78 protein-coding genes and 5 pseudogenes (1 of these 83 only partly in view) are annotated in these 115,343 nt (G+C 72.5%); 47 read left to right on the top strand and 36 right to left on the bottom strand.

The genetic code is table 11. The features are described from left to right. On the top strand, positions 1–337 hold the 3' end of the coding sequence (locus tag AB0L74_RS19720) for a homoserine O-acetyltransferase (RefSeq protein WP_365653496.1). The gene continues 809 nt to the left of window position 1, outside the view; the window shows 337 of its 1,146 coding nt (coding positions 810–1,146); its start codon lies beyond the left edge, outside the window; its stop codon occupies positions 335–337. A gap of 105 nt (positions 338–442) precedes the next feature. Here the strand turns inward: AB0L74_RS19720 and AB0L74_RS19715 are convergent, their stop codons facing one another. Beyond that, a complete protein-coding gene (locus AB0L74_RS19715; protein WP_365653493.1) occupies positions 443–790 on the bottom strand; it encodes a hypothetical protein in 348 nt (115 codons plus the stop codon). A gap of 244 nt (positions 791–1,034) precedes the next feature. Here AB0L74_RS19715 and AB0L74_RS19710 point away from each other — a divergent pair, with 244 nt between their 5' ends. After that, a complete protein-coding gene (locus tag AB0L74_RS19710; protein ID WP_365653490.1) occupies positions 1,035–1,697 on the top strand; it encodes an isoprenylcysteine carboxylmethyltransferase family protein in 663 nt (220 codons plus the stop codon). Between the two features lie 229 nt (positions 1,698–1,926). Here the strand turns inward: AB0L74_RS19710 and AB0L74_RS19705 are convergent, their stop codons facing one another. From AB0L74_RS19705 to AB0L74_RS19690, 4 genes are all read right to left on the bottom strand, one after another. Continuing rightward, the gene (locus AB0L74_RS19705) at positions 1,927–3,204 is read right to left on the bottom strand and encodes a cytochrome P450 (protein WP_365653487.1); all 1,278 of its coding nucleotides are present in this window, start codon (positions 3,202–3,204) and stop codon (positions 1,927–1,929) included. A 419-nt stretch (positions 3,205–3,623) separates the two neighbouring features. Next, entirely contained in the window at positions 3,624–4,901 is a 1,278-nt protein-coding gene (locus tag AB0L74_RS19700; protein ID WP_365653484.1) for an AMP-binding protein, read from the bottom strand. A 66-nt stretch (positions 4,902–4,967) separates the two neighbouring features. Then, on the bottom strand, positions 4,968–5,966 hold the full coding sequence (locus AB0L74_RS19695; protein WP_365653481.1) for an NAD-dependent epimerase/dehydratase family protein: 999 nt from the start codon (positions 5,964–5,966) through the stop codon (positions 4,968–4,970). After that, on the bottom strand, positions 5,963–6,640 hold the full coding sequence (locus AB0L74_RS19690) for a GNAT family N-acetyltransferase (protein WP_365653478.1): 678 nt from the start codon (positions 6,638–6,640) through the stop codon (positions 5,963–5,965). The genes AB0L74_RS19695 and AB0L74_RS19690 overlap by 4 nt, the downstream gene beginning before the upstream one ends. A 159-nt stretch (positions 6,641–6,799) precedes the next feature. Between AB0L74_RS19690 and asnB the strand changes: the two genes are divergently transcribed. Next, positions 6,800–8,659 carry an asparagine synthase (glutamine-hydrolyzing) gene (gene asnB / locus AB0L74_RS19685; protein ID WP_365653475.1) on the top strand — a complete coding sequence of 620 codons (1,860 nt, stop codon included), beginning with the start codon at positions 6,800–6,802 and terminating at the stop codon, positions 8,657–8,659. Positions 8,660–8,788: 129 nt separating this feature from the next. Here the strand turns inward: asnB and AB0L74_RS19680 are convergent, their stop codons facing one another. Beyond that, positions 8,789–9,202: a MerR family transcriptional regulator gene (locus AB0L74_RS19680; protein WP_365653471.1), complete on the bottom strand. Its 414-nt coding sequence runs from the start codon at positions 9,200–9,202 to the stop codon at positions 8,789–8,791. 403 nt (positions 9,203–9,605) lie between these two features. Between AB0L74_RS19680 and AB0L74_RS19675 the strand changes: the two genes are divergently transcribed. After that, on the top strand, positions 9,606–11,111 hold the full coding sequence (locus AB0L74_RS19675) for a SulP family inorganic anion transporter (RefSeq protein WP_365653468.1): 1,506 nt from the start codon (positions 9,606–9,608) through the stop codon (positions 11,109–11,111). A gap of 118 nt (positions 11,112–11,229) precedes the next feature. Here the strand turns inward: AB0L74_RS19675 and AB0L74_RS19670 are convergent, their stop codons facing one another. Together AB0L74_RS19670 and AB0L74_RS19665 are read right to left on the bottom strand one after the other, a co-directional pair. Then, positions 11,230–13,545: a beta-L-arabinofuranosidase domain-containing protein gene (locus tag AB0L74_RS19670; protein WP_365653465.1), complete on the bottom strand. Its 2,316-nt coding sequence runs from the start codon at positions 13,543–13,545 to the stop codon at positions 11,230–11,232. 863 nt (positions 13,546–14,408) lie between these two features. Continuing rightward, on the bottom strand, positions 14,409–15,623 hold the full coding sequence (locus tag AB0L74_RS19665) for an acyltransferase (RefSeq protein ID WP_365653461.1): 1,215 nt from the start codon (positions 15,621–15,623) through the stop codon (positions 14,409–14,411). Between the two features lie 885 nt (positions 15,624–16,508). On the opposite strand from AB0L74_RS19665, the gene AB0L74_RS19660 reads away from it, so the two are divergent. Together AB0L74_RS19660 and AB0L74_RS19655 are read left to right on the top strand one after the other, a co-directional pair. After that, positions 16,509–33,413 carry a type I polyketide synthase gene (locus tag AB0L74_RS19660; RefSeq protein WP_365653458.1) on the top strand — a complete coding sequence of 5,635 codons (16,905 nt, stop codon included), beginning with the start codon at positions 16,509–16,511 and terminating at the stop codon, positions 33,411–33,413. Between the two features lie 54 nt (positions 33,414–33,467). After that, positions 33,468–39,791 (top strand): type I polyketide synthase, encoded by a 6,324-nt coding sequence (locus AB0L74_RS19655; protein WP_365653453.1) that lies wholly within the window; start codon positions 33,468–33,470, stop codon positions 39,789–39,791. Between the two features lie 279 nt (positions 39,792–40,070). Here the strand turns inward: AB0L74_RS19655 and AB0L74_RS19650 are convergent, their stop codons facing one another. Both AB0L74_RS19650 and AB0L74_RS19645 read right to left on the bottom strand, forming a co-directional pair. After that, positions 40,071–40,904 (bottom strand): methyltransferase domain-containing protein, encoded by an 834-nt coding sequence (locus AB0L74_RS19650; protein ID WP_365653448.1) that lies wholly within the window; start codon positions 40,902–40,904, stop codon positions 40,071–40,073. Between the two features lie 167 nt (positions 40,905–41,071). Next, positions 41,072–42,493 (bottom strand): cytochrome P450, encoded by a 1,422-nt coding sequence (locus AB0L74_RS19645; protein WP_365653445.1) that lies wholly within the window; start codon positions 42,491–42,493, stop codon positions 41,072–41,074. A 620-nt stretch (positions 42,494–43,113) separates the two neighbouring features. Here AB0L74_RS19645 and AB0L74_RS19640 point away from each other — a divergent pair. From AB0L74_RS19640 to AB0L74_RS19625, 4 genes are all read left to right on the top strand, one after another. Beyond that, positions 43,114–44,811: an AAA domain-containing protein gene (locus AB0L74_RS19640; RefSeq protein WP_365653442.1), complete on the top strand. Its 1,698-nt coding sequence runs from the start codon at positions 43,114–43,116 to the stop codon at positions 44,809–44,811. Then, positions 44,802–45,506 (top strand): hypothetical protein, encoded by a 705-nt coding sequence (locus AB0L74_RS19635; RefSeq protein ID WP_365653439.1) that lies wholly within the window; start codon positions 44,802–44,804, stop codon positions 45,504–45,506. The genes AB0L74_RS19640 and AB0L74_RS19635 overlap by 10 nt, the downstream gene beginning before the upstream one ends. Beyond that, complete coding sequence (locus AB0L74_RS19630; RefSeq protein ID WP_365653436.1) at positions 45,503–46,345, top strand: hypothetical protein; 843 nt, start codon at positions 45,503–45,505, stop codon at positions 46,343–46,345. Before AB0L74_RS19635 ends, AB0L74_RS19630 begins: the two co-directional genes overlap by 4 nt. A gap of 82 nt (positions 46,346–46,427) precedes the next feature. Continuing rightward, positions 46,428–47,771, top strand: a complete 1,344-nt coding sequence (locus AB0L74_RS19625) for a hypothetical protein (protein WP_365653433.1) — start codon at positions 46,428–46,430, stop codon at positions 47,769–47,771. A gap of 15 nt (positions 47,772–47,786) precedes the next feature. On the opposite strand, the pseudogene AB0L74_RS19620 reads toward AB0L74_RS19625, so the two are convergent. Next, positions 47,787–48,402, bottom strand: a pseudogene (locus AB0L74_RS19620) (IS5 family transposase); the annotation flags it as partial. 828 nt (positions 48,403–49,230) lie between these two features. Here AB0L74_RS19620 and AB0L74_RS19615 point away from each other — a divergent pair. The 3 genes from AB0L74_RS19615 to AB0L74_RS19605 all read left to right on the top strand — a co-directional run bounded on the left by AB0L74_RS19615 (position 49,231) and on the right by AB0L74_RS19605 (position 52,260). Continuing rightward, positions 49,231–49,671, top strand: a complete 441-nt coding sequence (locus tag AB0L74_RS19615) for a MarR family transcriptional regulator (protein WP_365653429.1) — start codon at positions 49,231–49,233, stop codon at positions 49,669–49,671. A 715-nt stretch (positions 49,672–50,386) separates the two neighbouring features. Then, a complete protein-coding gene (locus AB0L74_RS19610; protein ID WP_365653425.1) occupies positions 50,387–51,148 on the top strand; it encodes a class I SAM-dependent methyltransferase in 762 nt (253 codons plus the stop codon). 470 nt (positions 51,149–51,618) lie between these two features. Continuing rightward, positions 51,619–52,260 carry a hypothetical protein gene (locus AB0L74_RS19605; RefSeq protein WP_365653422.1) on the top strand — a complete coding sequence of 214 codons (642 nt, stop codon included), beginning with the start codon at positions 51,619–51,621 and terminating at the stop codon, positions 52,258–52,260. A 190-nt stretch (positions 52,261–52,450) separates the two neighbouring features. Here the strand turns inward: AB0L74_RS19605 and AB0L74_RS19600 are convergent, their stop codons facing one another. Both AB0L74_RS19600 and AB0L74_RS19595 read right to left on the bottom strand, forming a co-directional pair. Then, positions 52,451–53,668 (bottom strand): glycosyltransferase, encoded by a 1,218-nt coding sequence (locus AB0L74_RS19600; RefSeq protein WP_365653419.1) that lies wholly within the window; start codon positions 53,666–53,668, stop codon positions 52,451–52,453. A gap of 955 nt (positions 53,669–54,623) precedes the next feature. Beyond that, positions 54,624–55,550, bottom strand: coding sequence for an aminoglycoside phosphotransferase family protein (locus tag AB0L74_RS19595; protein ID WP_365653416.1), 927 nt, complete (start codon positions 55,548–55,550; stop codon positions 54,624–54,626). Between the two features lie 520 nt (positions 55,551–56,070). Between AB0L74_RS19595 and AB0L74_RS19590 the strand changes: the two genes are divergently transcribed. Beyond that, positions 56,071–56,646 (top strand): hypothetical protein, encoded by a 576-nt coding sequence (locus AB0L74_RS19590; protein ID WP_365653412.1) that lies wholly within the window; start codon positions 56,071–56,073, stop codon positions 56,644–56,646. 279 nt (positions 56,647–56,925) lie between these two features. Here the strand turns inward: AB0L74_RS19590 and AB0L74_RS19585 are convergent, their stop codons facing one another. Beyond that, on the bottom strand, positions 56,926–57,582 hold the full coding sequence (locus tag AB0L74_RS19585; RefSeq protein WP_365653409.1) for a maleylpyruvate isomerase family mycothiol-dependent enzyme: 657 nt from the start codon (positions 57,580–57,582) through the stop codon (positions 56,926–56,928). A 388-nt stretch (positions 57,583–57,970) separates the two neighbouring features. Between AB0L74_RS19585 and AB0L74_RS19580 the strand changes: the two genes are divergently transcribed. Continuing rightward, positions 57,971–58,408 (top strand): hypothetical protein, encoded by a 438-nt coding sequence (locus tag AB0L74_RS19580; RefSeq protein WP_365653407.1) that lies wholly within the window; start codon positions 57,971–57,973, stop codon positions 58,406–58,408. Positions 58,409–58,612: 204 nt separating this feature from the next. Further along, a pseudogene (locus AB0L74_RS19575) lies at positions 58,613–59,345 on the top strand (dienelactone hydrolase family protein). Between the two features lie 222 nt (positions 59,346–59,567). On the opposite strand, the gene AB0L74_RS19570 reads toward AB0L74_RS19575, so the two are convergent. The 5 genes from AB0L74_RS19570 to AB0L74_RS19550 form a co-directional block, all read right to left on the bottom strand. Further along, positions 59,568–59,810 carry a ferredoxin gene (locus AB0L74_RS19570; RefSeq protein WP_365653404.1) on the bottom strand — a complete coding sequence of 81 codons (243 nt, stop codon included), beginning with the start codon at positions 59,808–59,810 and terminating at the stop codon, positions 59,568–59,570. Beyond that, positions 59,807–61,012 carry a cytochrome P450 gene (locus AB0L74_RS19565; protein WP_365653401.1) on the bottom strand — a complete coding sequence of 402 codons (1,206 nt, stop codon included), beginning with the start codon at positions 61,010–61,012 and terminating at the stop codon, positions 59,807–59,809. Before AB0L74_RS19565 ends, AB0L74_RS19570 begins: the two co-directional genes overlap by 4 nt. 139 nt (positions 61,013–61,151) lie before the next feature. Next, positions 61,152–61,562 carry a hypothetical protein gene (locus AB0L74_RS19560; RefSeq protein WP_365653397.1) on the bottom strand — a complete coding sequence of 137 codons (411 nt, stop codon included), beginning with the start codon at positions 61,560–61,562 and terminating at the stop codon, positions 61,152–61,154. A 336-nt stretch (positions 61,563–61,898) separates the two neighbouring features. Continuing rightward, complete coding sequence (locus AB0L74_RS19555; RefSeq protein ID WP_365653394.1) at positions 61,899–62,579, bottom strand: hypothetical protein; 681 nt, start codon at positions 62,577–62,579, stop codon at positions 61,899–61,901. A gap of 1,249 nt (positions 62,580–63,828) precedes the next feature. Beyond that, a complete protein-coding gene (locus AB0L74_RS19550) occupies positions 63,829–64,221 on the bottom strand; it encodes a transposase (protein ID WP_365653530.1) in 393 nt (130 codons plus the stop codon). Positions 64,222–64,764: 543 nt separating this feature from the next. Here AB0L74_RS19550 and AB0L74_RS19545 point away from each other — a divergent pair. After that, a complete protein-coding gene (locus AB0L74_RS19545; RefSeq protein ID WP_365653391.1) occupies positions 64,765–66,075 on the top strand; it encodes a hypothetical protein in 1,311 nt (436 codons plus the stop codon). A 478-nt stretch (positions 66,076–66,553) separates the two neighbouring features. After that, on the top strand, positions 66,554–67,198 hold the full coding sequence (locus tag AB0L74_RS19540; protein ID WP_365653388.1) for a phosphotransferase: 645 nt from the start codon (positions 66,554–66,556) through the stop codon (positions 67,196–67,198). 519 nt (positions 67,199–67,717) lie between these two features. On the opposite strand, the gene AB0L74_RS19535 is transcribed toward AB0L74_RS19540, so the two are convergent. After that, the gene (locus AB0L74_RS19535; RefSeq protein ID WP_365653385.1) at positions 67,718–68,449 is read right to left on the bottom strand and encodes an SGNH/GDSL hydrolase family protein; all 732 of its coding nucleotides are present in this window, start codon (positions 68,447–68,449) and stop codon (positions 67,718–67,720) included. Positions 68,450–68,882: 433 nt separating this feature from the next. Beyond that, entirely contained in the window at positions 68,883–71,711 is a 2,829-nt protein-coding gene (locus AB0L74_RS19530; RefSeq protein ID WP_365653382.1) for a tetratricopeptide repeat protein, read from the bottom strand. Positions 71,712–72,406: 695 nt separating this feature from the next. Between AB0L74_RS19530 and AB0L74_RS19525 the strand changes: the two genes are divergently transcribed. Both AB0L74_RS19525 and AB0L74_RS19520 read left to right on the top strand, forming a co-directional pair. Further along, positions 72,407–73,519, top strand: a complete 1,113-nt coding sequence (locus AB0L74_RS19525) for an ABC transporter substrate-binding protein (RefSeq protein ID WP_365653379.1) — start codon at positions 72,407–72,409, stop codon at positions 73,517–73,519. A gap of 528 nt (positions 73,520–74,047) precedes the next feature. Then, the gene (locus tag AB0L74_RS19520) at positions 74,048–74,287 is read left to right on the top strand and encodes a hypothetical protein (protein ID WP_365653376.1); all 240 of its coding nucleotides are present in this window, start codon (positions 74,048–74,050) and stop codon (positions 74,285–74,287) included. 240 nt (positions 74,288–74,527) lie between these two features. Here AB0L74_RS19520 and AB0L74_RS19515 read toward each other — a convergent pair whose 3' ends face one another. From AB0L74_RS19515 to AB0L74_RS19505, 3 genes and pseudogenes are all read right to left on the bottom strand, one after another. After that, the gene (locus AB0L74_RS19515) at positions 74,528–75,037 is read right to left on the bottom strand and encodes a phospholipase (RefSeq protein WP_365653526.1); all 510 of its coding nucleotides are present in this window, start codon (positions 75,035–75,037) and stop codon (positions 74,528–74,530) included. Positions 75,038–75,329: 292 nt separating this feature from the next. Then, positions 75,330–75,503 (bottom strand): annotated as a pseudogene (locus AB0L74_RS19510) (thioredoxin-disulfide reductase); the annotation flags it as partial. Continuing rightward, positions 75,500–75,913, bottom strand: a complete 414-nt coding sequence (locus tag AB0L74_RS19505; protein ID WP_365653523.1) for an arsenate reductase ArsC — start codon at positions 75,911–75,913, stop codon at positions 75,500–75,502. The pseudogene AB0L74_RS19510 and the gene AB0L74_RS19505, both read right to left, overlap by 4 nt. A 101-nt stretch (positions 75,914–76,014) precedes the next feature. Between AB0L74_RS19505 and AB0L74_RS19500 the strand changes: the two genes are divergently transcribed. From AB0L74_RS19500 to AB0L74_RS19490, 3 genes are all read left to right on the top strand, one after another. Beyond that, positions 76,015–76,323, top strand: a complete 309-nt coding sequence (locus tag AB0L74_RS19500; protein WP_365653373.1) for a metalloregulator ArsR/SmtB family transcription factor — start codon at positions 76,015–76,017, stop codon at positions 76,321–76,323. Next, complete coding sequence (gene arsB / locus AB0L74_RS19495; protein WP_365653370.1) at positions 76,320–77,432, top strand: ACR3 family arsenite efflux transporter; 1,113 nt, start codon at positions 76,320–76,322, stop codon at positions 77,430–77,432. Before AB0L74_RS19500 ends, arsB begins: the two co-directional genes overlap by 4 nt. Positions 77,433–77,613: 181 nt before the next feature. Next, the gene (locus tag AB0L74_RS19490; RefSeq protein WP_365653367.1) at positions 77,614–79,014 is read left to right on the top strand and encodes an NAD(P)-binding domain-containing protein; all 1,401 of its coding nucleotides are present in this window, start codon (positions 77,614–77,616) and stop codon (positions 79,012–79,014) included. A 950-nt stretch (positions 79,015–79,964) separates the two neighbouring features. Here AB0L74_RS19490 and fabG read toward each other — a convergent pair. From fabG to AB0L74_RS19475, 3 genes are all read right to left on the bottom strand, one after another. Then, positions 79,965–80,759 carry a 3-oxoacyl-ACP reductase FabG gene (gene fabG / locus AB0L74_RS19485; protein WP_365653364.1) on the bottom strand — a complete coding sequence of 265 codons (795 nt, stop codon included), beginning with the start codon at positions 80,757–80,759 and terminating at the stop codon, positions 79,965–79,967. Positions 80,760–80,773: 14 nt separating this feature from the next. Continuing rightward, entirely contained in the window at positions 80,774–81,313 is a 540-nt protein-coding gene (locus tag AB0L74_RS19480) for a hypothetical protein (RefSeq protein ID WP_365653520.1), read from the bottom strand. A gap of 152 nt (positions 81,314–81,465) precedes the next feature. Continuing rightward, entirely contained in the window at positions 81,466–81,942 is a 477-nt protein-coding gene (locus AB0L74_RS19475; protein WP_365653360.1) for a heme-binding protein, read from the bottom strand. Between the two features lie 145 nt (positions 81,943–82,087). Here AB0L74_RS19475 and AB0L74_RS19470 point away from each other — a divergent pair, with 145 nt between their 5' ends. Together AB0L74_RS19470 and AB0L74_RS19465 are read left to right on the top strand one after the other, a co-directional pair. Next, positions 82,088–82,966: a helix-turn-helix transcriptional regulator gene (locus tag AB0L74_RS19470; protein ID WP_365653357.1), complete on the top strand. Its 879-nt coding sequence runs from the start codon at positions 82,088–82,090 to the stop codon at positions 82,964–82,966. A 283-nt stretch (positions 82,967–83,249) separates the two neighbouring features. Further along, entirely contained in the window at positions 83,250–84,872 is a 1,623-nt protein-coding gene (locus AB0L74_RS19465) for an MFS transporter (protein ID WP_365653354.1), read from the top strand. 115 nt (positions 84,873–84,987) lie between these two features. Here AB0L74_RS19465 and AB0L74_RS19460 read toward each other — a convergent pair whose 3' ends face one another. Both AB0L74_RS19460 and AB0L74_RS19455 read right to left on the bottom strand, forming a co-directional pair. Next, entirely contained in the window at positions 84,988–86,013 is a 1,026-nt protein-coding gene (locus tag AB0L74_RS19460; RefSeq protein WP_365653351.1) for an LD-carboxypeptidase, read from the bottom strand. 512 nt (positions 86,014–86,525) lie between these two features. Then, positions 86,526–86,939 (bottom strand): hypothetical protein, encoded by a 414-nt coding sequence (locus AB0L74_RS19455; RefSeq protein WP_365653348.1) that lies wholly within the window; start codon positions 86,937–86,939, stop codon positions 86,526–86,528. 464 nt (positions 86,940–87,403) lie between these two features. Here AB0L74_RS19455 and AB0L74_RS19450 point away from each other — a divergent pair, with 464 nt between their 5' ends. From AB0L74_RS19450 to AB0L74_RS19435, 4 genes are all read left to right on the top strand, one after another. After that, positions 87,404–88,453: a glycoside hydrolase family 11 protein gene (locus AB0L74_RS19450; RefSeq protein WP_365653345.1), complete on the top strand. Its 1,050-nt coding sequence runs from the start codon at positions 87,404–87,406 to the stop codon at positions 88,451–88,453. Positions 88,454–89,224: 771 nt separating this feature from the next. Further along, positions 89,225–89,668, top strand: a complete 444-nt coding sequence (locus tag AB0L74_RS19445; RefSeq protein WP_365653342.1) for a hypothetical protein — start codon at positions 89,225–89,227, stop codon at positions 89,666–89,668. Positions 89,669–89,700: 32 nt separating this feature from the next. Next, complete coding sequence (locus AB0L74_RS19440; protein ID WP_365653339.1) at positions 89,701–90,207, top strand: hypothetical protein; 507 nt, start codon at positions 89,701–89,703, stop codon at positions 90,205–90,207. Continuing rightward, complete coding sequence (locus AB0L74_RS19435) at positions 90,204–90,647, top strand: hypothetical protein (protein WP_365653337.1); 444 nt, start codon at positions 90,204–90,206, stop codon at positions 90,645–90,647. Before AB0L74_RS19440 ends, AB0L74_RS19435 begins: the two co-directional genes overlap by 4 nt. Positions 90,648–91,027: 380 nt before the next feature. Here the strand turns inward: AB0L74_RS19435 and AB0L74_RS19430 are convergent, their stop codons facing one another. Beyond that, positions 91,028–91,483 carry an NUDIX domain-containing protein gene (locus AB0L74_RS19430; RefSeq protein ID WP_365653334.1) on the bottom strand — a complete coding sequence of 152 codons (456 nt, stop codon included), beginning with the start codon at positions 91,481–91,483 and terminating at the stop codon, positions 91,028–91,030. 9 nt (positions 91,484–91,492) lie between these two features. Next, positions 91,493–92,083, bottom strand: a complete 591-nt coding sequence (locus tag AB0L74_RS19425) for a hypothetical protein (protein ID WP_365653331.1) — start codon at positions 92,081–92,083, stop codon at positions 91,493–91,495. 335 nt (positions 92,084–92,418) lie between these two features. Between AB0L74_RS19425 and AB0L74_RS19420 the strand changes: the two genes are divergently transcribed. From AB0L74_RS19420 to AB0L74_RS19405, 4 genes are all read left to right on the top strand, one after another. Beyond that, positions 92,419–92,697 carry a polyprenyl synthetase gene (locus AB0L74_RS19420; RefSeq protein ID WP_365653328.1) on the top strand — a complete coding sequence of 93 codons (279 nt, stop codon included), beginning with the start codon at positions 92,419–92,421 and terminating at the stop codon, positions 92,695–92,697. Next, positions 92,690–93,742, top strand: a complete 1,053-nt coding sequence (locus AB0L74_RS19415; protein ID WP_365653325.1) for a polyprenyl synthetase family protein — start codon at positions 92,690–92,692, stop codon at positions 93,740–93,742. Before AB0L74_RS19420 ends, AB0L74_RS19415 begins: the two co-directional genes overlap by 8 nt. An 86-nt stretch (positions 93,743–93,828) precedes the next feature. Further along, positions 93,829–94,989: an oxygenase MpaB family protein gene (locus AB0L74_RS19410; RefSeq protein ID WP_365653322.1), complete on the top strand. Its 1,161-nt coding sequence runs from the start codon at positions 93,829–93,831 to the stop codon at positions 94,987–94,989. 256 nt (positions 94,990–95,245) lie between these two features. Then, positions 95,246–97,210 (top strand): pentapeptide repeat-containing protein, encoded by a 1,965-nt coding sequence (locus AB0L74_RS19405; protein WP_365653319.1) that lies wholly within the window; start codon positions 95,246–95,248, stop codon positions 97,208–97,210. A 288-nt stretch (positions 97,211–97,498) separates the two neighbouring features. Here the strand turns inward: AB0L74_RS19405 and AB0L74_RS19400 are convergent, their stop codons facing one another. Further along, positions 97,499–98,950, bottom strand: coding sequence for an amidase (locus tag AB0L74_RS19400; RefSeq protein WP_365653316.1), 1,452 nt, complete (start codon positions 98,948–98,950; stop codon positions 97,499–97,501). Between the two features lie 127 nt (positions 98,951–99,077). On the opposite strand from AB0L74_RS19400, the gene AB0L74_RS19395 reads away from it, so the two are divergent. Both AB0L74_RS19395 and AB0L74_RS19390 read left to right on the top strand, forming a co-directional pair. Next, positions 99,078–99,716 (top strand): TetR/AcrR family transcriptional regulator, encoded by a 639-nt coding sequence (locus tag AB0L74_RS19395; protein WP_365653313.1) that lies wholly within the window; start codon positions 99,078–99,080, stop codon positions 99,714–99,716. Positions 99,717–99,889: 173 nt separating this feature from the next. Next, a pseudogene (locus AB0L74_RS19390) lies at positions 99,890–100,294 on the top strand (aldo/keto reductase); the annotation flags it as partial. A 454-nt stretch (positions 100,295–100,748) separates the two neighbouring features. Here the strand turns inward: AB0L74_RS19390 and AB0L74_RS19385 are convergent. Continuing rightward, positions 100,749–101,537: an ATP-grasp domain-containing protein gene (locus AB0L74_RS19385; protein WP_365653309.1), complete on the bottom strand. Its 789-nt coding sequence runs from the start codon at positions 101,535–101,537 to the stop codon at positions 100,749–100,751. Positions 101,538–101,721: 184 nt separating this feature from the next. Next, positions 101,722–102,177: a hypothetical protein gene (locus AB0L74_RS19380; protein WP_365653306.1), complete on the bottom strand. Its 456-nt coding sequence runs from the start codon at positions 102,175–102,177 to the stop codon at positions 101,722–101,724. A gap of 201 nt (positions 102,178–102,378) precedes the next feature. Here AB0L74_RS19380 and AB0L74_RS19375 point away from each other — a divergent pair, with 201 nt between their 5' ends. From AB0L74_RS19375 to AB0L74_RS19355, 5 genes are all read left to right on the top strand, one after another. Continuing rightward, positions 102,379–102,573: a hypothetical protein gene (locus tag AB0L74_RS19375; RefSeq protein WP_365653303.1), complete on the top strand. Its 195-nt coding sequence runs from the start codon at positions 102,379–102,381 to the stop codon at positions 102,571–102,573. Between the two features lie 83 nt (positions 102,574–102,656). Then, positions 102,657–102,800 carry a lasso RiPP family leader peptide-containing protein gene (locus AB0L74_RS19370; RefSeq protein WP_365653300.1) on the top strand — a complete coding sequence of 48 codons (144 nt, stop codon included), beginning with the start codon at positions 102,657–102,659 and terminating at the stop codon, positions 102,798–102,800. A 91-nt stretch (positions 102,801–102,891) separates the two neighbouring features. Further along, on the top strand, positions 102,892–104,739 hold the full coding sequence (locus AB0L74_RS19365) for an asparagine synthase-related protein (RefSeq protein ID WP_365653296.1): 1,848 nt from the start codon (positions 102,892–102,894) through the stop codon (positions 104,737–104,739). 28 nt (positions 104,740–104,767) lie between these two features. Further along, positions 104,768–104,977 (top strand): lasso peptide biosynthesis PqqD family chaperone, encoded by a 210-nt coding sequence (locus AB0L74_RS19360; protein WP_365653517.1) that lies wholly within the window; start codon positions 104,768–104,770, stop codon positions 104,975–104,977. Beyond that, complete coding sequence (locus AB0L74_RS19355; RefSeq protein WP_365653293.1) at positions 104,974–105,393, top strand: lasso peptide biosynthesis B2 protein; 420 nt, start codon at positions 104,974–104,976, stop codon at positions 105,391–105,393. The genes AB0L74_RS19360 and AB0L74_RS19355 overlap by 4 nt, the downstream gene beginning before the upstream one ends. A gap of 155 nt (positions 105,394–105,548) precedes the next feature. Here the strand turns inward: AB0L74_RS19355 and AB0L74_RS19350 are convergent. After that, a pseudogene (locus tag AB0L74_RS19350) lies at positions 105,549–105,798 on the bottom strand (PaaI family thioesterase); the annotation flags it as partial. A gap of 333 nt (positions 105,799–106,131) precedes the next feature. Here AB0L74_RS19350 and AB0L74_RS19345 point away from each other — a divergent pair. The 4 genes from AB0L74_RS19345 (at position 106,132) to AB0L74_RS19330 (ending at position 111,108) form a co-directional block, all read left to right on the top strand. Next, positions 106,132–106,695 (top strand): TetR/AcrR family transcriptional regulator, encoded by a 564-nt coding sequence (locus AB0L74_RS19345; protein ID WP_365653290.1) that lies wholly within the window; start codon positions 106,132–106,134, stop codon positions 106,693–106,695. Positions 106,696–106,819: 124 nt separating this feature from the next. Further along, positions 106,820–108,172 (top strand): carotenoid oxygenase family protein, encoded by a 1,353-nt coding sequence (locus tag AB0L74_RS19340; protein ID WP_365653287.1) that lies wholly within the window; start codon positions 106,820–106,822, stop codon positions 108,170–108,172. 49 nt (positions 108,173–108,221) lie between these two features. Further along, on the top strand, positions 108,222–109,277 hold the full coding sequence (locus tag AB0L74_RS19335; RefSeq protein ID WP_365653284.1) for a medium chain dehydrogenase/reductase family protein: 1,056 nt from the start codon (positions 108,222–108,224) through the stop codon (positions 109,275–109,277). A 475-nt stretch (positions 109,278–109,752) separates the two neighbouring features. After that, on the top strand, positions 109,753–111,108 hold the full coding sequence (locus AB0L74_RS19330; protein ID WP_365653281.1) for a M14 family metallopeptidase: 1,356 nt from the start codon (positions 109,753–109,755) through the stop codon (positions 111,106–111,108). A gap of 92 nt (positions 111,109–111,200) precedes the next feature. Here the strand turns inward: AB0L74_RS19330 and AB0L74_RS19325 are convergent, their stop codons facing one another. Further along, a complete protein-coding gene (locus AB0L74_RS19325; RefSeq protein ID WP_365653278.1) occupies positions 111,201–113,030 on the bottom strand; it encodes a glycoside hydrolase family 18 protein in 1,830 nt (609 codons plus the stop codon). Between the two features lie 431 nt (positions 113,031–113,461). Between AB0L74_RS19325 and AB0L74_RS19320 the strand changes: the two genes are divergently transcribed. The 3 genes from AB0L74_RS19320 to AB0L74_RS19310 all read left to right on the top strand — a co-directional run. Further along, complete coding sequence (locus tag AB0L74_RS19320) at positions 113,462–113,767, top strand: metalloregulator ArsR/SmtB family transcription factor (protein ID WP_365653514.1); 306 nt, start codon at positions 113,462–113,464, stop codon at positions 113,765–113,767. Continuing rightward, positions 113,764–114,156, top strand: coding sequence for a VOC family protein (locus AB0L74_RS19315; protein WP_365653275.1), 393 nt, complete (start codon positions 113,764–113,766; stop codon positions 114,154–114,156). Before AB0L74_RS19320 ends, AB0L74_RS19315 begins: the two co-directional genes overlap by 4 nt. Positions 114,157–114,599: 443 nt before the next feature. Then, a partial coding sequence (locus tag AB0L74_RS19310; protein ID WP_365653272.1) for a glycosyl hydrolase family 18 protein occupies positions 114,600–115,343 on the top strand: 744 nt, incomplete at its 3' end.

Genomic DNA, 115,343 nt, shown 5'->3' with positions numbered 1-115,343 from the left:
CCGCTACCAGGTGCAGTCCTATCTCGACCATCACGCGGCCAAGCTGGTGCGGCGTTTCGACGCGGCGAGTTACGTCGTCCTGACCGAGGCGATGAACGCCCACGACGTGGGCCGGGACCGCGGCGGTGTGCGGGCCGCCCTGCGGCGGGTGACCGCGCCCACGCTGGTCGCCGGGGTGGACTCCGACCGCCTCTACCCGCCGGCCCAGCAGGCGGAACTGGCCGCGCTGATCCCGGGCGCCGACGGGCTCAGGACGGTGGAGTCGCCGTACGGGCACGACGGGTTCCTCATCGAGGCCGAACAGGTGGCAGCGCTCGTCCACGAGCTGCTGGACTGAGACCGGCACGCCCGCGCGGCGAGCCGGCGCACCCGCTGCCCCGGCGGGCGTCCTCGCCGTTCCGGCCGGCTCCACGCAGCGGCCGGCGGGCGTGCCGCGGCCCGCTCAGTCCGGTGTGCCGCCGGGGATGCCGAGTTCGCGGCCTCGATAGAAATCTTCCAGCTCCGCTACGACGTACGGGGCCATGGCGGCACGCCGCCGGAGCTCGGGCTCGGACGCCCGCCAGGAGTCGCACGCCTCCTTGGAGTCCCAGAACGACACCCCGGTGATCTCGTCTCCGTCTTCCGACCAGTACGCGAAGGCGCGGCGCATCCCCTGCGGCCGGGTCGCGGGCCGCCACGCCCGCTCGACGTCCTCCAGGGTGCCCGGCTGGATGCGGCGGGTCGTCACCCAGACGAAGTGCTCCTCCATCGCGTTCTCCTCCGCTACGGCCGTGCGGCTCGCCGGTGCCACTGCGACCACGGTAGGCCCCCGGCCCGGAACGCGCCCGCGCGGCGCGGCGACCGCCCGCTGAACGCCCGTCCCGCCCCGCCGGAGGCCGACGCGTACTGTTCCCACACGGCCGCGGGGTGCGAAGACCGAAAGACCCGCACCTGCCGCGGATGGCCGTCACCGTCCCGCGCTGAAACGGCGCCGCTTGACACCATCGGGGGAAGCCTCGCCAGGCCCGGAAAGGACGGAAGGGAACACCATCCCCATGCCTTGTACCTCGCTCATCTCCCACCCCACCCGCCGGGAATCCACGCCGGGGCCGGCGTCTGGCGGGTCCAAAGCCACCCTTGCCTGGACCCTGGCGGGCGCTACGGCGGCGCTGGAGTACGGACTCGAAGCCAAGTGGGCTCTGCGCCAGCGGCGCCGGGACCGCCGCCGCCCGCCACAGCCGCTCGCCGCGGACCGACGCAGCACCTGCGTCCTGCTCACCGCCGTCACCCTCGGCGAAGCCGGCGCGGCGGCCCTGCTGCGCTGGGCTCCCTCCGCACGCATGACCGGGGACCGCGCGACCAACACGCTGATCGCCCTGCCCGGCATCTGGGCCGGAATGGCGCTGCGCCACTGGGCGGTGGCCACCCTGGGCGAGCACTTCCGCAGCACCGTCGATGTCCGCCCCGGCCAGCCGGTGGTCCGCACCGGTCCCTACCGCCACCTGCGGCATCCCTCCTACGCCGGAGCCCTGCTCATGGCCGCCTGCGCCGGGTTCTGCCTGGACCACCCCCCTGCCCACCTCGTCCTCGTGTGCTGCACCCTGGCCGGAATGCTCCACCGCATCCATGCCGAAGACACCGTGCTTACCTCCGCCCTGGGCTCCGACTACGCCGACTACGCCTCCGGCACCGCGCGTCTCATCCCCGGTGTCTGGTAGCCACCGGGCCGGGCCCCGGCCGGAGGCCGGACGGGGTGTCGGGCCGGGCGGCGAACACGCCGGCCAGGCCCGGGTGGACGCGGGACTCAGGCGGCATGGCTCGAATCCGCCCGCGCACTGCATCGGGCGGTGCGCACGCTGCCGCCGCATGAGGGCCGGCCGCGTGGCCCGGGCGACCGGGGTCCGTGGCGGGGGTGGGTGCCCCACTTCCCGCGCCGGGGTCCCGGCGTCACCCGGGCGGTGCGGGGTGTGGGTCCAGGCGGAGCCCGGCCGGTTCCAGATGGGCGCTGAAGTGCGGGGTGACGCGTCCGCCGGGGGTGGGCCGCAGGTGGTGGCGGCGCAGCAGCGCGGCGGTGGTCAGGGCGGCGATGGCGGTGACCCAGGACGCGCCGCGGCAGTATCGGTCGCCGATGCCGAACGGCAGGTAGGCGCCGCGGTGCAGGCCGGGCCGCGGGGTCGCCCAGCGGCCGGGAACGAAGGCGTCGGGGCGGGGGTGGTGGGCGGGATCACGGTGGATGAGGTAAGTGGCGACGCGGATCTCGGTGCCCGGGGCGAGATCGTGGTCCGCGAGGCGGACGGGACGGCGGAGGGTGCGGCCCAGCAGCCACGACGGCGGGTAGAGGCGCAGCGCTTCGCGCAGGGCGTGCTGGGTGGCGGTCAGCTGTGCCGGGTCGACGGCCGGCGGGGTCCCGGACGGACCGAGGACGCGGCGGGCCTCGGCGCGCAGGCGCCGCTGTTCGGCGGGGTGGGTGGCCAGCAGGTGCAGCAGCCAGGCGGTGAGCAGGCCGGGGGCGGTCTGGGCGCTGAACAGGCGGCTGAACAGCACGGTCAGCACCGCCTCGTCGTCGGCGGCGGGCTCGGCCAGGAGCACGGAGAGCAGGTCGTGGCCCGCGGCGGCCGGGGCGGCGGCGCGGCGGCGGCGCAGCGCGGCACGCAGGCGGTCGTCGACGGCGGCCGCCGCCCGCTCGAACCGGTCGTGGGCGCCGTCCTGGCAGGGCTGTCCGGCGCCGCGGACGACCGCGGGGGTGGCGGCGCGCAGGGGCGCGTCCAGGCCGTGGACGAGCGCGGCGTCGCCGCCCAGGCACAGGACGGCCGCCAGGTGCGCGGTCGTCTCCAGGACGGTGGGCAGCACGTCCCAGTCGCTGGCCGGGGGAGGGGTGCGGTCCAGGCAGGCGTCGGCGGCCGACAGCAGGGCGGGGGCCTGGGCGCGGACCGCGGCGGCGGTGAAGGCCGGCTGCGTCCAGGACAGGCGCGCGGTGCGGCCGGGCAGGGCGGTCTGCCGGCCGCCGTCCCAGCCGGGCGGGCGGCGGAAGGCCTCGGAGCGGGCACCGGTGTCGTCGTCGGCGCACAGGGCGCGCACGGCCGCGTCCGCGTCCGCGACGACGAGGGTGCGGGGGTCGTACCACCAGCAGGCGGGCAGTGGCCGGGTGGCCGGGGCGCGCAGCAGCGCGGCTGGGCCGGGCTCCTGGCCCGGTCCGGCCGCGCGGACCGGTGGCGTGTGGCTCACCGGCGTGCACCTGCCGCGGACGCCCGCGGTGCCGCCGGGCGGCGCGGCGGGAGGTTCTCAGCCGCGTACTCCCACGTGGGCAGGGATTCCCCGGCTGCCGCCGGCTGGGTCCGCGGGGGTGGCGCGGGGCGGCGCGGGGGGAGGTTCTCCGCGGCGTACTCCCACGTCGGCAGTGTCTCGCGCGGCTGCGCGGTGCGATGGTCGGGTGCCTTCATGGCTTCCTCCCGGCATTCGGGTGGGTGTGGAACACCTCCACGGTGTCCAACGGGATGGCCTCCCGCACCCGCTGTGACCGCCGCGCCCTGCTCCGGGCGGACGTGCGGCGGGGCGGCACCGCGGGTCGTCGGTGCCGCTGCCGCGGACCGGGCCGGTGGCGGATTGGGCCGAACGGGTGAACCACCCCGAGACCCGCCGCGCCGTCAGCCCGCCGCTCCGGCGACCACGACGACGGGGCGCACCTTGCCGTAGCTCAGCAGGGCCAGCGGCGCGGCCTCGGCGAAGAACGCGTCGGGGTGCCGCGCGGCGACGGCCCGCAGCCGGGGATGGCGGGCCAGCACCCGGGCGGCGGCCCTGGCCTCGGCGCCGCCCGGGCCCGCGGCCCCGCCAGGCCGGGGCTGCACCCGCAGGCCCAGACGCGACAGCGGGCCGTGGGGACGGGCGGGGTCGGCCGGGACGGCCAGGAGCTGGGCACCGGTCACCTCCGCGGAGTCGGCGGCGGCCAGCCTCAGGCCGTCCACCGGCAGTTCCGCCCCGCGCAGCCGGACGGTGTGCCCGGCGCGCCCCAGCACCCGCACCGCCGGCCAGACGCGCGAGCAGGTGCAGCGGGCTGCCGCCAGCCGGTCGTCCAGGGCCGTGCGCAGCAGCGGGCGGGCGGCCCCGGGGGCGGCGGCGCGGGTCAGCAGGCAGCCGCGGGCGGACAGCTCCAGCACCTGGCCGGGCCACAGGTGCAGCACGCCGGGCGGGCAGCCGGGAAAGGCGGCGGCCACGGCGCCGGTCTCGGAGGCGGAATAGGTGCCCCACAGCTCCACGCGCGGGTTCAGCTCCCGCAGCGCCGCCCGGCAGCCCGGGGACAGGTGCTCCCCGGTCCACAGGACCGTGCGCAGGGGGAGCGGGTTGCCGTGGGCGAGGAGGTCCTCGGCGAGGACGGCGAGCGTGTGCGGCAGGCCGGCTACGGCGTTCACCCCGATCTCGCGCAGCTCCCCGGCGATGCGGGCCAGCGCCGTGAGGTCGGTGGGCGCGGTGACGGTGTGGACGCCGCACAGGTCGGCCAGACGCTCGGTGTGCAGGTACGCACCGCCCGCGGGCAGGCAGTTCAGCAGGACGTCGCCCGGCCGCAGCGGCCGCCAGTCGCCCAGGGAGCCGGGGGTGAAAGCGTCCCGGCCGGTCAGCGCCCGCACCGCGCGCACCCCGGTGGTGCCGCTGCTGACGAGGTAGTGGCCGGGGCGGCCGCGCAGCCGGTGACGGGCCGCCTCCATGGCCTGCTCCCGGGTCATCTGCGGCAGCGCGGCCAGGTCGCCGGGACGGACCCGGCGGGCGCCCTCCCGCACGCCGTCCCCGGCGCTGCGCAGCCACCGCTCGCACACCGGCGCGAGTTCCCGGCTGCCGGCCGCCCAGCACACGGTCGCGCGCAGCTGCGCCATCGTCAGGTCCCCCAGGACGGTGCCGGCCGGCGGGCACGCGGAGGAGGTGTCGGACATGAGCTCACTGTCGCCGGACCCGGTCCCGCTCGCACCCCGGAGCCCGCCGTCGCCCCCGGACGGCGGTCAGGACCACGGGCGCGGCGCGGCCCGTTCACGGTGCGCCCGCAGACACGCGGCCTCCCTGTCCGGGGCCAGCCCCACCGCCGCGCCCTCCGGCAGCCGTTCGCCGCGCGCCCGCAGCCACTGCCAGGTGTCCGCGACGGTGTCGGCCACGGGGCGGCAGCGCAGCCCGGCGGCGACCGCCGCGGAGACGTCGCCGCGGTGCAGGTAGTCGTGTGCCTCACCGGGCGGCAGCCATATCGGCAGCTCGGTCCACGGCTCGATGCCCGCGGCCAGCACCGCCCGCGGCGGCAGCCAGCACAACTCGCCCCGGGAACCGGTGACGTGGAGGCACGCCTCCAGCAGACCGCCCATGGTGGCGTGCCCGGCCGGGCACATCACGTCGTACGCGCCGCCGAGCCCGCGCTCCGCCGCGCCGAGCATCCACTGCGCCAGGTCGCGGGCGTCGACGTACCGCAGCGGCAGCCCCGGCGGGCCGGGCGCGAGCACGGAGCCGCCCCGGGCGGTCCTGAGCAGCCACCACGGCAGCCGACCGACATCCTCACCGGGCCCGAGGATCAGCCCCGCGCGCACCAGCACGGCCCGCTCGCCGAAGGCGTCGGCCGCGGCCAGTTCACCCCCGCGTTTGGCCCGCGGATAGTCCGTCTCGCCGTCGTCCGGACAACCGCCGATCGGCTCCGGACCCCGCGCGGTCACCGGCCAGGCGTAGACGAAGCGGCTGGAGACGTAGAGATAGGTCCCCGCCCGGTCCGCCAGCAGCCGGGCCGTGTCCCGCACCGCCCGCGGCGGGCCCGCCCAGGTGTCGACGACGGCGTCCCACTCGCCTCGCTCCAGGCCCGCGAGCCCGCCGCCGGCCAGCCGGTCGCCGCGCAGCCGGGCGGCTCCCCGCGGCGGCGTGCCGCGGCCGCGGTGGAACACCGTCACCCGCCAGCCGCGGGCCAGCGCCTCCTCGGCCGCCGCCCGCCCCACGAACCGGGTGCCCCCGAGCACCAGCAGCCTCACGACGGCCGCCGGGGCGGCCCGCCGCGGCGGGCACCGTCGCCGGGCTCGCCGCCGCCGGGCGCCGGCCCGGCGGCCGCACGGGCCGCACGGGCCGTCAGGCGCGCCTTGACCTCGGGCCACTCCTCCCGCAGGACGGAGTAGTAGTCGCTGTCGCGGAAGGTGCCGTCCGGCAGGCGGATGTCCCGGCGGTGGGTGCCCTCGCAGTGGGCTCCGACGCTGTCGAAAAAGCCCCTGGCCCGGTGGTTGCGGTGATCGGTGTGCCAGAAGACCCTGCGCATCCCCAGATCCTCGAAGGCGTGCGCCAGCTGGAGGGCGAGGGTCCCGCAGGCGGCCGCGGTGCGCCAGTACGGGCGGGCGATCACCAGCCAGCTGAGTTTGATCCGCTCGTGGCGGACGTCGAAGGCGCGGTAGCCGGCGATGCCGATGGCCCGGTCGGTGCCGCGGTCCCGCACCGCGAACTGGACCCGCTCGCCGTCGCGCATCTGCGCCAGCAGCGGTTCGACCAACGCCGCCAGTTCCCCTGGGGTGCGCGGGGTGGGCGCGATCAGCCAGCGCCATACCTCCTCGTCGCCGCCGCAGGTGGCGAACAGGCCCTCCAGGTGGTCCCGGCTGAGGGGCTCGAGCCGGACGTGGGGGCCGGTCAGGACGACGGGCCGCGGTGCGCGTGCGGGCACGGACGTCACCTCCTCCTGCGACACAACACCCCCAGAATTTACCCTTTAATCAGGATTCATTACATTCGTCATATCTCGCGTTCCCCGCTGGCAGAACGCCCCGGCGCCGGACCGGCTGCCCCGGGGACCGTGGCCCGGGCCCACACGAGAGGTGCGCGCATGTGCGGAATCGCCGGATGGATCGCCTACGACGCGGACCTGACCGGCCACCGCGAACGGAAGACCGCCGCGGCGATGACCGCCACCCTGCGCTGCCGCGGGCCGGACGGCGCCGGCCTGTGGGTCGGCCCTCACGCCGCCCTCGGCCACCGCCGCCTGGCCGTCGTCGGCATCGAGGGGGGCGGACAGCCCATGACCGTCTCCCACGGCGGCCGGCCGCCGGCGGTCGTCGCCCACAGCGGCGAGATCCACAACCACCGCGAGCTGCGCGCCGAACTGGAACACCGCGGGCACCGGTTCCGGACCACCAGCGACACCGAGGTCGTCCTGCGCGCCTACCTCACCTGGGGAGAGGACTTCACCACCCGCCTCAACGGCATGTACGCCATCGCCCTGTGGGACACGCGCACCGAGCAGTTGCTGCTGGTCCGTGACCGCATGGGCGTCAAGCCCCTCTACTACCGGCCCACCGGCGGCGGCGTGGTCTTCGGCTCCGAGCCGAAGGCGGTACTCGCCCACCCGCGGATGCGCCCCGTCGTCGACACCGACGGGCTGCGCGAACTGCTGGCCGCCACCCTCACCCCGGGGCACGGCATCTACGCGGGCCTGCGCCAGGTCCGCCCCGGCCACACCGTGCGGGTGCGCCGCCAAGGCGTCACCGAACACCGCTACTGGGCCCTGCGAGCACGGGAGCACACCGACGACCTGCCCGCCACCGTCGCCACCGTCCGCACCCTCCTGGAGGACATCGTGGCCCGGCAGCTCGACGCGGACGTCCCGGTGTGCACCCTGCTCTCCGGCGGCCTGGACTCCAGCGCCGTCACCGCCCTGGCCACCCGGGTCCTGCGCGACCGGGGCCGCGGCCCCCTGCGCTCGTTCGCCGTCGACTTCCCCGGCCACAGCGGCGACCACCGCCCCGACCAACTGCGCCCGACCCCGGACGGCCCCTACGTCCACGCCCTCGCCGCGCATACCGGCTGCCGTCACACCGATGTCGTGCTGCACCCGGCCACCCTGACGGACCCCGGCCACCGGCACGCCGTCCTGCGCGCCCGTGACCTGCCCACATCGAAGGGCGACACCAACACCTCCCTGCTCCTGCTGTGCCGGGAGGTCAGAGCGCACTGCCCCGTCGCCCTCACCGGCGACTGCGCCGACGAACTGTTCGGCGGCTACCGCAGCTTCCACGACCCCCGCACCGTCGCCGCCCCCGCCTTCCCCTGGACCACCGCCCGCGGCCCCGACGGCCGCAACGGCGCCCTGCTCGACCCCGCCCTGCTCGACCCGGGTCTGCGTACCGCCCTCGACCTGCGTGGTTACCAGCACGACCGCTACCGCGAAGCCCTCGCCGCCGTCTCCCACCCCGACCGCCCCACCACCCCCGGGGAACGGCGCATGCGCGAGATCACCCACCTGGAGCTGACCCGCCGCGCCCAGGCGATGCTCGACCGCGCCGACCGGCTCGGCATGGCCGCGGGCTTGGAGATCCGCGTGCCCTTCTGCGACCACCGGCTCGTCGAGTACGTCTACGGCACCCCCTGGGCCATGAAGACCTCCGACGGCCGGGAGAAGAGCCTGCTGCGTGCCGCCGTGCGCGACCTGCTCCCCGCCGCCGTCGCCGACCGCGCCAAGTGCCCCTACCCCGCTGTCCAGGACCCGGGCTACACCCGGGCGCTGCTGGCGGACCTCACCCGCACCCTGGACGACCCGGCCGCGCCCGTCCGCCCCCTGCTGGACCTGGCGGCGGCGCGCCGGCTGGCCGACCCCGCCACACCGGCCCCACGGGCCCGCCCCAACGCCGAGACGATCCTCGCCCTCGACGCCTGGCTGCGCACGTACCACGTCGAGCTTGGCATCTGAACCGGCACCCCGGACGGCCGCCGGCCCGCCGCCCAACCGCGCGGTCGCGAGCCGGTCAGGCCCTGCCGTGCCCGGCCCACGTGGCCCGGGCAGGACGAGGCGGCACCGGCCGGAGGTGACGCCGTGGTCCTAGACGCGGGCGGCCGGGGCGTCCTGCTCCAGGCGGGCGCCCAGGGTGGCGGCGAAGTCCTCGGCGCGCTCCAGTTGGACCCGCAGCTTCTCCACCTGCTCGGCGGCGGCCTGCCGGTAGGTCCGTACGCGCTCCAGCAGGGCCTCGCGCTCGCCGTCGTCGAGCGCGTCGCCGCTGTCCAGGCGGTCGGTGGCGTCCAGCAGGTCGCGCATCTGCTCCAGGGTGAAGCCCAGTGGCTTCATCCGGCGGATCACCATGAGCCGGGCGACGTCGGTCTCGGTGTAGAGACGGAACCCGCCCTGGGACCGGGCGGAGGGGATGACCAGGCCGGTTTCCTCGTAGTGCCGGATGGTGCGCAGGGACAGCTCCGTCCGCGCGGCGACCTCGCCGATCCGCATGTGCTTGCCGTCCACGCCGTTCTCCTGGCCCTTCCGTGCAGCGGGCCGCGTCCCGTGCGGCCCCACCGGCCTCTACCCTAACGTTAGGGTAGAGTTTTCGAAGGTGGGGCGGCCCGGCTGCCCCGCCACCGCCGTTCCGGGGCCGATGGAGCCCCCGGCGAAGATGCGATTCTTGCGGGAGAGAGCGTGCGCGAGCCCATGACGCCGATCGCCGCCGCCTGCCCGCCGTGACCCTTCGCCCCCGGAGGTGAGCCGCCCGGCCGCGCGCCCGCGCCAGGCCCGCCTCGCGTCCCCCCTTTCGACTTCCGGCCCGCTCCGCGGGCCGTTCGCGGGGTGCCGGCCCGGCCCCCGCGCGTCCTTCCCGCACGCCCCGGCCTGCCCGTGGGGTTGTGCCCGAGCTCGACAGGTACGCATCTCCTTGTCTTCTGCTGCTGTGACTCCCGCCGCGCGGCCGCGTGGCCTCAAGCCCGACTGGCTGAGCGACCCGAAGGTCTGGCGCACCGAGGTCCTCGCCGGCCTGGTCGTCGCCCTCGCGCTGATCCCGGAGGCGATCTCGTTCTCGATCATCGCCGGGGTCGAGCCGGCGGTCGGCCTGTTCACCTCGTTCACGATGGCCGTGGTCCTCTCCCTCGTCGGCGGCCGCCGGGCGATGATCTCCGCCGCCACCGGCGCCGTCGCCCTCGTGATCGCCCCCCTGAACCGTGAGTACGGCCTGGACTACCTGATCGCCGCCGTCATCCTCGCCGGCGTCGTCCAGGTGATCCTGGGCGCGCTGGGGGTGGCGAAGCTGATGCGGTTCGTGCCGCGCTCGGTGATGGTCGGCTTCGTCAACGCGCTCGCCATCCTGATCTTCATGGCCCAGGTGCCCGAGATGCACGACGTGCCCTGGGCGGTGTACCCGCTGGTCATCGGCGGCCTGGTGCTGATGGTCTTCTTCCCGAGGGTCACCAGGGCGGTCCCGGCCCCGCTCGTCTCGATCGTCATCCTCACCCTCATCACGGTCGCGGCCGGCGTCGCGGTGCCGACCGTGGGCGACAAGGGCGCCCTGCCGTCCTCCCTGCCCGTTCCCGGCCTGCCGGACGTGCCGTTCACCCTCGACACACTGACGACGATCGCCCCGTACGCCTTCGCGATGGCACTGGTCGGCCTGATGGAGTCCCTGATGACCGCCAAGCTGGTCGACGACATCACCGACACCCACTCCTCCAAGACCCGCGAGTCCATCGGCCAGGGCCTGGCCAACATCGTCACCGGCTTCTTCGGCGGTATGGGCGGCTGCGCCATGATCGGCCAGACGATGATCAACGTGAAGGTCTCCGGCGCCCGCACTCGCTTGTCGACCTTCCTCGCCGGCTGCTTCCTGATGGCGCTGTGCGTCGTCTGCGGGCCGGTCGTCTCCGACATCCCCATGGCCGCCCTGGTCGCCGTCATGGTCATGGTGTCCTTCGCGACCTTCGACTGGCACTCCGTCGCGCCCAGGACCCTTCGGCGGATGCCCGCCGGTGAGATCGCCGTCATGGCCATCACCGTGACCGCGGTGGTCGCCACCCACAACCTCGCCATCGGAGTCGTCGTCGGCTCCCTCACCGCCATGGTCATCTTCGCCAAGCGCGTCGCCCGCCTCGCCCACGTCACCGCCGTCACCGGCCCCGACGGCGGCACGGTCGTCTACCGGGTCACCGGCGAGCTGTTCTTCGCCTCCTCCAACGACCTCGTCGGCCAGTTCGACTACGCGGGCGACCCGGAGAGGGTCGTCATCGACCTGTCCGCCGCCCATATCTGGGACGCATCCTCCGTGGCCGCCCTCGACGCGATCGAGACGAAGTACGAGCAGCGCGGCAAGACCGTAGAGATCACCGGCCTGAACGACCCGAGTGCCGACCTCCACGCCAAGCTCACCGGCGAACTCGCCGGCAGCCACTGACCTCCGCGCCGCGCGATCACAGCGCCAGGACCCCGGCGGTGGGGCCCGGGTCCTGGCGTCGGGTGAGCCGCGCGGAGCGGTCGATCGCGGTCCGTCCTTCCAGCCTCGGACGGCCCCGTCAGGCGCGCACGACCCGCCAGCGGTTGTCGGCCGTGCCGTTGTCCGAGTCCTGGACGGCGAAGGCGCCGACGGCGGCGGAGCCGTTCTCCACGCCGAGCAGCTTGCCGCTGTGCGCATTGCGGATCTTGTACGTGCCGTCGCCCTGGTCGAGCAGGAGCCACCGGTGGTCGGCGGTGCCGTTGTCGGACCACTGGAGGACGGGGGCGCCGTCGGCCGCGGACATGTCCAGCACGCCGAGCACCTTGCCGCTGTGGACGTTGCGGAACCGGAAGGCGTCCCCGTCGGGGAGCATCTCCCAGTTGTGGTCGGCGGTGCCGTTGTCGTCCCATTGGAGGGCCCGGGCGCCGTCGGCGGTCGACATCCTGTCGATGCCCAGCACGAGACCGCTGGCCGCGTTGACGAGGTGGACCGTGCTGACACCGCTGGTGTTCCAGTAGACGGTGTAGTTGTGGCCCTGCGCGTCGTGGAAGGGGCCGAGGCGCACAGGGGCGCCGTTGGCGGTGGCGGTGAAGGCGAGTGCCGTGGCGCTGGTCCGCTTGATCGAGGACACGTCCAGGGCCGGGAGGGCGGTCAGGGCGGTGTCGCCGTAGTCGCCGGACAGCACGACCGGGCCGTAGGTGACCGCGCCGACGCCGGGGTTGTCGTTGGCGGGCCGCACCGCGGTCCGCATGGGCAACCGGACCGTGACGGTGTCACCGGAGGTCCAGGCGCGGTCCAGCGTCGCGTAGCTGCCGGGGTTCGCGGCGATCTGCTGCACGGTGCCGTTGACGCTGACGACGGCCCCCGTCGTCCATCCGGGGATACGGATGCGCATCGCCCAGTTCCCGCCGGCCTCGCCGGTGACCCGCAGGGTGGTGGTGTCGCCGGCCGGGTACGTGGTGGTCTGGGTGACGGTGATGCCGCGCTGCGTCCAGGTGAGCACCGAGGGCACGAACATGTTGACCGTCAGCGTGGTGCCGGAGTGGAAGTACACGGAGTCCATCAGCCGGGTGTGTATCTCCACCCCCGTGCCCTGGCAGCACCAGAAGGTGGTGTAGTCGGTGCTCCAGGTACCGCCGCCCCACGCCGGGCCCACACCACGCCGGGCGCCGGGCCTGAGCGGGGTGAAGTAGGTGACGTGCCCGTGCGGATCGGCCGGGTTCTGGTTGCCGATGATGTGGTTGAGCCAGGCTTGTTCGTAGTAGTCGAAGAGCGCGGCCCGGTCCGGCGTCAGCGTGAACAGCTCCCGGGTGAGCGTGAGCATGTTGACGGTGTTGCAGCTCTCGCAGGTGTCGTTGGTCAGGTGGGCGGCGATGGCGTTGGGAGCGCGGAAGTGCTCGGCCTGGCTGTTGCCGCCGATGGCGTAGGTGTGCGCGGTGACGCACATGTTCCAGGCGTTGGTGGCGATGTCCCGGTAACGCGTCTCGCCGGTGGCCTTGTACGTGCGGATCGCGCCGATCCACTTCGGTACCTGGGTGTTGGCGTGCAGTCCGGCCAGCGCGTCCCGGTTCGCCGCCAGGGGGTCGAACACCGCGGCGTGGTCGAAGCGCCGGGCGGCGGTGAGCCACCGCGTGTCACCGGTCTGCTGGTACAGGTCGCTCAGGACGGCGTTCATGCCCCCGAACTCGGTGCCCAGCATGGCCTGCATCTGCGCGGTGCTCAGCCGGCCGGTGCGGGTGTCGACCCAGCCCGCCAGGGCGAGCAGCACGTCGCGGGCCTGGGTGCTGCCGAGGTGCCGCCACACGTCCAGCAGACCGGTCATCGTCTTGTGGATGGTGTAGTACGGGACGTTGCCGTTCTTCAGCGTACGGGCCTCCAGCGCCGAGAAGTCGGACTCGGGGTAGCCGCAGAGGTATCCGGCGCCGAAGCCCGCGGCGCCGTTGTTGGCCTGGCACTTGGCCAGCTCCGCGACCGTGTACAGGGCCTTGTCACGGACTGCCGTGTCGCCCGTCACGGCGTACAGCTGCGCCCAGGCGGTGAGGAAGTGGCCTTGGACATGGCTGCGGAAGGGGAAGTCGGGGGCCTCCCAGCCGCCGGTGGGGGCCGCGCCCTTGGTGGACAGGCGGTGATTGGCGCGGAAGTTGTACAGCAGCCGGTCGGCGTCGACGTACCGGAGGTAGGCCGCGGTGCGGTTCTGGTTGTCCAGCCACCGGCTCGCGGTCAGCCGGACCTGTCCGAGGTCGAAGGGCAGCGCTTTGGTCCCGATGTCGCCGCGGACCGGGGGGAGGGAGGCCGCCCGGGCGGCGGGGCTGCCGGAGAGGGGCCCGGCGGCGGAGGCGGCGGCGGCGACTCCGGCGATCTGGAGCAACCGTCGCCTGCTGACGTTGGAGGACATGGTGCGCCTTTCGGGTCGGCGGTGCGGACGGGGAGGGGGGACCGGTCGGCGGCGTACGGCTCGCCGGCCCGGCGGGCGCCGGGCCGCGGCTGGTGGCAGACGTGCGGGAGCGCGCCGCCGTTAGGGGTGAAGGCGGTCATCGTGCGGCGCGGCGGGTGGCCGCGGGACGGGAGGGCGGCGCGGCGGCGGGCCCGCCGCCGCGCCGGCTCGGGGGGCCGGACGCCGACGTGACCCGGGCCCGCTGCCGCCGGAAGGCGGCGGTACCGCGCCCGCGCCGCTCCGGCGCGGCGTCGTCGGCCGCTCATCCGTGGGGGCGGGAGGCACCGGGGCGGCGGCCGGCGCGGCGGGCCCGCTGCGCCGAGGGCGTGAACGGTGTACGGATACGCATGAACATCTCCTCGTGCCGGGGAGGGGCCGAGCGCACGGGCGGTGTACCTGACGCCGCCCCGCCGAGCCGTTCGCCGATGGCGGTCTGGAACGGACCCTTCGTTGGTTCGTGATTTCGAACGACGTTCGCAGGAAACGCCGAGACCATAATGGGACGGGTAACGGCCGTCAATGCCGCCGTCGTTCACCCTGGGCGCGAGGCGTGTTCCGGCCGCCGGTGAGCGGCTGCTTCCGCGCCCCGGCCGGACGACGCGGAACGCGGAACGCCCTCCCTGGCGGTCAGTCAGTACGCGGCCTGGTCAGGGGTGGGGTAGAGCCGTTCGTTTCGCGGCGGGTGTGGAATTTCCCGTAGGTGTCGAGCGACCGGAGAGTGCTTCTTTCCGTGCGGCCAACAAGATCCCGGACACGTCCCATGCTTGCGGGTCAGAAGCACTCTCCGGTTATTTGATCAGGACGTGGAGCGTCAGCACGCCCTTTCAGCCGGGGGAGCGTCGAGCGGACGGTGTGCGCCGGTGTCCTGCGCGGCCGCCGGCGAGGCGGCGTACCACGGGCTGTTCCAGGCCCACGTGGAGGAGCGCGGCGACCGCGACGGCCAGGCCGAACAGCAGCAGGACGAGGCCCAAGACCCGGTAGGCGGGCCACTGCGGGGTCCCCAGCAGCCAGTGGGCGCTGAAGATCAGTGGCCAGTGCACGAGGTAGAAGGCGTAGGAGGCCTCGCCGAGGAAGACGAGCCGGGGGGCGCGGAGTACGCAGCGCCGTGCGGTGATGTCGGCGCGTGCGGTGGCCATCACCAGGGCGGCCGCGGGGACCATGGGCACGGCGGCCCCGAGGAACGGTGCCGGCAGGACGGCCGCCCCGAGGACGAGGGAGACGGGCAGAGCGGCCCCCCAGACGGCCGGGCCGAGGGGCACCCCGTTCCCCTGCCGTACCAGCCGGGCGAGGATCATGCCCAGCACGAACTCGGGGAGCCGGGCCGGGGGGAGAAAGTAGAAGAGCCACATCTGTTCCAGGGGCGGGGCCTCGCCTTCCTGAACGATGGGGGCTCCCTGGAGCAGGAGGGAGCCGGCGGGAATGAGCCACGCGGAGGCGACGCAGGCTCCGGCGGCGGCCCACAGCCGGGTGGGGCGGATCCGCGCCACCCGCGGCAGCAGCCACGGGAACAGCAGGTAGAAGAAGACCTCGGTGGCCAGTGACCAGGTGACGGTGTTGACGCCGACGAGGTAGGTGCCGTGAGGCACCCATGTGTGCAGCAGGAACAGGTTCGCCACGGCGGGCGCCCAGTGGACGCCCGGTCCTTGTGGGCTGGCAGGCACGCTGACGGCGGCGGCCGCGATCCAGGCGGTCATGGCGCACCACACCGCGATGTGGGCGGGGTAGATCCGCGCGGCTCGCCGCAGCCAGAAGCGCGAGGCGGTGTCCTGCGGGCGGGCGGACCACGTCAGTACGAAGCCGCTGATGATGAAGAAGCAGCACACGCCCATGGGGCCGAGCAGCGCCAGGCCCGCGGTGGCCAGCTCGGCCCGCCGGTCTTGGTACAGGTCGCCCAGGTAGGCGAGGTGGGACAGGAACACGGCGAGGGCGCAGGGGAAGCGGAGCCCGGTGAGGGCGGGGAGGGCGCGGGGCGCGGTGGTCGGCGCATCCGGCGGTGCCGTCCCCTCGCCGGGGCCGGGCTTCCGTCGCGAGCCGGTCACGGGACGGCGGGGGTGCGGAGCCGGTAGCGGGTGCGGCGGGGGCCGGCCACGGAGCGGCTGCGGGCCTCCGCGTCAGCCGGCTTCACGTCCGTCTCGCAGCGGCCGGCCGAACCGGGCGTGCCCGGCGTCCCGGTGGACGGCGCCGTCCCCGCTGCTCCGGCTCCTCCGCCGGGCTGAGCGCCCGGTGCTCACTCACGTCTCGTACGACTGCCAGCGCCGTCAACCCGAGCCTCCCCGCCTTCGGCCCGGCTGCGGACCAGCCGGACAACGTGAGAACGCTTGAGGAATTTTGGAGTTGCGTCACAGAGGCGTAGAACATCCGTAGGAGGAAGGACCCTTTGCCGCGCACGCTGGGTGCGGGCTGGGACCGGCTCGGCCGGGGTCTCTAGGGGGCGGAGAGCGACGAGGACGAGGGCCGGGAGTGCGCCGCGCGACACCACGTCACACCGTATTCCACCTCAAGGGTGGTTTGCCTGCCCAATTCTCCCCCGCGCGACTTGGGAAAGGCCGGGCGGGGGGAGATTTGGACGGGCCCGTCGTGGCCGGTCCGCTGGGACGGGCCGCGCCGGAATGAAAACCGACCCGCTGGTGCACAAGGCCGGATCCCGGAGTTCGCTTGTTCAGTCGTACACCAGAGCAAGCGATTTTTCTCCACCGGTACGGGCGGCGAGAACAGTAGGGTCGAAGAGTAGGGCGTGGAGGGGGAATGGGGGCGCCGCACGGCGTGCTGAGCAGGATGAGTCCGCAGCCTTTCGCAGCTGTTGCTCAAGGCTGGCTGAACCGGTGTGGGGGATGGGGCTGTTTGATGGCGATTACCGGCAGCTGCCGCACATATTCACGCATGCTTGCGATCGCATGTTCCGCTGTGCGTAGTGAGGTGAAGGAATGCACGCACGCAAGGACGCTTCGGAAAGCGGCTCGGTGAATTCGCCGGTTCTCCCGCTCGATTCCGACGAGGTGCCCTGGGTGCTGTCCGCCCCGGACCAGGCCGCGCTGCGCGCGCGTGCTCGGACGGTGCGGGGGCTGGTCGGTGGTGACAGTGGCGCGCGTACGGGGCGCCTCACTCGGGCGCTGGCGTCCTCCGCGGCCGGCCCCGGTTGCCGCGCGGTGTTGTGGGGCGCCGCTCCTGAGGAGTTGCGCAGCGGTCTCCAGGCGCTCGCCGAGGGGCGGCTGGGCTCCCGCGGCGTCCAGGGGACGGCGCGGACGGGTGGCGGTGCGGCGTTCATCTTCCCTGGCCAGGGGCCGCAGTGGCCCGGTATGGCGGTGGAACTGTGGGACACCGTGCCGGTGTTCGCCGCAACCATGCGGCGCTGCTCCGAGGCGTTGGCGCCGCACGTGCCCTGGAGTCTTGAGGAGGTGCTGCGCGGGGCGGCGCAGGCCCCGCCCCTGGAGGGTGTGGATGTCGTGCAGCCCGCTCTGTTCGCGGTCATGGTGTCGCTGGCGGAGCTGTGGCGGTCCTGTGGTGTGGAACCCGCGGCGGTGGCGGGGTACTGCTTCGGTGAGGTCGCCGCCGCCCATGTGGCGGGGGCGCTGTCACTGCCCGACGCGGCCCGGGTGGTCACCGTCATGGCCCGTGCCCAGGCCAGGGTCGCCGGCAAGGGGGCCATGGCCTCGGTGCTGCTGCCCGAGGACGAGGTGGCCGCACGCCTGGCGGGGGGAAGGGCGCTCCATCTGGCGGCGGTGACCGGTCCGCGGTCGGCCGTGGTGTCCGGCACGCCGGCGGCGGTCGAGGAGTTCCTGGCGCGCTGCGCGGAGGAGGGGGTGCGGGCGCGTCGCGTCCCGGTCGATGTGGCCGGGCATTCCGAGCAGTTCGAGGAGCTGCGCGCCCCTCTGCTGGAGGAGCTGCGGGATCTGAGGCCGCGTTCGTCGCGCGTCCCCTTCCACTCCGCGCAGACCGGCCGCCCCGTGGACACCGCCACGCTCGACGCCGCCTACTGGTGGCGCAACCTGCGTCGGACGGCGCGGCTGGACGAGGTGGCCCGCCGGCTGCTGGCCGCCGAGTACCGAGTGGTGGTGGAGGCCAGCCCGCACCCGGTGCTCGCCGCGGGCGTGCAGGACGTGATCGACGACATGGGCGCCGACGCCACGGTCGTCGCGACGTTGCACCGCGGAGCCGGCGGTACCCGGCGGTTCACGGTCGCCCTCGCCGAGGCGTATGTGGCGGGCGCCGAGGTCGACTGGGCGGCGGTGTGCGGCCGCGCGGAGGAGGGTCCGGCGGACGGTGACGAGCCGCCACCGCCCTGGGAGGGGGGAGCGGAGGCGGAGGACACGCCCCGCGGCGGGGAGGGCCCTCCCGCCTCCGGGCACCAGGATGACGACCTCGCCCCCGGCGCGGTCCTGCGCCGGCGTCTGACCCGTCTGTCGCCGGCCGCCGCCAAACGGCTCCTGCTCGGCCTGGTGTGCGGGCATGTCACCACGCTGCTGGGCCGCCACGACACCGAGCCGGTCCCCGCCCGGGCCCTCTTCCGCGATCTGGGCATCGACTCGGCGAGCGCGTACGAACTGCGCAACAGACTCGTCCGGGACACCGGGCTGCGGCTGCCGCCCACCGTGGTCTTCGAGCACTCTTCCCCCGCGGCGATGGCATCGTGGCTGTTCTCACAACTCGTCGGAGCGCAAGCGCCGAAGGCGGCGCCGATGTCCACGGCCGCCCGCCCCCGGGGCGAGAGGGAGCCGGTCGCGATCGTGGCGATGGGGTGCCGCCTGCCCGGCGGCGTGGGCTCTCCCGAGGACCTGTGGCGGCTGCTGGCCGAGGAACGCGACGCGGTGGGCCCCTTCCCGGAGGACCGCGGCTGGGACCACCCGCTGCGCTACGAGCCGGACGTGGACCGGGCGGCCGGGCGGCCGGGCGCCTACTACCAGGCGGCCGCCGGATTCCTGTCGTCCGCCGCCGAGTTCGACGCCGCCTTCTTCGGTATTCCGCCCCGCGAGGCCCTCGCGATGGACCCGCAGCAGCGGCTGCTGCTGGAGACGGCCTGGGAGACCCTGGAGCGCGCCGGCATCGACCCCGGCACGCTGCGCGGCACCGATGCCGGGGTCTTCCTGGGGGCCATGTCCGCCGGCTACGGACCGCGATGGCAGGACGCGGGCGGCGAGGTCGCCGGACACCTGGTCACCGGCAACCTGACCGCTGTCGCCTCCGGCCGCATCGCCTACACCCTGGGCCTGCACGGCCCGGCGCTGACCGTGGACACCGCCTGCTCGGCCTCGCTGGTGGCCGTCCACCTCGCCTGCCGTTCGCTGCGCCAGGGCGAGTGCTCCCTGGCCCTGGCGGGCGGCGCCACGGTGATCACCGGGCCGGGACCGTTCGCCGAGTTCAGCCGGCAGCGGGCGCTCGCCCCGGACGGGCGGTGCAAAGCGTTCTCCGCCGCCGCCGACGGGTTCGGACTGGCCGAGGGAGCCGGGCTGCTGCTGCTGGAACGGCTGTCGGACGCCCACCGCCACGGCCACCCGGTCCTGGCGGTGGTCCGCGGCAGCGCGGTCAACCAGGACGGCGCCAGCAACGGGCTCACCGCGCCCAGCGGCCGGGCCCAGCAGGAGGTGATCCGGCTGGCCCTGGCCGACGCCGGACTCGGCCCCGACGACGTGGACATGGTCGAGGCCCACGGAACCGGGACCCGGCTGGGCGACCCGATCGAGGCTCGCGCGCTGCTCGCGGCATACGGTCGCGGCCGCACCGCGGGGCGGCCCCTGTGGCTGGGATCGCTGAAGTCGAACATCGGCCACGCGCAGGCCGCCGCAGGGGTCGCCGGCGTCATCAAGGCGGTACTGGCGCTCCGTAACGGTCGGTTGCCCCGCACCCTGCACGCCGACGAGCCGACCCCGGAAGTGAACTGGTCCGAGGGCACCGTCCGGCTGCTGACCCGGGCCCGCCGGTGGCCGCGGGGGGACCGGCCGCGCCGCGCCGGGGTGTCGTCCTTCGGCATCAGCGGCACCAACGCCCACCTGGTTCTGGAGGAGCCCTCCGCGGTGCCGTCGCGAGAACCGGAGCCGGACGCGGCGCCGGGGCCCGCGGCCGGGGAGGGGCGCGGCCCCGACCTGCTGTGGCCGCTGTCGGCGCGCGGGACGCGAGCGCTGCGCGCCCAGGCCCGGCGGCTACTGGAGTGGACGCAGGCCACGGCCGGGACCGACGAGGCGGAGATCGGCCACGCCCTGGCCACCGGCAGGGCCGCCTTCGAGGACCGCGCGGTGGTGCTCGCCCGGGACCGGGCGGCTCTCACCGCGGGCCTCACCGCGGTCGCCACGGGCACTGAGGCGCCCGGCGTGATCCGCGGCACCGCGCGGGCGGACGGCCCCGTGGTGTTCGTCTTTCCCGGTCAGGGGTCCCAGTGGCCGGGCATGGCCGTGGAACTGCTCGACGACAACGCCGTCTTCCGCGACCGGATGGCCGCCTGCGCGCAGGCGTTGGCCCCGCACACCGACTGGGCGCTGGAGGAGGTGTTGCGCGGGCGCCCCGGAGCGCCGGCGCTGGACCGGGTGGACGTGGTGCAGCCGGCCCTGTTCGCCGTCATGGTCTCGCTCGCCGAGGTGTGGCGCTCCTACGGCGTGGTGCCGGACGCGGTGGTGGGCACCTCTCAGGGCGAGATCGCCGCGGCCTGCGTGGCCGGGGCCCTGACACTGCCCGATGCCGCTCGCGTGGTCGCCGTCCGCAGCCGGCTGATCGGTCGCCACCTCGCCGGGCGGGGCGGCATGCTGTCCGTCGCCCTGCCGGTGGAGGAGGTCCGGCGCCGGCTCGCGGCGCGGGCCGGACGGGTCGAGGTGGCGGTGGTGAACGGGCCGGAGTCCACCGTGGTGGCCGGGGAGGGCGACGCCCTGGACGCCTTGGCCGCGGAGCTGGACGGCGCGGGGGTACGGGTGCGCCGCCTGCCGGTGGACTACGCCTCGCACTGCGCGGGCGTGGAGGCGATCCACGAGCCGCTGCTGGACGCCCTCGCCGGCATCGGCCCGCGCGACACCCTCGTGCCCCTGTACTCGACGGTGACCGGTGCCCCCCTGGACGGGACCGCGCTGGACGGCGCGTACTGGATGCGCAACCTGCGCGAGCCGGTGGACTTCCACGCCGCGACCCGGCGGCTCCTGGCCGACCAGCACCACGTCTTCGTGGAGGTGAGCCCCCACCCCGTGCTCACGGCCGCCGTCCAGGAGACCGGCGAGGCAGCCGGCGGGCCGGACGCGGTGGCGATCGGCTCCCTGCGCCGCGACGAAGGCGGCGGCCGCCGCATGCTCACCTCCCTGGCCGAGGCGTACGTCCAAGGGGTGCGCGTCGACTGGTCCGCCCTCTACGGCGACCCGCCTCCGCACCACCTCGACCTGCCCACCTACCCGTTCCAGCGGCAGCGGTTCTGGCTGCCGGCGGAGTCCGGCGGCACGGCCGGCCCGTCGGCGCGCGACCCCGAGGAGACCCGCTTCTGGACCGCGGTGGACCAGGGCGACACCGCCGCGCTGGCGCGCACCCTCGACACCGGCGACGAGGCGGCGCTGCGGCCCGCGCTGCCCGTCCTGGCCGCGTGGCACAAGGACCGGCGCAGGCGAGCCGCGGCCCGGGACTGGCGCTACCGCGTGGACTGGGAGCCGTGGGACGCGAGCCGGGACGAGCCGTCCGCGGGGGCGCCGGGCACCTGGATCGTGGTCACCTCCGCGCGAGCGGCCGCGTCCGGCGCGGCCCGGGCGTGCCTGCGGGCACTGACCGCGCTCGGCTGCCGGGTGGTCACCGTGGACCTGGCCGGCCCCGGTGTGGCGCGGGGCGCGCTGGCCGGCCGGCTGCGCGCCGCGGCCCGCGGGGCGGAGCCGTCCGGGGTGCTGTCCCTGCTCGCCCTGGAAGGGGCCCCGCACCCCGGGCACCCGGAGGTCCCGGCCGGTGTCGCGGACACCCTGTCCCTCGCCCAGGCCCTCGGTGACGCGGGGATCGACGCCCCGCTGTGGCTGGTGACCAGCGGCGCCGTGGCGACCGGCGGCGCCGACGCGGCCGGCTGCGATCCGGCGCAGGCCATGGTGTGGGGCCTGGGCCGCGTCGTCGCCCTGGAGTATCCGGGCCGGTGGGGCGGGCTCCTGGACCTGCCAGGGGAAGCCGCCGCACCGGACGCCGTCGCCGTCGCCCGGGCGCTGACCCGGCTGGGGGATGAGGACCAGATCGCGGTGCGCGAGGCGGCGCTGTACGTGCGCCGCCTGGTGCGGGCTCCGCTGCCTCCCCGGCCCTCGGGGGCGCGGCCGTGGCGGCCGCACGGAACGGCCCTGGTCACCGGAGGCACCGGCGGGCTCGGCGCGCACGTCGCCCGCTGGCTGGCCCGCGCGGGCGCCGGCCACCTGGTGCTCGTCAGCAGGCGCGGACCGGAGGCCCCGGGCGCCGCCGAACTGGCCACCGAGATCAAGCGGCTCGGCGTCCGCGTCACGGTAGCGGCGTGCGACACGGCCGATCGTGCCGCGCTCGCCGCGCTCGTCACCGGACTGCGGGCCGAGGGCGCCGACATCCGCACCGTCGTGCACGCCGCGGGCATCGCGCCGCTCGCGCCGCTGAGCGACACCACCGTCGCCCAGCTGGCGGACACGGTCCGCGCCAAGTCCACCGGCGCGGAGCACCTCGACGAGCTCTTCGACGGCGATCAGGCCCCCGAGGCGTTCGTCCTGTTCTCCTCGATTTCCGGGGTCTGGGGCAGCGCCGACCACGCCGCCTACTGCGCGGCCAACGCCCACCTCGACGCGCTCGCCGTCCGGCGGCGCGCCCGCGGCCTGCCGGCCACATCGCTCGCGTGGGGCATCTGGAACCCGGACGACGGCGGCGGCATGGCCACGGCACTGACGCGGGACCGGTTGCGGGCGCACGGGGTGGGCTTCATGCCGCCCGACGCGGCGATCGGCGCGCTGCACCAGGCGCTGGACCACGACGAGACCTGTGTGGCGGTCGCGGACATCGACTGGGAGCGGTTCGTCCCCGCCTTCACCTCTGCCCGCCGGCGCCCGCTGCTGACGGGAGTCCCCCAGGCCCGGCGCGTCGCGGAGGCCGAAGACGTCCCTCCCGCCGAGGTCTGCGGCCCGGCCGGCTCCGGCGGAGCGCTGCGCGGGCGCATCGAAGCCCTCCCCGCCGGGCAGCGCGCGCACGCCCTGCTGGACCTGGTCCGCACGCACACCGCCGCGGCGCTCGGCCACGCCGACGCCGGGAGCGTGGACACCGGCCGGCCCTTCCGGTCGCTCGGTTTCGACTCACTGACGGCGGTCGACCTGCGCAACCGGCTGTCCGCCGCGACCGGGCTGCGGCTGCCGGTCACCGTCGTCTTCGACCATCCGACCGGGCGCGAGCTGGCCCGGCACCTGCTCGCCCGGCTGCTGGGCGGCGCCGAAGCGTCCGGCGCGAGCGGACCGGTACCGGCTGCCGCTCCGGCGCCCGCGGCCGGCGCCGCGCCCGGGGCGGACGACGATCCGGTGGTGATCGTGGGCATGGGCTGCCGCCTTCCCGGAGGCGTCCGTTCCCCCGAGGACCTGTGGCGGCTTCTGGTCGAGGAGCGGGACGCGGTGACCGCGTTCCCCGCGGACCGCGGCTGGGACCTGACCGAGCTCCTGGGGGACGGCGACGGCCGCCCCGGGCTGTCGTACGTCCGCGAGGGCGGCTTCATGCCCGACGCGGACCGCTTTGACGCGGCGTTCTTCGGGGTCAGTCCGCGCGAGGCGGCCGCCATGGACCCGCAGCAGCGGCTGCTGCTGACGACCGTGTGGGAGACCGCCGAGCGGGCCGGGATCGATCCGTCCTCGCTGCGCGGCTCCGGCACCGGGGTGTTCGTCGGCGCCGGCTACCAGGGGTACGGCGGGTGGGGCAGCACGCCCCTGCCGGACGACGCGGCGGGACATCTCGTCAGCGGCACGGCGATGAGCGTCCTGTCCGGCAGGGTGGCCTACACCCTGGGGCTGACCGGCCCCGCGGTCACCGTCGACACGGCGTGCTCGTCCTCGCTGGTCGCCCTGCACCTGGCCGTCCGGGCGATCCGGCAGGGAGACTGCGCGCGCGCCTTCGCGGCGGGTGCCACCGTCATGGGAACCCCCTTGGTCTTCACCGAGTTCAGCCGGTTGCGGGCGCTGGCCGCGGACGGCCGGTGCAAGGCCTTCGCGGACTCGGCCGACGGAATGGGTCTCGCCGAGGGCGTGGCGGTGCTGCTGCTGGAGCGGCTGTCCGCGGCGCGGCGTGCCGGGCACCGGGTGCTGGCGGTGGTCCGCGGCTCGGGCACCAACCAGGACGGGGCGAGCAACGGGCTCACCGCGCCCAGCGGACCGGCACAGCAGGCGATGATCGAACAGGTGCTGGCCGGCACGGGACTCAGCCCGGCCGACGTCGACGCCGTCGAAGCCCACGGCACGGGTACCACGCTCGGCGACCCCATCGAGGCCCGGGCCCTGATCGCGGCCTACGGCCGGGAACGCCCCGCCGGCCGGCCGCTGCTGGTGGGCTCGGTCAAGTCCAACATCGGGCACACCCAGGCCACGTCGGGCCTGGCCGGTGTCGTCAAGACGGTGCTCGCGCTGCGGCACGGGCTCCTGCCCCGGACGCTGCACGTGGACCGGCCGACGCGGCATGTGGACTGGTCGGCGGGCACGGTGCGGCTGCTGACCGAGGCGTGCCCGTGGCCGGAGACGGGCCGCCCGAGGCGGGCCGGGGTGTCGTCCTTCGGCCTCAGCGGCACCAACGCCCACGTCATCCTGGAGCAGGCGCCGGACGACGGGGCCGGGACCGGCCACCGCAGCGAGCCCCGGCTCCCGGCCGCGGAGGACGGCCGGGCGGGCGGCGGGCACGGCATCCGGGCGGACGGCACGGCAGCGGCGGCCGGCTCACGGCCCACCGCGGCGCTCCCCGTGCCGTGGGTGGTCTCCGGTCATGACGCGGCGGCGCTGCGGGCCCAGGCGGAGCGGCTGCGCGCGTACCTGTCGGAGCGTCCGGAGCTGGACCCGGTCGACGTCGCGCACACGCTGCTGACCGCACGTGCCGCCCACGCGCACCGCGCGGTGGTCGTCGGCAGGGACCGTACCGCGCTGCTGGACGGGCTGGCACGGGGCCATGCCGCGGCCGGGGTCGCCACAGGGGTCGCGGCACCCGACCGGAGGGTGGTGTTCGTCTTCCCCGGGCAGGGCGGGCAGTGGCCCGGGATGGCGGTGGACCTCCTGGCGCACTCCGAGGTCTTCGCGAACCGGATGGCCGAGTGCGAACAGGCCCTGGCCCCGTGGGTGGACTGGTCGCTGCTCGACGTCGTGCGCGGCGCCGCGGGAGCCCCGCCCCTGGAGCGGGTCGACGTGGTGCAGCCGGTCCTGTTCGCCGTCATGGTCTCGCTGGCCGCGCTGTGGCGGGCGCACGGGGTGGAGCCGGCCGCGGTGGTGGGGCACTCCCAGGGCGAGATCGCCGCGGCCTGCGTGGCCGGGGCACTGTCGACGGCCGACGCCGCCCGGATCGTCGCCGTACGCAGCCGAGTGATCGGAGAACGCCTCGCCGGGCATGGCGAAATGGCCTCCGTGGCACTGGCCGCCGACGAGGTGCGCCGACGGCTGGCCCCCTATGCCGGGCGGCTGTCGGTCGCGGCGGTCAACGGGCCGCGGTCGGTGGTGGTCTCCGGGGAGCCGGCGGCCATGGCCGGACTGCTGGCGGGATGCGCGGCCGAGCAGGTGCGCACCCGGCGGATCCCGGTCGACTACGCCTCCCACTCGGCGCAGGTCGAGGCCGTCGACGCCGAGTTGCGGGCCGCCTTCGCCGAGGTCCGGCCCCAGCCCGGCACGGTGCCCATGTATTCCACCGTCACCGGCGAACCCGTCGGCACCGGAACACTGGACGCCGGATACTGGGTGCGCAACCTGCGGCAGCCGGTGGAGTTCGAAGCCGCCACGCGCCGGCTGATGACGGCCGGGCACGACCTCTTCCTGGAGGTCAGCCCGCACCCGGTACTGCTGATGGCCGTGCAGGAGATCGCCGACGCCACCGGCGCGAGCGCCCACGCGATCGGCACGCTGCGGCGCGGCGAGAGCGGACCGGCCCGCTTCGTCACCGCGCTCGGCGAGGCGTACGCCCACGGGGCCCCCGTCGCCTGGGAGCCGCTGTTCGCCGGGCGCCGCCCCCGCCGGGTCGACCTGCCCACCTACGCCTTCCAGGAGGAGCCCTTCTGGCTCGGCGGCCCGGCGGCCCCTTCGGCGGCGCACGCCCGTGACACCGCCGGGGCGGTGCTGTGGGAGGCCGTCGAACGGGAAGACGCCGACGCCATCGCGGCGGCGGCCCTCGACGGCGAGGTCGACGGCGACGCCGCCCGGACGGCGGAAGCGGCGAGCGCGCTGCGCCGCGCGCTGCCGCTGCTGGCCCGCTGGCGGCGGCGCCACGCGGAACGCTCCCGCGCGGACGCCTGGCGCTACACGGTCGCCTGGCGCTCGCCGCGCCGCGCGGTCGCGGCTCCGCCCCGCCCGCTCGGCCACTGGCTGCTCGTCACCGGCGAGGACGGCGCGGCGCGCGAACCGTCCGCCGCCGTCGTTCGGGCTCTCGCCGGACGCGGAGCCCGGCTCACACCGCTGCCGTTGCCGGGCGGCGGCCTCGGGCGAGCCGCCCTGACCGACCGGTTGCGGACGGCGCGGGCACAGGCTGACGGCGGCTTCGACGGCGTGCTCTCGCTGCTGGCCCTGGACACCGAGGACCCGGTCGGGGCGCCCGACGTCCCGGCGGGGCTGCTGCGCACCGTCGCGCTGCTCCAGGCACTGGGCGACGCCGGGATCGAGGCACCCCTGTGGTGCGCGACCCGGTGCGCGGTCCGGGCGCACGAGGCCGACCGCGTGACCGAACCGAGCCAGGCCATGGTGTGGGGCCTGGGCCGGGTGGCCGCCGCGGAGTACCCGCGGCGGTGGGGTGGCCTGATCGACCTTCCCGAGGAGCTGGACGACCGCGCCGGCGCGCTGCTGGCCGACGCGCTCACCGGGGCCGGCGGCGAGGACGAGCTCGCCCTGCGCGCCACCGGTCTCCTGGCCGCCCGGCTGGTCCGGGACGCGCGCGGCGGGGCACGGCCCACGACGCACTGGACTACCGGCGGCACCGTGCTCGTCACCGGCGGCACGGGCGCCCTGGGCGGGCACGTCGCCCGCGCGCTGGCCGGCGCGGGCGTCCGCGAGCTGCTGCTCGTCAGCCGGCACGGCGAGCGCGCGGAGGGAGCCGGAGAGCTGGTCGCCGAGCTGACCGGCCGGGGCGCCCGGGTCACCGTGGCGGCGTGCGACGTCGCCGACCGGGCCGCGCTCGCCGCCGTACTGGCCGCCGTGCCGCCCGAGCACCCACTGACCGCCGTGGTGCACACGGCGGGAGTCCTGGACGACGGACTCATCGACACCCTCACCCCGCAGCGGCTGGCGGCCGCGCTGCCGGCCAAGTGGCGCGCCGCGTGGCACCTGCACGAGCTGACGCGCGATCGGGACCTGTCCGCCTTCGTGCTGTTCTCCTCGCTCGCCGGCCTCCTGGGGCGGCCGGGACAGGGCGGCTACGCGGCAGGGAACGCCTTCCTCGACGCGCTCGCCCACCACCGGCGCTCCCTGGGGCTGAAGGCCACGTCCGTGGCCTGGGGCTCCTGGGGCACCGGCGGCCTCGTCGACGCCGGGCACGCCGACCGCCTCGCGAGCCAGGGAATCACGGCGATGCCGCCCGCGGCGGCGACGGCCGCCCTGCTGCGCGCCCTGGAGCTGGACGACACCTGCGTGGCCGTCGCCGACATCGCCTGGGACCGCTACGCGGCCCACACCGAGGCGGCGCGCCCCCGCGTCCTCCTGGCCGAGTTGACGGGGGCCGCGCCCGCGCCCGGCGAGGCCGCGCCAAGCGAAGACGCGCCCGGCACCTCCGCGCTCGCCCGCCGCCTGGCCGGACTGCCGCGCGCCGACGGCGACCGGCTGCTGCTCGATCTCGTACGCGGCGAGCTGGCCGTCACGCTCGGCCACGCCGACGCCCAGCGCATCGCGGCCGACCGGGCCCTGCGCGAACTGGGGATGGACTCCGTGACCGCCCTGGACCTGCGCAACCGGCTCGCCGCGGCCACCGGCCTCCGGCTGCCCGCCACACTCGCCTTCGACCACCCTACGGCCGTCGCGCTCGCCGCCCGGCTCCGCACCGAACTGGGCGGAGCCGCGGAAGCCGCTGCCCCGTCGGCCCGGACTCCGCGGGCGCGGGCGGCGCCGGCGCCCGCGGAGCCCATCGCGATCGTCGCCATGGGCTGCCGGCTGCCCGGCGGTGTCAGGAGCCCCGAGGACCTGTGGGACCTGCTGCGCGCCGGCCGCGACGCCATCGGCGGCCTGCCCACCGACCGCGGCTGGGACCTCGACGCGCTCTACCACCCGGACCCGGACCACGTCGGCGGCTTCTACACCCGCGGCGGCGGCTTCCTCTACGACGCCGCCGACTTCGACCCGGAGTTCTTCGGGATCTCCCCCCGCGAGGCGGCCGCCATCGACCCGCAGCAGCGGCTGCTGCTGGAGACCACGTGGGAGACGTTCGAACGCGCCGCGATCGACCCGCACTCCGTGCGCGGCAGCCGCACCGGCGTGTTCATCGGCGCCAACTACACCGACCACGGCACGAGGTTCCGCAAGGCGCCGGAGGGGTTCGAGGGACACCTGGCGACCGGCGGCGCGGCCAGTGTCGCCTCCGGCCGCATCGCGTACACCTTCGGCCTGGAGGGGCCCGCCATCACCGTCGACACGGCCTGCTCGTCGTCGCTCGTCGCACTGCACCTGGCCGTGCAGGCGCTGCGCCGGGGCGAGTGCGCGCTCGCCCTGGCCGGCGGCGTCACGATCATGTGGACCCCGTACACCCTGGTCGAGTTCAGCCGCCAGGGCGTACTGGCGCCCGACGGCCGGTGCAAGGCGTTTTCCGCCCGCGCCGACGGGACCGGGTGGTCCGAGGGCGTCGGTGTCGTCCTGGTGGAGCGGCTCAGCGATGCCCGGCGCAACGGCCATCCGGTCATGGCCGTCGTGCGGGGCTCGGCCACCGGCCAGGACGGCGCGAGCAACGGGCTCACGGCCCCGAGCGGACCCGCCCAGCAGCGGGTCATCCGCGACGCGCTGGCGGACGCGGGCCTGACGCCCGACCAGGTCGACGCGGTGGAAACCCATGGCACCGGAACCACCCTGGGCGACCCCATCGAGGCGGAGGCGGTCCTCGCCGCCTACGGCAGGGGCCGTCCCGCCGGGCGGCCGGTGCTGCTGGGCGCCCTGAAGTCCAACATCGGGCACACCCAGGCCGCCTCCGGGGTGGCCGGGGTGATGAAGACCGTCCTGGCGCTGCACCACGGCGTACTGCCCAAAACCCTGCACGCCGACGAACCGACCCCCCATGTGGACTGGTCGTCGGGCGCGCTGCGGCTCCTTACCGAGGAGACACCCTGGCCGCGCACCGGCCGGCCGCGCCGCGCGGGCGTGTCCTCCTTCGGCATCAGCGGCACCAACGCCCATGTGATCCTGGAACAGGCGCCGGTGGAGCCGTGCCCGCAGGCGCCGGCGAAAGCCCCCGCGAGCGCGGCCGGTACCCCGGCCGCACCGGCCGGTGCCGTCCGTCCCGTCGTGCCGCCCTGGCCGGTGTCCGCGCACACCCCCGGGGCGCTGCGGAGCCAGGCCGCGGCACTGCTCGCCCGCCTGGAGGCCGACCCCGGTGCCTCGCCCCTGGACGTCGGCTTCTCGCTTGCCACCACCCGGGCCGTGCTGGAGCACCGCGCCGCCGTCGTGGCCGGCGACCGGGACGGGTATCTGGCGGGCCTCGCCGCGCTGGCCCAGGGCCGCCCCAGCCCCCGTGTGGTGCACGCCGCCGCCGCGCCGGGCGGGCGCACCGCGTTCCTCTTCGCCGGGCAGGGCAGCCAGCGCCCGGGCATGGGACGGGGGCTGTACGAGGCGTATCCGGCGTTCGCCGACGCGCTGGACGCCGTGTGCGCGCACGCGGACCGCCATCTCGACCGGCCGCTGCGCTCGGTGCTGTTCGCCGCGCCCGGCAGCGCGGACGCCGTCCTGCTCGACGACACGGGCTACACGCAGATCGGCCTGTTCGCCCTCCAGGTGGCCCTGCTGCGGCTGTGGGAGTCCTGGGGAGTGGCCCCCGACGTCCTGCTCGGCCATTCGGTCGGCGAGCTGGCCGCCGCGCACGCGGCCGGGGTCTTCTCCCTGGCGGACGCGTGCACGCTGGCCACCGCGCGCGGGCGCCTGATGCGGGAGCTGCCGGGCGGCGGCGCGATGCTCGCCGTGCGTGCCACGCGGCAGGAGGTCACGGACGCGCTCGCGCCCCTGGCCGGACGGGTCGCGGTGGCGGCCGTCAACGGCCCCCGGGACGTCGTCGTCTCCGGCGACGAGGAGTCCGTGGCGGCCCTTGAGGCCCGATGGCGGGCCGCTGGGCACCGGACCAAGCGGCTGCGGGTGCGTCACGCGTTCCACTCCCCGTACGTGGAGCCGGTACTGGAGCGGTTCCGCGAAGTGGCCAGGACGGTCGCGTACGGCGAGCCCCGGCTGCCGGTGGTCTCCACGGTCACCGGCGCCCCCGCCGCGCCGGAGCTGTTGCGCAGCCCGGAGTACTGGGTGCGCAACATCCGCGGCACCGTGCGGTTCCTCGACGCCGTCCGGGTGCTCGGCGGGCAGGGCGTGGCCGCCTGCGTCGAGATCGGCCCGGACGGGACACTGACCGCCGCCGCCCGCGACTGCCTCGCCGCCCCCGCCGGGACATCGGACGGTGGCGCGCCGCTGCTGGTGCCGACGCTGCGCCGCGACCGGACCGAGACGCACGCCGTGGCGACGGCCCAGGCGCGGCTGCACGCGCACGGCGTCGCCGTGGACTGGCACGCGGTCTTCTCCGGCACCGGGGCGCGCCGCGTCGAGCTGCCCACCTACGCCTTCCAGCGCCGCCGCCACTGGCTCCAGCCCCCGGCCGCCGACGACGTGGCGGCGGCCGGGCTGCGGCCCGCGGGCCATCCACTGCTCGGCGCCGCCCTCGACGTGCCCGGCGGCGAGGAGATCCACTTCACCGGCCGGCTGTCGGCACGCACCCATCCGTGGCTCGCCGAGCACCGCCTCGGCGGGCGGGCACTGGTACCCGGGACCGCCTGCGTGGAGCTCGCCCTGCACGCGGGCGGCCGGGCCGGCTGCCCGCACCTGGCCGAACTGGCCCTGGAGGTCCCGCTGTTCCTTCCCGAGCGCGGCTCGGTGCAACTGCGCGTCGTCCTGGGGGCGCCCGGTGAGGGCGGCGAGCGGCCCTTCACCCTCTACGCGCGCGAGGAGGCCGCCTCGCCCGGGACCTGGAGACGGCACGCCACCGGCACACTGGCGCGACCGGGCCCCGGCACCGGTACGGCCTTCGCCGTCTGGCCGCCCCCCGGGGCCGAGCCGCTGCCGGCGGGAGGGCTGTACCAGCGGATCGCCGCCGGCGGCGGGCTCGTCTACGGCCCGGCGTTCCAGGGCCTGCGCGCCGCCTGGCGCCACGGTGAGGAGGTCTTCGCCGAGGTGTCGCTGCCGGACGCGCGACGCGCCGAGGCAGCGGCGTACGCGCTGCACCCGGCCCTGTTCGACGCCGCCCTGCACACCGTGGCGTTCACCCGCGAGGACCCGTGCGTGCCCTTCGCGTGGACGGGGGTCGCCGTGCACACCCGGGGTGCCACGGCGCTACGCGTCCGCCTGACCCGCACCGGCCCCGACACGGTGGCGCTCACCGCCGCCGACCCCGCCGGGCGAACGGTGGTGACCGTGAGCGGTCTGGCACTGCGGCACCCCGGCGGCCCGCACGCGCGCGGGGCCGGGGAAGGCGGCGCGCTGTACGGCCTGGACTGGCGGCCGCTGGCCGGAACCGCGTCGGACGCGCGGCGCCTGCCTGGCCGGTGTGCGGTGCTCGGGTCCGCCCCGGTGCCCGGCGCGCCGGACGGCGTACGGCGGTACCCGGACCTGGCCGCGCTGCTCTCGGCGGCGAACGGCGCCGGCCCGGTGCCGGAGACGGTGCTGGTGCCGCCGCCCGGGACCGCGGACGCCGATCCCGTCACGGCCCTGCACAGCGCCACGCGCCGCACGCTGGAGCTGGTCGCGGACTGGCTGGCGCAGGAGCGGTGCGCCGGCTCCCGGCTGGTGTTCGTCACCCGGGGCGCGACGGCCGTGGGGCCCGAGGAGGAGGCCCGGACCGATCCGGCGCAGGCCGCCGTGTGGGGCCTGGTCCGGTCGGCACAAAGCGAACACCCGGGCCGGTTCGTGCTGGTGGACACGGACCGGGACCCCTCGCCCGCCGCGCTGGTCGCGGCGCTCGCCACCGGTGAGCCGCAGGTCGCCGTGCGTGGCGGCACGGCCCGCGCCGCACGTCTGACCCGCCTCGCCCCGCGGTCCGGGCCGCGGCCGGACGACGGCGCGGCGCCCGGCGCGTTCGGCGGGGCCGACGGAACCGTACTGATCACCGGGGGCACCGGCACCCTCGGCTCGCTCCTCGCCCGCCACCTGGCGCGCGAACACGGCGTCCGCCGGCTCCTGCTGGTCAGCCGCCGGGGCCCGGACGCCCCGGGCGCGGACCGGTTGCGCGCGGATCTCGCAGCCCTCGGGGCCGAGGCCGTCCTGGCCGCCTGCGACGCCGGCGACCGGGCGGCGCTCGCGGAGCTCCTCGCCACCGTTCCCGCCGCGCACCCGCTCACGGCCGTCGTCCACGCCGCGGGCGTCCTGGACGACGGCGTGGTCACCGCGCTGACCTCCGCCCGCCTCGACCGGGTGCTCAGCGCCAAGTCCGACGCGGCCTGCCATCTGGACGAGCTCACCCGGCACCTGGAGCTGAGGGCGTTCGTGCTGTTCTCGTCCGCCGCCGGGGTCCTGGGCGGGTCGGGCCAGGCGGCATACGCGGCCGCCAACGCCCACCTGGACGCGCTCGCCCGGCGCCGCCGGGCGAGCGGGCTGCCCGCGGTCTCCCTCGCCTGGGGCCTGTGGGAGGAGCTGAGCGGCATGACGGGCGGCCTGAAGCGGACGGACCTTCGGCGCATCGCGCGGCGGGGGCTGGTCCCCATGGCCTCGGGGGAGGCGCTGCGCCTGTTCGACGAGGCCCTGGCGGCCGGCGAGCCGCACGTGATGCCGGCGCGCCTGGACCCGTCCGCGATCGCGTCCGGTGACGGGAGCGTTCCGGCGCTGCTGCGCGACCTGGCCCCGGCAGACCGTGCCGCCCAGGGAGCCCCCGCCGAAGGGCCCGCCGCTCCGGCCGCCGCCGGGCCGCCCCGCTCCGGGGCCGCCCATGCGAACGGCGGGGCCGCCCACGCGAACGGCGGGGCCGCCCACGACCCCGCGCGGGAGCTGCGGCAGCGGCTGGCCGCGCTGGACGATCAGGGGCGCGAGCAGGTCCTGACCGAGCTGGTGTGCGCGCACGCCGCCGTGGGGCTCGGGCTCGACGACCCGGACCTCGTGGATCCGGCCCGCGGCTTCCTCGATCTGGGCTTCGACTCGCTGAGCGCCGTCGAACTGCGCAACAGCCTGGACGCCGCCACCGGGCTGCGGCTGTCCGCGACGCTGCTGTTCGACCACCCCACGCCGCTGGCTCTCGCCCGGCACCTGCGGCGGGAGCTGGCAGGGAGCCAGGACCACGGCGGCGCCGCGACCGGTCACGGCCTCGACGGCGCGGTGGACGGGACCGAGACGCTGGACCGTCTGGAGGCACTGCTGCCGCTGATCGCCGCCGATCCGGGCGCCGGCGCGCGGCTGGGGCGGCGGCTGCGGTCCTTGCTGGACCGCCTGGAAGGGACGGACGGAGCGGACACGCTGCGGCCCGCCACCGACGAGGAGATGTTCGCCCTCATCGACGAGGAGCTGAACACCGACTGAAGACCGCCGGCACGGCACCCCGGCGCGGCACCCCTACGGAGGCGACACCCGGCCATGAGCGATGACAAGCTGCGTGACTACCTCAAGCGTGTGACGACCGAGCTGCGGGCCACCCGGCAGCGGCTGCGCGATGCCGAGACCGCGGCGCGCGAGCCGATCGCCGTCCTCGCGATGAGCTGCCGCTACCCGGGGGGCGTCCGGACCCCCGAAGACCTGTGGACCCTGGTCGCCACCGGAACCGACGCCATCGGCCCGTTCCCCGACGACCGAGGCTGGGATCTGGAAGCGCTCTACGACCCCGAGCCCGGCCGCCCGGGCAGAAGCTACGTCCGGGAAGGCGGGTTCCTCTCCGACGCCGCCTGCTTCGACCCGGGCTTCTTCGACATCAGCCCCCGCGAGGCGCTCGCCATGGACCCGGTGCAGCGGCTGCTGCTGGAGACGTCCTGGGAGGCGGTCGAACGGGCCGGGATCGACCCTCGGACACTGCGCGGCAGCCGCACCGGCGTGTTCACCGGTGTCTCCTACCAGGACTACGGCGCGCGGCTGCGCCAGGTGCCCGACGACGCCGACGGCTACCTCAGCACCGGAAACGCCGGCAGCATCGCCTCCGGCCGCGTCGCCTTCACCCTCGGCCTGGAGGGCCCCGCCCTCACCGTGGACACGGCGTGTTCCTCCTCCCTGGTCGCCCTGCATCTGGCCGCTCAGGCACTGCGCCGCGGCGAATGCCGGCTGGCGCTCGCCGGCGGCGCCGTCGTGATGTCCAGGCCCTCGCCGTTCACCGACTTCAGCCGCCAGCGCGGGCTGGCCGCCGACGGGCGTTGCAAGCCGTTCTCGGCGGACGCCGACGGCACCAACTGGAGCGAGGGCGCGGGCATACTGCTGCTGGCCCGGCTGTCGGACGCCCGCCGCGCGGGTCATCCGGTCCTGGCCGTGGTCCGCGGCTCGGCGGTGAACCAGGACGGTGCCAGCAGCCGGCTCACCGCGCCGAACGGGCCCGCGCAGCAGCGGGTCATCCGCGAGGCGCTGGCCGACGCCGGACTGGCGGCGCACCAGGTGCAGGTGGTGGAGGCCCACGGCACCGGCACCGCGCTGGGCGATCCGATCGAGGCACAGGCACTGCTGGCGGCCTACGGGCGCGACCGGCCCGGCGGGCAGCCGCTGTTGGTCGGCTCCCTGAAGTCCAACATCGGCCACGCGCAGGCCGCGGCCGGAGTCGGCGGCGTCATCAAGGCCGTACTGATGATGGCGCACGGCCGGCTGCCGCCGACACTGCACGTCGGTGCGCTCTCACCCCATGTGGACTGGTCCCCCGGCACCGTGCGGGTGGTCACCGAGGCCACGCCGTGGCCCCCGACCGCCGAGCCGCGCCGGGCCGGCGTCTCCTCGTTCGGCTACAGCGGCACCAACGCGCACGTCATCCTGGAGCACCCGGGAGCGGAGCCCCCCGACGCCGCTGCCGCCACCGCCTCCCGGGCCGCCGCCGGTCGCCGGGGGGCCGGACCCCTGCCCTGGCTTCTGTCCGCGAGGAGCGGGGACGCGCTGCGGGAGCAGGCCGCACGCCTGCGCGACCACCTGAGCGGTCGTCCGCTGGCAGCCGCCGATGTCGGTCTCACCCTCGCCACCGGCCGGACGCTGTTCCCGCACCGCGCGGTGGTCGTCGCAGAGCGCCGCGCGGACCTGCTGGCGGGCCTGGACGCGCTCGCCGCCGGGCGGCCCGCCCCCGGTCTGGTCGCCGGCACAGCTCCGCACCGGCGTCCGAAAGTGGCGTTGATCTTCCCCGGGCAGGGGGCGCAGTGGGCCGGGATGGCCGGCGGCCTGCTGGCGTCCTCACCGGTCTTCCGGGACCGCATCGAGGAATGCGAGGAGGCCCTCGGCCCGTATACGAACTGGTCGCTGTCCGCGGTGCTGTGCGGGGAGCCGGGCGCGCCGCGGGCGGAGCGAGAGGACGTGCTCCAGCCGGTTCTGTTCGCCGTGATGCTCGCCCTGGCCGAGGTGTGGCGGTCCCACGGTGTGGTGCCGGACGCGGTGGTGGGCCACTCGCAGGGCGAGATCGCGGCCGCCTGCGCGGCCGGAGCGCTCAGCCTTCCGGACGCCGCCCGGGTGGTGGCGGTCCGCAGCCGCCTGGCGGCCACGCACCTGGCCGGACGCGGCGGCATGGTCACCCTGGCGATGGGTCGCGAGGAGGCCGCGCGGCGCTGCGCCGCCTGGCCCGGCCGGCTGTCGGTCGCCGCGGTCAACAGCCCCCGCTCCGTCGTCGTCTCGGGCGATCCGCAAGCCTGTGACGCCCTGCTGGAACAGTGCGCCGCGGAGGGCATCCGGGCCCGCCGTGTCCCCGTCGACTACGCCTCCCACAGCACGCACGTCGAATCCCTGCGGGAGCCGCTGCTGGCCGCCCTGGGGTCCGTGCGGTGCCGGCCCGCCGCGCACGCGTTCCACTCCACGGTCACCGGCGGCGCGCTGGACACCTCCGACCCCGCGGCGCTGGACGCCTCCTACTGGATGCGCAACCTGCGGGAGCCGGTCCGCTTCGACGAGGCCGTACGCGGTCTGGCGGCGACCGGCCGGCATGTGTTCATCGAGATCAGTCCGCACCCGGTGCTCGCTCTGCCGATGCGCGAGACGCTGGAGGAGGCGGGGCGGCAGGACTGCGCCGTGCTGGGCAGTCTGCGCCGCGAGGAGGGCGGGTTCGACCGGATGCTCCTGTCACTGGCCGAGGCACACATCGCAGGCGTGCCCGTGAGCTGGGACCGGTTGTTCTCCGGTGCCGGGGCCCGGCGGGTGGCCCTGCCCACCTATCCCTTCCAGCGGCGCCGGTTCTGGCTGGAGGACACCGCGGGCGCGGATGTCGCCGGCGCGGGGCTCGCCCCGGCCGGGCATCCGCTGCTGGGCGCCGCCGTGACCCTCGCCGAGGACGGCGGCACGGTGTTCACCGGCCGCCTGTCTGCGCGCACCCACGGCTGGCTGGCCGACCACTCGGTGAGGGGCGAGGCGGTGCTGCCCGGCACCGCCTTCGTCGACCTCGCCCTCCACGCGTGCCCGCGCACCGGCTGCCGGGCGGTGGAGGAACTGGTGCTGCACACGCCGTTGCCGCTGCCCCGCTCCGGCGGTGTGCTGATCCAGCTGGCGGTCGGCGCACCGGACGCAAGCGGCCGACGCGCCTTCACCCTGTTCTCCCGGCCGGACGAGGCGGACGGCCCGGACGGAGCCGACGCGCACGCGCCGTGGCGGCGGCACGCCACCGGGTTCCTGACCGCTGCCCCGGTGACGGCGAACGCCGCACTCGGGGCGGGGTCCGGCGGGGACGGCGCCCCGGGCCTGCTGGCAGCGGCATGGCCCCCGCCGGGGGCGGAACCGATCGACATCGACAACGTGTACGACGCTCTGGGGGGTGGTGGGCTCGTCTACGGACCGGCCTTCCGGGGGCTGGCGGCCGCGTGGCGGCGGGACCACGAGGTGTTCGCCGAGGTGGCGCTGCCGGACACCGGTACCGGGAGCGCGGGCGGGGAAAGTTCCTTCGGTGTCCACCCCGCGCTCCTGGACGCGGCCCTGCACGCGGTGGCCCTGGGAGTGCTGCCGGGCGGGACGGACGGACGCGTGCCGTACTCCTTCGCGGACGTCACGCTGCACGCCACCGGCGCGCGGATGCTGCGCGTCCGCCTCACCCCGCTCGGGGAGGAGACCGTCGCGGTGGCCGCCGTGGACGCCGAGGGGCGCCCGGTCGTCACCATCGGTTCGCTGGTGGTCCGCCCCCCGGCGGCCGCGTCCCGGGAGGATGCCGGGGCAGCACACCGCGACCGGCTGTTCAGCCTGGAGTGGGACCGCCTCGCGCCGGGCGCCGCGCCGCCGGCCGTGCGCTGGGGCACGCTCGGACGGCCGCTGCCGTGCCGGGCCGCCGGTGCCGGCACCGCCACCTTCGCCGATCCAGCCGACCTGGGCGCGGCACTCGACGCCGGTGCGGCCCTGCCGGAGGTGCTCGTGGCCCCGGTGGCCTCCCCCTCCGAGGCCGGTCTGGCGGCCGGGGCGCGGGCGGCGGTCGGCGAGGCGCTCGCTCTGCTCCAGGGGTGGCTGGCAGACGAGCGGTTCGCCGCCGCCCGGCTGGCGTTCGTGACCCGCGGGGCGGTCGCCGCCGCCCCCGGCGAAGCGGCGCCCGATCCAGCGCAGGCCGCCGTGTGGGGGCTGGTGCGCTCGGCGCAGAGCGAACACCCTGACCGCTTCGCGCTGGTCGATGTCGACGACGACGTCACCCCCGAAGCGGTGGTGCGGGCGGCCATGGACCCCGCGGAACCCCAGACGGCGCTGCGCGGCGGTTCGGCGTACGCGCCACGACTGGCCCGGCCGGCCGTAGCCGCCGCGGAGCCGGCGGCCCCGGCTTTTTTGCCGGACTCCGGTCCGGTACTGATCACCGGTGGCACCGGGCTGCTCGGCGCGGCCGTCGCCCGGCACCTCGTCGCCGTCCACGGCGTGCGCGACCTGCTGCTCACCTCCCGCCGCGGCAAGCGTGCCGGCGCCGCCGCCGCTCTGTGCGCGGAACTGGCCGAGCGTGGCGCCCGCGTCACCGTGGCGGCGTGCGACGCCGCCGACCGGGACCGGCTGGCCGCGCTGCTGGCCTCCCTGGACCGGCCACTGACTGCCGTGATCCACACGGCCGGGGTCCTGGACGACGCGCTCGCCCAGAATCTGACGCCCGAGCAGGTGGACCGCGTCATGCGGCCGAAGGTCGACGCGGCCGCGCATCTGCACGACCTCACCGCCGGCCACCCGCTGACCGCGTTCGTGCTGTTCTCCTCCGCGGCGGGCACCTTCGGCACGGCCGGCCAGGCCCACTACGCCGCGGCGAACGCCTTCCTGGACGCCCTGGCGCACCGACGCCGCGCCCAGGGACTGCCCGCCGCGTCCATGGCATGGGGCCTGTGGCGGGAGCGCAGCGCGATGACCGGACGCCTCACCGACACCGACCGGAACCGGCTGGCCCGGGGCGGCGGCAGCGGCCTGACCACCGAAGAGGGACTGGCGCTGTTCGACGCGGTGCTCGCCGCGGGGACGACCGTGGCCCTGCCCATGCGGCTGGACACCGGTCGCCTGCGGGCCGGGGACGGCCCGGTGCCACCGCTGCTGCGCAGGCTGGTGCCGGCCGGCCTGCGCCGCGCCGCCAACGCCGATCACGGCGCGGCACCAGAGACCACGGGGAAACTCCACCGCCGCCTGGCGGGGCGTTCGAAGGCGGAACGCACCGCCGCCCTCCTGGAACTGGTGCGCCGGCACACCGCCACCGTCGTGGGGCATCCCTCCCCCGAGGCGGTCGAGCCGGAGCAGAGCTTCCCCGAGCAAGGTTTCGACTCCCTCATGGCTCTGGAGCTGCGGAACGCGCTGGCCGCCGCCACCGGGCTGCGCCTGTCACCGGCCACCGTCTTCGACCACGCCACCCCGAACGACCTGGCCGCCCACCTCGCCGACCGGCTGGCCGACCCTCCGGCCGGCCCACCGCCCGCTCCGGAGCCCGTATCCGCCCGGACGCCGGCCGACGCCGACCCCCTGCGCGCCCTGTTCCTCCAGGCACGGGAGAGCGGTCAGCTCCGCACCGGCCTGGAGCTGGCCCGGGTCGCGGCCCGGCTGCGCCCCACCTTCACCGATCCCGCCGAGCTGGACCCACCGCTCGTCCCCCGCCGGCTGGCGAGCGGCGACGCACCTCCGAGCATGGTGTGGTTCACCTCCTACGCGGCCATCGGCGGAGTCCACCAGTACCTCCGGCTGGCCGCACCGTTCCGCGGCCGGCACGAGGTGGTCGCTGTACCGGTGCCCGGCTTCGCGGAGGGCGAACAACTGCCCGCCACCGGCCAGGCCCTGGTCGAGGCCCAGGCCAGGGCGGTGCGCGACCACGTGGGCGACGCCCCCTACGTCCTGCTGGGCGCCTCGTCGGGTGGGATCCTCGCCTACGACGTGGCCGCGCTGCTGGAGCGGGAGGCGGTACCACCCGCTGGCGTCGTGCTCCTGGACACCCTGGTCGACTCCGACCTGGCGGGCACCGCGGGCCTGACGGAGACCCTGTTCGCCGGCATGGTGGTACGGGAGAGCGTGGCGGCCCCGATGGACACCGCCCGGCTGACCGCGATGGGCTGGTATTCCATTCTGTTCGACGACTGGCGGCCCCGCCCCATCGGCGTTCCCGTCCTCTACGTCCGCGCCAAGGAACCGCTGGTCCCGACCCCGACGGGAGAACCCCTGGGCGGCTCCCGGAGCACCTGGCCCGGGCCCATGACCATCGTCGAGGTGCCGGGGAACCACTTCACCATGAACCACGACCACGCCGGGACGACGGCCGAAGCCGTCATGACCTGGCTGGCCCAGCAGGTCTCACCCGGATGCGACGACCTCGCGTAGGCCCGGCCCGTGCCCGCTCCAGAGCGCACCGAGCGGGCCCGCCGGCCCTCTTCAGAAGGCCCCCGTCCTCGCGGACCGGGAAGGCCGCCGGCTTCGACAGCGCCAAAGCGGCCTGGCCACCCGGCTTCGGCCGCGGCGCGGGCGAGTGACCCAGCGCATGGTGAACGGACGCCGCCACCGCCGAGACACAAGCGGAATCGCCGCCCGCGCGGGCAGACCACGACCGCTTCGGACCGTCACGGTCCGAAGCGGTCATGGTCTGCCGGAAACCGGCACGTGTCACGGTTTGTCAGCGATGAGCAAGATGTACCCCACATGAGGGAGCGCGGCGATCCCCTCGAAGGCCCTCACATAGGCGGTGAAGGCGGACTCACCCAGTTGCGCCACCGTCTCGGCGGGCGTGCGGCGCAGCTCCTCGAGGATCTTGGTGATGGTGGGGCGGGCCCGCACGCTCACATCGGTGATGTCGGTCAGCCGCAATCCGGCCTGGGTCACCAGCGCGGGGTACGCGTCCAGCCGCTCCAGACTCGCGGCGTGGATGGCAGCGCAGAATCGATCCACGGCGATCCGCGATGCCTCGTCGGCCGGCTCTTCCCGCACCACCGCGTCGGCGATCACCAAGCGGCCACCAGGCCGCAGGACACGGGCCATCTCCTGCACGACCCTGGCTCGGTCGGGCATGTGAAGCATGGACTCCAGTGCCCACACCCGGTCGAAGGAAGCGGTGTCGTAGGCCAGGTCCATCGCATCCGCGTGGTGGAAACGGACCCGATCCTGGAGCCCCTCCGCCCGCGCGCCCGCGTTCGCGAGGTCGATCTGGTGCCGGCTGATGGAGATGCCGGTGACGTCGGCACCGGTCTCCCGGGCGACCCGCAGGGCGGGTCTGCCCACTCCGCACCCCACATCCAGCACACGATGTCCTGGGCGCGCGTCAAGTCGCGCGATGAGCTGGTCCGTCATCCGCTCGGTGGCATCGGCCAGTGAACCGTCGGCCGGGTCGGACCAGTACCCGTAATGAAGATTCTGGTCGTAGTTGCTGCACAGCAGGTCGGTGGAGCGGTCGTAGAAATCCCCGACCTGGCCGCTGAACGAGTGAACCATCGAGTCTTCCATAGGGGAGAGTCCTCCTTAGGGGAGAGGGCGAGCCGGGGAAGCCGGGCAGCGCCCGCGCGGGGCGGCGAACGACTCACGGGTCGTCCACCTTGGTGATCACGAGCAGGGGGCCGGGCCGGTTCGGGCGCGGGGCCGCGCCGTTCGGCTGCGAGAACCGCAGGCCGGGCTCAGCCGGCTGCGGGCGCCGACGGCCCTTCCCCGTCCGGCGGCGGGACGGCGCGGAGAGTCGCGTACACGGGGGTGGAGGGCTTGAGGAACATCCCCGGCCGCGGTGCGGGCCGGCCTCCGCTGATGTCCAGATGGAAGCGCTGTGCCAACGTCGCGAGGACCAAGGCGACCTCAACCAGCGCGAACCGTGCCCCGAGGCAGGCACGCGGCCCGGCGCCGAAGGGGAACCAGGCGTCGTCGGCCGCCGTACCGGCGGCACCGGCCGCGAAGCGCTCAGGACGGAAGGCCTCCGGCTCGGGATACCACCGGGGGTCGCGGTGAACGGACCACTGACTGGTCCACACCAGCGTCCCGGCCTTGACCGGAACGGTTCCCACGACGGTATCCCGCGACGCGGTCATAGCCAGCGCCCACAGGGGCGGGTAGAGCCGCAGCGTCTCCTTGACGACTTGCTGGGTGTAGGGCAGCCGGTCGTAGTCGTCGTAGCCAGGGGACCTCCCGTCGAGCACCTGGCGCAGCTCCGCGTGCAGTCGGAGACGGGCGTGCGGCTGGCCGGCCAGCGCCAGCCACGCCCAGGTCAGTGTGGTCGTCGTGGACTCGTGCCCACCGACCCAGAGGGCGAGAACCTGGTTGCGGACGTCCCTGTCGCTCAGGGGCCGGCCCTGAGGGTCACGCTGGGCCAGCAGGGTGTCGAGCACATCGCGCTCACGCACCTCGGCGGCTCGAGCACGGCGCTCCCGGATCAGCCGGTAGATCGCTTCGTCGATGACACCGCACGCGGTGCGGACCCGCCGCCTGTAGGGCAGGGGGACCCAACCGGGCAGGAAGGCCCCGAGGCCACTGAACTCGTCGCCGATCTCACGCTGCACGGTGGCCATGGCGTCACGCAGACCGCTGCTGCGCACCACCGACGTGGCTCCGAAGAGGATCCGCAGCACGATGTCCTGGGTGACCCTGGTCATCTCCTCCTGTACATCCACGCGGTCTCCATCGCGCCACCGATCGGCGTGGGCGGCGGCGCAGGCTGCCATGACCGCAGCGTATCGGCGCACCATGCGAGGGCGCAGCGCCGGATGGAGCATGGCACGGGTGTGGCGCCACTCCTCACCCTTGGTGAAGATCACGCTGTCGTGACCGACGACCTGCCGGGCGGCCCACCCCGCGTCCAGCAGTTCCAGGCCCGCCTCCGCCTGCTGCAACGTCTCATTGACGAGTCGGGGATGGGACAGCGTCAGACAGCGCCTGCGGCCGAGCGACCAGAGAACCTGGTCGCCGAAGTCCTCGCGCAGCCGCACCATGAAACGCAGAGGGTCCCGGGCGAAGGCGAAGAGGTTGCCCAGCAGCGGCTGGCCCCGCGGGCCGGAGCGGGGGCCGCTGGGCGCTGCGGGGGGGATGGTCATGTCACTGCGGGGCGGAGTCATGGGCGCCTTCTCTCGTGCCGGGCCCCGGTCCCTCACTGCGGCTACCGGCCTGGTCCGGGTATGGCTTCAGGCTGGTTCCTACCCTTCTGCCCGTCATGCCATCGGCCCGATGCCGGGCGCACGGGCGCACGGGCGGACCCTGACCGAACCACCACGCGCTGGCGAAGCCGGACCAGGAACGCGGTGCCGGCGATCTCGGTTCCTGACGACGCGGGCGGCTCCATGGCCCGACGGGCAGGGCGGACGTCCGGTTTGCGTAATAACCGGCCATCGTTCGTTGTGAGCCGCCCCCTCCGTTCGCAGGCAAGGGAACGTCACAGACGAGTAGGTGCCGGCATCTCCCGAGCAGCCCCTCCTCAACGCTTCCCACCTGTGCAAAGGAACCTGGCGGAGCGCTGCGGACCGTACTGCCGCCCAACCGTTCGGCACCTCGGCAACCAGCCCTTCGATATGCGCACGGCGCCGCAACGTGGAACAGATCCGGTCATGTTGCCCGGAGCTCGTTGTTGCACCCCTGGTCGACCCTCATCCTGGAACGTTCGTCAGCGGCCGAGAGGAGAACGGTGAACGACCCGCGACGCCACGCGAGTGACCCCGACGTCATCGGGCAAACAGCGGGGTTGGTCAACTTTCTGCGCGACATGGTCCACAGCAGCCACCAGCGACAGCGTGACGACCGCAGCCGTGAGCACCTCTGGCTGGCCAAGCTGCCGGAACCCGTCCGCAGGCCGGCACCGCGCCCTGACGGCGTGCTGCTGACGCTCGACCACGTGCCACAGAGTGCGCCGCCCGACCTGCCCGACTCGCTCGACGGCTGGGTGGATCCGGCCCGCTGCCTGGATCCCGACGGAGGTGACCCGCCTCTCGCGGAGCGGGGGCCGGGGCCGGGGACCGAGCTGGTTCGCGTCGCAGACGCGAAGGAGCCGCCGGCTGAGGAAGGCACCGTGCGCCGTGACGAGGCCGGTGACGTCCTGCGGGCCTACGGACCCTGGCTGGATCGCTGGCGCCGGTGGGCGGCGCGGGAGCGCAGCGAACGACCGCTTCGTGAGCTCTACGACCGGATGGACGCGTGGCACCAGAAGCTGGCCCGGGAGGACGACCAGACGGAGCTCGTCCTCGGCATCGGTCTTTTGACCTGGCTCGGTCCGGACGGGGACGCGGTGCACCGCCATCTGCTCACCCAACGGGTGGAGATGTCGGTCGACCGACGCACGGCGCGACTGACGGTCAGACTGTCGTCGGAGAGCGCCCTGCGTCTCGAAGACCAGGACTTCCTGGACAGCGACGACGGATGGGTGCGCGAGCGCGGGGCCGCTCTCTCGGAAGAGATCACGGCTCGCGGACTGGAACCGCTCGGGCCCGAGGCGCTGGAGCAGCTGGCGCAGTGGCAGGAGCGGGCGATCACTCGCCCCATGGGTTTCAGCGCGGCGTGGGAGCCACCCCGCGCGCCTGAACCGGGGACCCGTCTCACCTACGCACCCGCCCTGGTCATGCGCCCGCGCAATCTCAACTCTCTGCTGAGGTTCTACGACCAGATCGCGGAGACGGTGGCCTCGGAGGGCCGGGCACCGCTCGGCCTGGCCCAGATGGCCATGACGATCGAGACCGCCGACCGTTCCGCCTGGGACGGGGCCCGCAGGGCGCCGCTCTTCGGTGACGATCCACTCTTCCCGGGCAAGACCAACGCTCAGCAGCGCAGTGTGCTGGGGCGCCTGGAGCACGACACCGGTGTCGTGGTCCAGGGGCCGCCGGGAACGGGCAAGACCCACACGATCGCCAACCTCGTCTCCGCGCTTCTCGCACAGGGCCAGCGGGTACTGGTCACCAGCGCCCGCGACCAGCCACTCACCGTGTTGCGGGACAAGCTTCCGTCGCCTGTGCGGGACTTGTGCGTCCTGCTGCTCAGCTCCACTCGCCACGACGGCGAGGACGAGCTCGAACGCACCATCAACGCGCTCACCGACCAGGTGGCCGCCAGTGATCCCGACGAACTACGCGCCGAGATCCGCCGCCTCACCGGCGAACGGGACGAGGTGCGGGGGCGGACCGAGGGGCTCACGGAGCAGGTGACCTCGCTCCGGGAGGCCGAGTACCGGCATCGGAGCGTGGCACCGGGATACGCAGGAACGCTCGCCGAGATCGTGGAGCGGGTCCATGCCGGTGCCGAGGAGTTCGGATGGATCGGCCATCTCCCCGACACCGCCGGGGACGTCCCTCCGCTGGCCTGCGAGCAGGCCCACGAACTGCTCGTCGCGTCGGCAACGCGGCCTCGTTCCAGGGCGACGAACGCCACATCATTCTGCTGTCCATGGTCGTGACGAACCCGCCGCGCGCAGCGGGCGGGAACAAGAGCGAACAGCAGGCGTACAACGTCGCCGCCAGCCGGGCTCAGGATCAGATGTGGCTCTTCTACTCTGCTGCGCCGGACCGTCTCAAGCCGCACGACCGACGGCTCAACCTCCTGACGTACATGGAGAACCCACCGGCCGCGTTGGAGGCCGCCGACGACCTCGGACCGGTGCTGCCGGACGTCCGCAGAGCACCCTTCGAGTCGCTTTTCGAGCAGCAGGTGTACCTGGAGATCAAAAGGCGCGGCTATCACGTGGTCCCGCAGTTCCCGGCCGGCAGGAAGCGCATCGACCTGGTGGTCGTCGGGGCTCGCGGCCGTCTCGCCGTCGAGTGCGACGGTGACGCCTTCCACCACGCCAGGCGGGAGCAGATCGAGAACGACCAGCGGCGGGACCGCGAACCAAGGCGCGTGGGCTGGGAGTTCTGGCGGGTACGGGAGAGCGAATTCCGCTTCGATCCCGGCGCAGCGCTCGATGGTCTGTGGGAGGAACTCGGCCGCCGGGGAATCCGGCCCGCCGATTACACGCAGTCCGCTACCGCAGCCCGGCCGGCCGGCGCCCACGCCCAGTGGGAGCCGCTCGACCTCTCCTCGGACAACGGGCTCACCGATGACGAGGACACCGGGGATGAACAGACCGACGACACCACGGAGAACGCCGCATGACGCGGGAGACCGTCCTGGGCCCTCTCGACGGCAACACCTTGAAGGAACTGGCTCGCGTCATCTGCGGCGACGACCACCTCTACTACCGCAGGGGTTTCGAGATCGCCCAGTTCCTGGAGAACGCCGGATGGCGCAACGTGCCCGAGTACGACGGCGAGTACCGGGGAGACTGGACGCTCCGGCTACTCATGGAACGCCGTGAGAACCCCACTGAGCTGGAGAAGGTGCTCCTCAGACTCGCGGACGCTCGCGAGTACCTCGGGAAACCCGAGGCCCTGCCGACCGTCGTCAGTGCGGTCAACGCCTTCCTCGTCCACGAAGGCTTCCGTCTGGAAAACCCTGGAGGCCGGCCCAGGGTCGTCGTCTGCGACCCAGCCATGGCGCACCCGGGCCATCAGGCCCCGGTCGAGCTCAAGGCCACCATGGCCGAGATCATCCGCGAACCGCGGATGGCCGCGCTGCTTCGGCGCCGCCTGGACGAGGCCCGCACCTGCTTTTCCAACGGAGCACACGTCGCGGCCATCATCATGTTGGGCAGCCTCCTCGAAGGGGTCCTGCTTACAGTGATCGAGGAGCGCGACGTCTCCCTGCTGAACGACAAAGACCCGAATTTCATCGGCCTCAAGGCCCTCATCGACATCTGCCACAAGGCGGGCTGGATCGACGTCGACATGGAACGCTTCAGCCAGGCCGTTTGCAAGTACCGCAATTTCGTCCACCCACGGCGTGAGTTCCGCGAGGCGCACACTCCGGACCGCGACACCCTCACCGTGTCCTGGTACGTCGTGAACGGTGCCCTCAACGACCTCGCGGCCAGCCAGCCCGAAGCCGGCGCGTAGGGCCAGCGCGTACGAAAGCCGCGGCGTGGCTGTCGGGTCACGGAGCCCAGACCAGGAACGTCTGATCACCAGGGGGAGCAGATTGAAGATCACGGCTGAAGTCCTGAGAGACCTTGTGGAGCCGTCGAATGTCTCAGTGCACTCGAACCGGGAGCTGGCCGGGGATGTGAGCGCCGCAGCGGCGGACGACGACAAGCAAAGAGAGGAGAAGGAGCTTGATCGGCTTCGCCGGAAGCCTGGACTGCGCCCCGTACCGGCAAAGGACCTCGGCCGAGTCGCGCACCTCACGCCCTGGGATGTGCTGCACTCGTTCGGACGGGCAATCACCCTGGCCCGGCGCGGAGCGGGACGCGGCCTCGCCGAGCACTGGGGCTGCCTGAAGTACAACCAGGCTCTGACCGGGGACTCGGTCTCCTTCATGGCGCTGTCCGCCGAGGGCAAGGAGACCGCGGACTACTACAAGGCCATTCAGTCGGGAGAACTCGGCACCGGATTCGCGCTGGCTCTCGCCACGCGACTCCTGAGCAGGCGCTATCCGGACCGCTTCGTCTCGATCGTGCCAGCTGACACAGCTCTGCGCGCGGGATGGGCCCTGACCAGCAGGGACTCCGGCCCGAAGTCGGGCTACCGATACCGACCGCAGTTCTTCGCCGAGGTATGGAGGCCCGGCCGGCCCTCTCGCGTCTTCCCGATCGCGTGCAAGGGCAACCACAGCGGGCTTTCCGTCTCACACACCCAGCTCGCCTCGGCCTCCGCCCATGTCGAGGCGGTGCATATCGGAGCGTGGGATGAGACACCGTGTCTGGTGTTCAGCACAGAACTCCCACTCGACGGCCCCCTCACGGTGCACACCCTGGAGGCGGTCGGAGAAGGCGGTTGGCTGGACGCTCCGGGCCGCATCCTTGATCACGCATTGGGGGACGAGAACGTCTATCCCGGCATCCAGCCACCCGCGCAAGGCGACAAGCGTGCTGAGCTCGAACCCGGCTTCCACGTGAGTCCCGACCTCTTTGGGTGGTTCCAACACGTGCTCGCCCGCACAGCCGCAGCCGGTCTTACCGCCTTCGCCGGAGACGCACGGGCGACCGCCCCGTACCTGACGAAACGACAAGGAAAACGAAACTTCGCAGGCATTACGCACGCGGCAACGGACAGCGTCCAGGACGCGCGGCACCGTTTCTTCGGCACCGACTTCGTCGGCACAGACCACGTTTTCCGGCTTAACAGGAGGCGAGTCGAGGCGTTCTCCGGAGTGGCGGAGGACCTCTTCCGCCATCTTGCGGCGGGCAGGGTGGAGCGATATCGTCGCGAAACCTACGCGCGCCGGTTCAGCTGGCCACACGACACCTGGGCCCCACGCTGGAACGGCCCAGTCTCCATACATCCTGACGGTTCCGTGCTGGCTATGCGCCTACTGCGCGATTAGGTTCTGTCCGGCCGATCATGTCCGAAGCCAGATGATGGTTGCTGCGACGGTGACGGTACCCGGGTAGACGTATGCGCGCTTGCCGTACGTCGTGGACACGGCCCGGCCCGAGGCGGGGCGCCCGAATGCGCTCATGACCGGCTCGAACTGCGTGCAGTCCGCCCGCTGGCCTGCCGTCAGCAACAGTGAAGGCACGCGGCAACGACCGTCGGCGCTCAGGTGGATCTTGGTGGTGAAGCCTCCTCGGGAGCGACCGAGCGCCTCACCTCCTGCACCACCGCCACCAGGCGGGCGCACAGTCTCACCCACGGTCTTCCGCTCCGGTGTGCCGTAACCGCCGCCCCTTTGACGCGACGGGTGGCGGCGCCTTCCGTGCGCCGGCCGCCTGTCGGTGGGCACGGATCGAGGTGGAGTCAACCGAGACATCCCAGTCAATCCCACCGGCGGCATGGGCCTGGGCCTGCACCTGCTGGAGCAACCGTTCCCAGGTTCCGTCGGCCGACCAACGCCGGTGACGCTCATAGACGGTCTTCCACGGCCCGTAGCGTTCCGGCAGATCACGCCACTGCACCCCGGTCCGTACCCGGTGCAGGATGCCGTTGACCACCTGGCGGTGATCGCGCCACCGCCCGCAGCGGTTGGTGCCTGTCGGACGGAGCGGCTCGAGACGTCGCCACTCCGCCTCCGTCGGAACCCCCCGAGCGTCTTGCAGTTTGTCCCGGGCCCAGCCCTCACCGCAGCAGGGACAGGTGAACTCAGCCTCCCACCGCCTCCAACGGCGTTTGGCGCCGTGGACTCGCACGGACCACACGCTCAGCGCCACTGCCACGATGCCCGGAGACAATCGCTCCCGTTCGAGCACACGGACGGCGGCATTCGCCGCTCCCGATAGCCCGGGGACATCGCGATACCGCGCCCAGGGTCTTCCCCGGCCACGTTCCCGCGACCGAAGTGAAGCTGGCGCTCTACGCGGCACGGCCCCTTCGAGCGCAAGTCATGGACGGCATCCTCCCACAACCCGTGATCAGCAGTGAATCCGCGACGAATGCGGCCGGCGGCGGGCCCGGCACGGCGGACCCGTAGCCGATGGCGAGGGAGGCATCGTTCGTTCCGCCGAGCACCGGCACGGCACCGGACTTCAGCCGCAGCGCCCGGTGGTGACTGCGGCAGCGGGCCAGGACCACGGCTCGTTCGGAGGGCGGCGGGCCAGGACCACGGCGGGGAGTCCCGTTCGGCGGCGTCGAAGGACGGACCTGCTGCGACGCGGCGGGTTCGAGCCGGTGATCGAGAAGTCGGACCATTTCGACGCCCGCGACGGCCCCGCGCGGTGGCGTCCGCGGGGTGGTCGCCTCTTTTTCTTGCTTGAGCAAGCAGGTAATGTGCCCGCGTGATGGCTGCGACACGGAGATCCCAAGAGACGCGGCGTCCCGTAGACGACGCACAGGACGAGCGCTGGTGCATGGCCGTGCGGCTGCTGGGCCGCGTGGAGAAGCAGTTGGACGAGGCCCTCCAGCACGAGCATGGCCTGCCGCTGTCGGAGTACCGCGCCCTGTGCGCGCTGAGCCGCCCCGACAGCGGCTCCGCCCTGCGCATGGGCGAGTTGGCCGACCGGATCGGACTGAAGGACAGCACGGTGACGCGTCTGGTCGGCCGACTGGAGGCCCGGGGACTGGCGGAGCGGGCTTCCGCGGCCGGTGACGGCCGGGCGGTTGCCGCGAGCATCACGCCGGCCGGTCGGCAGCGTTACGCGGAGGCGACACCCACCTATCGGGCGGCCCTCGGGGACGCCTTGGAGACCGCCCTGACCAACGTGTACCTCGCTGATCTCGCCGCCTGGGTGCGTACGGGCGAGCAGGCGGTACACGGCACTGCCGCCCCCGGCCCGCCCGCCGAGGCATAGGCGCCCGCCTCCGCTCACCCCTGGAAGGAAGAACCCTGTGCCCGAATTAATCGGTTTCGTCGCCGTGTCCTTGCTCGGCATGGTGGTGCCCGGCCGTCCTGATCCGGCCCCGCTGCCGGCCGGCGCGGCCCGCTCGGGACGGCGTGCGGGCACCGCCACCGGCGGCGACCACGTGGGGGAACGCCGTGCCGGCGGCCGTCGCGGTGGCCGCTCTGTCCCCCCTGCTGGCCGCCTCGGAACTCGGCTACGCGGCCCTGCGTACCGCGGGTGCCGGGTGTCTCGCCTGCCTCGGCGTCCAGGCCCCGGCCGGCTTCGTCCGCCCGCGCCGAAGCGGCGCCGCGGACACCCTCACCACCGGTCACGGCACGCGGCGCACGCGTCCCGTTCCCGCAGGGCCTGATCGGTAACCTCCTGAACCCCGAAGGCAGCGGCCTCCTGCCTGTCGCTCTTCCCCCCCCCATTCACCCTGCCGGGCCCGACCCCACGGCGGAGCACATCGTGCTCGCCGCTCTCTTCTGACTCCTGGCCCTGCGCCGGTACGCCCGGGTGCTTTCGCTCCTCACCCGCGTCGGAGGGCCCGCTGCACGGGACCGGCTTCCGGCAGGGCCTCGCCGGAGCGTCAGGCGCGGGACCGATCGGCCTGGGCGCCGCGCCGGCCCTGCGGGACTGACTCCGCGGCACGTCCGTGCCGACCGACTTCGCGAAAGGAACGTGCATGACCGCCACCGACCACTACGACCGCCTGCTCGCAGAGCACTACACCTGGATGCTCGGCGGGGACATCGAGACGGCGGCAGCGGCACAGGCCGAACTCCTCCGCGGGCTGGGACTGGTTCCCCGTCCGGAAGAGGAAGCGGCCGCCGTCGACCTCGGCTGCGGCCCCGGCCCGCAGACCCTGGCTCTCGCCCACCTCGGCTTCACCTCGGTGGCTGCGGTCGACACCAGCGCCGTACTGCTCGACGAACTCATGGAGCACGCCGGGCGCTCCGGGACCGCGCAGGCCGTCCGTCCCGTCCACGGGGACATCCGCGGCGTCCTGCCCCGCCTCGCCGCGCCGGGTTCGGTCGATGCCGTCGTGTGCATGGGCGACACCCTGCTGCACCTGCCCGGCCGGGCGGACGTGCAGGAACTGGTCGCGGACGTCGCCAAGGCACTGCGCCCGGGCGGAAGCTTCGTCGCCACCTACCGCGACCTGACACGCGAACTCCACGGCCTGGACCGTTTCATCCCCGTCCGCAGCACCGCCGACCGGATCCTCACCTGCTTCCTCGACTACTCCGACGAGGACACAGTCCTGGTCCACGACCTGCTGTACACCCGCCGCGACGGCGCCTGGCACCTTCAGACCGGCAGCTATCCCAAACTCCGGCTGAGCCCCCCGTGGCTGACCGCCCAATGCCAAGCGGCCGGCCTCGACGTCCGCCGCGACGAAGCGGGCCCCCGCGGCATGCGGGTCCTGCACGTCATCAAGTCCTGAAGTCCTGACAGCGCTCCCGGCGGCCGGCGGAAGAGCGCGAAAGCTCTGGCAGACAGCCACTGGAGCCCGTGACCGGTTCGCGGGCACAGCGGCGGCGCGGGGCATGTCACTGCGCGCCTACCCGGTCCGGCTCGCCGAAACCCTGCTGCCCGGGGCACCGACCCGACGCACACGACGTGCCGGGGCCCCGGCCATCCGCCGCCGGCCGTACGACCAGACGCGCGCCCGTCCGGCGCCCAGGTGAGCTCGTACCCGCCCGGGGCGCCGCGGACGCCCGGGATGCGCGGGTCGGGCGGGCCCACCCTGGGCGGGGCTGAGACACGGCCGCGGGGCCGGGGCCCCGGCAAGCCAGGCGTACGGCTGCCCAGCTGCCTCGGCCCGTCCGAACGGCCGGGAGTGAAATCTCTCCCGGCCGCCACGCGGGTCCTGCATGATGTGGAAAGCCACACCGCCGACAAGGAGAAGCCGGTATGCCGGGCCGCGGTGAATCAGCACCGGACACAGCCGCCGGCACGTCTGCACGGCGGTCCCTGGCTGCGTCGACAAGGATTCACGGACCGTCCGACACCAGCGATCCGCACCGGCGCGGGAGCGGCGACAGCACGGTCAAAGCGTCGGTCATCGGTGCTGCGGGAGCGGTCGCCGCAGCGGTCGCCGCCGGTCTGGTCACCTACTGGACAGCCGGCTCTTCGTCCTCTGACACCGTTCAGCCGCGCATCAGCATCACGGGATGGACGCAGCACCCGGCAGCTCAGGATGCGGGCACCGCATTCGAGTTCGAAGGCACGGTCACCGACGCGCCGCCGACGGTGAGCGTGCGCGTCATCGTGAAGAACCCCCGCAGCTCACAGACAGCGTCCTCGCGGGCGACGGATGGACAGGCCTGGCTGGTCTCCCCACCAGCGGACCTCCTCAAGGACGGTCGCTGGAAGGTCAGGTGGACACTCACACACCCCCCTCAGCAGGCCCGGTGGACGGCTGTCCTCGTCGACGAGAGCATGCCCTCAGCGACGATGCCGCCGTGCGACGGGTGCACGCCGTCCGACCGCGACAACCTGTTCAAGTACGGCGTGGATTCCACGGACGTGCTGGACTCCGCAGTGGCCGGGTGAACGACGGCAGGAACGGTGGCCACCGACCCACCACGGCGTCCATCCCGTGACGGGCAGCGTCTGCTCATGACTTTGGAAGGCGGCGGCCGGAGCGCGGTGACGTTGGACGCGTCCGCGCGTTTCGACGGCACCGGATGCGGCAGGGTGCCTCGGGGCGGGCGGTCTGGCGCAGCGGCACGGTGACGCGGCCTCACCCGGCGTTTGCTGAGCCGATGTGGGCGAGCAGTGAGGCGGTGCCGTCCTCCGCGGCGATGCCGCGGGCGAGTTCGGCGGCGCGGCGGCGGTGGGCCGGCTCGCAGAGGCAGGCGGTGATCGCGTCGCCGAGGGCTTCGGCGGTGAGGTCCTGGAACGGCACGGGCCGCGGGGCGACTCCCAGCTCGCACAGCCGGGATGCCCAGAACGGCTGGTCGGCCATGACGGGAACGGGCACGGCGGGCACGCCTCCCCGCAGTCCGGCCCCGGTGGTACCCGCCCCGGCGTGGTGGACGACGGCGGCGGTGCGGGGGAACAGCCAGTCGTGCGGGACGTCGCCGATGGCCAGGACGTCGTCGCCGCAGCAGCTCAGTCCTGCCCACCCCGCCTGCACCACGGCGCGCACGCCTGCCCGCTTCACCGCCGCGGCCACCAGCTCGCTGAGCCGTTCCCCCTGCCCCGCCGCCATACTGCCGAACCCGATGAACACCGGAGGCGGGCCGGCCTGGAGGAAGTCGGCCAGTTCGGCCGGGGGGTGCCAGCCGTCCGGCCGCGCGGGCCACCAGTAGCCCACCACTTCGGCCCAGGACGGCCAGTCCTCGGGGCGCGGCACCACCAGCGGGCTGTAGCCGTGGAAGACCGGCCGGACGTCCGCCGCCGGTGCCGGGGGCGCGTCGGCGGGCAGCCCGAGGCGGGCCCGCAGCCGGGTGACGGGGCCCGCGAAGAGCTCTTCCGCGCGCCTCAGCACATCCCGGCCCGCGGCGAGGTTGTCCTCCGGCCCCGGGCCGCCGGTGTCCCGGGCGTTGGGCAGCGGAAACCGTCCGGTGGCGAAGGACGGTGCGAGGTAGGTGCCGATGACGGGGACGCCGAACGCTTCGCCGGCCGTCCGGCTGAGCGGTGCCGGGCCGAAGGCGGTGAGCAGCAGGTCGGCTCCGCCCGCCACGGCCTGCGCCACGCCGTCGGCGAGCCCGTTCGCGTACGCCCTCGTCAGCGCCCGGGTCTCTTCCCGCGATGTCGCCCGGGCCCAGTCCCGGATCAGCCCCTGCGGGTCTCCCGGCACGGGCCGGTAGTCGAGACCGCACCCGCCGACGAGTGTCTCGAAGGACGGGTGAGCGGCCACGGCGACCTGGTGGCCCGCGTCCAGCAGGCGCCGCCCCAGGCCCGTGTAGGGCGCGACGTCTCCCCGCGAACCGGCGGTGATGATCAGAATGCGCATGGAGCGATTCTCCTCGGCGAATGCCGTCCGGTCACCATCGCCTGCCACAGAATCCCTCAGCCCGCCTGACCGCTGCGACCCCGAGTCGCAGCGTGCTGTCGTTACTCGTGACCATTCGAACACCTCCACATCGGCGTGCCGCTGAGAGCCGGGCTCTTCACCGTCCGGGTGCCGGCGAAGAAGGTGATGTGCTGCCCGGAGCCGTGCCCGTCGCGGATCTCGAACACTGCGGTCAGGTCCGGGCCGGCTGGGCCGGTTTCCTCGGCCGGTGCGCGGACGTTCGCGGCGGCCGCGTCCTCGCCGGGGTCGCAGCCCCGGCTATCCGCTCCCGGCCGTGGTAGCAGCCGCCGCCCAGCAGGCTCCAGCGGTTCGGCCAGGCGATGACTCCAGGGAGGCCGTCGCGCAGGCGGGGGAGGCCGCCGCGGCGGGCGCGGAGCGGCGCCGGACGCGGCCCATGGCCCGGGCCACGGGCCGCGCGCCATCAGGAGCGGCCGGCATGCGGCGCCTCACGGCCCACAGGTGGCACGGCTGGGTGTGCGGCCGCCCGTGCTCGGCGATGTCGTCAGGGCCGAAGTCGGTGCCGGGGGCGACCGGGCCGTCCACGGCGACGCTCGCCGCGTGGACTCCGGGGGAGCCGTACTTTTCTCGGCGCACGCTGGACGCCGTTCCCGGCACGTGCCCCCGGACGGGAAAGAGCCGCCACGCGAGACTGCCCCTGAAAGGCAGGCCAGTCGCGTGTCCCCGCACGAGCGTGCCTACCGAGCCCTCTTGTGGGAGCCGTGCCGGCGAACGAGGTTGGCGGGGCGAAGTTCACCGATGAACGGTGGAAAGAGGCCGAAGATACGGTCCACGGCGCGGAGCAACGCCTCGGTGTCCCAGCCGGGAAGCGGGTGCCGGTCAGGCTCCCGCTTCAGGTACGTGTCGCGGGGGCGGGGGCGACGGTCGAGAGCGCGGCCTACGCGGGAGAGGGCCGGCCCAAGCCGGACGTCAGAACACGGTCGAGCGCCGCCCGGCCTACGGGTCCCCATGTCGGCTTGCCGCCAGGAAGGCCCCGTTCGCCGTTCTGGCCCATGAGGATGAGGAAGAGGCTTTTCAGAGCGGCCAGCCCTCGGGCACGACGGACCGTCGCCTCGTCCGCCTGCGCGTACCCCTCGAAGAATCGTGAGGCCGCGCCCGCGGGAAGGAGCAGCCACGCGGCCGCGAGGTCCCACGCCGGATCGCCGGCGAACATGTCACCGAAATCGATCACGCCCGAGAGCGTCCCGTCCGAGACGACGACATTCGCGGGGTGGAGGTCACCGTGCAGCCATACCGGTGGGCCCTCCCACTCGGGGGCCGCGACGGCATCGTCCCAGACGTCCCAGACGGCCCGGACGTCGGCGGCAATGCCGCCTGGGGCAATGGCCCGCAAGACCTTTTCGAAGCCGTCCGTGCACTTCTCAGGGTGAGCGCCGCGGTCCGAACCGGCCGGTGCCTCGGCGGGCGCCTCCACATGGAGCGCCCTGAGGAAACCCGCCAGAGTGTCGGCCGCGTGCTCGCCGCGACTGACCGAGGCGGAGTCGAGTGGCTCGCCGGGAACCCACGTCATGATGTGCCAGAGCCTCGGGAAGCGCGCGGACGGCTCACCGATCCGCACAGGGGCCGGAACCGGAAGCGGAAGGCGCGGGGCCAGGACGGGCAGCCACCGGCGCTCCTTGCGCTGGAGATCCGGGGCACGTTCCGTGCGCGGCATGCGCACGACCAACTCGTCCCCAAGGCGCCACATGTGATTGTCCCAGCCGCCCGCTACCTCGCGGATGGCCAGCCCGGCAAGGTCCGGATGCTGGTCCTTGAGAAGACCGTGTACCAGCTCTGCGGTGATCTCGATCTCGGAGTCGGTCATGCGAAGCCACGGTACGTGAGACAGGCGCGGCGGACACTCCCTCCCCACAGTGCCCGCCGCTCCGCACGATTCGGGCCTCTAGTGGGCTCGCGTTTTCAGCCATCACCAGTGCTTCGGGGAGCCACCTGGCGGTACTCGCCGGCGGTCTCCACAGGCGTATCGGCTCCAGGTGCTTCCGGCCTCGCAGGCCGGCTCGGCCGTGGTAACCCGGTGGTAGCTCAGAGCCTCGGCGACGACCGGGGCGGGCGTCTCCAGCACGTGCCGCCCGATGGCGGCGGTGCGGCCGGCGGTGCCTTTCCGTTCTGGTGCGGCTGGGAACGCCGCACGCATCGGCTTCACGCCGACCAGGGAGTCGCGGGGCAACTCCTGTAGGCCCGGACCGGGACCCTGGACTGTCCTGCCGCTCCGGCGGCTGGTTTACCGGTAACCGCCGTGCGGGATCGTACCGTTTGGGGCATTGTCAGTGCCCGCGGGTGAGGCTGCGGCCGCGAGAGCCACGCGGGAAAGCAGGGGAGGCAACGTGGGATGGCAGACGGACGAGTTCGGGGAGTCTCACGAAGGCATCGTGGGCGCGGTTCTCGACGATGGCAGTGAACCGGCTCCTGCCTGCCTGGACGTCGGCAGCGGCGGCGAGGTCGTACGCACCAGTGAGTGGTGGGCGTACACGGGGAAGTGGGGCCGTGAGAAAGCGGCCGGCTACCGGGCCGCGTGTGCGTGCGGCTGGCGCGGTCCGGGCCACCCCATCGACTGGGAACAGCTCGGCGAGGACGGACTGGACGGTGTGGACGTCTTCGCCGCCTACGGCGACTGGGCCGAGCACATCGACACCGTCGCCCGCCGGGCCGTCCCACTCCCCGACGACCTCACCGACACCCTCCGCCGGCTGGAAGAACGGCTCAAGCGCCTCGCCGACCAGGCACCCGCGGCAGCGCTGCGGGCCGTTGGCGAACTGGAACGACTCGCCCGCAACGTCGGCCGCCAGGCCGCCTACGCCGCCGATGCCGACGAACTGTCCCCCGAGACGATCGGGCAGGCCCTCGGCATCAGCGCCGGCGCCGCCTCCTCCCGCCTGATCAGCTACCAGCTACGCCACTGAACCGCCCGCGCGACGCCTGATCGCTCACCGGTCACCGGTCACCGGGCGTCAGCGGTCAGAGGGGTGTTCCCGCTCCGGTCGAAGCGGCGTGGCTCGCGGAGAATCGCCGGCCCGTCCCGGCCGTGGACGGCACCGGCCGCGCGACGGTCTTCCTCATCGCATCGGCGTCGGCGCGCGAGAACGGGGTGGTGACCGGGTGGTCCTGGAGCTTGCCGCCCACGCCCGCCCCGACGGCCCGCTGCCTTCACGGGCGGTGGGCCGCCGTCGCCGTCACGCCATTCAGCAGCGTTCGCTAAGGCGCTCAACACCGTCGCCTTCCAGGTCGTCGAGGTACGCAGCGCGTCCGGTCATGGCCATCGTCAGGGCCAGGGTGCTGCCGGACACGAGTGCCCCGGATCCGGTCGTGAACGGGCCGTCGTCCGCGACGAGTCGCAGGTCGCCGATGCGTCCCTTGGCAAGGACCACCTGATCCGACCCTTGGTAGTACTCAGCCACCCTCGTGACTGTTTCAGTCGGGTAGTCGCGGCGAATGCCCAGCGGACGCCGGATGTCCTCCGCATGCACGACCGTCTCACCGAGCATGGCCACGGCGGGGAGGGGAGGCTTGGTTCTGCTGGGGACGACACGCCGGAACCGCTCGAGCGTCTCGGCCGGGGTCGCACCGAGCTGTTCGGCCAGCCGCATCGCCACCTGTTTGTCGAAGTCGAATCGGCAGCGGATCACGCCCGCCAGCCAGCGCACGGCATGGAGGCTCGCCCCCGCGGTGAGGTGCGCCAGCACCTCACGCACCGACAATCCGGCGCACAGCGACGGGGTTGCCCACTGATCGTCAGACAGCTCTGCGAGATCGGCTACCAGTGCCGCTCGCTCAGCACGGATCAGTGGCCAGACCCCGGTCCCCGGACTGCGATCCGCTGCCAGTACCGAGCCAGTCATATGGGCGAGTCTCCTGTCATGAGTCGTGCTCTGCTTGCTCCTGCACGGACCGGAACACGTGGTCGTCCGGCAGGATGTTCGAAGAAGGGACTCTCCCACCCGAGCAAAGTCATCGCCCACGGAGTGACCACTCGTCAAAGCGCCCGCGGCCGCGACATGATCACCGGTTGGTGTGTGGACAAACGACGATCGTGCGGTGGCGGTGGCCGCTGGCCATGGTGTAAGCCCCGCCCGCTGGCGGGGCGGTTCGCGACCAAGCCGCGTCTGGCCTGGGAAATGATCGCCGCCGCGCTGGGCGCCGGGGTGGAGGCACGGTGGGTGACCGGCGACGGAGCCTACGGGCAGGACCGCAGCTTCGTGCCGCGCTGGAGGCCGCCGGACCGGCTACGTGATGGCCGTCGCCTGCTCAACGCGGGTGTGGATCAGCCGGGGCCGCACCCCCGTCCGCGCGGACACCGTCGCCGGCTGCCTGCCCGCCACCGCCTGGCACCGGCAGAGCGCCGGAATCGGCGCGAGGGGCCCCCGTTACTACGACTGGGCCTGGATCCACAGAGGCAGCGACAGCCACAGCCACCTGCTGATCCGCCGCAACCGCACACCGGTGAACTCGCCCTTCTACCTGTGCTGGTCATCCACCGAGGTGCTCCTGGCGGAGCTGGTCCGCGTCGCCGGTATCCGGTGGAGTGCCAAGGAGTGCTTCCGGGCCGCCAAGGGCCGGGCCGGAGCTGCCGGGCTTCTGCACTGGTCTGACTGGCGCGGACACCACCAGGCGACAGCCCGCCGCAGCCACCACCGACGACGATCGACTGACGAACCCACCGGATAGACCACGTGAAACCGCACTGGAGTACTAGGTTGTGGGCATGACGACCGGGACGGCATGGCGCCACACACGGATCGGTGACCCGGTGCTCTCCTGAGCGCCGTACGGGCCAGCGGCCCGCTGCACGCTCGCGGATCTCACGCTGCTGCGCGGGCTCCGCCTCCGTCGTGTTGATCACAGGACTCATCAACCACGACAGGAGAGTTCATGCCCATCGACACGCTGCACATCCCCACCGCGGACGGCCAGGCCGATGCCTTCGCCGCCTACCCCGACGAGGGTGAGCGGCACCCAGGGGTGCTGATGTACGCAGACGGTTTCGCATCCGGCCCGTGCTGCGGGAGATGGCCCGCGAACTGGCCGGCCACGGGTACTACGTGCTCGTGCCCAACGTCTTCTACCGGCACGGCCCGGTACCGGTGACCGAACTTCCCGAGCACATCGGAGAAGAGGCCCGGACCGCGGTCATGCGTCGGCTGATGCCCCTGATCGAGGCACATACCGTCGAACGAACCCTGCGCGACGCCGACGCCTACCTCAGATTCCTCACCACCCAGCCCGAGGCCGGCGCCGGACCCGTCGCGGTGACCGGCTACTGCGTAGGCGGCCTCCTGGCGGTGCGCACCGCCGCGGCCCACCCCGGCCAGGTGGCCGCGGTCGCCGGATTCCATGCCCCGTGGGCGCCGCCGGGCCCGACGTCCTGCGCCGCCTCACCGCCCAGGTCCACTTCGGCCACGCCGAGACCGACCTGACACCCGAGGCCCTCGGCGAACTCGACCAGGCCCTGGACGCCGCGGGTGTCGACTACACGTCTGAGATCTACCCCAACACGATCCACGGCTTCACCATGGCCGACACCGACGCTTTCAACCCCGCCGCACTGCGGCTCCACTGGGACCGCCTGCTTTCCCTCCTCGGCCGCACTCTGGCCAACTGCTGAGGCTCGGGCCGGGAACCGGGCCTGACGGGCACGGCTCCGCGGCCTGGGGAGTGGACGGTGATCCACTGTGGCCCCGCCCCGCCCCGCCCCGTGACGCCGACCGCCTCCCAGGCCCGGCTCGACCATCAGGCCCGAGTACGGCGACGAGATGGGGACCCTCCCCGGGGGTGCGGGGAGCAGTGCTGCGCGACAGCGGGGGTACGGACGCGGGGCGGCGGCCGTTCAGCCCTCGGGTGCGATGCGGGCGCCGGTGCCGTGGCGGGTCACCAGGATGGCCTCCATGGGGCAGGACTCGGCGGCGTCCACCACTTCCTGGGCCGCCGCGACGATCTCGGGTGTCGGGTGCGAGGCGCCGTCGTGCAGGCGGAACCGTCCGGGTGCGATGCCCGCGCAGATGCCCGTCGCCCTGCACGCCTCGGCGTCGACCCGCACGTGCCACGTGTCCCCGTCGGCCCGGCCGGTCACTCCTCCCCCCAGGCGACCAGCATCCTGGTGAGGCCCCGCACCGCGGAACCGGTCTTCCACACCAGGTCCTCGCCGGTGCCGGCCAGGCGCAGGCCGGGCAGCCGGGCCAGCAGCGTCCGCAGCGTCACCTGGAGTTCCATACGGGCGAGCTGTGCGCCCAGGCAGTGGTGCGGGCCATGGCCGAAACCGACGTGGGAGGCCTCCTGCCGGGTCAGGTCGAGCGCCTCGGGACAGGTGTAGACGGTGCCGTCGCGGTTGGCCGAGACGTTGGAGGTGACGACCGGTTCGCCGGCGCGTACCACGCCACCGCTCAGCTCGACGTCTTCCAGGGCGTAGCGGGCGATGCTGGCCTCGCCCAGGGGCACGTACCGCATGAGCTCCTCCACCGCCTGCGGCACGAGGTCCAGGTCGGCGCGGAGCCTGGCCAGTTCCCGCGGGTGGTGGAGCAGCGTGTAGACGAAGTTCGGGATCTGGCTCGCGGTCGTCTCGTGGCCGGCCACCAGCACACTGACGCCCATGGCGACGAGCTCGTCCTCGGAGAGCCGGTCCTCCTCATCGCGTGCCGACACCATCACACTGAGCAGGTCGTCCTGGGGTTCCTTGCGCCGCTGGGCGATCAGATCGGCCATGTAGGCGGTCAGCTCGTCGGCGTACCGTTCCACTTCCTCGGTGGTGAAACGTGTGGTCGACAGGAGGGCGTCCGCCCAGAGACGGAACCGCGTGCGGTCCTCCAGCGGCACGCCCAGGAGTTCGCAGATCACGGTGACCGGCAGCGGGAGTGCGAACTCGGCGACCAGGTCGGCGGGGGAGCCCTTCGCGGTCATGGCGTCGACGAGTCCGTCGGCGATCGCCTGGGTGCGTTCCTTCATCTGCTCCACCCGGCGTGCGGTGAACGCCTTGGCGACCACGCGCCTGAGCCGCGTGTGCTCGGGCGGGTCATAGTCCAGGATGTTGCCGGGTAAGCCCCGGTGGCTGCGCGTCCGGGGCTCGTCGCTGGTCACCGCCCGGGCCCGGCTGAACCTGGGATCGCCCAGGACGGTCTTCACGTCCTCGTACCGGGTCACCAGCCAGGCGGGCTCGCCGTGCGGCAGTCGCACCGGGCACAGCGGTTCGCTCTCGCGCAGCTGCTCGAGACGCGGTTCGACGTACAACTCGTCGGTCACGTCGTTGAACGGGTAGGGGTGGGGGTTGCTGATGGTCATAGGGGTGCCGCCTCTCATGGGGGGGAGGGGGGAGGAAAACCATCCACACCGGACGGCGAGCGTCAACCTGCCCTTGGTGTGCGGCGGTTCGGCTCACGTCCGATGCCCGGACCGTCACATTCCTCCTAGATTCGGGACCCTAAGTAATCTTGCTCGGGCAGGCAATATCGCTTTCGGACGCATCGGTGCGCCCGCGCGGCACTGGAGGCGGCGGCCGCGCGGGCGCTCCGCGCCGGAAGGCGCCGGGCATCGGGGCGCCCACGGCGGCCGCGACAGCGCTCCGCTGGGCGCGGCGGCCGGCCTGCTTCTCCTCGCGGCGCGGGCAGTCCCGGCCGGAGTCGAGCAGGATCCGGCCGTCGCACGGGGCGTCGCCGCACTCCTGGCGCCGGGGCGTGCCCCGGGCCGGCAGCCGGCCCACCGGGTCAGTGATCGGGCCGCCGGTACGCGGCTGCTCGTCCAGGCGGAGCCGGTCGGCGAGGAGCCGCGACGCGTCCGAACGGCCCGCGATCCCCTCCACCGTCTTCAGCCCGTCACGGGCGGCGGCCTCCACGGTCCGACGGGCAGCCGGACGCCTGCCGGTGGAGCCGGCGGCCGGGGCACTGCCGGAGGAGCGGCGCGAGCGGCTGGAGGAGATCGCTCCGTCGGTGCCCGGCCTGGTGGCCGGTGCAGTGGCAGCGCGCCTTCCACCCAGAAGCGCCCACGACGCCGTCGTGGGGCTCCCGGAACTCGTCCGTCTGGCACCCCACGTCGCCTCCCCCTGCCTTCCCGCGTGGCTCTCGCGGCCACGGAGCTTCCGAGTGGCGACGCCGACGACCGTGTCATCGGCACACACGATTGCCACCGCCACGAAGTTAGCGGAGATATACCCACCGATCTCCCAGCGAATTTACGGGATGTAGCTGGGTTGGTTGGGGGTGACCCACTGGAATCTGTCTTGCGGCACTTCGAGTACTGTGCCGCCTCCCGCATAGTACGTTGACTTGTAGGTGTGACTGGAGGGAGCCGCTGAGACACGGAATGTGTAACTGTCAGGTTTCCCTCCCAGCTTCCAGGTGGCCGGAAGTTTCAGACGGTACGTCTTTCCGTTTGATGAAACGGTCAAGTGTGCGTTAAAGGTGCAGGATTTCGTGCGCGAGAAGAACTTGATGACAAACTCCCGCTGATCTCCCTGTTCCAGTGCGATCTGTTTCGTGAACGGGCGGCCGGGTTCCCCGCTCTCGTTTAGCTCGCGGGTGACAGGGCGTGCGGCGTCAACATTGAGTGCCATGTCCACTGGGACGGCTTCCTCGCCACCGTCGCCGATTCCTGGGGGTTGCAGAAGTGTTCCGTCGAATGGCTTCGCACAGGCGAGGTTCGAGATCTCTACTCCCTGCACGAGCGTCGTCTTCTTGTGCTCGCTCAGTACGTTGACAGAGACGCCGGTCAAGTGCAGCGGGGTCCAGTGCTTTTCAAGCCAGCCCCACGACGGGCGGTCCGTTTCCAGCGTCTCCTGGTCGAACGGAACTCCATGGTATTGACCTGTGCGGTCTTCTTTGCTTACCCACATGCCCGGCCCGTAGTAGGACAAGCCTGCCGAAATTGTGACAGGGGGGCCATTCTCGATTTCCTCTTCCTTCCGGTCCTTATCCTTCTCTCTATTGTTTGTTTCGAACGAGGGAATTAGTCCGAGGGCGGCGGCTCCGAAGGCGGCAGCCCCGAAGAAAGCACTAGCGGCGCCGACCCATAACGTGACCCGAAGTGTCTTCTTGGAGATTTGATTTCCAGCTCTTGAAATATCGTTTGCCTCCCGGGGGAGGCGATCGGGGTCAGGGGGAGCCGCCCACGTGTGCGGTGGTCCGGGCTGCGACCCTGGGGTGACCGCGGGAGGAAGGGCCCCTGGCGGTGAGGGTGGCGCGGAGGGGCTCTGAGGGGGTAGCGATGTTCTGCCGTTCGGTCCAGCGGCTGGTCCGGCCGGTGAACTGTTCGTGTGCCCGGGGGGAAGCGGGGGCGGTGTGGACACGTCGCTCTCCTGTGACCCTTGGCAGTACCAACTTGCGTGATGTACACCTTAGTTGTGGCAGGAAGACAGTCGCGTTGTCTACCGGTTGCCACGGATCGGCGTGTGCTCTCGTCACCAACCGACCGTCCTTGAACATCCGCTGCGCCGCTGGTGATCAGAAGACTGCGGAGTTGACGGAGAGCACACCGCCGGACCCTCACGCAGCACCCGGTCTCAGTCATCAGCTCGACGCGCTTGTCCTCTGGATTGAACCGGAGTCCGACCGTGAAGGTCCGGTACCGGCCACCTTCTACCTCGATGTCGACCAGCGCCTTGTAGAGCAGGTTCCCGTAGCCGTCGAGGCGCGGGTTGTACAGGTACCCCTGTGCCACCAACCTGCTGACCGCTACCTTCAATGCGGGTTGACTCAGGTGGAGCAGGCCGGCCTGCTCCATGGAATCCCGGTGCTTGCCCTCCTGGAGGTACCCGTACCGGCCCGGGGTCATCCAGATGTCGGGTGACTCCAGGCGCGCGGCATCAGGGCCGAGCGTGGCGAGCACCGAACGGTTGTCCTCGCGGTTCTGGCCGGTGAGGTGGCTGTTGACGCGGTACCCGAGGAACGGCAGGAACAGCGCATCGGGCACGGCCACGGGCGTGAAGCCAACTGCTTCGAACGGCAGCCTCGCGCCATTTGGCGCGCCGTCGACGGGCACGCCCTCCAGGATCACGTCGCCCACCCGAAAGCCCGAGTTCTGAGACCGGACGCCGGCCGCCAACGCTGCGGTACCGTTCTGGACGTACCACCCGCGGGTTCGGCTACCAACCCGCTTCGCAGTGGTCAGTCCGCCGCGGGACCGGCCGATGGCGTGATCGTCCGGCTCACCGGCCGGGGCCCCTTTTTGCGGGCCCCGGCAGCGTGCTGGTGAGCACGCACGATCGTGGAGTCCACCGACACGGCCCAGATGACGTCTTCGTCCGGGTCGGCCTGAGCCGTCAGGGCGGTGCACTCCCGCTCCCACGTGCCGTCGACGGCCCACATCCGCAACCGGTTGTAGACGCCCCGCCAATGGCCGTACTTCCCCGGCAGGTGCACCCGCTGCGTCCCGGTCCGGAACTTGTGAGCGATCGCGTCGATCACCTCACGATGGTCCCGCCGGCGGCCACCCCGCTTCGGCGTCCGGTCCGCAAGCCACGGCTCGGTCCGTGCCCACTGCGCATCAGTCAGCGGCACCCGGACCAACGAACGACTGATCCAAACGAAATGGCCCAGCGCATCCGACGGCGCCGGATGCGGCACGCACCCGAACCATGGGCACTGCCGTCCAGGGAGCACCGCCGAAGGCCGCCGCCGTCACACACCCCACGGCGCGTGCCGACGAAGATGTCTGCCCCTTCGAGTCCACCACCGGAGACGGTGCGCGCCGCCGGAGATCCCCTCACGGCAGAGGGCTTCCGCGGCGCACGGGCTCGCCCTCTCCACCGACGGCGGACAGGGCTGGCCGGCCGTCGAGACCACTGACGTACCCCAACGGGCCCTCGACTCCACTGAGCAGCACGCGCGAAATTCGCTTGTCCTGCCTCCTTCCGGCTCTCCGCCGCACGGCCACACCCGACACCATCGCTCCCTTCCGCCCGCAGGCCGGGTGCGGGATGGCGGCGTGCCCGGGGGCTCCGCACCGGATCAATCTGCGGGACCAATGTCGGTGCGGACCCCTACAGTTGGTCCGCCGGCCGCACCCGTGCGGCCGCGTTCGAATCCGAAGGAGCTCTGAAGGTGCGTATACGAAGACGTGCGGCGGGTGTCGCACTGGTCCTGGCGGCCATGTCGATCCCTCTGCTCGGTGTGCCCGGCCCGGCAGCGGCGCAGACCCAGGGCGGCAGCGCCCTGCCCGTGCGGTCCCACTGGCAGACCCTCGCCGACAGCCGGCATGTGTACGTCAGCGCGCCCGGCGACGACGCGGTGCTGGCCACCGACCACGACGGGCAGGTCGTGAAGAAGGTGGAGGGTCTCGACGGGGCCCGCGGCATGGCCGAGTCGGCCGACGAGTCCACCCTGTACGTGGCGCTCCCGGACGCCGACGCGATCTCCGTCATCGACACCACGACCTTGACCGAGACGCGGCGCATCTCCACCGGGGCCGGCACCGAACCGGAGAGCCTCGCCCTCGCCGGCGGCCGGCTGTTCTTCGGCTACCAGGCCACCGTCTTCGACGGGGGCATCGGGTCGGTCGCCATCGCCGGGGCGACCCCGACCGTCAGCCTGGACGACAACCCCGTCTGGTACGGCAAACCGCGACTCGCCTCGTCGCCGGGCGCGCCGGACCGGCTCGTCGCCGCGGAGAGCCTGGGCGCGATGGGCATGCGCGTGTACGACGTAAGCTCCGGAACGCTTCGGGAGACCGCCTACAGCGACGCCGTCGGCGACGTGGAGGACGTCGCGGTGACGCCGGACGGCAGCAGCGTGATCACCGCGAACGGCTCCAACTACCACCACCAGCGGTGGCGCCTGTCGGACCTGACGGAGGAGGCCCGGTACGACACCGGCCCGTACCCCAACTCCGTCGCGGTCGACTCCCACGGCACGGTCGCCGCGGGGATCGTGGCGGGAGGAGACTGGGACGTCTACCTCTACCGCCCGGCAGAGACCACCCCCTACCGCACGGTCGCGTTGTCGTGGCCGCACATGGATCTCCTCGACCGGGGCGTGGCCTGGGCGCCCGACGGCAGCAGGCTGTTCACCACCCGCCTCCCCTACTCGGGTCCGGTCACCCTCGACATCGTCACCGACCCCGACAAGGCATCCAGCACCATCACTCTGTCCGCTCCGCCGACGAACCCCGTCGGCACGCCGGTCACCGTGACAGGGAAACTGACCTCCCTGGTGCCCTTCCCCGAGCACAGGACGGTCACGGTGACGCGCAGCGGCGTGGAACTGCCGGATGTGCAGGTCGGACCGGACGGCGCCTTCAGCTTCAGTGACACCCCGCCCGACTGGAACACGTATCCCCGGTACACGGTCGCCTACGCGGGCGACGACCGGCATGTGCCCGGCACGGCGACCGTGATGGTCGAGTTCGTCGACTGACCAGGCCCGGCAGTCCGCCCGAGCCCGTCACAACGGCGCGGGGCCGGTATCCCGCGGGACACCGGCCCCGCACCGCCAGCGGAGGGCCGGCTAGCGGGAGTTGCGCGGGGGACGGCTGGAGGGGGAGCGGCCTGGGCCGCGGTGGCCGCGCTCGGCGCCGGGCCGGAGACCGCGCGGCTGCTGACCGAGGACCGGCCCGGGACCAAGGCCGGCGAACGCGCGGGCCCGACCCGGGACCTGGAGGGGCCGCGCCCGGTCGCGGACCTTGATGGCGCCGTTCGGTACGGGTCGGGCTCCGGCGGGGGTGGAGTGTGGCCTCGCGATCCACACCAGGCAAGAAGGCCCTCACTGGCGGTTCGAGGTAGGGATCGGGCAGGGTGGACGGATGTTTGAGTCGCCCTTGCCCGGAGGTTTCGTCAACGCGGTCGTTCGTGTCGGGGATACGGTGCGCCGTCCAGCCTCGGCTCGCACGAGGTTCGTGGGTGAGCTGCTGAGGTTGCTGGAAGCCCGTGGCTGGAGTGGTGCTCCGCGGTATCTCGGCGTGGACGACGAGGGCCGTGAGGTCCTCAGTTACCTTGAGGGGCATGTGGCCTGGGAGCCGCGGCAACCTGCTGCTGTCTCCTCCGACGAGAGTCTGGTGGGGGTCGCCCGGCTCGTGCGCGAGTTCCACGACCTGACGGCCGGCACCCCGCTGGCCGGTGACCAAGAGGTCGTGTGTCACAACGATCTGTCGCCCAAGAACACGGTCTATCAGCTGCGCGGCGGCGAGCTTCGGCCAGCGGCGTTCATCGACTGGGACCTTGCCGCGCCGGGCGCGCGGATCCATGACCTCGCTCACGTCTGCTGGCAATACCTCGATCTGGGCCCTTCGGTCACCGACGTCGAGGAGGTGGCCCGGCGCATGGGGCTGATCGTGGACAGCTACGGGTTGCCGGACCGGCGCTGTCTCGTGTCCACGATCCTGTGGTGGCAGGACCGGTGCTGGCGGGGCATCGAGTCCCGGGCTGAAGCGGGTGACGCCGCCATGGCCCGGCTCCGTGACGCTGGGGCGGTGAGGCAAGTCCGGACGGCCTATCAGTGGGTATCCGATAACCGGGCCGCGTTGGAGCGCTCAGTGCGGTGAGCGCGTGCGTAACGGCCGCGGTCGGCTCGCCGGTTCCATCATGCGGCGGCCGGACGGCGTGACGGGCGGGGACCGTCGCCGTCTGATCTACCGGTCGGCCGCCGCGCCGCTGCTGTCGGCGGCGCGGTCGGTCTCGGCGGCCGGAGCGCGCGTCCGAGGGAGTGCGTGCCGACGAAACCGGCCGCGACGAACGCGCCCCGGCCGAAGACCAGCGTGAGGAGGCCGCTGTCTCCCCGGTTCGAGCTCTAGGCGTCGCCCGGCATCGCGGTGAACGGCCAGGGCAGCCAGGCTGCGCGGCGGAAGCCCGGGTCGGAGTGCTGGCCGTCGCCTCGACGCCACGCCGGCGGGGGCCTCGCCCCGACCAGAGGCGCGTACGTCTCGCGCGGCCCGCCCGCCCGAGCCCCGCCGTCCCGGTCAGCGTCCGCCACACCGCGTCGGCACCCGCCACCACCACGTCGTGCTCGTCCACGAACGGCAGCCCGTACGCCGGCCCCCGCACCCCCACGGCGCCGCGCGCCCTCACATCGCCACCTTCCCCGCGACGATCCGCGCCCACTCCCCGTACCCGTACGCCGACGGATGGAAGCGGTCGCGCGCGAAGAACTCCGGCCCCATCGGCAGGACATCGGTGGAACTGATCCACGTCACACCCGCGACGCCCGCGCACACCCGCTGCGAGACCTCGTCCAGCTCGGCCGCCCGCGCCGCGAGATACCGCCGCAGCGTCCCCGGCAGCGACGGGAACTCCCCGAAGGGCGGCACCCCGGTTACCACCACCTGCTCGGCGCGCTCCGCCAGCTCGCCCGCCACCGCCTCCAGATCCTGCCCCCAGTCCCGCGGACTGCGCCGCGCCAGCACGTCGTTGACCCCCGCCAGCAGCACCGCCACCCGCAGGCCCGAGCCCACCCCGGGCAGCAGCCGGTACCGGATGCGCCGCAGCGTCGCGCCGTGCCGGCCCCGCACCGACCACTCCACCGGCCGGCCCGAACGCTCGCTGAGCTCACGGGCGAAGCGGCCGGCGAACCCGTCGTCGTGGCTGTCCACACCGCAGCCGGCCGCGGTCGACTCGCCCAGCACGGCGATCCGCACCGGCTGGCCCCCGGCCTGCGGACCCTCCGTCCCGGAGGCCTCGGACGTCCCGGCATCGGGGCACGTCCCGGTCGTCGGCCCACCCGCGGGCGGCAGCACCTCGGTGGAGTAGCGCACGTACAGCCCTTGCGCGGCGATGACGGGCAACAAGAAGGGGTTCATCTACGGAGTCCTCGAAGCGTGAGAGAGGCGGCGCCCTGTCGGGCCCGACAGGTCCGGTCCGGCGAGTCGGGCAGGCCTGGTCCGGTGGGCCGGACAGCCCTGCCCGGCGGGGGCACGACAGTAACTGCCCCGTTTTCCCGGGCAACAGCACACCCGACCGCGGTCGCGGTTTCAACCCCCGGGCGAACCTGGACAGTCTCGGCCACGCGACCCCCTCCGGAACACCCCCGCGCCCCCTCACCACCGCATGACACGCCCCCCGAACCGAGAACTTGGCAGCTTTCAGCCGTTACCGGCCGGTTGGAGGAGCGCCGAACGGCAGCGGCCCGCCATGGTCGGAATCACGTCCGCGACGTCCGGCGCAACAGGACCCCGTAGAAGTGAGAAGCTTCCACCAGTTTGCGCCACTGACGTGGGGCGAGGACGTTGTCGCTCACCCGCCGGCGCGGCGGTTCAGGATGTGCAGGAGGGAGGACAGGAGTCTTTGAGACCAGGCGATCCGTCCGGCGTCTGCACTCGCGGGCTGGTCGTGCAGGGCAGCGAGGGTGCGGCGCAGCAGCCTCAGACCCTCGATGAGGAGCCGGGGGCTCGGACGCAGGGTCAGCGCAGAGCCCACCTGGCCGACCATGCCCGGCCACTGCACCTGGACGGAGAGGATCGCGGCGAGCCTGATCGCAGCAGTGATCGCGGCACGATTGCTCGGCAACTGTTCCCGCAACAGGTCGACGAGCGGCCGGGCGATCACATGTTCCGCATCGGCGATCCCCCAGTGGATGGTGAAGGCCTGTGCGAAGTCATCGACGGCCTCGTCGTAGTGGCGGCCGTACAGGTGCACCACGCCGCGGCCCAGCAGGCACCACTGCCACTGCGGATGCTCGGCCAGGACCCGGTCGAAGTCCTGTCGTGCCCGGGTGAGTTCCCCTGTCTCCCAGAGCAGCCACCCGCGTGCCGCGAGCGCCCACCAGTACGAGTCGTCCAGGGCCAGTGCGTGCTCGAGGCCGGGCAGCGCCTCCGCGTCCCTCCCCAGGCAGTGCAGTGCCCAGGCCCGGCGCGCGTACGGCCAGGCACAGCCGCTGGGACCGCTTTCATCCGGGCCGGCCAGGGCTCGATCGATCTCCTCCAGGGCCTCCGCGTACCGCCCGAGGTCCAGGAACAGGGCGGCGAGCTGCGCTCGGTACCACGAAGGTTCGGAGTCCAGTTCGGCCGCTCGTGTCATGTCGCGGACCGCGTGATCCCACCGTTCCAGTTGCCGTAGGCATCGCGACCGCTCCGCGTACGCCTCGACGTACTCCGGGTCGATCCCGAGTGCGCAGTCCAGATCTGCCAGCGCCTGCTGATACCGACCTTGGACGCGGTGTACCTTGGCGCGGCCGGCGAGTGCCCAGTCCTGGCCGGGGTCGAGTTCGAGGGCCCGTTCGAAATCGGCGAGCGCTTCGTCGTGACGCCCGGCCGTCAAGCTGACATGCCCCCGGTACACGTAGTTCCAGGAGCGATCGGGCTGGATGCGAATGGCTTCGCCCAAGTCGGTGAGCGCCTCCTCGACGTTCCCCATCCACTGGTGGGTGATGGCACGCATCATGAAGGCGTCCTCGTACTCCGGCTCCAGGACCAGCGCCGCGGCGAAGTCGGCGAGTGCCCTCTCGTACTGGCCGGCGTTCCCGTGGACCTTGCCCCGGACGACCCTGGCACGCGCCTGTCCCCCAGGAGCCAACCCCGCCTGGCCGAGTAGCGTGTCCAGGGTGGCCACGACGGCCGAGGCATCAGCCCGGGACGCGGCGGTCAGCCGCTCCCCCCAGGCCGCGAGGTGGTCGTCCGCGGTGTCCGTCCCGGCCTGCGCCAGTAGTTGAGCCCAGCGCCTTACCGTGCCGCTCCCGCGCTCGCAAGCGCGGGCGACCTCGGCAAGGGCGTCGGGCAGGGCCCGGAGGGGATCGCTGCACAGGCGGTGGTACACCTCGTTCAACCGATGCTCATGCCAGACTGCGTCGTCCCAGCGGTCGTCCGCCGGTACGCACTCCTCGCGCTGTGCCCGCCAGGCGCCGTACGTCTCCGCGAGCGACTCGTGCGCATCCCGCCACCGGGCGGGGGACTGGGTGCGCTGCAACCGAAGCATCGGGGAGCGCACGACGTCGTGGTAGCGGCACCGCCCGGCCTGATCGGTGACAAACGCCAGCCGACGCACCCAGGCGTACTGCTCGGCTGCCTCCGGCGGAGCAACGGCACGGTACACATCCTCGTCGAACTGGAGGGGCAGGGCGCAGGCCAGGGCCGCGGCCCGCCGGGACGGATCCGTCTCCCACTTCAGGAACCGTTCCACAGCCGTCTCCGAGGGGTCTTCCACGGTCCCGGCCGAATCGGGCCGGGACTGCGCGAGGGTGTGCACCAGGACGGGGAGCCTGCCCGACAGGCGCAGAACAACCTCGACAACCTGCTCGTCGGTGATGCCCTGGAGAGCCAGCAGCGCCCGCGCCTCCTCCTCGGTGAACACCTCCAGCGGCACCTCGTGGATCAGGTCGAGCCAGTCGCCCCAGCACAGGGTGTCCAGACGGCCCTGCCCGGACAGCACGATCTGGACATTGGCCGGCAGCGGGCCGTGCACCTCACCGAAGGCGATGTCGCGCAGCCACTCGTCCAATACGGGGCCCGTCTGCTCATACACGTCGAAGAACAGCACCACCCACGGCCGCCGCCGCGCCGCCTCGGCCAGATCCTCCAAAAACACCGGGGCCAGACTGCGCACCGGGTCCAAGACGAGCCGTACATCGTCGTGGGAACGCATCCGGGCCCCGAGAACGGCTCGCAGCTGGTCGACACCACGGGCGACCTGCGCAGGTTCGACAGCCCCAGCGAGGGCGCCCACGACCGGTACCATCCCGAGGCCAGCCAGCCCAGCCTGGGCGGCGACCAGCCCGGGCAGCGACGCTGGTGGCAGCGGGGCGGCGCCGGCCTCCCCCGCAGCCTCCTGCGTGGCCAGAGCCAACCGTGCCTCGTGGGCGCGCTGCCGGAAGGTCGCCATCAGTTTGTCGAATCGCCGGAGCTCCAGGCCCTGACGACCCAACCGCTCGCTGACCGCCTCCATCGCTTCCACGGCGCTGTGCACGGTGTCGTCGAGATACGCTGCTGCCGCGCCTTGCTCCCGGGCGACCGTCTCCCACTGGCGTACCAGGAAGGTCTTACCGACCCCTGCGTGGCCCCGCACGTGAAAGAAGAACGTGAAGTCGTCGGCCTCTGGGTCCCGGCTGAGGTTCTCCCGGAACGCGCTCATCTGCCCGCGCCGCCCCACGAACCCGCTCCGACGCCGGCGCCGGATCAACTCCTGGCGCGACGGCCGCTGTTCCGCCAACCTGTGCCACCCCCCCGGCCGTCAAGTATGGCAAGGTGCCCCACGCTCCGCACGAATGCGCGCACGTCGGATTCACCGCCTTCGCCATGTCCGACGGTGTTCATGCGGCCGGTGACAGGACCCCCAGTGGGTGGTGAACGGACCCGTGTGGCGTGTGGGAGGGCTCAAGGAACGGGCGAAGTCGGCAAGGGCGTGGAAAAGCCTGGTCGTGATCTGGTCCCGCCCGGCACGCGCCTCGACGGGCCGGCCGTCGTCCGCCGCCACGCGCACGCGTGCCGCTCTCGGCTGTGTGGGTTTCACGTGAGGGCACGTGTCAGTGGGTGCCGAACCCCCGGCCGGTGAACGCCTCGCCGGCGGGCGGCTGGTGGCGGTCGAGGATCCGTGAGCGCTGAGGAGGCTCACGAAGCCTCGTGCGCCAGGTCAGCTCGCGGCCGGCCGCGCTTCGGCGCGGGCCCGGATAATCGGTTGCCTATGGGCGACGGCGGTGGGTCCAATGACCGGCATGATCACCCGGACGCGTCCCCGCGGCGAGACGCGATGAACGCGAACCGCCGGGCCCGGCCGGCACGCCATCCGGGCGGGCCGCGATCGCATCGTCCCAGGGGAGACGCCACCCGATGAACACGCCGCCATCGCCGTCCGCAGCGGAGCACGCGGACGGGTCGTCCGTCCGTCTGGGCGCGCTCGTCCCGCTGACGCGGCCCGGCTGGGTCGAGGCGGGCCGCCACCTGCTCGCAGGACTCGAGCTGGCCGTTGGCGAGGTCAACGACGCCGGCGGGATCGACGGCAGACCACTGGAACTGGTGGTCCGGGACACCGCGGCCGATCCGGAGCGGGCCGCGGCGGCCGTGGACGAGCTGGCCGCCTTGGGCGTGGCCGCCTTGGCGGGCGAGTACCACAGCGTCGTCGCCCGAGCCGCCGCCGCCCGGGCCGAGGCCCTCGGCGTGCCGTTCCTCTGCTCGTCCGCGGTGCTCGACGCGCTCACCGAGGCGCCGACGGAGTGGGTCGCGCGCCTGGCCCCGGCCCAGCCCCGCGGCTGGCGGAGCTACGCGGACTTCCTCCTCGGCGCGGGCCGGCGCCGGATCGCCGTGGCGGCCCAGCCGGGTGTCTATTGGGCGTCAGGGACCCGCGTCCTGCGGGACCACCTCGCTCCCCGCGGCGGCACCGTCGTCCCACTCGTCACGCACGCGCTCACCCCCGAGGCCCTGTGCGACGCGCTCGTCGACCACGGCGCGACGGCGCTCCTCCTGCTGGTCGGCCATCCGGAGCCGGCGGTGCCGATCGTCAAGGCCGTCCGGGGCGACCGGCGGCTCGCCAAGATCCTGATCGGCGCCCCGGCCGGACAACCGGAGTTCGCCGAATGGGCCGCAGCGCTGGGCGAGGACGGCGCCGGGATCCCGTTCCTGCGCTACTTGCCCGAGCGCCTCGGTCCGCTCGGCGAACGCGTCGGGAAGAAACTCCGCGAGCGGCTGGGCGAGGCGCCGTCCTTCGTGGCCTTCGAGGGCTGGGACACCGTCGCCGTCCTCGCCGACGTGCTGCGTTCCCACGGCACGGACCGGACGGCCATCGCCGAGTCCTGGCCGCGCGTGGCGGTCGAGGGCACCCGCGGGCCGATTCGGTTCTCCCGCACGCCGGGCATCAGCGTGTGGCAATGGGCTGGAACACCCATCCAGGTCGTTGACCGGGACCCGGCGGAGCCTGATCGCTTTCGGATCCTCCACGCCGGCTGAGAGGGCACGGAGGCCCGGCTGCTCAGCTTGGAACGACTTCGGGGCCCGACGAAGGCCCGGACACCTGGTTCGGGCCGAGTTACGGCACTCGTACGGCAGGGGGAGGATACGGAACGGGAGGGGGTTTGAATGCGTTCAAACATTCGGGAGCCGGTGCGATCGCAGGTGCGCGTGCGGGACCGGTCCGGGGCGGTGCTGACGGCTTCGAGTCGGTGCTGTCCGCCGAGGCGGTGCTCGGGGCCATCGCGTTCTTCGTGTGGGGGCAGACGAAGGAGAGCCCGGGTCTCGCCTACGGCGGGGCGGGGCTCTTCCTCCTGATCCTGATGGCGCCGGTCGGAGCTGTTCTCGCCGGGCTGCTCTCGATCGGCGTGGTGATGCCGCTTCTGGTCGTGGGCGGATGGTTCGGCCGCCGGTTCTCCGGGCGCGAGGCGTGGTGGAAAGGGCGGCACACTCACCCTGACGACGGACGGCAAGGCCACGGCGACCCGCGTCGCGACGTTCGAGCTCGACGACTCCTTCGAAACCGTGGTGCACGAGTGCACCGGCACCGGGACCTGGGAGTACGACCCAGGTGCCGGACCGTGGTCCCAGGAGGTGGCGGTGTTCGTCGACGATTGCCCCTTGGACACCTGGGAGGTACTCGGAACCTCGCAGCAGCCGAAGCTGTTCGTCTACATCGGCGACCCCGACGGCTGGGACCTCTACATCCTGGAACGCGTTGGCCAGGCCGCACTCTCTGGACCCCGCGAGGGCGAGCCGGTGTCGTGACACCGCGGACAGCGGGGGCCCGCTGCCCGGGCTCGTCCGCGTACGGCACGCGGGTGCGGCTGATGACCGCGCGGATCGTTACCGCTGCCGACCAGCACGTCGGCACGGACACCAGGTGACGTCGACGAGGTTCGGCAGTTCCGCGCCCGCGGCCGGGTGCAGGAAGACATCGTCCCCGCCTGGCTCGGCCGGACGCGGGCCCGTGACGCGCGGTGACCCCGCTCTGAGGGCATCAAGCCGTCAGGCCGTCGCAGTGGCTTGCCCGGGCAGTTCCTTGGCGGCGCCTCGGTCGGTCGGCGGCAGGCCAAGGACTCTGACCGCTTGGTAGTACGTCCACGCCGTGCTGTTGCAGGCGGTGCGGGTGGCACCGGAGTACGTCGCGCAGACGCGCTTGAGGTCCTCGTGGAACGCCGAGTCGAGACGGTCCTTGTGGGCGGAGAAGGTGCCGGCCGCCTTGTAGTTCCGGTAGCCGAAGTCGTGGCGGGCGCAGGCGTTCTGGAACGGGAAGCCGAAGGGGTTGTCGGGCGAGGAACTGCAGTAGTCAGTCGACCAGCCGAAGCCGTACGAAGCCCATGCGCTCTGGTTCTGGCGGGCTGCGGCCCAGGCGTTGTAGCTGGAAGCGGTCACCTGCGTCCAGGAACTGAGCACCTGGGGCTTGTCCGCGGGAGCCGCCGAGGCGGACGCGGCGGGGATCAGGACGAGGGACAGTGACGCAGTGACACCTGCGAGGGATAAAGAGGCGCGACGCATCCGGGTGCCCTCCATACGGATCGGTGTGCTCGCCGTGGATCTCACGGGCGGCTCAATCCTGGGGTGCGCCACCGGCCAGGTACAGCGGAAATCAGGGCAGGTCGACTGGCTGATCTGTGCCGGTGGGCCCGGCCCCGGGCCCGTCACCGCACGGCCTGGTCCGCGCTCCCTCGTCCCGGCCGAAGAGCGTTCGCTTCGCGGTCGCCCCACACCGCGGATCCTGAAGGCGCCCGCGGCCTGAGCGGCGCCTGAGCCGCGCAGCACGAGCCAGGAGGGCGGAGAACGCTTGTGCGTTGACGCCGCCGGGAAAGCCGGGGAAGTTCTCGACCTCGGCCGTGGTCGGACCACCGGCGAAGATGCCGCCGCCGGACAGCGGGGGGTTGAGCTGGGCGCGGGCGGTGCAGAGGGCGGCGGTGCGTCCGGTGGGACCGGAGCCGGGGATGACGACGGCGCGTATCTCGCTCAGGCCGTCATCTCCGGGGCGATCTCGGCGATCAGGCCCTCGACGAGGGTCTTGATCTCGTCGCGGATCAGGCGTACGGCTTCGACGCCCTGTCCGGCCGGGTCCTCGAGCTTCCAGTCCAGGTAGCGTTTGCCGGGGAAGACGGGGCAGGTGTCGCCGCAGCCCATGGTGACGCAGACGTCCGACTCACGGACCGCTTCGACGGTGAGGAGCTTCGGCGTCTCCGTGGAGATGTCGATGCCGACCTCGGCCATGACCCGGACGGCGGCCGGGTTGACCTGGTCGCCGGGGCTGGAGCCGGCGGAGCGGACCTCGACGCGGTCGCCGGCCAGGCGGGTCAGCCACGCGGCGGCCATCTGGGAGCGGCCCGCGTTGTGGACGCAGACGAACAGGACGGACGGCTTGTCGGCCATGGTGATCGTTCTCTCTCGTCGCATGGCGGAACCAAGCCGCCCATGCCAGTTCCCTCAGTCCCCGCTGGTATCAGCGGACGGTGATGTGAAAATATCAGTACATGCTGACTTCAGTCGATCCTGATGTGATCCGGGTGCTGAGCGATCCGCTCCGCCTGAAGATCGTGACCTTGCTGGCGCGCGAGACGCTGTGCACCACGCACCTGGTGGAGGAGACCGGAGCCAAGCAGACCAATCTGTCCAACCACATGAAGGTGCTGCGCGAGGCCGGAATCGTGGAGACCGAGCCGTGTGGCCGCTTCACCTACTACAGGCTCAAGCCCGAGGTCCTGGCCGGGCTCTCTGAGCGGTTCGCCGCGCTGGCCGAGTCCGCCCGTGGTGCCGCCGAGAACAAGAGGGCCTGCCCGTGACCTCCACCGAGTCCACCACCCCCGCTACGCGGGGCGCCGGCCCGGCCGGGGACGGCTCGATCGTCAAGAAGCTCTCCACCCTCGACCGTTACCTCGCGGTGTGGATCCTGCTGGCCATGGCCGCCGGCCTGGGCCTGGGCCGGCTCATCCCGGGCCTCAACGGCGCGCTCGCCGAGATCGAGATCGGCGGCATCTCCCTGCCGATCGCGCTCGGTCTGCTGGTCATGATGTATCCGGTCCTGGCCAAGGTCCGCTACGACAGGCTCGACCGCGTCACCGGCGACCAGAAGCTGATGGTCTCCTCGCTGGTCATCAACTGGGTCCTCGGACCGGCGGTGATGTTCGCCCTGGCGTGGATCTTCCTGCCGGACCTGCCCGAGTACCGCACCGGCCTGATCATCGTCGGCCTCGCCCGCTGCATCGCCATGGTCATCATCTGGAACGACCTCGCCTGCGGCGACCGCGAGGCCGCGGCCGTCCTGGTCGCGCTGAACTCGGTCTTCCAGGTCCTGGCGTTCGGCCTGCTGGGCTGGTTCTACCTCGACCTGCTGCCGCGCTGGATGAACCTCGGCGACGGCCAGGGTCTGGACGTGTCCGTCGGGCACATCGCGCTGAACGTCATCATCTTCCTCGGTATCCCGCTGCTGGCCGGATTCCTGACCCGCCGCATCGGCGAGCGGAAGCTGGGCCGTACCGACTACGAGGCGAAGTTCCTGCCCAAGATCGGGCCGTGGGCGCTGTACGGGCTGCTGTTCACGATCGTCATCCTCTTCGCCCTCCAGGGGAAGACCATCACCTCCCAGCCGCTGGACGTCGCCCGGATCGCGCTGCCGCTGCTGGTGTACTTCGCGGTCATGTTCTTCGGCACCTTCCTCCTCGGCAAGGGCCTCGGCCTGGCCTACGACCGCACGGCGACGCTGGCGTTCACGGCTGCGGGCAACAACTTCGAGCTGGCCATCGCGGTCGCCATCGCCACCTTCGGCGTCACGAGCGGGCAGGCGCTGTCCGGCGTCGTCGGCCCGCTCATCGAAGTCCCGGTGCTGATCGGCCTGGTCTACGTAGCGCTCGCCTGGCGCGGGAAGTTCGCCGGTGACGCGGTGACGCGGTGACGCGGTGACGCGGTGACGACGGCCCCCGACGCGGCGCGGCGTCACGGCTACGTCGATGTGCTCCGCCAGTAACTCACTGGACCACTGTATCGATGGTTGTCTATGTTGACGCACATCGATGTCGGTGCCAAGCTGGGCCGCGCAAGACATCGACGTTGGTCGAAACACGCAAGGAGTCGCCGTGACCGCGCCCCCCGCCACCGAGCCGCCCGTCGTCGTGATCGGGGCCGGGCCCGTCGGCCTGGCCGCCGCCGCCCACCTGGTCGACCAGGGCATCGAGCCCCTGGTCCTGGAAGCCGGCCGGACTGCCGGCGCCGCGGTGCGGGAGTGGGCGCACCTGCGCCTGTTCTCCACCTGGAGCGAGGTCGTCGACCCGGCCGCCGAGAAGCTCCTCGCCCCCACCGGCTGGACGCGGCCCGACCCGGCGACCTGCCCCTCCGGCGGAGACTGGGCCGATCTTTACCTGCGGCCGCTGGCCGAGGTCCTGGGCGACCGCGTCCGTCTGGGCGCGACGGTCACCGGGGTCTCCCGGGCAGGCCGGGACCGGATCGTGGACGCCGACCGGGAGCGGCGGCCGTTCGTCGTGCACGTCGCTCACGCCGACGGCCGTGAGGAGCGCGTCTTCGCCCGCGCCGTCATCGACGCCTCCGGCACCTGGACCACGCCCAGCCCGGCCGGCGGCAGCGGTCTGCCCGCCCTCGGCGAGAAGGCCGCGGCCGACCGGATCACCTACCGGGTCCCGGACCTGAAGGCCCCCGCCGTCCGCGCCCGGTACGCGGGCCAGCGCACCGCTGTGATCGGTTCCGGCGCCTCCGCCTTCACCGCCCTCGCCTGCCTCGCCGCCCTCGCCAAGGCCGACGACGGGGCCGGCACGAAGGCGGTGTGGATCCTGCGCCGAGGTATCTCCGGTTCCACCTTCGGCGGCGGAGAAGCCGATCAGTTGCCGGCGCGTGGCGCCCTGGGCCTGGCGGCGAAGGCCGCCGTCGACGACGGCCACGCGGAGGCGGTCACCGGCTTCCGCACCGAAGCGATCGACCGCGACGCCGACGGCCGCCTGGTCCTCGTCGGCGAAGACGGCCGCCGCCTGGACGCGGTCGACGAAGTCATCGTGCTGACCGGCTTCCGCCCCGACCTCACCTTCCTCGGAGAGCTGCGCCTCGGCCTCGACGAGCGCCTCCAGGCCCCGGTGGACCTGGCCCCGCTGATCGACCCCAACCAGCACTCCTGCGGCACCGTGTACCCGCACGGCCACCGCGAGCTCTCCCACCCCGAACAGGGCGTGTACCTGGTCGGCATGAAGTCCTACGGCCGCGCCCCGACGTTCCTGGCGATGACCGGCTACGAGCAGGTCCGCTCCGTCGCCGCCGCCATCGCCGGCGACCTCGAAGCAGCCGACCGCGTGGAACTCACCCTCCCCGAGACCGGAGTATGCGGCGGCGCGGGCCTGTTCGACGCCCCCGGCGCCCGGGAGGCCGACGGCGGCTGCTGCGCGCCCGCGCCGCGGCTCGTCCAGCTCGGCGCCCCCGCCGAGGTCGGGGCGGCTGCCGATCAGGACCCGGCGGGCGGCTGCTGCGGCTCGTGACCGACCTGGGCACCCCCGCACGCGGGACCGCGACCGGAACAGGGGACCGGTCGCGCCCGCACGCCGCCCTGCCCGCCCCGTGCGCTACGCAGATGGTGAGCTGGAGCAACGTCCCCTACGCCTTTCCCGTCCTCCATCCCCAGAACACCGCCGCGACCGGTTGGCCGGCCTGCCTCTCACCGCGGGCGGCAACACGGCCCGTGGACCGCGCCGGTGGGGGGACACGACGGCCCCGGGATCACCGGCCGGGCCCAGGCGGCAGGTGCCCATCGGGTCCGTAGCCGGAGACGGACCGGCGCGGTGCCCGCAGCAGCCGCTCGTCGGCGGCCACAGAGGAACCGGGGCCGGTTCGGCGCCGAGCAGGCCGTCCAGGGGCGGGGTGTGTGCCAGGCGGCGGGCCGGCCGCATGCCGCGACCAACGTTCGCCGTCCCCGGCGATCGCTGCGGAATCCGAGGTCGATGCGAGGCCGGTTGGCCGCTTCAAGAAGGTCCTGGCTCGCCCTGGCACCTATGCGGAAGGCACAAGACGTTTGCTCACCGCGGTGTCGGATTGCCCCAGCCCGCTGTGCGGGACGGCGGCCGTCTCCGGTGAGTGGTGTCGTCAGTAGGTCAGGACCACGCGGCCGGGGTTGCCGGGGTTGCCGTCGTACCCGGTGAAGACGCCGCCGAACGGCTCCGTCCCGCTCGGCCGGTGTTGGCGGTGCGGGATGCCGGTACGGGTCCTCCTGCCGTTCCGCCGACGCCTCCGCTGTTGCTCTCGACACCGCCGTTCCCGCCGTTCCCGCCGTTCGTGCCGGGGTTGCCGGCGCGGAGGGTGGCCGCGGTGCCGTTGCCGTGGCCGACGGCCGCCGGGACCTGACACCGCATGGGAGAGACCGACCCGACCCGGCTGTATCCGAACAGTTACAGGGTGGGTAGCCGGTGTCGGCCCATGTCTTGGTCACACGCGGTCAGGGGCTGGTGGGCACAGCGAAGGCGTCCAGGGATTCGGGGAGGGTTTGGCCGCCGTCGACGGTGAGGGACTGGCCAGTGACGAAGGAGGCTTCGTCGGAGGCGAGGAAGAGCACCGCGTGTGCGATGTCGGCGGTCTCACCGAGCCGTCCCAGCGGAATGGAGTCGGTCATCCGGCGCAGGTAGTCCGGCCCGAGGCCGGTCAGCCCTTCGGTGCGGACGTTTCCGGGCAGGACGGCATTGACCGTGATGCCGTACGGCGCCAACTCCAGAGCCGCGGCGCGCAGGAAACCCAGTTGCCCTGCCTTGCTGGCCCCGTAGTGGGACCACCCCGCATAGCCAGTCGTTGGGCCGGTGATCGACGAGGTCAGAACGATCCGGCCGCGGCTGGCCCGTTCCATCGCGGGCAGACAGGCCCGCACTGACAGGATGGAGCCCCGGAGGTTGACGTCCAAGACCTCGTCCACGTCCTCGACGGTCAGCTCGCGTAGTGGACGTTCCGGGAAGATTCCGGCGTTGGCGCACAGCACATCGATCCCGCCGTGCTGCCGTTCGGCCTCGGCTGCCATCTTCTCGATCTCGTCGGGCCGCCGCACGTCCACGCCCACGCCCGTGACCCGCCCGCCGGTGGTTCGGGCGAGGCCGTCCGCCACTTTGCGGGCCGTCTCCTCGTTCCGGCCTGTGAGCAACACGGCGGCGCCCTGCCGGGCGAAGAGTTCGGCGATACCGAGCCCGATCCCCCGTGTACCTCCGGTCACGATGACGGACCGGTCCTGCCAGCGTGTGAACGTCATGTCGATCGCACCCTTCACTGCCATTCCTCCATCGCCGGGGAAGCCCCCGCCGCTGTCCCGGTCACGCTAGCGACAGACCCCGATGTGGCGGCGAAGACCAGCCAGCACGCGAAGAGGGCAGGCGCAGGCGCGTCAATGAGGATTCCGGCATCGGGCTGCTCCGGACCACCGCCGGCTCGGCCGCGATCTGCGCGGCCAGGCCCGGTTCGTACGTCACCCCGCGGTGCGGGCCGGCCGGTGATGGCGCGTTCCAGCGCCGCGGCGCTCATCGCTGACAGGGCGAGGATGCGGTCGTGCAGTCGGCGCCCCACGCCGGGGAGTGCCAGCAGGAGCGGCAGGAGGTCGGCGCGCGGGGTGGCCACCAGGCATAGCGGCGCGGACGGGGCGCGGACCGCCGGGATCAGACCGGCCACCAGCGTGGCGGGCTCCGCGGCCGGGGTGCCGGTGAGCAGCTCCTCGAACTGGTCGGGGTGGAGCAGGACCCGCTTCCCCGGCCGCTTGGCCCAGCGGGACCCCATGGCGGCCGTCCCGACGGCCGCGGCCTCGGACCGCAGCGTGTCCGCGTCGAGTCCCGCGAACGGTCCGAAGGCGACGCGCGTCGGTCAGGATCCGCTTTAGCGGCGCGCCGCCGCAGCGGCAGCTCCAAGCGGTCCCACAGTTCGTCCGACACGATCCACGGCGACCGTTCCCGCGCCGGACCGTACGCTCAACTCCCGCTGCGGATACGGTGATCAGCGCTGGTCCGCCTCATTGTGCCAGCCGCTGTAAGCGGATCAGCGGCGGGCAGGGAGGCAACGCAGGCTTGGGCGACGTGGACGTCCTGGTCGGCGGTGCCGCCGGAGACGCCGACCGCGCCGAGGATACGGCCTGCGGCATCGGTGAGCGGCAGTCCGCCGCCGAAGGAGATCAGGCCGTCGTTGCTGTGCTCGATGCCGTAGACCGGGCCGCCGGGCTGCGAAATCTCGCCGAGAGCCGCGCTCGGCATACGGAACAGGACTGCGGTCTTGGCCTTCTTCAGGGCCAGGTCGATCGAGCCGAGCCAGGCGCCGTCCATCCGGGTGAAGTGCAGCAGGTGGCCGCCGGCGTCAACGATCGCGATATTCATCGCGACGCCGGCTGCGGCGGCGGCCCGCTGCCCGGCGGTGGCGATGCGCGCGGCGGATTCCTGGGTCAGGTCGGTCATGACATGAGCCCCTTCGTTCGTGGTGCGGTGGGTACGCGGTCCAGGCTCGTCGCACAACCTCCGACCGGCCAGAGGGGTGTTCTGGCCGGTCACGGTGTTCCTGGGGACGAAAGCCCCAGGAACACCTCGTCAGGCCGGTGTGACAATGGGCGGCGTGAGCGAGCTCGGAGACTTCCTCAAGGCCAAGCGGGCGGCGATCTCCCCTGGCGAGGTCGGGCTGCCCCCGGTCGGTAACCCGCGCCGGGTCAGCGGCCTGCGTCGCGAGGAGGTCGCGCAGCTGGCCGCGATCAGCGTCGATCACTACACCCGCCTCGAGCAAGGCCGGGTGACCACCGCCTCCGACAACCTGCTGGCAGGCCTCGCCCGCGCCCTGAAGCTGACCGAGGACGAGCACCGCTACCTGCGGCTGCTCATCGCGCCCCGGCCCTCCCGTGGTGTGCCGTCCGCTGCCGTTGCCGCTCCCGTGCAAGACCTTCTGGACGCCATGGTGCGCACGCCCGCCGTGGTGCTCGGCCGCCGCACCGACATCCTCGCCTGGAACGCCGCCGCCACCGCCCTCTTCCTCGACTTCGCAGACCTGCGACCGGAGCACCGTAACCTCGTCCGCCTGGTCTTCCTCCACCCACGTATCCGCGCGCTGTACCCCGAATGGGAGCAGGTCGCCGCCGACGCCGTCGCCCGGCTGCGCATGGACGCCGTTCACGTCCCGGACGATCCTCGGCTGAGCAAGCTCGTCGGCGAGTTGTCGGTCAGGGATGACGACTTCCGCCGCTGGTGGGGCGGGCACGCCGTGCGCGCCGCCAGCGGCGGAAGAAAACGGTTCCGCCACCCCGTCGTGGGTGAGCTGGACCTCGACTGGCAGGCCATGCGGCTGGCCACCACCACCGACCAGACACTCGTCGCCTACACGGCGCCCGCAGGCACCCTCGCCCACGACGCCCTGCGCGTCCTCACCGCCCAGGCCGCCCCCGGCCCGGCCGCGTCGGCGAAGACCGCCGGGCCGAGCCGGTCTGCGGCACGATGACGACTGGCCCTTTGGCTGGCCGGTCGAGTGGGGGACCGGAGAGGAGCGGGTCTCCCGGACGGTGCGGGAGCTCGGCCAGGTGCCGATGGTGAACAGCGATCCGATCCGCTGGTTCTAAGGGCATGGAATCCGCTCCGTCACAACCCTCCGGAAGTCACGAAATCCCTCGACTCGCAAAATCCGCCGGAGGGCACAGAAATGTTCAGTCCGCAAATCCGGAAGAGGGCACATAGTCCGTTCGGCCGCAACGGTATTGACTAGAAACTCTAAACTTGACAGCGTCGTGGAGTCTTCTTATGGTCCAGTCGTTCAGGTTCCCGCCGATCGATATCCGAAGGTGTTCATGACCGCGTCTCCAGCGTTGCCGAAGTCCAGGCAGCAGTTGATTCTTGCCGTTCTTATGTTGTGTTCGCTGCTGATTTGGCTGGAAAATACCGTCCTGAGTACTACGCTGGAGACCCTTGCCGACCCGGTCCGTGGACTGGGGGCCCATCCCGGTCAGCTGCAATGGGCGACCGGTTCGTACACTCTGGCCTTCGCCACATTGATGTTCACTGCGGGCGCACTGGGTGATCGGTTCGGTCACCGGACAGTGTTTTCCAGTGGATTGGTGATATTCGCCGGGTCCTCGCTGTGGGCGGCGTACGCCAGCGATGTGGGTCAGCTGATCGCAGCCAGAGCTGCGATGGGGGTGGGCAGCGCGCTGATCACGCCCGCCAACTTGGCCATCCTTATGTGGACCTTCACCGGCGCCGCGCGGGCCGCCGCGATCGGCATTTTCTCGACGTCGGCCGGTGTCGGAATGGCTGCCGGCCCGGTGCTGGCCGGGTTTCTGCTCGATCATTTCTGGTGGGGCTCGGTCTTTCTGATCAATGTCCCGGTCGCGGCATTGGCGTTGGTCGGGCTCGCCGTGCTGGTTCCGAATTTCCGGAGCCTCACTCTGCGGCCACTGGACCCCGCTGGAATGTTGCTGTCGATCAGTGGGCTCGTGGCGTTGGCCTACGGGCTGATCCGGGCGGGGCAGGTGGCCGCCTGGAGTCGTACCGACGTCTGGGCGCCGATCGTTTTCGGTCTGGTTCTGCTGGCCGTTTTCGTACTCGTCGAGCTGCGTGTCAAGGTGCCCAGCTTTGATCCGCGACTACTCACGCAACGCACATTCGGTGGCGGCAATGTGGCGCTCGGATTGCTGCTCTTCGGGGTGGCCGCCATCACTTTCTATAACGCCTTCTACCTCCAAGGCGCGCTCGGATTTTCGCCGATGAAGGCTGGTGTGGCCAATATCCCGACCGCATTCGGCGCGCTCGCGGGGGCGCCCCTTGCCGCGCGCCTGGTTCGCCGCCTGCCGCTACGCCTTGTCACCGTGCCGGCGCTGACCGTGGCTGCGCTGACCATGGGCGGGTACGGGTTTCTCGGGCTCCACACTCCACTCGTCTGGATCGAGACCCTGTTGTTGATACAGGGACTCTCGATCGGCATGGTGATCGGCCCCGTTACGGCCGCATTGCTCAGCAACCTGCCGTTGGAACAGGCCGGTGCGGGATCGGCCGTCACCAACACCGTGCGACAAACCGGCAGTGTGATCGGCATCGCAGTAGGCGGCACGATCATGTCGATCGTGTACCGACGTGCGATCGAACCTTCGCTGGAGGGTGCACCCGGACCGGTGCGGGATCAGGCGCGAGTCTCCGCCGAACAGGCCCGCCACGTCGCCACCGCTCTCCACCGGCCCGCTCTCGCTCAGGCGGCTGATGATGCGTTTATCCAAGCCATGCACGTCGGCGCGGGCTGGATCGCGGTCGTCGTACTCCTCGGAGCAGCTGTGCTGCTGATCACCTTGCCTGCTGCCGGAAAGAAGAAGGGCCCGATACCGGAGCCGGACTGCGAAGAGGCCCGCAGCTCCGTCTGAGAGCGCGAGGACAGAACCCAGGCTCAGGCCCGCCGCAAGGCAGGTCCTGGGCACCGACGGCCTTGACGAGCTGCCTTCCCAGCGCATCGCCGAGTGCGCTCGATCGCGATGATGCTCAGCCGACCGGGCCCGCCATCATGTGCGGCGGCCGTACCGCCGGTTCGAGCAGCGACAATGTCCGCTGCCGCGCGTCGAGGCCGACGCGGATGCCGACCGGCATCGGCAGATTCGGGCCGGCGTGTCCGAACTCGACGTTGCCCAGGACCGGGATGTCACGGCCGCCGAGGACGTCGAGGACCATCTCGGGGAGGGCCGGGGACGCGTCGGGCGCCTCCAGTCCGCTGATCGCGTGCGGAACGCCCACGACCATGCCGGAGATTCGATCGAGGACGCCGCAGTGCCGCAGTGTCTGCAGATAGCCCCACACGTGCGACGCCAGGCCGCCCGTCTCCTCCCAGAACAGCACCGCGCCGTCGAACCACTCGAGCGGCAGCGCGTAAGACGTCGCCTGCGCCAGCACGACGCGGTTGAGCAGCCCACCGATCAGGCGGCCTTCGGCACGACCTGGACGCCAGCACTCCCACGACGGGGTGGAGGGCAGCGCCCCGATCGCCTCCGTGCCGGTCAGCAGCGTCGAGTAGAGCTTCTCGAGTTCGGCTCTGCGCGCCGCGGGCGCGGCCTGCCACGCCCCGCCGAGACCGGGCGTGGCCAGCTCGGCATGGAACCCGACCAGACCCGCGCGCGCGTAGAGCACCAGATGCAGCAACGAGATATCGCTGTAGCCGAGGATCGGCTTGGGGTCGGCAGTAATCGCCTCGACGTCGATCAGGTCCAGATAGCCGAGCGCCGTCTGGCCGCCGTCGTGCGCGATGATCGCGCGCACCTCTGGATCACGCAGAAGAGCGTTGAGTTCCTCGGCGATCTCGACCGGCCGGGCCGCGCTCCACCAGTGGTGCCGCCCAGCCTCGAGGAGCGGCGACCGACGCACGCGGAACCCCATCCGCTCCAGCACGACCACCGCCTGCTCGAGGGCGGGCTCGAAAACGGCATGGAGCGGCCCGGACAGCGACGCGATGGCGACGAGGTCTCCGGGCCTCAGGGCACGGGGGCGAAGCAGTTGGGGCGGTGCGGAATCGATCACCGACGCAGTCTCCCCGCGCGCCCGGCAACACGCCACACATTTACCGGTCGACCGCTCAGCCCGGATACCCCGGCTGGTCCCCATCCGTGCGGCTCGTCCGGTGTCTGCTGAGCGCGTTGCCGTCCGACCGTGCCTGAGCCCGAAAGCGCACGAGGAGCTCGGCATCGCGGTATGAGGAACCGCGGGTATCAGGTGCTGGGCGGGCGGAGAGGGACGACGTTGCCGGGAGCCGAGGCGGGCCGGGCGGCCGCGCGGTGCCGGTGAGTGAGAACGGCGTTGGCGAGGGACAGGCTGGTCACCAGCCGGCGGAGCTCTTGACGTTCCGTTCGCCGGGCGGCGGCGAGTCTTCGGCAGTGCCGGCCGTTTGGCCGGTTTCGCCGGGCTGGCCCCGCGACTCCGGCCGCGCCGGCGGCAACCTGCACAGACCTCGCCGCTGCCGCCGCTTGGGAAGTCCCGAACTGTCGGTGCCGCGGGTGGATGGCCGGTACGGCCCGCCGAGTCGACTCGCTGTGTCACGCGGTCCTCAGGGTGCGTGCTGTGCCGGGCCAGACCCGCGCGTCGCCGGCGGACCGGCCGACGGTCGCGGCGGTGATCCGCAGCGGCGTGGTGCCGTAGGAGTTGGACAGCCGGATCCTCAACGTGGAACCGCCGGTTGCCACGCGGACCACTTGGCGTATGGACTGGTCGGCGAACCCCTGACGTGACCAGTTGAGGCCCCAGTCCGCGTTGCCCTCGACGGGCTGTTGCATGGCCGTACCCCACGCCTCGGTCCACACCGGCCCTTCGGCGGCGCGCGGCTGCGGCCGCGCGTCCTCGTGCGCCACGGCTGCCGTCGAGACAACGAGCGCGGTGAGTACCGCCGCGGTGGGGGCGAACGTGCCTCGTCGTCCCGTCTTCTTCCATGGTCGCGGCTTTGCTGCACGCATGAGGGATCTCCTCCGAAAAAGAGTGACGAGGAGATCTCAGCGTCCTTCGAGCGCGAGATCATCACGGCTGTCCCCCGCATGCGTCTTCGGGTTGGCCCTACCAGGGCCGGACCCGCGTGCTCCGCCAGGTGAGGTCGACGAGAGCACATGGTGGCTGCCCGACGGCGCATCGAAACCTTTCGATGCCGTCGGACCCGTGCCGCGGCGTCATTGTCCCCATCCCACCCCCGTGCGTGTCAGCGTCCACTCTGACCAGGGGAGAACCGATCCGCGAGGTCGCCTCCATTTCGTAAAGGTTGCCGAAACTATTGACAACCCCCCTGGCGGGTCTGACTGTGGTGACGCTTCCGGTCGCGCATGACATGCACACAGCCATCGGTGCCACCTCGCCGATGAACGCGAGGTGCGCTCGGCATGTCTCCCGGTCACCGACGGTCCACCGTTCGCGAGGAGGAAACGTACGCATGAGCAAATCCCCTGAGAACTCCAGCCCCCCGCAGGTCAGTCGCAGGAAGCTCGTGCTCGGCGGCGCCGGGGCGTTGGCGGCGGCGGCCGGGTCGGGCCTGCTGTTACCCGGCACGGCACGTGCCGACCAGGTGATCACCAGTAACTCGACCGGCACGTACAACGGGTACTACTACTCCTTCTGGACCGACGACCCGGGCTCGGTCTCCATGACTCTCGGGGCCGCCGGGCAGTACAGCAGCCAGTGGAACGACACCAACAACTGGGTCGGCGGCCTCGGCTGGAGCACCGGCAGCCGCAGGACCGTGACCTACTCCGGCACCTTCAACCCCGGCAGCAACGGCTACCTCGCGCTCTACGGATGGACCTCCAACCCGCTGGTCGAGTACTACATCGTGGAGAACTTCGGCCCGTACAACCCAGGGTCCGCCGGCACGCGGCGGGGCACGGTCAACGCCGACGGCGGAACGTACACCCTCTACGAGTCCACGCGGGTCAACGCGCCGTCGGTGGAGGGCACCAGGACCTTCCAGCAGTACTGGAGCATCCGGAACAGCAAGCGGTCCAGCGGCACCATCAACACCGGCACCCACTTCGACGCCTGGCAGGCGGCCGGGATGCCGCTGGGGTCCTTCAACTACTACATGATCATGGCCACGGAGGGCTACCAGAGCAGCGGCAGTTCCAACATCACCCTGGGCGATGGCGGGAGCACCACTCCGCCTCCCGGCGGGGGCACACCGGGGACGGGCGCCTGTAGCGCCACGTACCGCACCACCAACTCGTGGAGCAACGGCTTCAACGGGGAGGTGACCATCACCGCGGGCAGCGGCGGCGCCAGGGACTGGAAGGTGCCGGTGACGTTCGCCGGCGGCCAGACCGTCACCTCGATCTGGAACGGGACGGCGAGCTGGAGCGGGAACGTGATGACCGTGACCCCGGTCGGCTGGAACGCCAGCCTGAGCCCGGGACAGTCGGCCTCCTTCGGCTTCACCGTCAACGGCTCCCACACCACGCCGCCCTCGGTGGGCAGTTGCAGCGTCGGCTGACCCCGGTGCCCTCCCCGCACCCTTCACGCTCCGGCGCGGTCCCCCCTGCGGCACCGCGCCGTTGCCCGCCCGGAACCAGGCGTGCGGCGGCTCCGGCGAGACGTCGGGTGGCCTCGCGGGGACGGGAGTCTGACGACAGCCCGTGGCGCCGATTCATCCCTCCTGCTCTCCCGGGCCACGTGGTGGGCTGGCCTCGGGGCACCACCAGGTGCCGGGGGGAGGGAGCCGCGGCGCGGAGGTCAGTTCGTCCAGATCTCCGCGCGGACCAGCCACCGCCCGGCGGCCACTCGGGGACGCCGATCCCTTCTACGAGACCGGCGGCACAGCCCTCCGCAGCGACGACTACCACGTCCGCGCCCTGCTGGAAGGCACGCTCCGAGCGCCTCGGTCGCCTTCGAACCGGCCCCGTCAACGCCGCCGGATAACGATCGTCAGGCGGGCGTCAGTCGAATGTCAGGGTGCCTGGCCACCATGGACGAGCAGCGAGAGGGCCGCCGTGACAACGGCTGAAGCCCATCACCTCGCCGTTGCTCACAGGTGTTCGCCGGTTCGCCCGCATCAAGGGGGGATTTCGCGCATGACCGAAGATCTTCGGCCCCGCGAAGCACGCCGCGGTCGTGGAGTTCAGCAGTCCGTCGGCCTGACGGCCGACGGCTTCGCCGGCCCGCGTACCTGGGCGGCCCCGTACCCCCGACCGAACCGGCGCGCGCTGCGCCGCTCCGCCCGTCACACCGGTCCCCCGGGACTGGCCGGCACTCCTGAGGGACAGTCATGAGGACATCACGCACCCGGGTCCGGGGCGTGCTCGGCGCGGTCGTGGCCCTGATCGCCACGGCCGTGCCCGGCGCCGCCTGGGCGGGCGGATCCCCTGCCACGGCCGCGGCCGCGTGCCAGACCCGGGAAGGGGCCGAGCACGTCGACTGGACCGGCATGTGGTTCGACCACGACGTGGTGTGCGACAACGCGCCGGGGGACGTACGGCTCCAGTCCTTCTCGTCCAGCCCGGTGGTCGGGCGGATGCTCACCACCCGGAGCTGGTTCGTCTGCTGGAAGCTCGGCGACGCGTACGCCGACGGCAACAGCATCTGGTACTACACGCAGGGCGACGAGGTCGTGAGCCGGCCCTCCACCCAGGCATGGGGCTACATGCCGGCCTCGATGGTGTACTCCGGCACCCATCCGGCGCCCGGTCTGCCCAGGTGTCCCTGGGGATGACGAGATCACAGCGGTGCCACCGAAGGGGAGACATGACCACGTACGAGCCGGCCGGGAGACCTGGACGACGCCGAGCGGGCCGCTGGGCCATGCTCGCCACCGCCGCCGCCCTGGCCACGGCCCTGACCACGCCGCCGTCGGCGGCCGACACCGGGCAGGAGGCCGGGGCGCAGCGGATCTGCGACATCCGGACCGGCGTGTCCCACACCGACCACACCGGCAGGACCTTCACCACGGACCTTTACTGCGAGAACGCTGTCGCGGACGTCTTCGCCAGCCCGCAGAACTACGGCACCGTGGTCGCCAAGCTCGTCACCACGCTGAGCTGGTTCGTGTGCTGGGAGACCGGCGAACTGCACGCCGGCGGCAACCGCATCTGGTACTACACGCAGGGCGACCGCATCCTCAACTGGCCCCTGCGCGAGGGCTGGGGCTACGTTCCCGCCTTCTCCCTGTGGACGGCGGAGGACCCCTTCCCAGGCCTGCCGCCGTGCGTGCCCGCGCTGAGGCAGAAGACCGGCCCGGCGGCGGGGTCATGACCCGGGCCACGCCGGGCCGCAGAGCCCGTACCGTCGCCGGGGCCTTCCTGCTCGCGGCCACAGCGGTGCCGTCCACGGCCTCCGTCGCCGCCGGCGCCCCCGTTCAGCGGACGTGTCACATCCGTGAGGGCGTGACGCACCAGGACACCCTCGGCAACGCCTTCACCAAGGACCTGTACTGCGAGAACAGCCCGGGCAAGCTGTACGCGCGCGCCTCGTTCGTGGCCCCGGTGACCGGGATGCTCAACAGCACGACCAGCTGGTTCGTCTGCTGGACCATGGGCGAGCCGCATCCGGGCGGCAACAACGTCTGGTACTACACCCAGGGGGACGAGACGGTGCAGATGCCGTCGATCAATGCCTGGGGCACCATCCCCGCCAACCACCTGTGGACGGACCAGGATCCCTTCCCGGGGCTGCCGCGCTGCCCCTGGTGGTAGGCCCCGTCGACCCGCGGCCCGCGCACCTGCCCTCCCGCACGCCGCGAAGTCCTTCAGCCGCCTCAGATGCCGGTTGATGAACCGCGTGTGTTCATCGAGTGGATCCGGCAACACCCCGTCGAACAGCCTGTTCTCGACCCGCTCCGGTCCCCACCATCGGGTCCACGCAACGTGCTCTCCGGCGACAAAGCCCACCGAATCCCCTTGATCCGTCGCAACCGTGGTCGGCATTCAAGCGCATCGCACAGCCGGCCGACCAGCAGCTCAGCGTGGGCGCCCTCAGGGCGACCGCCTGGCCGCCCGGCTCGGCGACGGAATATGTACCGTTCCGGTCAGGTCCGTACCCGCCCCGGCCACGGCACTGACGCGCGGGCCGTTCGTCAGCGGTTCCGGTAACGGGCCGCGTTCTCGCTGGTGATCTGCGACAGCGGTGCCGGCATGGCGTCCGGGTCGAACCATCCGATGGCGGAGCATTTCTCCGGTTCACGGATCTCGGGGGAACCCGCGGTGTGGCGGGCCAGGTATGTGACGGCCACCCAATGCTGCCGCTCGGCCGGAAGGATGTGGTCGAAGGCTCCCAGGCATCCGAAGATTGTGATCTCGATCCCGTACTCTTCCTGGAGTTCACGGCGAATCGCGTCTTCCAGCCGCTCGCCGAAGTTCACCTCTCCACCGGGGAACTCCCACGTCCCGGACTCATTGCGCGCCCCGCCGCCTCTGCGGGCCATGAACACGCGGCCGTCCGCGTCGAAGACCATGGCGCCCACACCCACCCCGATGCAGTGACGTCCGGGTTCGATCATTTCTCCTGACAGCTCTTGCAGGTACTCGGTCATTGGGCCAGCTCATTTCACCGTGGGCAGGAGCAGCCGAACCGTACCGAGCCAGGCGAAGGCGGTGGACGTGACGATGAACGCCACGATGTAGGTTTCGTACCACCGGAACAGGTTCCACAGTTTCGGCTTGGTCCGGAAGCCCGGATGGACGATCTTGTCGGTCAGCTCGCATTCTTCCTGCCGATAGTCGATCCAGGCAATGACTCCGATGATGATGAGCATCACGCTAAACCCGGCGATGACCGTGTTCAGGGACATGAGCGCGATCATTCCGGAGCGTGCGGTGGCCGCGTCGAGCCCCCAGCTCCTGTACCCCACGAACAGAGCGAGTGTCGCGCCGACCACGGCGGTCGCCAGTGCCTGATAGAGCGCCAGAAACCGGTACACGTTCTCGTTCAGAGTGTGGATTTGCTGGAGAATATACCGATAACGCTCGAGTGCGAACTCCCGCACGCAATCGGGATCGGCGTTCCGGGCGCCGCCTTCGGAAGTGCCGTTCCGTACGGAGGGCTCAGCGGTCTCCTGAGGCTCGGGCGCGCCTAACACGGTGGCGCCGGGCTCTTGGCTGTCCGAACGACAAGGCTCTTGGAGGTCGGCCATGGCGTCCACGGTAGTGGGCCGACCTCTGAACGGCGCCGATTCGGGCGACATCGATCGGGCGGCATTGTCCACGGGCTGCCGCCCCACTGCGACCCGTGCGCCGCACCAGTGTGGCTGTGTCACGTGTGACGAAGACCCGTCTGCCCGCCGCTCGCTCACTCGGCGCGCGCGGCCGGCATGGAGCGCGGAGTGCGGCTCACGAGCAGTTCTCGTCCGGGTGTGCGATGTGATCACTCGATCGTGAGTTCTTCCTTTTATGTCCCCGGCGCGGCGCGATTCTGGGTCGGACGGCGTGTTAACGGCGCCGCTCGGACGTGGACGGGAGGGGGACGGGCATGACGCGGGGAACGGATGGCCGCGGGAGCTTGGACGAACGGACGGTGCTGCTGGTGGCCGGAGTGGCCGATCTGGCGGTGAGCACGCTGGGGTCGGCTCTGGGGACGGTGCGGGGGCTGCTGCGCCGCTCGGACGCCGCGGACCTGGCCGCGGAGGCCGAGCAGGACCTGATGGCGCGCGGCCGTATCGCGCTGGACCGGTACGCGGCCGTTCCCCCGGCCCACCTGGAGACTCTCGCCCAGCACGCCCTGTCCCGGCGGGCCGCCGGTGATGTCTGAGCGGTGGGAGCCGGCCGCGTTCAAGAGCCGCGTCGACGAGGTCCTGCGCGACTTCGTCGCGCAGGAGGCCGACCAGCTGGCGGCGGTCGACCCTGCCCTGGAGCCGGTGGCCGGGCAACTGGAGGCGGCGGTCGCGGACGGCAAACGGCTGCGGGCGGCGTTCTGCTACTGGGGCTGGCGTGCGGCGGGACAGCCGGACAGTGACGCGCTGGTGCGGGCGGCGGCCTCCATGGAACTGGTGCATGCCGCTGCGGTCGTGCATGACGATCTCATCGACGACAGCCCGTTGCGGCACGGTCGGCCCACGGCCCATGTGGCGCTGCGCGGTGCGGTACGTCATCGCCCGCGTGCCGTCTGCGCCGCCAGGTCACTGGCGATGCTGGTCGGGGACCTGTTGATGTCGCTGGCCGGGCAGATGTTCACCACCAGCGGTCTGCCCGCGGCGTACCTGTCCCGGGCTCGTCCTTCATGGGCGGTGCTGGCCCGGGAACTGGTCGCGGGCGAGTGCCTGGAGATCCTGCACACCGGGGCCGATCCGGACACCGCTGCGTCGCTGAAGGTGATTCGGTACAAGACCGCCAAGTACACGGTCGAACAACCCCTGCTGATCGGCGGCGCGTTGGCCGGGGCCGGTGGGCGGCTGCGCGAGGGCTACTCCGCCTACGGGCTGCCGCTGGGCGAGGCGTTCCAGCTGCGGGACGACCTGCTCGGCCTGTTCGGCGATCCGGAACATACCGGCAAGGCCAACGCCGACGATCTCTGCGGCCATCGGCCCACCGCTCTGCTGGCGGAGACCTGGCGTAGGGCCGGTGAGGACGAGCGGGAGCGGTTGCGCGGCCTGCTCGGCCGACGCGACCTGGGCACCGAGGGGCTGGACACGGTCCGCGAGCTGATGCGCCGGCTGAAGACACCCGACCTCATCGAGGACATGATCACCGCGCGGGTCGAGACGGCTCTTGGCGCTCTGCACGAGCTCGACGTTCCCGCGCACGCTGCCGCGGCCCTGACCGCACTGGCGCGCTCCGCGGCGGTCCGCCGGTCCTGACCTCTCACACCGGGATGGGCGGTCCGTGCTCCCCGGCGGCCACCGCCCCGCCTCGTGGAAATCCCCCCCATACAAGGAGTTCTGCCATGACCCGCACCGAGGCCTCGATGGACGCCCTGCGCCAGGCCGGTGACGACCTCGCCGACGCCGTCGTCGCCGAACTGTTCGAGCGCGGGGAGGTGGGCAAGTTCAACGCCCTGATGCGCCACGTCTCCACCGCCGGCGCCCCCCTGCCGGACGGGCTGCCCGACGTCGCACGCGAGTACCTTCAGGCCACCGGCGTGCCACCGGCGTGGGTGGACTGGGGCGAGATGGAGAAGGCCCGGCTGTTCTTCATCGACAACAACGTGCACATCTCCACCGCGCTGTCCTTCGCGTCCATGCCCGCCTGCTACGTCGTCCCGCACGTCGCGAAGCTGCTGTCGGCCACCCACGGGCTGAACTACCCGTCCAAGCGGATGGCGGAGACCGGCCAGTTCACCGTCTACCTCATGCGGCCCGACGCCTTCGAGGCAGGAAGCCGGTTCGTCCCGGCCGCCCAGAAAGTGCGCCTGCTGCACGCCTCCATCCGGCACCACCTCAAACGGGAGGACCGCTGGGACACCGCAGCGATGGGGACGCCGATCTGCCAGGAGGACATGATCGGCGGGCAGATGTTCTTCTCCCTCCTGGTCCTGGACAGTCTGCACCGGCTCGGCATCCACATGAGCGTCGAGGGAGCCGAGGCGTACTTCTACGCCTGGCGTGTGGTCGGCGCGATCCTGGGTGTCGACCAGGAGGCCGTTCCCAAGACCCTGGAAGAGGCCCGGCGGTTCCTCGACCTGTACATGGTTCGGCACATGGGGCCCTCCGAAGAAGGCGCCCGCCTGACCCGGCAACTCATCGACCTCTACGAGGAGGTCGTGCCCGGCACCTTCTTCGACCCCATCGTCTCGGCCCTGATCCGCTACCTGATCGGCGACACCTGCGCCGACTGGCTTCAGGTCCCCCGTACCCCATGGGACACCGTCGTCAACACCGTGCCCCACCTGCTCGGCGTGCTGGAGACCATCGAGGACCGCTCCCCCCTCGGAGCCTGGGCGCTGGACCGCCTCGGCCACCTCACCACCATCTTCGAGCTGTCCTCCCTCACCCGCGGACGCGTCATGCACTACGCCATCCCCGAACAACTGAAGAAGGACTTCGGTGTCAGCGGCACCCTGCGACGCACCCACCGGTGGACACCGCCCGCCACCACCATCTCGTAGGACCCACCGCCCCCACCGTTCGGGCTCGTTCAGGGCCCACTCGCCGATGTCGAGGTAGAACGCCCGCACGGTCATCTTCACGTATAGCTGCGGCCCGCAGCGGCAAGTAGCGCGGCCACTGACGGACCGCAGGAAAGATTGCCGCGGCACACGATTCGCCGCAGCGGGTCCTTCAGCGGCGCGCCGGAGACGTCAGTGATGTCCTTCGGGGCGGCGGCCTGCGCAACCGACGGGCCGGGTGGATCGTCTTTTGGGCATGACGCACCCGAGCCCTGTACCGTCCCCGGCTCCGCCTGCCTGGCCGCACTGCGGCCACGGTGCCACCGCGGAGGACCCGGTCGGCTGCTGCGGCATCCATGTCCCCGGCCACACCGCGTGTCTCGCCCATCTGAACGACGCCGACCGCGACGCTTATCTGGCCGGCCTGGCCCCCGGCAGCGACATCGACCACCGTGGCACACCCTTCACCGAACCACTCCTCCAAGCTCTTCTCCACGCTTTCCACGACCCCGCCATAGGAAAACCCCACCTCGGCACCGCCAAATTTGACAGAGCGCAGTTCTCGGGCACCGCAGCGTTCAGCGGCGCGCGGTTCTCCAGTGACGCCAGGTTCTTCGACGTGCGGTTCTCCGGCACTGCCAATTTCACCGGAGCCCAGTTCTCCCGCGACGCCTGGTTCAACAGAGCGCAGTTCTCCGGCATCGCCGAGTTCAACAGAGCGCAGTTCTTCAGGGACGCCCAATTCGGCGAGGTGCAGTTCGCCGAAGCCTGGTTCACCGGGGCGCAGTTCTCGGGTCTCGCCTGGTTTGCCGGAGCGCGCTTCTCCGACTTCGCCCGGTTCGATGAGACGCAGTTTTCCAGCGACGTCTTATTCGTCGCGGTTCAATTCACCGACTACGTCCGGTTCCACGAGGCGCAGTTCTCCAGTGAAGCCAGTTTCATTGAAACACAGTTTTCCAGCAGCGCCGGGTTCGGCGGCGCGCGGTTCTCCAGCGATGCCAGTTTCACTAGAGCACAGTTCTCCAGCGCTGCCAATTTCACCGGAGCGCGGTTCTCCGGCGACGCCCAGTTCATCGAAACGCGGTTCTCCGGCACCGCCTCGCTCGGGCCCGTGGTGTGTGCCAAAAAGGTGGATCTCTCCGGTGCGGTGTTCCAGGTGCCGGTGACGCTGGACATCGCGGCGTCGCAGGTTCACTGTGGCAGGACCCGGTGGGAGTCGACAGCGACCCTGCGTCTGCGCTACGCAGTGGTAGATCTCAGCCATGCGGTGCTGTCCTTCCCCGTGGCGGTGACCGCTCACCCCGCCCCATTCATGACGGTAGACGAGAGCTTGCTGGCAGGCACCGACAGCGAAGTCAGGGTGACTTCGGTGCGTGGAGTGGACGCCATGTACCTGGTCCTGACCGACATCGACCTGACCGACTGCCTGTTCTCCGAGGCTTTCCACCTCGACCAGCTCCGTCTGGAAGGGCACTGCATCTTCGCCGCCGCCCCCACCGGCCTGCACTTCCGCCGCGCCATATGGCCCTACCAGTGGACTCGTCGCCGCACCCTGGTCGAGGAACACCACTGGCGCGCGCAGACCGCCGGCCAGCCGGCCCCGGCTGCGGGCCAGGCCCTCTCCACCCGTCTCTGGCGCACCGGGCCGGACCATCTCGACCCCGGCCTCACCCCCGGTCCGGAGGACGTGGCAACGCTCTACCGGCAGTTACGCAAGGCGTTTGAGGACGGTAAAAACGAGCCGGGAGCAGCGGACTTCTACTACGGCGAAATGGAGATGCGCCGCCACGACCGCACCGGCACCCCGCCCGGCGAACGTTTCCTGCTATGGGGGTACTGGCTGCTGTCCGGTTACGGTCTACGCGCTTCCCGCGCCCTGGGCTGGCTCGCTGTCGCCATGCTCGTCACCATCGTGTTGCTGATGAGCCTAGGGCTTCCAGAGGACTCCCCGAAACAGGAAGCGACCGGCACGGTGCCACCCGATGGAGGCAAGGTCACTTTCGAAATCAGCAAGGCCGACCCGAAGAACCCCACCGGGGACAGGTTCACAGGCAAGCGCTTCGAGAAGGCATTGAACGTCACACTCAACTCCGTGGTGTTCCGCTCCAGCGGACAGGACCTGACCACGACCGGTACCTACATCGAGATGGCCTCTCGCGTGACCGAACCCGTCCTTCTCGGTCTCGCGGTCCTGGCCCTCCGCAACCGCGTCAAACGCTGAGCCGCCGTCCTCACGGCCAACCCAGGAGAACACCGGAGCCACCACGCACTGAAGCGACCGGGCTGCCCGCTCGGCCACCAGGACGCCGCCGGCGGCTCCGGTGTGGCCCCGGCCGCGTGCGCCGACTGCGCAGGAGCCACGGGGCCGGGCGACGAAACCGCGGCTCAGGGGCGTCCGAGGGCGCGGACGGTCCATCCGGGGTCTCGCCAGGTGCCGCACGGCGTGGTTCTCCCCGTCGCTCGGTGCATGGTCCTCGCCCGTGGGCTCCCGGCTTGGCAGGAGCGCTCCTCAGGGGCCGGTGGGGCGCCCCGCCCACACCGTGGGGGTCCGGCCCGACCAGGGACTTGCCTGTTCGAGTTGTCCGGCGAGGCGGAAGAGGCGGCCTTCGAACCCGTAACCGGCGGCGAACTGCATACCGATCGGGAGCCCCGTCTCGGCGTCGGCCGTCACGGGCACGGACATGGCGGGCGTGCCGGCCACGTTGAACGCCATGGTGAACGGTGAGCGGTCGTTGAGGCAGGCGATCCAGCCGAGGCCGTCCAGCGCCTCAGCGCCCCCGGCATAGGTGCCCAGGGGCACGGGCAGTTCCGGCAGAGTCGGGGTGAGCAGCATGTCGCGGGTGTCGAAGTACCGTGCCATGCTTCGAGCGACCCGGTTCCGGATCGTGAGAGCGGTGACCAACTGGGCGCCGCTGACCCGCTGTCCGTAGTGGTAGCCGGCCAGGGTGGGCGGCTCGAGGGTCGAGGAGTCGACGGGCCGGTCGAAGGCGGCAGCCAGTTCGTCGACCTGGGCCGTCAGATTCGCCGTCATCAGGCGGGCGTTGGCCAGGACGAACTCCTCCCAGCCGGCCCCGAGGTCGACCTTGGCCTCCTCCACCTGGTGGCCGAGGGATTCGAGCAGACGCACGGTGCGAGAGAGCGCGTCGGCCACGGGCGGGGTGGTGCGGCGTCCGCCCCACGCCTGGGTGAGGACACCGATCCGCAGCGGGCCCGGGGGGCGGGTGACTTCCTGTGCGTACGGCCGGGACGGCTGCTGGGCGAAGTAGGGGTCGCCCGGTTCCGGGCCGCGGATCTGGTCGAGCAGTGCCGCACTGTCGCGTACCGTGCGGCTGACGCTGCCGTGCACGGCCAGGCCGTTGAAGACCTCGTCGACGCCGGGGCCCATGGAGACCCGGCCGCGGGTGGGCTTCAGCCCGAAGAGGCCGTTGTAGGCGGCGGGGATGCGCAGCGAGCCGGCGGCGTCGGTGGCGTGTGCGATCGGGACCACCCCGGCGGCGACAGCCGCGCCCGCGCCCCCGCTGGATCCGCCCGCGCTCCGCCTCAGGTTCCACGGGTTGCGGGTCGCGCCGTACAGCAGTGGTTCCGTCGTGATGCTGTAGGCCATCTCCGGTGTCGCGGTCCGCCCGAACGTCACAAGGCCGGCGCGGCGGAAGCGCAGCATCAAGGAGGAGTCGGCGCCGGCGACGTTGCCGAGTGCGAGACGGCTGCCCAGCTCCATCCGCCTCCCGGCCATGGAGACCGCGATGTCCTTGATCAGGAAAGGGACCCCGGCCAGCGGTGTGCCGGTCGGATCGGGGGCGTCGTCGGTCGGCCATGTCTCCACGATGGCGTTGATCCGCGGATTGACCGCCTGCGCGGCCTCGCGTGCGGCTGTCTCCACTTCGGCGGGGGTCACCTCGCCTTTGGCCACCAGCTCCGCGAGCCCGACCGCGTCGAAGCTCACGTACTCGGAAACTCTCACTGTCCCTCCCAGCAGATAAGACGATACCGTTGGGTCTCTTGCGATACCCAACGGTATCGCATGGAACGGACTGGTACCGTTGGCAGCGGGTGGGGGCCCGCACCGGACCGGACGCCATGGAGAAGCCGTGCCATCGACCGCCAGAAGGCCGAACAGGGTGGCGAAACTGCCGCCCCGTGAGCGCATCCTCGACGCAGCGGAAGAGCTCTTCCAAAGCGAGGGGATCCGCCGGGTCAGCGTCCAGGCGATCGCCGAGAGGGCCGAGACCACCAAAATGGCGATCTACCGGCACTTCGAAACCAAGGACGCGCTGGTCGCGGAGTGGCTGCGGATCGTCGCCGCCGACTACCAGGCGGCCTTCGACCGGGCCGAGGCCGAACACCCCGGCCGGCCCAGGGAGCAGATCCTTGGCCTGGCTCGCTTCATCGCCGAGGGATTGCCGGAGATCTCGCACCGGGGCTGCCCGTTCATCAACTCCCTCGCCGAGCTGCCCGACCGCTCCCATCCCGCACGGCAAGTGATCGAGAAGCACAAGGCCCACCAGACCCGCAGACTGGTCGGCATGTGCGCCGGGGCCGGGCTGCCCGATCCCGAGCAGGCCGCGGCCGAGATCACCTTCGTACTCGAAGGCGCGCAGGTCAGCACGCAGAACGGAAGCATCGACCAAGCGGGGAATCGGTTGATGAGGACCGTCGAGGGGATCCTGGATCGGCACCGCTGCCGTTGCGGTAGCCCTGACGGACCACCGCAACGGTCTGCGCGCTGAGCACGGCAGCCATCGCGCTGACCCGGGAATCCCACCGCGCGGACGTCAGCGTGCATGGCGCCGACGCCGTCCGGCCCGCCTCCGGCGCCGCGGTCACCGCTGGCCCGGCGTCCTGACCACCGGCCGGCGGTGTTCAGCCGCGCCCGGCGGCCCGGGCGGGAGGAACCACGTGCAGCGTCTCCCTCGACGTACCGCGCCGCGCCCTGCCGGCGGGCATCGTGTGCGTGCAGAACCCCTACAGCCCTGTGGCCCGCGACGACGAGGACCTGCTCAAGCTTCGCGCCGCGGAGCAGATCGCCTGGATGCCCTACTTCCCCCTCGGCGGCGCGGTCCCCGGGACGGCGAAGGTGACCGACGAGCCGGCCGTGCTCGCCGCCGAGCGCCTGGGGCGCACATTGGTACAGGTCGCTCTGGCCTGGCTGCTGCACCACAGCGCCCAGACCCTCCTCATCCCGGGCACCGCCGCCGTCAGCCACCTCGAAGCCAACCTGGAAGCAGGCGCGATCACCCTCGACGAGGAGATCCTCGCCGCGCTCGACGCGATCCCCGCACGCCCAGCCACCACTCCGCACGACTGACCAACCCGGCCCCGGGTTTCAGCCATTGCGAGCCGTCGTCGTCCTCGTGCAGCTCGGACGCATCGGGAGCGCGCGGCAGGCGCAGGGCGCCGGAGACCGGGGTGGAGGCTGTGAAGTTGTCTCCGGCCGTCCTGGTCGAGGGCGCTGAGGGAGCACCGCGCCGGCGGCAGAAGCACCGAGACGGACTCATGCGCTTGTGGGTCACCTGCGCCGCCGACGGCCATAAGCCGTGGCGCCTCAGTTTCGAGGTGCCGCTCGGCGACTGGCCCGGACCGGCCCCATCGCCCAGGTGTGACGGGCCCGGCGCGACATTGAGGACACCGCGTTCGCGCGCGCCGCACTCGCGGTCGAGCCGGGCGACGTCACCCGTCGAGCTGGGTGAGCGCGGCCAGGTTGCGCCCGCGCGTTCGTAGTCCGCGGCCCCCCTCGTACCCGCCCGGCTGATGGGCCCCTGTCAGTGCCCGTCGTATTCAGCAGGTTGGCTACCCGTGGTTCCAGCAGCGGTGAGGAGGAAGTCCACGAAGTGATCTGTCATCGGCTCATCCAGGAGCGGTTCCAAGAAGAGGAACTGGCCTTGCGGATTCACTTCCAGCCACACCGGCTCCCCATGTGGAGCCAACTTGAGATCCACGATACCCATCCGCAACCCGAGCGCAGAAAGCACCGCCATTACCCGCTCCGCGACATCCCGCGGAACTTTCCATTTGGATATGTTGGCGACGCTGAGGTTCGGCCGCCAGTCGAGGACATCTGTTTCTATGAGCGCAGCGTACATCTGCTCACCGAAGCAGTTCAGTCTTATATGTCGGCGCCCTTCGATGTACTCCTGATAGATGGCGGGGCACACATCGAATGACTCTGCGGGTATCAGCTCCGGACTGTCGATGAACTGCGTGAACATCAACGGCCCGCGAGCTCCGACGACCGGCTTGACGATGACTCGCCCGACCTGCTGCTTGAAGGCGATAACATCCTCGCGTGACTGGGAAACGAGTGTCCTCGGTACTCGGAACCCGACTTTTTCCGCTACCGCAAGCTGAAACACCTTGTCCGCAGCCCGATCAGTCGCGTCCGGGGGTGAAATCCACTGCCCCTGGAACTCTGCGGCGAGAACTCCAGCAAGCGCCCCGCGGCAGTCATTGTTCACGAGGCTGCGCTCATGCTCGCCGGTTAACTCGCCAGCCACCTCCTGATCAGCTCGGACCCGCCGCCACCAGAGCAACGCCGCCTCCCCGATGGGCACAGAAGTTCCCTCAGAGGTCCGAACGATGGCGGGGCCGCCTCCGTGCGAACGCCAGGCGAGGCTGTGCTGGCCACTCATTCTGTCGCACTCAACAATATGGAAGTCGCGAACACCCCGGCTGCGGGCCGCGTACTGGATGGCGAGTGAGTGGAAGTCGTTGTGGATTGAAACGGCGAGGATCGTGTCAGACGAGGGCACAGTCATCGCTGATGCACTTGTTGTTACCCTCCGACCCTGATTCGCTCGCCCTGCCTGCTAGATTATCGGCGACTATCTCGATGCCCGTGGTCATTCGGACCGCTTCTTCCCATGCGCGCAGCTGTTCAGGGGTCGTCATGGGGACGTACGAGTTGGGCTGAACAGCCAGCACGACAGGGGGCGGCATCTTGACGAAGCCGTCCTGGCTCTCATCGAGGGGTCGGCCCAGCAGAAACTCGGTCATCGCTCTCGCCTCCAGCGCAAGGAGCGAATTACATTTATCCATGGTCCATGCTGCCACGAATGGGCTAACGACGCACGCCGAGCGGCGACGCGCGCCCGCCCCTGGCGCATAGGGCCGTTCGGTTCTCTCAGAGCTGTCCCGTACCTGCTGGTCACGGATGACATGATCTTCCGTGTCCGGTGTGATCACGGTGATCACGGCGTCGGAGCCCTCCAGAGCGTCTGACCGGAGCCGGCGGCGTGGGGCGGATCCAGCGGAGGCACGGCGGCGGAAGGCGACTGGCGGCGGGGGCCGCGCCGTGCGATCCGCCAGCACCGGGACGCAAAGACGCTCCAGGAGTACGTCCATGCCACTGCGCGCCTGATGCCGCCGGCTTCCCTTCCCTCTGTCCCGGCTCCGGTGCCGCCTCCTGGCGCGGGCCCGTACATCGACGAGGCGCTGATCGCCGACCTGGAGGCCCAGGACACTGCCTGCCGGATGGACAAGCCGTTCGCCCCGGTCCGCGAGCTCAACGCCCACCACGCCGGCCGGCACCCCCGCGCTCGCCGGATGCTGCTGCGTTCCGTCCCTCACACGGTGGGTTTCGCGCGGTGACCGTGGCGGCGTCGTCTCCCGGCGTGTCTAACTGCTGCTGCGGAGATGGAAATTCCGTCTCCACGTGACCGGAGGTGATCGCTGTGAGTGAAGTGCTGGAGAGCATCGAGACCGTCGACGTCTACGAGCCGCCTCTGCTGGCCGAGGCCGGGGACTACGCCGAAGCCACCCAGGGAACGCCCTTCGGGCTCCCCGAGGGCCTCTTGAGCTACGCGATCACGGTCTGACCTGCCTCGGGTGGCCGCCCCCGGGCCATGGTGGCCCGGGCCGGCCACCCCGCTTCCCACCGTCCCCCTCATACGCACCCGGGAGAGGTTCATGGGCTCTGCCGCCGACCGCTGGTTCGTCGTTCTCCCCGACCGGGACATGCCCCCGCACGTATCAGCCCGTCTGCGGAGTGCGGCGAGCCCGGACGCTCTCCGGGTCGTACCGCATGCCTCCGGCCGGCCGTGGCTGGCCGGCTGCTGGTCCGACGGGGAGCTGTCCGCCCACACCACGGGTACGGTGCGGCTGGCCGTCGCCGGAAGCTGTTCGCTGACCGCCGCCCAACTGGCCGTCCGGGCCCGGCAGGTGCGCACGGTGGCGGACATCGAGTCCGCCTTCTCGGGCGCCCTGGGCGGCTTCCACGTCATCGCGTCCGTCGCCGGGCACACCTACGTTCGTGGCAGCCACTCCGGGCAGCGGCGGGTGTACCGGGCGGACGTGGACGGCGTCACGGTGTGCGCCGACCGCGCCCGCACGCTCGCCCGGCTGACCGGCGCCGACGTGGACACCGCCCAGCTGGCCCTGCGCCTGGCCGGCGGCACCGTGCCGCATCCGCTCGCCGACGGTGCGCTGTGGCGCGGGGTGCACGCCGTCCTGCCCGGCGACGCCGTGGTGCTGGCGCCGCACGGAGGTGTGCGGGCGACGCGGTGGTGGCATCCCCCCGTGGGGGAGCTGCCGTTTGCCGAGGCCGCCGCCGGGCTGAGGGAGACCCTGCGGGAGGCCGTCGCGCTGCGGGTCCGCCCCGGGGAGGTGGTGGGTGCGGACCTGTCCGGCGGCATGGACTCGACGTCCCTGTGCTTCCTGGCCGCCCAGGCGGGGGCGCGACTGGTCGCCGTCACCCTCGACTGGGCCGCGCCCACGAACGAGGACCGCTTCTACGCCACCCACGCCGCCGGGCAGGTGCCCGGCACCGAGCACCTGGTGTTCCCCTCCGCCGGCCTGCCCGCCTACTTCTCCGGGCTCGACGAGCGCCAGGCTCCCGCCGACGAGCCCACGCCGGCGCTGCGCGACCAGGCGCAGCAGCGGCACCTGGTCGAGGCGATGCTGGCGCGCGGGGCCACCTGGCGGCTGGTGGGGCATGGCGGGGACCACGTCGTCCAGCCGCCTCCCGCCTACTTGCACACGGCGCTGCGCCGCTCCCTGACCACCGGCCTGCGGCACGCCACCGGATTGCGCGCACACAACCGCTGGACGCTCACGGCGATGGCGCGCGCGTTGCTGGACCGGCGCACGTACGCCTCCTGGCTCGCCGACACCGCCGTACGGCTGCCCCTTGCCCCGCCGGCCACCGCGTCCCTGGGCTGGGGCATGCCCGTGCGGCTGCCCCCCTGGGCGAGCGAACAGGCCGTGGAGCTGTGCCGCGAGCAGCTGCGCGCGGCGGCGCGGGACGCCGAGCCGCTCGACGGCGACCGCGGCCGCCACGCCTGGATCCACGCCATGCGGCAGGCGGGCCGCATCACCGCACTCCTCGGACAGCACCCGGCGCTCGCCGGGCTGCCCGCCCACACACCCTTCTGCGACGACGCCGTCCTCGACGCCGCCCTGGCCGCCCGCCCCCATGAGGCCACCAGCCCCTGGTCGTACAAGCCGCTGCTCGCCGCCGCCATGGACAACCTGGTGCCCGCCCGCATCCTGAACCGCACGACCAAAGACCACAGCGGGCTGGAATGGTGGGACGGCCTGCGCCTGCACCGGCGCCAACTCGCCGCCTGGGCCGAACAGTCCCGCCTGGTGGCGGCGGGCCTGGCCGACGAACAGCCGCTGCGCGACGCACTCCTCTCGCCCGGCCTGCTGACCGGCGACGCGGCCGAACTGGAAGCCACACTGGGCACCGAGGCATGGCTGCGCGACCTCGAACACCACCCCACCCCGGAGAGGCACGTTGAACCGACTGCGCCCTGATGTCACCGCCTGCGCCACGGACGACGGCATGGTGCTCCTCGACGAACGCACCGGCCGCTACTGGCAGCTCAACAGCACCGGCGCGATCATCCTGACCGCCCTGCTGGACGGCGCCCACCCCGACCGGATCGCCGAACGACTCGCCGCGACCCGCCCCGTGACCTACGACCGCGCCCGCGCCGATGTCACCGCGCTCCTCGCCCACCTCGAACAGCACAGGCTGGTGACCCTCTCGTGAGGCAGACCCTCGACACCGACGGCACCCGCCCGCCGCTGCGCCGCCGTCTCGCCGCCCGCACCGCCGTCAGCGCGGCCCGGATCATCGCCCGGCTGCCACCCCGCCGTATCCGCGCCGTACTGCGCCTCGCGCGGCGCGGCGCCCGCCCCGCCCGGTACGACGAAGCCCTGCGCGCGCGGCAGGACGTCACAGCCGTCAGCACCCTGTGCGCCGGGCGCTACTGCCTCCCACGCTCCCTCGCGACCACCCTGCTGTGCCGGATCCGCGGCCACTGGCCCACCTGGTGCTCCGGCGTACGCACCGCGCCCTTCGCAGCCCACGCCTGGGTAGAAGCCGAAGGCCGCCCGGTCGGTGAACCCGTCGACACCATCACCTACCGGCCGATGATCACCGTAGGCGCCCGCCGTACCGCATGAACGGTCCCCACCGGCGAGGAGTTTTGGTGGCCGGGAGATACGGCCGTGATCGCTGCCGGACGGCGAGGCGGGGTGCCCAGCGGCCGGGATTCCCAACGCCATCACCGCGGCGGTCGGACCTGACGGCGGTGGGGAGCCGGCTGCGGCCGGACGGCCTAAAAGATCACGCAGGTGGTGGTGGCGTGGGCGATGAGTTTGCCCTGCTCGTCGAGGACCTTTCCGTCGGCGGTGGCGGTGCGGCGGCCGGCGTGGATGACGGTGCCGGTGGCGGTGAGGGTCTGGCCGTCGGTGCGGGCTTGCGCGGATGTAGTTGACCTTGAGTTCGAGGGTGGTGTGGACGGCGCAGCCCATGGCGGAGTCGAGGAGGGTCGCGGCGATGCCGCCGTGGACGGTGCCGAGGGGGTTGGTGCGGGACGTGCGGTATGGCGGTGGTGCCGGCCGCCGAGCGGGGCGAGGCGCGGCCCCGGTGCCGGGGGAGCGGGCCGCGGAGCCGACCTTCGGCGGCCAGGCGGGCCGGCATCGGCAGGGACGCGCCAGACACGGTCCAGAGGTGCTAGACCCGGTCCAGAGGCGCGTCGATGACGAGGGTGTCCCGGTGATCACCGGGGCCTTCTCGTCGATCCCGGCCTGTGCCGGGCCCCCGCCGCCGAAGGCCAGGGGCAGTGGGGCCAGCGGGCGGTGGTAAGGGCGAGCACGCTCGCGCTTGACGCCGACGAGTGTGAGTGGTTGAGTACTCACATGAAGACGGAACGCCGCCAACTGTCCACGGCCGAGGAACGTCGGGAGACGGTGCTGCGCACGGCCATCGGGGCGTTCGCGGCCCGCGGGTACTTCGGCACCACCACCACGGAGGTGGCCAAGGCCGCCGGGATCTCGCAGGCCTACGTGTACCGGCTCTTCCCGAACAAGGAGGCGCTGTTCGCGGCGGTCGTTGACCACTGCTTCGTCCGGGTCCGCGCCGCGCTCGAAGGTGGTGCGGCAAGCGCCGGGAGCGGTGATCCGGAGGTGGTCCTCGCCTCGATGGGTGACTCCTATGCCCGCCTGATCAGCGACAACGATCTAATGCTGGTGCAGTTGCACGCCCAGGCGGCCGCCGTTTCCGAGCCGGCGATCAGGGAGGCGGTGCGGGCGGGGTACGCCCGCACCGTCGAGTACGTCCGCAGCGCCTCCGGGGGCAGCGACGAGCAGATCCAGCGGTTCTTCGCCGTCGGCATGCTCTGTCACCTGCTGGTCTCCGTCGACGCCGAGGCGGTCTCCGCGCCCTGGACCCGCACTCTGAGCGCCGGGATCACGCACTACTGACCGCTCCTCCCGGCAGGCGGCCTCCGTGTCGGCGCACAGGCGGCCGCCGTTTTTTCGCCCCTCTTAGTGAGTGGTCAACCACACACGCTCGCGTTCATCAAGTCTCTCGAAACCGAGGTCGATCATGACCAGCAAGCCTTACCTGACCGGTCACTACACGCCCGTCGCCGACGAGATCACCGCGACCGGCCTGAGCGTGGAGGGCGCCCTGCCGCCCGAACTGACCGGCCGTCTGATCCGCAACAGCCACAACCCCAAGCCCGGCATCACCCCCACCCACTGGTTCAAGGGCAGCGGCATGGTGCACGGCATCCGGCTGCGGGACGGCCGCGCCGAGTGGTACCGCAACCGGTGGGTCCGCACCCCCGCCCTGGACGGCGCCCCGACCATGACCGACCGCGGACCCGACCTGACCGCCAGCACCGCCGGCACGCACGTCATCGAGCACGGCGGACGGCTCCTGGCCCTGTCGGAGGCGGCGCTGCCCTTCGAGCTGACGGCCGAGCTGGAGACCGTCGGCGCCTACGACTTCGGCGGCAGGCTCACCTCCGCCATGACCGCCCACCCCAAGGAGGACCCGGCCACCGGCGAGCTGCACTTCTTCGCCTCCTCGCCGTTCCCGCCGTACCTGATCCACCACGTCGCCTCCGCCGACGGCCAGGTGCTCGACAGCCAGGAGGTGCCCGGGGCGAGCGCCGCGCTGAAGCACGACTTCGCGATCACCGAGCACTACGTGGTCTTCCTGGAGGGCTCGGTCACCTTCGATCCCGGCGAGCACTCCGGAATCCCCTACGGCTGGAGCGACACGCAGGCCGCGCGGATCGGCGTCATGCCGCGCGGGGCGGGCGCAGCCCGGCGGATCCGCTGGACCGAGATCGGCCAGGGCTACGGCATGCACATCGCCAACGCCTACGAGGACGCCCGCGGCCGGGTCGTCGTCGAGGGGCCCACGGTGGGACGTGAGGGCTGGCAGCGCTCCTGGAACTGGTGGGTCGGCGCCGAGGACCGGGGCGCCGAGCCGATTTCCGGGTCCCGCGGCCGCCGCTGGACCATCGACCCGGCCGCCGGGACCGTCCGCGAGGAGCAGACCGACGACCTGACGGTGGAGTTCCCCACGATCAACGACCGCTTCACCGGCAGCGAGCACCGCTTCCAGTACGCCCTGTCGTTCCCCGACGACCTGGGGATCGGCAACCACGCCCTGGTGAAGTACGACCGCGCCACCGGCGCCCGCCACCTGCTGCCCTTCGGCACCGGCCAACTGCCCAGCGAGGCGGTCTTCGTCCAGGCGGCAGGCGCCACCGGTGAGGACGAGGGATACCTGCTGACCGTCGTCAGCGACCTCAACGCCGACGCGTCCCGGCTGGTCGTCCTCGACGCCTCCGACCTCGCCCTGCCCCCGGTCGCCACCGTCCGCCTTCCCCGGCGGGTGCCCGCGATGATCCACGGCTCGTGGATCCCCGACTCCGCCCTCTGATGCCCCCGCCCGGTATCCCGTCGACTCACCCTTGAGAAGGAGCACCACCATGCAGGACTTCCCCGCCCCCGTCTCCGCCGTCCCCTCCACCGTCACCGAAGCGGTGCTCCCCGGTGTCGTCGAACCGGACGGCATCCAGGTCCGCACCCGGCCCGCCCGCCCGGCCGGCTCCGGACAGGTGGTGCTGGCGATGGAGGCCGCCGGGGTCTCCTTCGCCGAGCAGCAGATGCGCCGCGGCAAGTACTACGACCAGCCGCCCTTCCCCTTCGTCCCCGGCTACGACCTCGTCGGCCGGGCCGTCGACGTCGGCGACGGCGTCCCGGGCGAGCTGCTGGGGCGGCGCTTCGCGGTCCTGACCAAGACCGGGGCCTGGGCCACCCAGGTGAGCGTCGACGCCGGCGACCTGACCGAGGTGCCCGAGTCCGTCGACTCCGCCGAGGCGGAAACCTTCGTGGTCAACGGCATCACCGCCTGGCAGATGCTCCACCGCCTCGCGAAAGTCCGTCCCGGCCACACCGTCCTCGTGCACGGCGCGAACGGCGGCGTCGGCTCCACCCTCGTCCAGCTCGCCCGCGTCGCCGGGGCCCGGGTCGTCGGCACCGCCTCGGCCAAGCACCACGACGCCGTCCGCGCCCTGGGCGCCGTCCCCGTCGACTACCGCGCCCCCGACCTGGAGGGCCGGCTGCGCGGACACGCCCCGCAGGGCTACGACGCGGTCTTCGACCACGTCGGCGGCGAGGGCATCCTCACCTCCTACCGCCTGCTCGCCGCCAAGGGCACCCTCGTCTCCTACGGCACCGCCGCCACCCGCGACGTCCAGGGCTCGTCGAAGGCCCCGGTCCTCAAGCTGCTCGCCCGCCTGGCACTGTGGAACGCGCTGCCCAACGGCAAAAGCGCCCACTTCTACAACATCTGGGCCGGGCGCCGCCGGCCCGGCGCCTTCCGGGCCCGGCTCCACGCCGACCTGGGCCAGGTCCTCGCACTCCTCGCCGCCGGCGAGCTGACCCCCCAGGTCGCCGCACGCATCCCGCTCACCGAGGTCGGCGAAGCGGTGCGGCTCGCGGAATCCGGCACCGTCGTCGGCAAGGTCGTCCTGGTGCCGTAGACACGCGACGCCCGAGGCCCCCGGCCGCTCGCTCCCCGCTCCTTGTTGAGCGCCGGATACGAGCCCTGCGGGAAGAGCTCGACGCCCAGAACCGCCGCTTCGAAGCCGATGGCGACCAGGCCGTCACCGTCGACGGCTACGGATACCGCTGGATCGGCCCCGGCACGCTCGACGTCGGCGACCGTGTGCTCCTGCCCGGGAACCATGCCAGTGCCCCGCGCCATGGCCCGGGCCCTTCCCCGGGACGGTGACCGAACCGGGCACCACTTGCCCCGGGGCCCTCAGCGCGATCATCTCCCGTGCCCCCGCCACCCGTACGGCATGACGCCGGGATGCGTGAATCCCACTCTTGACCTGAGCATGCCAACAACGCACGATGAGCGGCACACCCGCAGCACGTCGCGCCGAAGCACCACCCCCGCTTCACCTCCCATGTCCGGAGATCCCGGAACTCCCGGAGAAACAAGGAGACTTCATGCGACTCCGCATCCGCGGCTCGAGCGCCCGCAGCCGCAGGCGCACCGCCGCCCTCGCCGCCCTGCTGGCGCTCGCCCTCGCGGCCCCCGTCTCGGCGACGGCCGACGACACCCCGGCGGCCGGCACCGGCAGGGCGGCGGCCGCGGCGGACGAGGTCCGCCAGTACGAGATCCACCTGCGCTCCACCGCCGAGGACCGCACCGCCCTGCAGCGCGCCGGCGTGACCGTCGACGAGGTGCACGGCCACGGCGTCGTCGTCTCCGGCCGCGCCGGCCAGATCGAGAAGCTGCGCGCGCTGGGCTACGACATCACCCCGCTCGGCGCGGTCCCCGACCGGTCCGCCGGCCAGGGCGATCTCCGCGTCCTGGACTTCCCGTCCGCCGACTCCCGCTACCACAACTACGCGGAGATGACGAGCGCGATCAACTCGATCGTCCAGGCCAACCCGCAGATCGCCGCCCAGCGGGTCATCGGCACCTCGTACCAGGGCCGCAACATCGTCGCCGTCAAGATCAGCGACAACGTCGGCACCGACGAGGCCGAGCCGGAGGTGCTGTTCACCCACCACCAGCACGCCCGCGAGCACCTCACCGTGGAGATGGCGCTCTACCTGCTGCGCGAGCTGACCAGCGACTACGGCACCGACTCCCGGGTCACCAACATGGTGAACGGCCGGGAGATCTGGATCATCCCGGACCTCAACCCGGACGGCGGCGAGTACGACATCGCCACCGGTTCCTACCGCTCCTGGCGCAAGAACCGCCAGCCCAACCCGGGCTCCTCGTACGTGGGTACCGACCTGAACCGCAACTGGAACCACCGCTGGGGCTGCTGCGGCGGCTCCTCCGGCTCCCCGTCCTCCGACACCTACCGCGGTACGGCGGGCGAGTCGGCCAAGGAAGTCAAGGTGGTCGCCGACTTCGTGCGCAGCCGCGTGGTGGGCGGCACCCAGCAGATCAAGGCGGGGATCGACTTCCACACGTACAGCGAGCTGGTGCTGTGGCCGTTCGGCTACACCTACTCCGACACGACGACGGGCATGACGGCAGACGACCGCAACGCCTTCGCCGCGGTGGGGCAGAAGATGGCCGCCAGCAACGGCTACACCGCCCAGCAGTCCAGCGACCTGTACATCACGGACGGGTCGGTCAACGACTACCTCTGGGGTGTGCACAAGATCTTCTCGTACACCTTCGAGATGTACCCGTCGTCCGGTTCCGGCGGCGGGTTCTACCCGCCCGACGAGGTGATCGAGCGGGAGACGTCCCGCAACCGCGACGCGGTGCTGCAACTCCTGGAGAACGCCGACTGCGTGTACCGGTCGATCGGCAAGCAGGCGCAGTACTGCGCCTGACGGACACGGAGGGGCCGCCCCGGCGCGCTTCCCGCGCGCCGGGGCGGCCTTGTCTCCGGGGGCGGCCCCGGCGCCGGGGCCGAGGCGGTCCGTCAGGGGAAGTAGCGGTCGAAGGTGCGCTGGAACTCCCAGCCGCCGTAGCGGTCCCAGTTGATCGACCAGGTCATCAGGCCGCGCAGGGCGGGCCAGGTGCCGTGGGTGGCGTAGGAGCCGCAGCCGGTGCCCTTGGTGAGGCAGTCGAGGGTCTTGACGACCTCGGCGGGGGCGACGTGGCCGTTGCCGGCCTGGGAGGTGGCGGGCATGCCGATGGCGACCTGGCCGGGGCGCAGCGGCGGGAAGAAGCGGTCGGCGTCGCCGGCCACCGGGAAGCCGGTGAGCAGCATGTCCGTCATGGCGATGTGGAAGTCGGCGCCGCCCATGGAGTGGTACTGGCCGTCCAGGCCCATGATCGGGCCGGAGTTGTAGTCCTGGACGTGCAGCAGCGTCAGGTCGTCACGCAGGGCGTGGATCACCGGCAGGTAGGCGCCGGCCCGCGGGTCCTGGCCGCCCCAGCGGCCGGTTCCGTAGTACTGGTGGCCGAGCTGCACGAAGAAGGTCTCCGGCGCCATGGTGAGGACGAAGTCGTCGCCGTAGCGGGCCTTGAGGGTCCTGAGCGCGGAGATCAGATTGACGATCACCGGGGTCCTCGGGGCGCGGAAGTCGGTGTCGTCGGCGTTCAGGGAGAGCGAGTGGCCCTCGAAGTCGATGTCCAGGCCGTCGAGGCCGTACTCGTCGATGATCGCGGAGACGGAGCGGACGAAGGTGTCCCGGGCGGCGGTGGTGGTCAGCTGGACCTGGCCGTTCTGGCCGCCGATGGAGATCAGGACCTTCTTGCCCGCCGCCTGCTTGGCCCGGACCGCCGCCTTGAACTCGGCGTCGCTCTCCACACCGGGGCACTCGCTCACCGGGCAGCGCTCGAAGCGGATGTCGCCCGAGGTGACCGAGGTGGGCTCGCCGAAGGCGAGGTCGATGACGTCCCAGCTGTCGGGCACGTCGGCGAGGCGGGTGTAGCCGGAGCCGTTGGCGAAGCCGGCGTGCAGGTAGCCGACCAGGGCGTGCGCGGGCAGGTCGGAACCGCCCGGGCCGCCGGACCCGGCGGGAGTGGTGACGACCACTGCCTGCGAGCGCGCCGACTCTCCCTCCTCGTTCAGGGCGGTGACCTGGAAGCTGTAGGCGGTCTCCGGTGCCAGGCCGGTGATCACGGCCGAGGTGCCGGTGACGGTCCGGATCCGGACGCCGTCGCGGTACACCGCGTAACCGTCCGCTCCGGTGACGGCCTGCCAGGTGAGGGTGGCACCGGTCGGCGTCAGGGACCCCGCGGTCAGCCCGGCTGGCGGGGCGGGCGGCTGCGGGGCCGGGGTGTCGCCGCCGGGGCCGACGAGCGAGACGTCGTCCACGTGGTAGGCGCCCGTGCCGTACCAGCCGTGGGTGTAGAGGGTGACCCGGGTGGTGTTCGGGCCGGTGCGGAAGGTGGTGCCGAGCGCCGTCCAGTCGGCTGCCGACTGGCTCCAGGTCTGGACGTCCGTGGTGCCGGTGCCGGTCGCGCCGAGGTAGACGTAGGCACCGCGGACCTGGGCGGAGAGCGTGTACTGCTGGTCCGGCCGCACCGTCACGGTCTGCGAGCAGCGCGCGTTGTCGCTGCCCTCGGGGGTGGCCCGCAGGGCGGCGGAGCCGGAGCGGACCGGCGAGGCGACGGTCGTGCCGCGGCCGCATGTCCAGGAGTCGAGCCCGGACTCGAAACCGCCGTTGCGGACGAGCTCCGCGTCGGCGGCGCGGGCGGGAGACGGCAGCGTCGCCAGGCCGGAGGCCACCACGGCGGCGGCCGTGACGGCGGCGAGGCGACGCGGCAGGGGGACGGGTCTGCCGGAGCGGGCGTGGTCCACAACTGCCTCCGGGGATGGGGGAGAGGGGGAGGGCGGGGCACGGACAACTTGGTCCAGACCAATGGGGTTGTCAAGGGTTCGGGAGGGCGAGCGGGCCGTCGGACGTCCCTCGGAACGAACGGCCGACGGCCCTCGGGGCGCGGCGTGCGGCACTCGGGACGAGCCGTGCGGCGGCCGGAGGCGGCGTGCGGCGGCCGGGGCCGTCGGGGCGCCGGGCCGCCGGGCGCGGGGACCGCCCGGGTGGCCGCGTCCACCGGCCGGTCACGGGGCCGGCAGCGCCGTGCGGCCTTCCGGCCCCAGCGGTCCGCCGGCCGAGACGGACCATGACGCGCCGCCGGTCACCAGGCCGCCGGGGGCCCGAGGGCGGGCCCGGACGGCGTGCGAGGCGTCCCGGGTTGATAGGCAAGTGAATGCTTGCCTATTCTGGGGTGGTGGCCGACGACCTGTTCAAAGCCCTGGCCGACCCCACCCGCCGCACCATCATCGACGAGCTCGCGGAGAAGTCCGGACAGACACTGTTCGAGATCTGCTCGCGGCTGAGCATGAAGCACCGGCTCGGCATCTCACGCCAGGCGGTTTCCCAGCACCTCGCCGTGCTGGAGGCCGCCGGGCTCGTCGAGACCAGGCGGGAGGGCCGCTACAAGTTCCACGACCTGAACACAGCCCCGCTGCGGCAGATCACCGAGCGTTGGCTCAGCCCACCCGACCCGTCCGGACCGGAGGAGAACACCCCATGAAGATCCACCTGACCAGCGTCTTCGTCGACGACCAGGCCAAGGCCCTGCGCTTCTACACCGAGATCCTCGGCTTCGTGAAGAAGCACGACGTCCCCGTGGGCGAGAAGGACCGGTGGCTGACCGTCGTCTCCCCCGACGAGCCGGGCGGCACCGAACTCCTCCTGGAGCCCGCGGGCCACCCGGCCGTCAAGGCCTACCGTGACGCGCTCGTCGGCGACGGCATCCCGCTCGCCCAGTTCGCCGTCGACGACGTGCGGACGGAGTACGAGCGCCTGCGCGCCCTCGGCGTCCGCTTCGTCCAGGAGCCCCTGGCGATGGGCGCCGTCACCACCGCCGTCTTCGACGACACCTGCGGCAACCTGATCCAGATCGCGACCGAGCCTCAGTAGGCGGCGGACCGCGTACGGGGTCCGCCGCGACGACGTCCAGCCGGCCGGCCGCCGTCGGCGGGGCGGCGCGGCTCGCACCGCATCGCCCACGGCGCCGGTCCGCCCCCCGGCAGCCGCGGCGAGCGGACGGTGAAGCCGAAGTGCCGGCGGAAGGGGGTGCCGGGCGATCCGCGCTTCGCCTCCCTCTGCGGGCGCGGTACGTGCGCATGAGCGGGCACAGAGTCCAGCGATCGGTTCAGACGCCGGCAGGGGGCGTCAGCGGCCATCCCTCACAGGATGTCCCCCCATACCCTTCTGGTCCAGACCTCTTGACGGATGGTCTGGACCAGAGCACTGTCGTCATCGACGACTGTCATGTCATGTCTTCGACACACAGTCGGCGGCCCCGCACCGCCGGCTCCGCATGTCCCCAGTTCCCACGGCACCCCACCGGGAGGCCACGCATGGTCCGCCGCACCGTCCGCTCGCTCGCCGCCGCGCTCACCGGGGCCCTCCTCGCCCCGCTCGCGCTCGTCGCCGCCCCGGCCGCGTCGGCCGCCCCCGCCGCCGACACCTGCGCCCTGAAACCCAAACCCGCCGGGAAGGTCCTCCAGGGCTACTGGGAGAACTGGGACGGCTCCTCCAACGGCGTCCACCCGCCCTTCGGCTGGACCCCGATCACCGACTCCCGCATCGCCCAGCACGGCTACAACGTGATCAACGCGGCCTTCCCGGTCATCCGCTCCGACGGCACGGCGCTGTGGGAGAACGGCATGGACACGGGCGTGAAGGTGGCCACCCCGGCGGAGATGTGCGCGGCGAAGGCGGCCGGGCAGACGATCCTGCTCTCCATCGGCGGGGCGACGGCCGGCATCGACCTCAACTCCGCCGCCGTCGCCGACCGGTTCATCGAGACGATCGTCCCGATCCTGAAGACGTACAACTTCGACGGCATCGACATCGACATCGAGACCGGGCTGGTCGGCACCGGGAACATCAACCAGCTCTCCCCGTCGCAGACCAACCTGATCCGCATCATCGACGGCGTCCTCAAGCGCATGCCCGACGGCTTCGGCCTCACCATGGCCCCGGAGACCGCCTACGTCACTGGCGGCAGCGTGGTCTACGGGTCGATCTGGGGCGCGTACCTGCCGATCATCAAGAAGTACGCGGACAACGGCCGCCTGTGGTGGCTGAACATGCAGTAC

Origin of the sequence: Streptomyces sp. NPDC052020, assembly GCF_040680575.1 — a bacterium.
GTDB lineage: Bacteria > Actinomycetota > Actinomycetes > Streptomycetales > Streptomycetaceae > Streptomyces.
The sequence above is the reverse complement of the archived record's forward strand: the minus strand, read 5'-3'. Positions and strand labels throughout refer to the sequence as shown.

What these genes read in the sequence shown, in the direction of transcription:
- AB0L74_RS19710 (WP_365653490.1), top strand. Translation starts at nt 1,035, where the DNA reads ATGCCTTGTACCTCGCTCATCTCCCACCCCACCCGCCGGGAATCCACG.
- AB0L74_RS19435 (WP_365653337.1), top strand. Translation starts at nt 90,204, where the DNA reads ATGACCCGGGCCACGCCGGGCCGCAGAGCCCGTACCGTCGCCGGGGCC.
- AB0L74_RS19475 (WP_365653360.1), bottom strand. Translation starts at nt 81,942, where the DNA reads ATGACCGACCTGACCCAGGAATCCGCCGCGCGCATCGCCACCGCCGGG.
- AB0L74_RS19660 (WP_365653458.1), top strand. Translation starts at nt 16,509, where the DNA reads ATGCACGCACGCAAGGACGCTTCGGAAAGCGGCTCGGTGAATTCGCCG.
- AB0L74_RS19610 (WP_365653425.1), top strand. Translation starts at nt 50,387, where the DNA reads ATGACCGCCACCGACCACTACGACCGCCTGCTCGCAGAGCACTACACC.
- AB0L74_RS19650 (WP_365653448.1), bottom strand. Translation starts at nt 40,904, where the DNA reads ATGGAAGACTCGATGGTTCACTCGTTCAGCGGCCAGGTCGGGGATTTC.
- AB0L74_RS19515 (WP_365653526.1), bottom strand. Translation starts at nt 75,037, where the DNA reads ATGCGTCGCGCCTCTTTATCCCTCGCAGGTGTCACTGCGTCACTGTCC.
- AB0L74_RS19430 (WP_365653334.1), bottom strand. Translation starts at nt 91,483, where the DNA reads ATGACCGAGTACCTGCAAGAGCTGTCAGGAGAAATGATCGAACCCGGA.
- AB0L74_RS19530 (WP_365653382.1), bottom strand. Translation starts at nt 71,711, where the DNA reads ATGAGCGCGTTCCGGGAGAACCTCAGCCGGGACCCAGAGGCCGACGAC.
- AB0L74_RS19345 (WP_365653290.1), top strand. Translation starts at nt 106,132, where the DNA reads ATGAAGACGGAACGCCGCCAACTGTCCACGGCCGAGGAACGTCGGGAG.
- AB0L74_RS19405 (WP_365653319.1), top strand. Translation starts at nt 95,246, where the DNA reads ATGACGCACCCGAGCCCTGTACCGTCCCCGGCTCCGCCTGCCTGGCCG.
- AB0L74_RS19655 (WP_365653453.1), top strand. Translation starts at nt 33,468, where the DNA reads ATGAGCGATGACAAGCTGCGTGACTACCTCAAGCGTGTGACGACCGAG.
- AB0L74_RS19425 (WP_365653331.1), bottom strand. Translation starts at nt 92,083, where the DNA reads ATGGCCGACCTCCAAGAGCCTTGTCGTTCGGACAGCCAAGAGCCCGGC.
- AB0L74_RS19420 (WP_365653328.1), top strand. Translation starts at nt 92,419, where the DNA reads ATGACGCGGGGAACGGATGGCCGCGGGAGCTTGGACGAACGGACGGTG.
- AB0L74_RS19505 (WP_365653523.1), bottom strand. Translation starts at nt 75,913, where the DNA reads ATGGCCGACAAGCCGTCCGTCCTGTTCGTCTGCGTCCACAACGCGGGC.
- AB0L74_RS19565 (WP_365653401.1), bottom strand. Translation starts at nt 61,012, where the DNA reads ATGACCATCAGCAACCCCCACCCCTACCCGTTCAACGACGTGACCGAC.
- asnB (WP_365653475.1), top strand. Translation starts at nt 6,800, where the DNA reads ATGTGCGGAATCGCCGGATGGATCGCCTACGACGCGGACCTGACCGGC.
- AB0L74_RS19595 (WP_365653416.1), bottom strand. Translation starts at nt 55,550, where the DNA reads ATGACCGACTCCGAGATCGAGATCACCGCAGAGCTGGTACACGGTCTT.
- AB0L74_RS19615 (WP_365653429.1), top strand. Translation starts at nt 49,231, where the DNA reads ATGGCCGTGCGGCTGCTGGGCCGCGTGGAGAAGCAGTTGGACGAGGCC.
- AB0L74_RS19525 (WP_365653379.1), top strand. Translation starts at nt 72,407, where the DNA reads ATGAACACGCCGCCATCGCCGTCCGCAGCGGAGCACGCGGACGGGTCG.
- AB0L74_RS19670 (WP_365653465.1), bottom strand. Translation starts at nt 13,545, where the DNA reads ATGTCCTCCAACGTCAGCAGGCGACGGTTGCTCCAGATCGCCGGAGTC.
- AB0L74_RS19315 (WP_365653275.1), top strand. Translation starts at nt 113,764, where the DNA reads ATGAAGATCCACCTGACCAGCGTCTTCGTCGACGACCAGGCCAAGGCC.
- AB0L74_RS19635 (WP_365653439.1), top strand. Translation starts at nt 44,802, where the DNA reads ATGGTCGTGACGAACCCGCCGCGCGCAGCGGGCGGGAACAAGAGCGAA.
- AB0L74_RS19630 (WP_365653436.1), top strand. Translation starts at nt 45,503, where the DNA reads ATGACGCGGGAGACCGTCCTGGGCCCTCTCGACGGCAACACCTTGAAG.
- AB0L74_RS19600 (WP_365653419.1), bottom strand. Translation starts at nt 53,668, where the DNA reads ATGCGCATTCTGATCATCACCGCCGGTTCGCGGGGAGACGTCGCGCCC.
- AB0L74_RS19535 (WP_365653385.1), bottom strand. Translation starts at nt 68,449, where the DNA reads ATGAACCCCTTCTTGTTGCCCGTCATCGCCGCGCAAGGGCTGTACGTG.
- AB0L74_RS19585 (WP_365653409.1), bottom strand. Translation starts at nt 57,582, where the DNA reads ATGACTGGCTCGGTACTGGCAGCGGATCGCAGTCCGGGGACCGGGGTC.
- AB0L74_RS19605 (WP_365653422.1), top strand. Translation starts at nt 51,619, where the DNA reads ATGCCGGGCCGCGGTGAATCAGCACCGGACACAGCCGCCGGCACGTCT.
- AB0L74_RS19500 (WP_365653373.1), top strand. Translation starts at nt 76,015, where the DNA reads ATGCTGACTTCAGTCGATCCTGATGTGATCCGGGTGCTGAGCGATCCG.
- fabG (WP_365653364.1), bottom strand. Translation starts at nt 80,759, where the DNA reads ATGACGTTCACACGCTGGCAGGACCGGTCCGTCATCGTGACCGGAGGT.
- AB0L74_RS19365 (WP_365653296.1), top strand. Translation starts at nt 102,892, where the DNA reads ATGGGCTCTGCCGCCGACCGCTGGTTCGTCGTTCTCCCCGACCGGGAC.
- AB0L74_RS19470 (WP_365653357.1), top strand. Translation starts at nt 82,088, where the DNA reads ATGGGCGGCGTGAGCGAGCTCGGAGACTTCCTCAAGGCCAAGCGGGCG.
- AB0L74_RS19330 (WP_365653281.1), top strand. Translation starts at nt 109,753, where the DNA reads ATGCGACTCCGCATCCGCGGCTCGAGCGCCCGCAGCCGCAGGCGCACC.
- AB0L74_RS19340 (WP_365653287.1), top strand. Translation starts at nt 106,820, where the DNA reads ATGACCAGCAAGCCTTACCTGACCGGTCACTACACGCCCGTCGCCGAC.
- AB0L74_RS19440 (WP_365653339.1), top strand. Translation starts at nt 89,701, where the DNA reads ATGACCACGTACGAGCCGGCCGGGAGACCTGGACGACGCCGAGCGGGC.
- AB0L74_RS19455 (WP_365653348.1), bottom strand. Translation starts at nt 86,939, where the DNA reads ATGCGTGCAGCAAAGCCGCGACCATGGAAGAAGACGGGACGACGAGGC.
- AB0L74_RS19335 (WP_365653284.1), top strand. Translation starts at nt 108,222, where the DNA reads ATGCAGGACTTCCCCGCCCCCGTCTCCGCCGTCCCCTCCACCGTCACC.
- AB0L74_RS19360 (WP_365653517.1), top strand. Translation starts at nt 104,768, where the DNA reads ATGGTGCTCCTCGACGAACGCACCGGCCGCTACTGGCAGCTCAACAGC.
- AB0L74_RS19445 (WP_365653342.1), top strand. Translation starts at nt 89,225, where the DNA reads ATGAGGACATCACGCACCCGGGTCCGGGGCGTGCTCGGCGCGGTCGTG.
- AB0L74_RS19450 (WP_365653345.1), top strand. Translation starts at nt 87,404, where the DNA reads ATGAGCAAATCCCCTGAGAACTCCAGCCCCCCGCAGGTCAGTCGCAGG.
- AB0L74_RS19700 (WP_365653484.1), bottom strand. Translation starts at nt 4,901, where the DNA reads ATGTCCGACACCTCCTCCGCGTGCCCGCCGGCCGGCACCGTCCTGGGG.
- AB0L74_RS19410 (WP_365653322.1), top strand. Translation starts at nt 93,829, where the DNA reads ATGACCCGCACCGAGGCCTCGATGGACGCCCTGCGCCAGGCCGGTGAC.
- AB0L74_RS19645 (WP_365653445.1), bottom strand. Translation starts at nt 42,493, where the DNA reads ATGACTCCGCCCCGCAGTGACATGACCATCCCCCCCGCAGCGCCCAGC.
- AB0L74_RS19415 (WP_365653325.1), top strand. Translation starts at nt 92,690, where the DNA reads ATGTCTGAGCGGTGGGAGCCGGCCGCGTTCAAGAGCCGCGTCGACGAG.